This window comes from Stenotrophomonas sp. YJH_SMC_131 (assembly GCF_059367975.1).
In genome coordinates this window covers 170,164-285,506 of the sequence record NZ_JCAFRJ010000002.1, presented here as the reverse complement: position 1 = coordinate 285,506, position 115,343 = coordinate 170,164, and the positions used below count along the sequence as shown (strand labels likewise).

At 67.7% G+C, this 115,343-nt stretch carries 90 protein-coding genes, 2 pseudogenes and 1 riboswitch (1 of these 93 running past the window's edge); of the genes and pseudogenes, 39 read left to right on the top strand and 53 right to left on the bottom strand.

From position 1 onward, the window contains the following. Positions 1-79 precede the first annotated feature (79 nt). The 3 genes from AC5P56_RS05115 to AC5P56_RS05105 all read left to right on the top strand — a co-directional run bounded on the left by AC5P56_RS05115 (position 80) and on the right by AC5P56_RS05105 (position 3,898). Positions 80-2,083 carry a CARDB domain-containing protein gene (locus AC5P56_RS05115; protein WP_495231485.1) on the top strand — a complete coding sequence of 668 codons (2,004 nt, stop codon included), beginning with the start codon at positions 80-82 and terminating at the stop codon, positions 2,081-2,083. A 170-nt stretch (positions 2,084-2,253) separates the two neighbouring features. Next, positions 2,254-3,216 (top strand): L,D-transpeptidase family protein, encoded by a 963-nt coding sequence (locus tag AC5P56_RS05110; RefSeq protein WP_049441943.1) that lies wholly within the window; start codon positions 2,254-2,256, stop codon positions 3,214-3,216. 4 nt (positions 3,217-3,220) lie between these two features. Beyond that, complete coding sequence (locus AC5P56_RS05105; protein ID WP_111206450.1) at positions 3,221-3,898, top strand: M23 family metallopeptidase; 678 nt, start codon at positions 3,221-3,223, stop codon at positions 3,896-3,898. On the opposite strand, the gene AC5P56_RS05100 is transcribed toward AC5P56_RS05105, so the two are convergent. The 5 genes from AC5P56_RS05100 to hflK all read right to left on the bottom strand — a co-directional run bounded on the left by AC5P56_RS05100 (position 3,828) and on the right by hflK (position 8,751). Then, on the bottom strand, positions 3,828-4,490 hold the full coding sequence (locus tag AC5P56_RS05100; RefSeq protein ID WP_049407584.1) for a hypothetical protein: 663 nt from the start codon (positions 4,488-4,490) through the stop codon (positions 3,828-3,830). The genes AC5P56_RS05105 and AC5P56_RS05100 overlap by 71 nt on opposite strands. 116 nt (positions 4,491-4,606) lie before the next feature. Next, entirely contained in the window at positions 4,607-5,899 is a 1,293-nt protein-coding gene (locus tag AC5P56_RS05095) for an adenylosuccinate synthase (RefSeq protein ID WP_049441939.1), read from the bottom strand. Between the two features lie 606 nt (positions 5,900-6,505). Beyond that, positions 6,506-6,691 carry a DUF2065 domain-containing protein gene (locus AC5P56_RS05090; protein WP_005414170.1) on the bottom strand — a complete coding sequence of 62 codons (186 nt, stop codon included), beginning with the start codon at positions 6,689-6,691 and terminating at the stop codon, positions 6,506-6,508. 66 nt (positions 6,692-6,757) lie between these two features. Continuing rightward, on the bottom strand, positions 6,758-7,621 hold the full coding sequence (gene hflC, locus AC5P56_RS05085) for a protease modulator HflC (RefSeq protein ID WP_014648031.1): 864 nt from the start codon (positions 7,619-7,621) through the stop codon (positions 6,758-6,760). Beyond that, positions 7,618-8,751, bottom strand: a complete 1,134-nt coding sequence (gene hflK, locus AC5P56_RS05080) for an FtsH protease activity modulator HflK (RefSeq protein WP_005418335.1) — start codon at positions 8,749-8,751, stop codon at positions 7,618-7,620. The genes hflC and hflK overlap by 4 nt, the downstream gene beginning before the upstream one ends. Before the next feature lie 153 nt (positions 8,752-8,904). Between hflK and AC5P56_RS05075 the strand changes: the two genes are divergently transcribed. Both AC5P56_RS05075 and pilH read left to right on the top strand, forming a co-directional pair. Continuing rightward, on the top strand, positions 8,905-9,900 hold the full coding sequence (locus AC5P56_RS05075) for a YhdH/YhfP family quinone oxidoreductase (RefSeq protein WP_053495211.1): 996 nt from the start codon (positions 8,905-8,907) through the stop codon (positions 9,898-9,900). 88 nt (positions 9,901-9,988) lie between these two features. Further along, entirely contained in the window at positions 9,989-10,360 is a 372-nt protein-coding gene (gene pilH / locus AC5P56_RS05070) for a twitching motility response regulator PilH (protein WP_014648033.1), read from the top strand. Positions 10,361-10,458: 98 nt separating this feature from the next. On the opposite strand, the gene AC5P56_RS05065 is transcribed toward pilH, so the two are convergent. Further along, a complete protein-coding gene (locus AC5P56_RS05065; RefSeq protein WP_012511838.1) occupies positions 10,459-11,346 on the bottom strand; it encodes a DnaJ C-terminal domain-containing protein in 888 nt (295 codons plus the stop codon). A 261-nt stretch (positions 11,347-11,607) separates the two neighbouring features. On the opposite strand from AC5P56_RS05065, the gene AC5P56_RS05060 reads away from it, so the two are divergent. Both AC5P56_RS05060 and AC5P56_RS05055 read left to right on the top strand, forming a co-directional pair. Continuing rightward, positions 11,608-12,090, top strand: coding sequence for a peroxiredoxin (locus AC5P56_RS05060; protein WP_111206448.1), 483 nt, complete (start codon positions 11,608-11,610; stop codon positions 12,088-12,090). A 29-nt stretch (positions 12,091-12,119) separates the two neighbouring features. After that, complete coding sequence (locus tag AC5P56_RS05055; RefSeq protein WP_495231484.1) at positions 12,120-12,695, top strand: ferritin-like domain-containing protein; 576 nt, start codon at positions 12,120-12,122, stop codon at positions 12,693-12,695. A gap of 117 nt (positions 12,696-12,812) precedes the next feature. On the opposite strand, the gene pbpC is transcribed toward AC5P56_RS05055, so the two are convergent. The 9 genes from pbpC to prpB all read right to left on the bottom strand — a co-directional run bounded on the left by pbpC (position 12,813) and on the right by prpB (position 28,661). Next, positions 12,813-15,194, bottom strand: a complete 2,382-nt coding sequence (gene pbpC / locus AC5P56_RS05050) for a penicillin-binding protein 1C (RefSeq protein WP_495231483.1) — start codon at positions 15,192-15,194, stop codon at positions 12,813-12,815. A gap of 49 nt (positions 15,195-15,243) precedes the next feature. Further along, positions 15,244-20,151 (bottom strand): alpha-2-macroglobulin family protein, encoded by a 4,908-nt coding sequence (locus AC5P56_RS05045; RefSeq protein WP_126411259.1) that lies wholly within the window; start codon positions 20,149-20,151, stop codon positions 15,244-15,246. 227 nt (positions 20,152-20,378) lie between these two features. Further along, the gene (locus AC5P56_RS05040) at positions 20,379-21,839 is read right to left on the bottom strand and encodes a bifunctional 2-methylcitrate dehydratase/aconitate hydratase (protein ID WP_495231482.1); all 1,461 of its coding nucleotides are present in this window, start codon (positions 21,837-21,839) and stop codon (positions 20,379-20,381) included. A gap of 146 nt (positions 21,840-21,985) precedes the next feature. After that, on the bottom strand, positions 21,986-23,164 hold the full coding sequence (gene prpF, locus AC5P56_RS05035; protein ID WP_046431995.1) for a 2-methylaconitate cis-trans isomerase PrpF: 1,179 nt from the start codon (positions 23,162-23,164) through the stop codon (positions 21,986-21,988). A 23-nt stretch (positions 23,165-23,187) separates the two neighbouring features. Then, positions 23,188-23,514 carry a type II toxin-antitoxin system RelE/ParE family toxin gene (locus AC5P56_RS05030; RefSeq protein WP_134809175.1) on the bottom strand — a complete coding sequence of 109 codons (327 nt, stop codon included), beginning with the start codon at positions 23,512-23,514 and terminating at the stop codon, positions 23,188-23,190. Beyond that, positions 23,501-23,758: a type II toxin-antitoxin system ParD family antitoxin gene (locus AC5P56_RS05025; RefSeq protein WP_197606500.1), complete on the bottom strand. Its 258-nt coding sequence runs from the start codon at positions 23,756-23,758 to the stop codon at positions 23,501-23,503. Before AC5P56_RS05025 ends, AC5P56_RS05030 begins: the two co-directional genes overlap by 14 nt. 100 nt (positions 23,759-23,858) lie before the next feature. Then, a complete protein-coding gene (gene acnD / locus AC5P56_RS05020) occupies positions 23,859-26,477 on the bottom strand; it encodes a Fe/S-dependent 2-methylisocitrate dehydratase AcnD (protein ID WP_495231481.1) in 2,619 nt (872 codons plus the stop codon). A gap of 97 nt (positions 26,478-26,574) precedes the next feature. Then, a complete protein-coding gene (gene prpC / locus AC5P56_RS05015) occupies positions 26,575-27,732 on the bottom strand; it encodes a bifunctional 2-methylcitrate synthase/citrate synthase (protein ID WP_005418357.1) in 1,158 nt (385 codons plus the stop codon). Between the two features lie 35 nt (positions 27,733-27,767). Beyond that, a complete protein-coding gene (gene prpB, locus AC5P56_RS05010) occupies positions 27,768-28,661 on the bottom strand; it encodes a methylisocitrate lyase (RefSeq protein ID WP_005418360.1) in 894 nt (297 codons plus the stop codon). 153 nt (positions 28,662-28,814) lie between these two features. Here prpB and prpR point away from each other — a divergent pair, with 153 nt between their 5' ends. Further along, on the top strand, positions 28,815-30,398 hold the full coding sequence (gene prpR, locus AC5P56_RS05005) for a propionate catabolism operon regulatory protein PrpR (protein ID WP_049441273.1): 1,584 nt from the start codon (positions 28,815-28,817) through the stop codon (positions 30,396-30,398). A 74-nt stretch (positions 30,399-30,472) separates the two neighbouring features. On the opposite strand, the gene AC5P56_RS05000 is transcribed toward prpR, so the two are convergent. Both AC5P56_RS05000 and pdxH read right to left on the bottom strand, forming a co-directional pair. After that, positions 30,473-30,925, bottom strand: coding sequence for a DoxX family protein (locus AC5P56_RS05000; RefSeq protein ID WP_241887030.1), 453 nt, complete (start codon positions 30,923-30,925; stop codon positions 30,473-30,475). Positions 30,926-31,112: 187 nt separating this feature from the next. Then, entirely contained in the window at positions 31,113-31,712 is a 600-nt protein-coding gene (gene pdxH / locus AC5P56_RS04995; protein WP_241887031.1) for a pyridoxamine 5'-phosphate oxidase, read from the bottom strand. A 40-nt stretch (positions 31,713-31,752) separates the two neighbouring features. Here pdxH and AC5P56_RS04990 point away from each other — a divergent pair, with 40 nt between their 5' ends. After that, complete coding sequence (locus tag AC5P56_RS04990) at positions 31,753-32,580, top strand: kinase (RefSeq protein WP_241887032.1); 828 nt, start codon at positions 31,753-31,755, stop codon at positions 32,578-32,580. Positions 32,581-32,586: 6 nt separating this feature from the next. On the opposite strand, the gene AC5P56_RS04985 is transcribed toward AC5P56_RS04990, so the two are convergent. Continuing rightward, positions 32,587-32,790, bottom strand: coding sequence for a dodecin family protein (locus AC5P56_RS04985; RefSeq protein WP_005410663.1), 204 nt, complete (start codon positions 32,788-32,790; stop codon positions 32,587-32,589). A gap of 98 nt (positions 32,791-32,888) precedes the next feature. Between AC5P56_RS04985 and AC5P56_RS04980 the strand changes: the two genes are divergently transcribed. The 5 genes from AC5P56_RS04980 to mdtD all read left to right on the top strand — a co-directional run bounded on the left by AC5P56_RS04980 (position 32,889) and on the right by mdtD (position 37,478). After that, positions 32,889-33,431 (top strand): shikimate kinase, encoded by a 543-nt coding sequence (locus AC5P56_RS04980; protein ID WP_049468779.1) that lies wholly within the window; start codon positions 32,889-32,891, stop codon positions 33,429-33,431. Then, entirely contained in the window at positions 33,428-34,540 is a 1,113-nt protein-coding gene (gene aroB, locus AC5P56_RS04975; protein ID WP_053505467.1) for a 3-dehydroquinate synthase, read from the top strand. Before AC5P56_RS04980 ends, aroB begins: the two co-directional genes overlap by 4 nt. Before the next feature lie 87 nt (positions 34,541-34,627). Beyond that, positions 34,628-34,867: a WGR domain-containing protein gene (locus AC5P56_RS04970; protein WP_049468776.1), complete on the top strand. Its 240-nt coding sequence runs from the start codon at positions 34,628-34,630 to the stop codon at positions 34,865-34,867. A 26-nt stretch (positions 34,868-34,893) separates the two neighbouring features. Next, positions 34,894-35,976, top strand: coding sequence for a uroporphyrinogen decarboxylase (gene hemE, locus AC5P56_RS04965; protein WP_049468774.1), 1,083 nt, complete (start codon positions 34,894-34,896; stop codon positions 35,974-35,976). Positions 35,977-36,068: 92 nt separating this feature from the next. Next, positions 36,069-37,478: a multidrug transporter subunit MdtD gene (mdtD, locus tag AC5P56_RS04960; protein WP_103282599.1), complete on the top strand. Its 1,410-nt coding sequence runs from the start codon at positions 36,069-36,071 to the stop codon at positions 37,476-37,478. Positions 37,479-38,121: 643 nt separating this feature from the next. On the opposite strand, the gene AC5P56_RS04955 is transcribed toward mdtD, so the two are convergent. Together AC5P56_RS04955 and AC5P56_RS04950 are read right to left on the bottom strand one after the other, a co-directional pair. Beyond that, on the bottom strand, positions 38,122-41,649 hold the full coding sequence (locus tag AC5P56_RS04955; protein WP_495231480.1) for a hybrid sensor histidine kinase/response regulator: 3,528 nt from the start codon (positions 41,647-41,649) through the stop codon (positions 38,122-38,124). Between the two features lie 96 nt (positions 41,650-41,745). After that, positions 41,746-45,288 carry a sensor histidine kinase gene (locus tag AC5P56_RS04950; RefSeq protein WP_495231479.1) on the bottom strand — a complete coding sequence of 1,181 codons (3,543 nt, stop codon included), beginning with the start codon at positions 45,286-45,288 and terminating at the stop codon, positions 41,746-41,748. Between the two features lie 164 nt (positions 45,289-45,452). On the opposite strand from AC5P56_RS04950, the gene AC5P56_RS04945 reads away from it, so the two are divergent. Genes AC5P56_RS04945 through AC5P56_RS04935 form a run of 3 tightly spaced genes read left to right on the top strand, consistent with a single transcriptional unit; the run spans position 45,453 to position 47,242 of the window. After that, positions 45,453-46,097 (top strand): YceI family protein, encoded by a 645-nt coding sequence (locus tag AC5P56_RS04945; RefSeq protein WP_014648056.1) that lies wholly within the window; start codon positions 45,453-45,455, stop codon positions 46,095-46,097. Continuing rightward, positions 46,094-46,666 (top strand): cytochrome b/b6 domain-containing protein, encoded by a 573-nt coding sequence (locus tag AC5P56_RS04940; RefSeq protein ID WP_049441295.1) that lies wholly within the window; start codon positions 46,094-46,096, stop codon positions 46,664-46,666. Before AC5P56_RS04945 ends, AC5P56_RS04940 begins: the two co-directional genes overlap by 4 nt. Positions 46,667-46,669: 3 nt before the next feature. After that, positions 46,670-47,242: a YceI family protein gene (locus tag AC5P56_RS04935; protein WP_014648058.1), complete on the top strand. Its 573-nt coding sequence runs from the start codon at positions 46,670-46,672 to the stop codon at positions 47,240-47,242. Positions 47,243-47,360: 118 nt separating this feature from the next. Here AC5P56_RS04935 and AC5P56_RS04930 read toward each other — a convergent pair whose 3' ends face one another. Beyond that, the gene (locus AC5P56_RS04930; RefSeq protein ID WP_049441297.1) at positions 47,361-47,591 is read right to left on the bottom strand and encodes a glutaredoxin family protein; all 231 of its coding nucleotides are present in this window, start codon (positions 47,589-47,591) and stop codon (positions 47,361-47,363) included. A gap of 99 nt (positions 47,592-47,690) precedes the next feature. Here AC5P56_RS04930 and AC5P56_RS04925 point away from each other — a divergent pair, with 99 nt between their 5' ends. Then, positions 47,691-49,073: an L-serine ammonia-lyase gene (locus AC5P56_RS04925; protein ID WP_006464040.1), complete on the top strand. Its 1,383-nt coding sequence runs from the start codon at positions 47,691-47,693 to the stop codon at positions 49,071-49,073. A 203-nt stretch (positions 49,074-49,276) separates the two neighbouring features. Then, entirely contained in the window at positions 49,277-50,272 is a 996-nt protein-coding gene (locus AC5P56_RS04920) for an alpha/beta fold hydrolase (protein WP_014648060.1), read from the top strand. A gap of 110 nt (positions 50,273-50,382) precedes the next feature. On the opposite strand, the gene AC5P56_RS04915 is transcribed toward AC5P56_RS04920, so the two are convergent. From AC5P56_RS04915 to metX, 3 genes are read right to left on the bottom strand one after another with little or no spacing between them, the layout of a single operon-like run. Beyond that, positions 50,383-51,450 carry a homoserine dehydrogenase family protein gene (locus tag AC5P56_RS04915; protein WP_262088051.1) on the bottom strand — a complete coding sequence of 356 codons (1,068 nt, stop codon included), beginning with the start codon at positions 51,448-51,450 and terminating at the stop codon, positions 50,383-50,385. Beyond that, complete coding sequence (locus AC5P56_RS04910; protein ID WP_046432019.1) at positions 51,447-52,682, bottom strand: O-succinylhomoserine (thiol)-lyase; 1,236 nt, start codon at positions 52,680-52,682, stop codon at positions 51,447-51,449. Before AC5P56_RS04910 ends, AC5P56_RS04915 begins: the two co-directional genes overlap by 4 nt. After that, a complete protein-coding gene (gene metX / locus AC5P56_RS04905) occupies positions 52,679-53,710 on the bottom strand; it encodes a homoserine O-succinyltransferase MetX (RefSeq protein ID WP_014648063.1) in 1,032 nt (343 codons plus the stop codon). Before metX ends, AC5P56_RS04910 begins: the two co-directional genes overlap by 4 nt. Before the next feature lie 77 nt (positions 53,711-53,787). Next, positions 53,788-53,906: riboswitch (SAM riboswitch) on the bottom strand. A gap of 148 nt (positions 53,907-54,054) precedes the next feature. On the opposite strand from metX, the gene AC5P56_RS04900 reads away from it, so the two are divergent. The 4 genes from AC5P56_RS04900 to AC5P56_RS04885 all read left to right on the top strand — a co-directional run bounded on the left by AC5P56_RS04900 (position 54,055) and on the right by AC5P56_RS04885 (position 59,465). Continuing rightward, positions 54,055-54,939, top strand: a complete 885-nt coding sequence (locus tag AC5P56_RS04900; RefSeq protein ID WP_046432023.1) for a M23 family metallopeptidase — start codon at positions 54,055-54,057, stop codon at positions 54,937-54,939. Positions 54,940-55,005: 66 nt separating this feature from the next. Beyond that, on the top strand, positions 55,006-56,610 hold the full coding sequence (locus AC5P56_RS04895; RefSeq protein ID WP_014648065.1) for a peptide chain release factor 3: 1,605 nt from the start codon (positions 55,006-55,008) through the stop codon (positions 56,608-56,610). A 160-nt stretch (positions 56,611-56,770) separates the two neighbouring features. Further along, positions 56,771-57,409 (top strand): PAQR family membrane homeostasis protein TrhA, encoded by a 639-nt coding sequence (gene trhA, locus AC5P56_RS04890; RefSeq protein ID WP_005410682.1) that lies wholly within the window; start codon positions 56,771-56,773, stop codon positions 57,407-57,409. A gap of 82 nt (positions 57,410-57,491) precedes the next feature. Then, positions 57,492-59,465: an AsmA family protein gene (locus AC5P56_RS04885; RefSeq protein WP_075077174.1), complete on the top strand. Its 1,974-nt coding sequence runs from the start codon at positions 57,492-57,494 to the stop codon at positions 59,463-59,465. A 551-nt stretch (positions 59,466-60,016) separates the two neighbouring features. Here the strand turns inward: AC5P56_RS04885 and AC5P56_RS04880 are convergent. From AC5P56_RS04880 to mtgA, 3 genes are all read right to left on the bottom strand, one after another. Continuing rightward, complete coding sequence (locus AC5P56_RS04880) at positions 60,017-60,448, bottom strand: CBS domain-containing protein (protein ID WP_012511858.1); 432 nt, start codon at positions 60,446-60,448, stop codon at positions 60,017-60,019. Continuing rightward, the gene (locus tag AC5P56_RS04875) at positions 60,408-61,427 is read right to left on the bottom strand and encodes a glycosyltransferase family 2 protein (protein ID WP_142235283.1); all 1,020 of its coding nucleotides are present in this window, start codon (positions 61,425-61,427) and stop codon (positions 60,408-60,410) included. The genes AC5P56_RS04880 and AC5P56_RS04875 overlap by 41 nt, the downstream gene beginning before the upstream one ends. 64 nt (positions 61,428-61,491) lie before the next feature. Continuing rightward, positions 61,492-62,241, bottom strand: coding sequence for a monofunctional biosynthetic peptidoglycan transglycosylase (gene mtgA, locus AC5P56_RS04870; protein WP_049441304.1), 750 nt, complete (start codon positions 62,239-62,241; stop codon positions 61,492-61,494). 77 nt (positions 62,242-62,318) lie between these two features. Here mtgA and hslO point away from each other — a divergent pair, with 77 nt between their 5' ends. From hslO to AC5P56_RS04855, 3 genes are all read left to right on the top strand, one after another. Next, positions 62,319-63,212 (top strand): Hsp33 family molecular chaperone HslO, encoded by an 894-nt coding sequence (gene hslO, locus AC5P56_RS04865; protein ID WP_049441306.1) that lies wholly within the window; start codon positions 62,319-62,321, stop codon positions 63,210-63,212. A 116-nt stretch (positions 63,213-63,328) separates the two neighbouring features. Beyond that, positions 63,329-64,177: an XOO1806 family protein gene (locus AC5P56_RS04860; protein WP_014648071.1), complete on the top strand. Its 849-nt coding sequence runs from the start codon at positions 63,329-63,331 to the stop codon at positions 64,175-64,177. Positions 64,178-64,561: 384 nt separating this feature from the next. Then, positions 64,562-67,438, top strand: a complete 2,877-nt coding sequence (locus AC5P56_RS04855) for a TonB-dependent receptor plug domain-containing protein (RefSeq protein WP_014648072.1) — start codon at positions 64,562-64,564, stop codon at positions 67,436-67,438. A 141-nt stretch (positions 67,439-67,579) separates the two neighbouring features. Here AC5P56_RS04855 and AC5P56_RS04850 read toward each other — a convergent pair whose 3' ends face one another. Continuing rightward, positions 67,580-68,182 (bottom strand): TetR/AcrR family transcriptional regulator, encoded by a 603-nt coding sequence (locus AC5P56_RS04850; RefSeq protein ID WP_005418411.1) that lies wholly within the window; start codon positions 68,180-68,182, stop codon positions 67,580-67,582. Positions 68,183-68,335: 153 nt separating this feature from the next. On the opposite strand from AC5P56_RS04850, the gene AC5P56_RS04845 reads away from it, so the two are divergent. From AC5P56_RS04845 to AC5P56_RS04835, 3 genes are all read left to right on the top strand, one after another. After that, complete coding sequence (locus tag AC5P56_RS04845) at positions 68,336-69,253, top strand: alpha/beta fold hydrolase (protein WP_014648073.1); 918 nt, start codon at positions 68,336-68,338, stop codon at positions 69,251-69,253. Further along, on the top strand, positions 69,250-71,727 hold the full coding sequence (locus AC5P56_RS04840) for an acyl-CoA dehydrogenase (protein WP_049441309.1): 2,478 nt from the start codon (positions 69,250-69,252) through the stop codon (positions 71,725-71,727). Before AC5P56_RS04845 ends, AC5P56_RS04840 begins: the two co-directional genes overlap by 4 nt. 75 nt (positions 71,728-71,802) lie before the next feature. Next, on the top strand, positions 71,803-72,270 hold the full coding sequence (locus tag AC5P56_RS04835; RefSeq protein WP_014648075.1) for a hotdog fold domain-containing protein: 468 nt from the start codon (positions 71,803-71,805) through the stop codon (positions 72,268-72,270). 491 nt (positions 72,271-72,761) lie between these two features. Here AC5P56_RS04835 and AC5P56_RS04830 read toward each other — a convergent pair whose 3' ends face one another. Both AC5P56_RS04830 and AC5P56_RS04825 read right to left on the bottom strand, forming a co-directional pair. Beyond that, the gene (locus AC5P56_RS04830; protein ID WP_014648076.1) at positions 72,762-73,112 is read right to left on the bottom strand and encodes a DUF1304 domain-containing protein; all 351 of its coding nucleotides are present in this window, start codon (positions 73,110-73,112) and stop codon (positions 72,762-72,764) included. A 74-nt stretch (positions 73,113-73,186) separates the two neighbouring features. Beyond that, on the bottom strand, positions 73,187-74,515 hold the full coding sequence (locus AC5P56_RS04825) for an NTP/NDP exchange transporter (protein ID WP_014648077.1): 1,329 nt from the start codon (positions 74,513-74,515) through the stop codon (positions 73,187-73,189). 284 nt (positions 74,516-74,799) lie between these two features. Here AC5P56_RS04825 and AC5P56_RS04820 point away from each other — a divergent pair, with 284 nt between their 5' ends. Next, positions 74,800-76,200, top strand: coding sequence for a serine hydrolase domain-containing protein (locus AC5P56_RS04820; protein ID WP_032960851.1), 1,401 nt, complete (start codon positions 74,800-74,802; stop codon positions 76,198-76,200). A gap of 102 nt (positions 76,201-76,302) precedes the next feature. Here the strand turns inward: AC5P56_RS04820 and AC5P56_RS04815 are convergent, their stop codons facing one another. After that, the gene (locus AC5P56_RS04815) at positions 76,303-77,061 is read right to left on the bottom strand and encodes an SDR family oxidoreductase (protein WP_241887036.1); all 759 of its coding nucleotides are present in this window, start codon (positions 77,059-77,061) and stop codon (positions 76,303-76,305) included. A gap of 114 nt (positions 77,062-77,175) precedes the next feature. Between AC5P56_RS04815 and AC5P56_RS04810 the strand changes: the two genes are divergently transcribed. Continuing rightward, positions 77,176-78,069, top strand: coding sequence for a LysR family transcriptional regulator (locus AC5P56_RS04810; protein ID WP_014648080.1), 894 nt, complete (start codon positions 77,176-77,178; stop codon positions 78,067-78,069). Positions 78,070-78,193: 124 nt separating this feature from the next. Here AC5P56_RS04810 and AC5P56_RS04805 read toward each other — a convergent pair whose 3' ends face one another. The 8 genes from AC5P56_RS04805 to nudE all read right to left on the bottom strand — a co-directional run bounded on the left by AC5P56_RS04805 (position 78,194) and on the right by nudE (position 84,286). Further along, positions 78,194-78,688: a hypothetical protein gene (locus AC5P56_RS04805; RefSeq protein WP_014648081.1), complete on the bottom strand. Its 495-nt coding sequence runs from the start codon at positions 78,686-78,688 to the stop codon at positions 78,194-78,196. Positions 78,689-79,463: 775 nt separating this feature from the next. Continuing rightward, positions 79,464-79,859 carry a glycine cleavage system protein GcvH gene (gcvH, locus tag AC5P56_RS04800; RefSeq protein ID WP_014648082.1) on the bottom strand — a complete coding sequence of 132 codons (396 nt, stop codon included), beginning with the start codon at positions 79,857-79,859 and terminating at the stop codon, positions 79,464-79,466. Positions 79,860-79,952: 93 nt separating this feature from the next. Continuing rightward, positions 79,953-81,065: a glycine cleavage system aminomethyltransferase GcvT gene (gcvT, locus tag AC5P56_RS04795; protein ID WP_014648083.1), complete on the bottom strand. Its 1,113-nt coding sequence runs from the start codon at positions 81,063-81,065 to the stop codon at positions 79,953-79,955. 157 nt (positions 81,066-81,222) lie between these two features. Next, complete coding sequence (locus tag AC5P56_RS04790) at positions 81,223-81,525, bottom strand: Mpo1-like protein (protein ID WP_014648084.1); 303 nt, start codon at positions 81,523-81,525, stop codon at positions 81,223-81,225. A 218-nt stretch (positions 81,526-81,743) separates the two neighbouring features. Beyond that, positions 81,744-82,073: a YnfA family protein gene (locus tag AC5P56_RS04785; protein WP_014648085.1), complete on the bottom strand. Its 330-nt coding sequence runs from the start codon at positions 82,071-82,073 to the stop codon at positions 81,744-81,746. After that, on the bottom strand, positions 82,070-82,909 hold the full coding sequence (gene mazG / locus AC5P56_RS04780; RefSeq protein WP_014648086.1) for a nucleoside triphosphate pyrophosphohydrolase: 840 nt from the start codon (positions 82,907-82,909) through the stop codon (positions 82,070-82,072). Before mazG ends, AC5P56_RS04785 begins: the two co-directional genes overlap by 4 nt. Positions 82,910-82,922: 13 nt before the next feature. Then, positions 82,923-83,726 (bottom strand): 3'(2'),5'-bisphosphate nucleotidase CysQ, encoded by an 804-nt coding sequence (gene cysQ, locus AC5P56_RS04775; protein WP_014038179.1) that lies wholly within the window; start codon positions 83,724-83,726, stop codon positions 82,923-82,925. Then, a complete protein-coding gene (nudE, locus tag AC5P56_RS04770; protein WP_005418435.1) occupies positions 83,723-84,286 on the bottom strand; it encodes an ADP compounds hydrolase NudE in 564 nt (187 codons plus the stop codon). Before nudE ends, cysQ begins: the two co-directional genes overlap by 4 nt. A gap of 77 nt (positions 84,287-84,363) precedes the next feature. Between nudE and bioA the strand changes: the two genes are divergently transcribed. The 4 genes and pseudogenes from bioA to AC5P56_RS04750 form a co-directional block, all read left to right on the top strand. After that, a complete protein-coding gene (gene bioA / locus AC5P56_RS04765; protein WP_049441317.1) occupies positions 84,364-85,755 on the top strand; it encodes an adenosylmethionine--8-amino-7-oxononanoate transaminase in 1,392 nt (463 codons plus the stop codon). After that, on the top strand, positions 85,746-86,483 hold the full coding sequence (locus AC5P56_RS04760) for a 16S rRNA (uracil(1498)-N(3))-methyltransferase (RefSeq protein ID WP_401735498.1): 738 nt from the start codon (positions 85,746-85,748) through the stop codon (positions 86,481-86,483). The genes bioA and AC5P56_RS04760 overlap by 10 nt, the downstream gene beginning before the upstream one ends. A 157-nt stretch (positions 86,484-86,640) precedes the next feature. Beyond that, positions 86,641-86,754 (top strand): annotated as a pseudogene (locus tag AC5P56_RS04755) (16S rRNA (uracil(1498)-N(3))-methyltransferase); the annotation flags it as partial. A 157-nt stretch (positions 86,755-86,911) separates the two neighbouring features. After that, positions 86,912-87,025: pseudogene (locus AC5P56_RS04750) on the top strand (16S rRNA (uracil(1498)-N(3))-methyltransferase); the annotation flags it as partial. Between the two features lie 99 nt (positions 87,026-87,124). Here the strand turns inward: AC5P56_RS04750 and AC5P56_RS04745 are convergent. The 7 genes from AC5P56_RS04745 to pilG all read right to left on the bottom strand — a co-directional run bounded on the left by AC5P56_RS04745 (position 87,125) and on the right by pilG (position 99,132). Then, complete coding sequence (locus tag AC5P56_RS04745; RefSeq protein WP_014648089.1) at positions 87,125-87,589, bottom strand: chemotaxis protein CheW; 465 nt, start codon at positions 87,587-87,589, stop codon at positions 87,125-87,127. Next, positions 87,586-88,923 (bottom strand): chemotaxis protein CheB, encoded by a 1,338-nt coding sequence (locus AC5P56_RS04740; protein WP_075077245.1) that lies wholly within the window; start codon positions 88,921-88,923, stop codon positions 87,586-87,588. The genes AC5P56_RS04745 and AC5P56_RS04740 overlap by 4 nt, the downstream gene beginning before the upstream one ends. Further along, positions 88,910-95,641 (bottom strand): Hpt domain-containing protein, encoded by a 6,732-nt coding sequence (locus AC5P56_RS04735; protein WP_049441324.1) that lies wholly within the window; start codon positions 95,639-95,641, stop codon positions 88,910-88,912. Before AC5P56_RS04735 ends, AC5P56_RS04740 begins: the two co-directional genes overlap by 14 nt. A 100-nt stretch (positions 95,642-95,741) precedes the next feature. Then, a complete protein-coding gene (locus tag AC5P56_RS04730) occupies positions 95,742-97,778 on the bottom strand; it encodes a methyl-accepting chemotaxis protein (RefSeq protein ID WP_014038185.1) in 2,037 nt (678 codons plus the stop codon). A 41-nt stretch (positions 97,779-97,819) separates the two neighbouring features. After that, the gene (locus AC5P56_RS04725) at positions 97,820-98,350 is read right to left on the bottom strand and encodes a chemotaxis protein CheW (protein WP_014648092.1); all 531 of its coding nucleotides are present in this window, start codon (positions 98,348-98,350) and stop codon (positions 97,820-97,822) included. Beyond that, a complete protein-coding gene (locus AC5P56_RS04720; RefSeq protein WP_005410717.1) occupies positions 98,350-98,712 on the bottom strand; it encodes a response regulator in 363 nt (120 codons plus the stop codon). The genes AC5P56_RS04725 and AC5P56_RS04720 overlap by 1 nt, the downstream gene beginning before the upstream one ends. A gap of 18 nt (positions 98,713-98,730) precedes the next feature. Next, the gene (gene pilG / locus AC5P56_RS04715) at positions 98,731-99,132 is read right to left on the bottom strand and encodes a twitching motility response regulator PilG (protein ID WP_005418455.1); all 402 of its coding nucleotides are present in this window, start codon (positions 99,130-99,132) and stop codon (positions 98,731-98,733) included. A 240-nt stretch (positions 99,133-99,372) separates the two neighbouring features. On the opposite strand from pilG, the gene gshB reads away from it, so the two are divergent. After that, positions 99,373-100,320, top strand: a complete 948-nt coding sequence (gshB, locus tag AC5P56_RS04710) for a glutathione synthase (RefSeq protein ID WP_046432057.1) — start codon at positions 99,373-99,375, stop codon at positions 100,318-100,320. Further along, entirely contained in the window at positions 100,320-101,204 is an 885-nt protein-coding gene (locus AC5P56_RS04705) for an energy transducer TonB family protein (protein WP_014648095.1), read from the top strand. Before gshB ends, AC5P56_RS04705 begins: the two co-directional genes overlap by 1 nt. Positions 101,205-101,778: 574 nt before the next feature. On the opposite strand, the gene tsaB is transcribed toward AC5P56_RS04705, so the two are convergent. The 4 genes from tsaB to mrcB all read right to left on the bottom strand — a co-directional run bounded on the left by tsaB (position 101,779) and on the right by mrcB (position 108,115). Further along, positions 101,779-102,492 (bottom strand): tRNA (adenosine(37)-N6)-threonylcarbamoyltransferase complex dimerization subunit type 1 TsaB, encoded by a 714-nt coding sequence (gene tsaB / locus AC5P56_RS04700; RefSeq protein ID WP_495231478.1) that lies wholly within the window; start codon positions 102,490-102,492, stop codon positions 101,779-101,781. 9 nt (positions 102,493-102,501) lie between these two features. Beyond that, positions 102,502-104,550 carry a DNA repair helicase YoaA gene (yoaA, locus tag AC5P56_RS04695; protein WP_134809193.1) on the bottom strand — a complete coding sequence of 683 codons (2,049 nt, stop codon included), beginning with the start codon at positions 104,548-104,550 and terminating at the stop codon, positions 102,502-102,504. Between the two features lie 593 nt (positions 104,551-105,143). Next, positions 105,144-105,680 (bottom strand): hypothetical protein, encoded by a 537-nt coding sequence (locus AC5P56_RS04690; RefSeq protein ID WP_014648099.1) that lies wholly within the window; start codon positions 105,678-105,680, stop codon positions 105,144-105,146. Continuing rightward, a complete protein-coding gene (gene mrcB, locus AC5P56_RS04685; protein WP_014648100.1) occupies positions 105,677-108,115 on the bottom strand; it encodes a penicillin-binding protein 1B in 2,439 nt (812 codons plus the stop codon). The genes AC5P56_RS04690 and mrcB overlap by 4 nt, the downstream gene beginning before the upstream one ends. Before the next feature lie 96 nt (positions 108,116-108,211). Between mrcB and AC5P56_RS04680 the strand changes: the two genes are divergently transcribed. After that, complete coding sequence (locus AC5P56_RS04680; protein WP_014648101.1) at positions 108,212-110,311, top strand: glycosyltransferase; 2,100 nt, start codon at positions 108,212-108,214, stop codon at positions 110,309-110,311. Here the strand turns inward: AC5P56_RS04680 and AC5P56_RS04675 are convergent. After that, positions 110,308-111,873, bottom strand: coding sequence for a hypothetical protein (locus tag AC5P56_RS04675; protein WP_049440314.1), 1,566 nt, complete (start codon positions 111,871-111,873; stop codon positions 110,308-110,310). The two genes, AC5P56_RS04680 and AC5P56_RS04675, sit on opposite strands and share 4 nt — an antisense overlap. 30 nt (positions 111,874-111,903) lie before the next feature. Continuing rightward, entirely contained in the window at positions 111,904-114,060 is a 2,157-nt protein-coding gene (locus AC5P56_RS04670) for a RelA/SpoT family protein (RefSeq protein WP_053496019.1), read from the bottom strand. A 130-nt stretch (positions 114,061-114,190) separates the two neighbouring features. On the opposite strand from AC5P56_RS04670, the gene AC5P56_RS04665 reads away from it, so the two are divergent. After that, entirely contained in the window at positions 114,191-114,715 is a 525-nt protein-coding gene (locus tag AC5P56_RS04665) for a hypothetical protein (protein ID WP_014648104.1), read from the top strand. Positions 114,716-114,790: 75 nt separating this feature from the next. Here the strand turns inward: AC5P56_RS04665 and hrpA are convergent, their stop codons facing one another. Next, on the bottom strand, positions 114,791-115,343 hold the 3' portion of the coding sequence (gene hrpA, locus AC5P56_RS04660) for an ATP-dependent RNA helicase HrpA (protein WP_088475712.1). 3,530 nt of this gene lie beyond the right edge of the window; 553 of the gene's 4,083 nt are visible here — the last part of the coding sequence; the start codon falls outside the window, past its right edge; the stop codon is at positions 114,791-114,793.

The window sequence follows — 115,343 nt, the reverse complement described above, 5'->3', positions numbered from 1 at the left end:
TTGTTGCCGTTATGCTGGGCCACCGCTGATCTGCAAGATGCCAGACCTCGGCCACCCTCGCCATCGTACAAGGACGACCATGAGGCATTATCTCAGTGCACTTCCGCTCCTGCTTGCCTGCATGACAAGCCCACAGTCCGCGCACGCCCAGGACGCATACACCGGAAGCAACTTCAAGTTCCTCTACGCGTACAACATCATCGGCAATGCTGACCCCGCAGTCCGCTCCCAGCTGACCGAGCTGCACAATGCCGGCGCGAATGTGATTCCCGTGACAGGATGGAATACGGGTGAACTCAGCTCCCGTTTGCAGGCGCTGCGGCAGGACCCGCTGTTATCCAGATTCAAAGTGCTGCTCCAGTTCAACGGACCCGTTCACGACGCCTGGTACGCAGATCCCGGCAGTGCCTGCTCTCCTGGCAACGAGCGTCTACCAGACTGGCTTCAACAGGAGCTTGACGCTGTTGCTGCACTTGCCCTGCAGAACTCAGACATCGTAGTTGGTTACTACACTTTTGACGAACCAGCTCTGCCACAGACACCACAGAACCTTGGTATCTGCAAGCGCTTCCAGGAACTGGTCTACGAAAGGCTTCGGCAAGCGGATCCCGATGCATCCGCGCGCCCGGTGATCATCGCCAATCTGATGGGCACGTTGAGCGATGTCCAGATCCAGTACGCAATGAGCCCACACGCACAGGATGTCGTCTTCGTTGACCAGTATCAGAACACCGTCAACGAACAGGTCGCTCAGTACCAGAAATGGAAACGGCACGGATTGCTGGGAGGTGGAATGGTTCCGGTCCTTCCTGCTTTCAACTACACCAGCTGCAATGACCCCGGACTGCGCACCAGCTTCCGGGTGAAACTCGAAGCTTCATTGCAAGCCGTGTATGGAGCGGACCGCCCTCGCAACCTAGGCAGCGCCTACTTTGCGTTCTGGCCGGGTGCACGCCCTGATTTTCAGTTCGACGGGCAGAACTGCCCTGCCATCTTCAACTCAATGATCGATGACCTCACGCATCAACCGGACCTTCAGGTCACGCGGATCGACACGATTCCAAGCCAGTTCCGGGCAGGGGAGCCAGTCCGTTTCCGGGCAACCATCCGAAATGCCGGCAATGCTCCGTCTCCCATGAATCACCACAGTGTCCTCGTCCATGAGGAGGGACAGTGTTTCGAGGGAGGATGCCAATGGGGGATCTTGACCATCAGTCTGGCCCCTGGTCAACAGGCCACCATAGATCTGAACCAGGGACCCAGCTGGACACCTTCGGCAGGGCTGCATGCGATGACCGTGTTCGCTGATGACGCGGACCGCATCAAGGAACTCGACGAACACAACAACGAGTTGACCCGGGAAATCATGGTGGGGGATCTGCCCGATCTGCAGCCATACCTGATCGAAACGATTCCAGCCAGTTTCAAGCCAGGCGATGCAGTGACATTCCGCACGGCAGTAACCAACCGCGGATCAATGCCCGCACCTGCGGGTTGGCTCGGAGCGGTCTATCTGGTAAACGGCGCGTGCCCAGCCAGTGGCTGCCCCTGGAGTGGCCTGACAACGGCCTTGGCGCCGGGCGAATTCGTATGGTTGAGCCCCGCAGGCCCCGTTTGGCCAGCCGCGGGTGGCCAGCAACAGATCACCTCCATTGTTGACGACCAAGGGCTGATCCAGGAGTCGAATGAGGGCAACAACCAGCTGGCTCGAATCATCCAGGTCTCGGACAAGCCAGACCTTCGGATCACCAGCGCCCATTCACAGCCGCTGCGTCCGAAATCCGGCGATGCAACCTCGTTCACCGCAACCATCGAGAATGTCGGCTCGGTCGCCGCCAGCGCGCCTTGGATTGGGCTGATGGCCATGAAGAACGGGCAGTGTTTCATTGAAGGTTGCGTGTGGGGCGGCCTCCAGAACTACACCCTGGCACCCGGCGCCAGCGTCAATGTCAGGACTTACAACGACGTCTGGCGCCCGACCCCAGGGGTGCACTCCATCCAGCTGCTGGTTGACGATCAGAACACCGTGAGCGAGTCACGGGAGGACAACAACAGCATCGACATCATGGTTACTGTGGATTGAACATCAGGGCAGGCGGCGACGGATCCGTGGTCGCCTGCCCTCGTTGCTTTCCATGTGCAGACGCGGCCCCACAAGGGATGGTCACGTTGGCACCACTCATCCCGGCGTCAGATTCTTTTCACATCAGTCCTGCATTGCGCACAGGCATGGTAGTTCCGTGAATGCCGGAGATGCCCATGCGTGTACCCTATCCTGTACTGTTCGTCCTGTCGCTACTGATATCACCCGCCTTCGCGCAGTCCCCTGCGCCCAACCTGCCCGCCCCCATTGCCGAGAAGGCCGGCCCGGACGCCGCAGTGCGCTCCGCCCTGCACGCCCAGGTGCTGCTGGATCGCGCGAATTTCTCGCCTGGCCAGATCGATGGCGAAGTGGGCAGCAACCAGCGACGCGCGGTGGCGGGCTTCCAGGCCGCGCATGGGCTGACCGTGACGGGTGAGCTGGACGACGCCACCTGGAAGGCTCTGCAGGCTGATACGGTGGGGCCGCTGGCCAGCTACACGCTGACTGCCGAGGATGTCGCCGGCCCGTTCCAGCCCATACCGAAAGGACCTGCCGCACAGGCCAAACTGAAATCGCTGGGTTTCAGCAGTGTGGAAGAAGCCCTGGGCGAGCGCTTCCACGCCTCGCCGGAGTTGCTGAAGGTGCTCAATCCCGGCGTGGATCTGACCAAGGCTGGCAGCCGCATCCAAGTGCCCAACATCGCACCAGCGGCATTGCCGAAGGCGGCGAAGATCGTGGTCGACAAATCCGACTCCACCCTGCAGTTGCTGGATGCGCAGGGCAAGCTGATCGCGCAGGTGCCGGTGTCGTCGGGCAGCCAGCACGACCCGTTGCCGATCGGCGAATGGAAGATCCTGGGCGTGTATCGCGACCCGCCGTTCCACTACAACCCGAAGTTGTTCTGGGATGCGCGCAAGGGCGAAAAGAAGGCGACGCTGCCGCCGGGCCCGAACAATCCGGTCGGCCGGGTCTGGATCGACCTGTCCAAGCCGCACTACGGCCTGCATGGCACGCCCGAACCCAGCCACGTGGGCAAGACCGAATCGCATGGCTGCGTACGCATGACCAACTGGGATGCGGTGCGTGTGGCCGACGCAGTGGATACTTCGGTGCCCGTGGTGATGCAGGAGTAAGCCCATGCGTCTTTCGCAGCTGATCGTATTGGGCGTACTGCTGGGACTGGGGGCAGGTTGGTGGCTGCGTCGCGATGGGAGTGAGCCGGTAGCCGCCTCGCTGCCGGCAGCGCCATCGGCGGTGTCCGCCGCGCCGGTGGTCGAACCAGCGCCACGCGCAACGGCCCCACCCGCCACCACCGCGCCGCCGGCCGCGCAGGCTGCGGATGCACCGTCCGGCCTGCTGCTGCCGGTGCAGGGCATCCTGGCCTCGCAGCTGCGCGATACCTTCACCGATGCACGCAGCGAAGGCCGCGTACACGATGCCATCGACATCATGGCCGATGCAGGTACTCCCGTACTCGCGGTGGCTGATGGCACAGTGGAAAAACTGTTCGACAGCGAACGCGGCGGACTGACGATCTACCAGTTCGAGCCCAGCGGACGCTGGTGCTACTACTACGCGCACCTGCAGCGCTATGCCGATGGCCTGGCCGAGAAACAGGCGATCAAGCGCGGGGATGTGATCGGCTACGTCGGCAGCACCGGCAATGCCAGCGCCGAGGCCCCGCACCTGCACTTCGAAGTGCATGTCTTGGGGCCGGAGAAGCAGTGGTGGAAGGGAGAGTCGATCAATCCCTATCCCTTGCTGAAGTCGGCGGCACCGATGCCCGGCGCTGCTGGCGCCGCAACGCCACAGTGAAGACAGTCAACGCAGCCCCCGGAATCAGCAGGAACAGCGCCGCCATCTTCCAGAAAAAGAACGGCCACAGCCAGAGGTAGTCCAGGTCGGTCAGCTTCAGCAGACCCAGCGGCGGCTGCAGCTCGATGTCTGCAGTGCGTCCCGCCAGCGCCGGATCCACCTCCAGCACGGTTACCCGCAGCCATGAGCGGCCGCGTGGCAATGCGTCGCCGCGACCGTAACCAAAGTAGGAGGCCATGAGGCCGCTGGACTCAACCGATACCAGCGCGCGGTCGATGCCCTGCCCGGCCACTCCCCAACGCTCCCCTGCGCGGAAGTCTCCATGTTCGGTGGGAGTCTCGATGCGCAGCAGCACTTCAGGGTCAGCCTCTGTACCGTCCGCGGCATAGCGCAGGCGCAGCCGAAGCTGGTCATCGATGAGGCGGTAGACGGTGATCTGGGCGGTTGCGCCAGGGCGCAGCACCAGCGGCACCGTCTGCGTGCGCGAAGCCAGGGCATTGGCGGCTGCACCCAACACAAGTACCAGGCCGGCCATGCACCACAGGCTCCACGACACCCACAGGGTGACCCGCACTACCGTCCCGCCTTTCACGCTGACATCCTGGTCATCGCGTCGCTTCCCCGCTGGCCTGGCCACACAGTAACGAAAAAGCCCCGCGTGCGCGGGGCTTTTCCTGTCACCAACGCCGGGCATGGCCCGGCGCCACCTCAGGCGAACGGATCCTGCAGGACCATGGTGTGGTCGCGGTCCGGGCCGGTGGAGACGATGCTGATCGGGCAGCCGGCCAGCTCTTCCAGCGAACGCAGGTAGGCGCGTGCGGCCGGCGGCAGATCGTCCCACTGGGTGATGCCGTGGGTGTTCTCGCTCCAGCCCGGGAACTCCAGGTACACCGGGGTGCATTCTTCCCAGCCCTGCGCGTCCAGCGGCGCGTACTCGGTGCGCTTGCCGTTGTATTCGTAGGCGATGCAGACCTTCAGCTTTTCCATGCCGTCCAGCACGTCCAGCTTGGTGATGCACAGGCCGCTGATGCCGTTGATGGCCACGGCGCGCTTCAGCGCGACGATGTCCATCCAGCCACAACGACGCGGACGGCCGGTCGACGCACCGTACTCGGCGCCGCGGTCACGAATGCCCTGGCCGACTTCGTCGTCCAGCTCGGTCGGGAACGGGCCACCGCCGACGCGGGTGGCGTAGGCCTTGGCGATGCCCAGCACGTAGTCGATCGAATCAGCGCCGACGCCGGAACCGGCCAGCGCACCACCGACGGTGGTGTTGGAGCTGGTGACGTACGGGTAGGTGCCGTGGTCGATGTCCAGCAGCGCGCCCTGCGCACCTTCGAACAGCACGCGCTTACCCTGCTTGCGCAGGTCGTGCAGGATGCCGGCCACGTCGGACTTCATCGGCTGCACGTATTCGCCGAAGGCCAGCGCTTCGTCGAAGGTCTTCTGGAAGTCGACCGCATCGGTGTTCAGATACTTGGACAGCACGAAGTTGTGGTAATCCAGCGCGGTGCGCAGCAGTTCTTCCAGCTGCTTCGGGTAATGCAGGTCGGCGATGCGGATGCCGCGACGCGCCACCTTGTCTTCGTAGGCCGGGCCGATGCCGCGGCCGGTGGTGCCGATCGCCTTGCCACCGGCTGCGCGCTCGCGCGCCTGGTCCAGGGCGATGTGGTACGGCATGATCAGCGGCGCGGCCGGGGAGATCTTCAGGCGCGAACGCACTTCCACGCCGGAGGCTTCCAGCTCGGCGATTTCCTTCTGCAGCGCGGCCGGCGAGATCACCACGCCGTTGCCGATCAGGCACAGCGCATCGTCACGCAGGATGCCCGACGGGATCAGGTGCAGGACGGTCTTCTTACCGTTGATGACCAGGGTGTGGCCGGCATTGTGGCCGCCCTGGAAGCGCACGACGGCGCCGATTTCCTCAGTGAGCAGATCGACGATCTTGCCCTTGCCTTCATCGCCCCACTGGGCACCCAACACTACGACAGACTGACCCATGACGGGCTCCTCGGTTTGTTGCGGCCATCGGGGCCGCGGACGGGTAAACCGTGGCGGGGCTGGCCAGCACCTGGAGGGCGGCTCCAAACGGGGAGCGGCCGGCGATGGAGGGCCCAGACACGGAAAAAGCCGAACGGGGAGGCCCGTCCGGCTTTTGTGCATTATCCGGGTTTCCGGGGTCCGCTGCCACCTTTCCGACGGACGGCTTCACCGGCCGGTCAGCCGCCCCGCCCGGTCGTGCCGGCCGCTGGCCGGCAATGCCAACCAAGGTTGGCATCTACCAGAGCCTCGCCACGCTGGTGCAGGCCGGTCAGCCGCCCCGCCCGGTCGTGCCGGCCGCTGGCCGGCAATGCCAACCAAGGTTGGCATCTACCAGGGCCTGGCCACGCCGCAGGTGCAGGGCGGTCAGCTGCCCCGCCCGGTCGTGCCGGCCGCTGGCCGGCAATGCCAACCAAGGTTGGCATCTACCAGAGCCTGGCCACGCAGGTGCAGGTCGGTCAGCCGCCCCACCCGGTCGTGCCGGCCGCTGGCCGGCAATGCCAACCAAGGTTGGCAGCTACCAAGGCCAGGCCACGCACGTAGACGCAGGCGGCCGCGCCGGGGCTTCTAGTGCCGCACCCACCACAGCAGGCTCAGGCCGGCCAGCAGCACCAGTCCGCCGAAGCTGCGCAGGGCCGGGCTGGGCAGGTCCAGCAGGCGTTCGGCCATGCGCTTCCAGGCGAACGGCGCGACGAACAGGAACAGGCCTTCCAGCACCGCGACCAGGCAGACGGCGGCGAACAGATCTTTCATCGGAACTCCGGAAAAAGCACGGGGCCCGGCAGTTGGCCGGGCCCCGTGGGGTAATGCCCTGCGACCTCAGCGGTCGTTCTTCAGGTACTGCAGGAACGGGTCGTTCTTGTCGAGCACGATCACGCCGTTGCCGTCGGTCATGGAGCCGCGGTACGCCTCCAGGCTACGGTAGAACGCGTAGAACGATGGGTCAGCCGAACCGGCCTTGCCGTAGATGCGGGTGGCTTCCGCATCACCTTCACCGCGCAGGCGCTGTGCATCGCGCTCGGCCTCGGCGATCAGCACGGTGCTGTCACGGTCGGCCTGGGCGCGGATGGTCAGCGACTGTTCCTCGCCTTCCGCGCGCAGCTTGGCCGCTTCCTGCTTGCGCTGGGCGCGCATGCGCTCGTACACGTCGTTGATCACCTGGCTGTCGGTGGGCAGGTCCACCTGCTTGATGCGCAGGTCGATCATCTGCATGCCAAGGCCGGCCACGGCCTCGTTGATTCCCTTCAACTGCTCGGCGATCAGCTCACTGCGGTCGCCGGACACCAGCTGCTGCAGGGTGCGCGAGTTGATCTGGTTGCGCAGCGAATCGGTGATGATCGGCGCCAGGCGGGCGTTGGCCACGCGCGGGTCGCCGCCGGTGGCACGGAAGTAGTCACCCACGTTGGAGATGTAGCCGATGGCGAAGAAGTCGACGCTGACGTCCTTCTGCTCGGCGGTGAAGTAGCGCGCCGGCGCGGTGTCGAGCACCTGGAAGCGGCGGTCGAAGACCTTCACCGTTTCCACCACCGGCACCTTGAAGTGCAGGCCTGGCTTGATGTCCGAACGCACCACCTTGCCCAGGTTCAGCACCATGGCGGTCTGGTCCTCACGGACCACATACACCGAGCCGAGCAGGCCCAGCACCACCGCCACGATCACGGCGATCCAGATAGGACTCTTCATCGGCTGCCCTCCTCACGGCCGCTCGGTCGCCCGGTCGGGCGGCCCACCGGCCGGCCCGGATCACGGGAAGCTTCCACCGCTGCGCCCGGCAGCGACGGCATGACCACGTCCGGGTTTGCCACTGCGGCCGGGGCCGACGTGGTGGGACGGGTGTCGCCGGTCATCGGCACGTAGATCAGCTGGCGGCCATCGCCGCCGATCACCTTGCGGTTCTCGCTCAGCACCTGCTGCACGGTCTCCAGCCACAGGCGCTTGCGGGTCACTTCCGGCGCGTCCTTGTACTGGGCCTGCAACAGGCTGAAGCGCTGCGCGTCACCCTCGGCCTTGGACACCACCGCCTGCTTGTAGCCTTCGGCGGTGGTACGGGCGCGCGAGGCCTGGCCTCGGGCTTCCGGCACGACCTTGGCGGCGTAGGCCTGGGCTTCGTTGATCAGGCGTTCCTTGACCTGCTGGGCACCATTGACCTCGTCGAAGGCCGGCTTCACTTCCTCCGGCGGACGGGCGTCCTGCAGGGTCAGGCCGGTCACGGTCAGGCCGGTCTTGAACGCCTTCAGCAGCGCCTGCAGGCGCTCCTCGGCGGCCACGGCCAGCGGGCCACGGTTGTTCAGCACGGCATTGAGGTCGGCGCGGCCGACTTCCTCGCGCACCGCGCTCTGCGCCGACTGCTCCAGCACCTGGTTGGCATCGACCGTGCCGAACAGGTACTGCTGCGGATCGTCGATGCGGTACTGGACGTTCAGCGAGACGTTGACGATGTTCTCGTCACGGGTCAGGACCGGCACCTGGATCGAGAAAGTCTTGATCTCGGTGGCGTTGACCTTGGTGACCGACTCGATCGGCCACGGCAGCTTGAAGTTCGGGCCGGGCTGCAGGATGCGCGAGAACTGACCGAAGCGCAGGACCACGCCACGCTGCTGTTCACCGATCAGCTGGAAGCTGGAGAACAGCACCAGCAGCACCACGGCCGCCACCACCCAACGCACGATGCCGCCGTCGAACAGGTCCTTCAGCGGCCCGGGCAGTCCGCCCCAGCCACCACCATTGCCACCGCCGCGCGACCCGAACGGCCCGCGTCGATTGTCCTCGGGGCCTTGTCCGCCCTTGTTGCCGCCGGGTGTATTCCAGGCCATGCACGCTCCATCAAGATGTGGGCTGCGGCGCGGGCCCTTCCCGCGGCGCCAGCCGTGAAACCATTACCGATCATACAAGATGGGGCGGATCGGCAGGATCGAAAGGGCGACGACGGGGTAAGGTGGCGTTTTCCTCGAAGTCAGGCAACGCCGATGGCCCCCACCACCCCGTTCACCGCCTTCCGCATCGAAAACGACGACGCCGGCTATCGCAGCGGCCTGACCCGGCTCGGTGTCGACGACCTCAACCCCGGGCAGGTACTGATCCGCGCCCACTGGTCCTCGGTCAACTACAAGGATGCCCTGGCCGGCACCGGCAAGGGGAAGATCCTGCGCCGCTTCCCGCTGGTCGGCGGCATCGACGTGGCCGGCACCGTGGTCGCCAGCACCGACCCGGCCTGGCGTGAAGGCGACGCGGTGCTGGCCACCGGCTGCGGCCTCAGCGAGACCCGTGACGGCGGCTACAGCCAGTATGTGCGGCTGGAGTCGCGTGCGGTGATTGCACAGCCGGCCGGGCTGAGCCCGCGCGAGGCGATGGTGCTGGGCACCGCCGGCTTCACGGCGGCGCTGGCGCTGCTGCGCATGCAGGACAACCGCCAGACCCCGGAGCTCGGCCCGCTGGCGGTCACCGGCGCCAGCGGCGGCGTCGGTGCGCTGGCGCTGTCGATCTTCAGCCGTGCCGGCTACACCGTGCACGCGGTCAGTGGCAAGCCGGACCAGACCGACTTCCTGCGCGACATCGGTGCCAGCGAGGTGCTGCCGCGCGAGGCGCTGGCCGACACCGGCCCGCTGCAGTCGGCGCGCTTCGGCGGGGGCCTGGACAATGCCGGCGGCGCCATGCTCGCCAGCCTGCTGGCGCAGACCGTGCCCTACGGCAGCGTGGTCAGCGCCGGCCTGGCGGCCAGCCCGACGCTGGACATGACGGTGATGCCCTTCATCCTGCGCGGTGTGTCGCTGCTCGGCGTGTCTTCGGCCAATGCGCCGCGCCGGCTGCGCGAAGAGGTGTGGTCGCGCCTGGGCGGTGAGTGGAAGCCGCAGCACCTGGACCGCATCTGCACCGCCGAGGTCGGCCTTGATGGCCTCCGGGCAGTGTTCGAGCGGATGCTGGCGGGTGGATCGCTGGGCCGCACGGTGGTGCGGATCGACTGAACGTCGCAGGCAGGCGACGGACGGCAGGTGCCCCCCTCCCGCCGGTAATGAGCCCGCACTACACTGCGGGCATTACATGGGGAACAACATGGCACGCATTCTGATCGTCGACGACTCACCGTCGCAGCTGTTGGGGATACAGCGCATCGTCGAGAAGCTCGGGCACCAGATCCTGACCGCCACCGATGGCGCCGCCGGGGTCGAAACCGCCAGGGCCGAGCTGCCCGACCTGGTTTTGATGGACGTGGTGATGCCCAATCTCAACGGCTTCCAGGCCACCCGTACCCTCGCCCGCGACGAGGCGACCCGGCATATCCCGGTGATCCTGGTGACCACCAAGGACCAGGACACCGATCGCATGTGGGGCATGCGCCAGGGCGCCAAGGCCTACATCACCAAGCCGTTCTCGGAAGACGAGCTGTCCGAGGTGCTGGAGCGGGTGTTCGCCGGCCAGGGCTGAGACGCGCGTGGTCGTGCCGGCCGCTGGCCGGCAACCACGCGTCACCGTCCCAGGTCATGAAATTGCCGGCCAGCGGCCGGCACGACCGCAAGGCGTGCTCAGATCGACTCGCCGAAGGCCTTGGCCAGATTGCGGTAGGCCTTCTTCTGCGCCTCGTCGGTCGCGGCCGGGGCCACGATCTCGATTTCAACGATCTGGTCGCCGTCCGGGCTGCCCGGCAGGCCGCGGCCACGCAGGCGCAGTTTGCGGCCGGCATCGGAGTCGGCGGGGATCTTCAGCTCCACCGCACCGCCCAGGGTCGGCACGCTGATGCTGGTGCCCAACGCGGCCTGCCAGGGCGTGACCGGCAACGTATAGAGGATGTTGCGGCCGTCGACCTCGAACTGCGGATGCGCGGCGTACTCCACTTCCAGCAGCAGGTTGCCGCCATGGTTGCCCTGCCCTGCCAGGCGGATCACCTGGCCCGGACGGATGCCCTTGGGCACGCGCACGTCCAGCTGCTTGCCGTTGACGGTGATGCGCAGGCTGTCGCCGCTGTAGGCCGCTTCCAGCGGGACCGACAGCTTGGCGCGGGTGTCGCGGTTGGGTGCGTGGCCCTGGCTGCTGAAGCCCGGGCCCGGACCGGCACCGCCACGCTGGCGCGCGAACAGGCTTTCGAAGAAGTCGCTGAAGCCGCCGTTGGGGCCACCACCGCCGAATACTTCCTCGAAATTGAAACCGCCGGCGCCGCCGTAGTTCGGCGGCACGTTGAACTCCTCGCCCGGGCGATAGCCCTGCGCGCGCAGCTGGTCGTAGGCTGCGCGCTTTTCCGGATCGCGCAGCGCCTCGTAGGCCTCGTTGACCGCCTTGAACTTGTCTTCGGCCCCGGCCTCCTTGCTGACGTCCGGGTGGTACTTGCGTGCCAACCGGCGGTAGGCGGTCTTGATCTCCGCCTCGCCCGCGCTCGGTTCCACCCCCAGGGTGGCGTAGTAATCCTTGAATTCCATCCAGCTACCTCGATCTGCTTCGGCCGCGCCGGTGGCGCCGCCCCGGGTTCATTCTACGCGCCGGCGATGCTACGCCGCCCCTCGTGCGGCCCCGGTGAGGCCGACTGATCCTGCGCAATGCCGCTGCCATCCCGATGCCCCAGGCTGTGGCTGGAAGCCCCCGCCGCAACGCCTGAAGATGGGGCCTGCACACGGGTTTTCCAATGTCTTGACGCCCCTGTCCCATCCGGCCCACTAGCCTGCCCCAGCAAGGAGTTCCCCATGACCATCCATGTCGGCGACCGCATTCCGGAAGTGACCCTCAAGCGCATCCGCGAGGGCATCGAAACGCTTGATACGCATTCGCTGTTCGACGCCCGCAAGGTCGTCCTGTTTGCGGTGCCCGGCGCGTTCACCCCCACCTGCTCGGCCCGCCACCTGCCCGGCTACGTCGAGAAATTCGAGGCCTTCCGCCAGCGCGGCATCGATGTCTACTGCATGGCGGTCAACGACCCGTTCGTGATGAAAGCCTGGGCCGCCGACCAGAAGGTGCCCGACGGCCTGCTGATGCTGTCCGACGGCAATGCCGAGCTGACCCGCGCGCTCGGCCTGGAGCTGGATGCCAGCGCCTCGGGCATGGGCATGCGCTCGCGCCGCTTCGCGCTGTACGTGGTCGATGGCGTGGTGCGCGCGGCCTGGATCGAGCAGCCGGGCCAGTTCGAGGTGTCTTCCGCCGAGTACGTGCTGGAGCACCTGCCTACCTGATTCCCCACCGCAGAAGGAAACGGCCAGCAATGTCCAGCAAGCCAGCCAAAGCCAGCAAGCCCGCCGCCGGGATTCCCGGCATCAGTGACCGTCAGACCCTGCGCGAGCGTGCCCGGCACAACATCGAAGACGGCGCGATCACCGACAGCTACACCGCCGACCGCAAGGTGGTGATCAAGCTGCTCAACGATGCCCTCGCCACCGAGTACGTGTGCGTGCTGCGCTACTACCGGCACTATTTCATGGCCAAGGGCATGCTGGCCGACGCGGTCAAGGCCGAGTTCCTCGAGCATGCACAGCAGGAACAGGCGCACGCCGGCAAGCTGGCCGAGCGCATCGTCCAGCTTGGCGGCGAGCCGGACCTGAACCCGGATACGCTGACCACGCGCTCGCATGCCGAATACAAGGAAGGCAGCGACCTGCGCGACATGGTGCGCGAGAACCTGGTGGCTGAACGGATCGCCATCGACAGCTACCGCGAGATGATCAACTTCATCGGCGACCGCGATACCACCACCAAGCGCATCCTTGAAGAGATCCTGGCGCAGGAGGAAGAACACGCCGACGAGTTCGCCGACCTGCTGGACGGGTGGATCGGGGAATAGCGGCCCCGCAAACGCCTTGGTAGATGCCCACCTTGGTGGGCGCATTTATCGCGTGCCAACCAAGGTTGGCACCTACCAGAGCATGGATGCGTCGGGTCGACGGGCCATTCCCAGCACCTATCGCAGGACGTTGAACCGCACCTGCGTCCACGCGCCGTCTGCTGCCAGCGCGGTCAGGGTGTGTGCGCCCGGATCGGCGAACTCGCGCTGCATCAGCTGCGCGCCGTGGGTCTGTGCAATCCAGCGTCCATCCAGCAACCAGTCCACCGCCTGCTCGCTGCCCAGCGCGCGCAGCTGCAGGCGCACGCCGTGCTCGGAATTCGGCGCGCGCGCCAGCGTGGCGCCGTCATTGAGCCCGTCCACGTGCAGCGCGACGCTGGCCTCACGCCCGTCGTCGCGGCAGTCCGGCGACAGCGCCGGCAGCTGCGAAGCCTCGCGCGTGGCCTTCGGCAGCCACGGCGACAACAACGCCGGCCAACGCGCGATCTCCCGCGCGACTTCCTGATGCGGCAAACGGCAATCAGCGGATACACGCAGACCGGTCCGCGCGTCGGCCAGGTAACGCTGCCGCCCCGGCTGCCAGCGCCGCGCCTCGCGCTCGGGGAAGGTCGGCGGTGCCGCACCGTCCAGCAGATAGGCCGACATCCGCCGCTGGCACAGCGCCGCTGGCAGGCCCTCGGCACGTTCGCCGGTGGGCCAGCAGACGTCCTCCTGGCTGACACTGGCCGGCATCGGTGCAGCAGCTGAATCACCGCGCTGGCGCGGCAGGCTGTCCACCACCTCGAACATCAGCGGCAGCGCGGTCACCGCGCCGTACTGGCCCGGCAACGGGGTACCGTCCGGCCGCCCCACCCACACGCCCACGGTGTAGTGGCGGGTGCTGCCGATCGCCCACGCATCGCGGTACCCGTAACTGGTGCCGGTCTTCCACGCCACGCGCGGGCGGCCACCGACATCGAACGTCCCGACGCTATACCCCGGCCGCGGATTCGATTCCAGCATCTCGCGCACGATCCAGCTGGCGCCCGGCGAGGCCAGGCGACGCTCGATCATCGGTTCGTCATCGGTGTAGCGCACGCGCCCGGCGATGCCGTTGCGGTTGAGCGCTGCGAACGCACCGACCAGATCTTCCAGCCGCGCACCGGTGCCGCCCAGGATCAGCGACAGATTGGGTGTACTGCCCGGCGGGAAGCGCAGCTGGATGCCGGAGTGCGACAGGCGTGCGGCGAAGCGCGCCGGACCGACCCGCTGCAGCAGGTCCACCGAGGGCACGTTGAGTGACAGCCGCAGCGCGCTGGAGGCACCAATCGGCCCATTGAAAGCCATGTCGAAGTTGCCGGGGCGGTAGCTGCCGAAACTCTGCGGCGCATCGACCAGCAGGCTTTCCGAATGGATCAGGCCATCGTCCAGCGCCATGGCATACAGGAACGGTTTGAGCGTGGAGCCCGGCGACCGCCAGGCCTGCACCATGTCCACGTGGCCCAGCCGCTGCCGGTCACCGAACGCCAGCGTGCCGACATAGGCACGCGCCTGCAGGGTCTGGTTGTCGACTACCAGCAGGGCGGCCGAGGTGCGTTCCGGCAGCGTCGAGAAATAGCTGGCCACGCGTTCTTCCAGCGTGCGCTGCAGGCCGATGTCGATGCTGCTCTGGATGCGTGCCTGGCCCGGATGCGCCGAGTGCAGGCGCTGCGCCAGCAGCGCGGCGTGCAGCGGCGGGCGCAGCGAGCGCGCCACCACGTTCTCGATGCGCGCGTCTTCCACTTCGTCCGCCGTCCACACGCCCAGCTCGTTCATGCGGGACAGCACCTTGTCGCGCGCCTTCTGCGCCGCTTCCGGATGACGGTCCGGGCGCAGCCGGCTCGGCGCCTGCGGCAGCACCGCCAGCAACGCGGCCTCGGCATGCGACAGCTGCGCCGCCGGCTTGCCCAGGTAGGCCCAGCTGGCCGCTTCCACCCCCTCGATGGTGCCGCCGTAGGGCGCGCGCTCCAGATACAGGGCCAGGATCTGCTGCTTGCTCAGGTGCACTTCCAGCTGCACCGCGCGCAGCATCTGCTTGAGCTTGCCCCACGGCGTGCGCGTATGCGGATCGAGGATGCGGGCGACCTGCATGGTCAGGGTCGAGCCACCGGAAACGATGCGGCCGCCACGCAGCAGCTGGCCGCAGGCACGCAGGATCGCCAGCGGGTTGATGCCCGGATGCCGCCAGAACCAGCGGTCTTCGTAGGTCAGCAACGCCTGCAGGTACAGCGGCGAGACGCTGTTGATCGAAGCCGGGTAGCGCCACACACCCTCGGCGTCGGCGAATGCACGCAGCGGCGTGCCGTCGGCAGCCACCACCAGGGTGCTGGTATCACGCTGCTTCGGCAGCGGTGGCGGGAAGGCGAAATCCAGCACCAGCAGCAGCGCCAGCGTGGCGGCCGTACCCCAGCGCAGCCAGGGCCACAGCGGCTGCAGCCGGCGGCGCAGGGCCGCCAGCCGGATCGACATCGTGTTGTTCATTGCAGGTTGCCGGCAGGACGGGCCGCGCCGTCGCGGCCCGTCCGCGCGGTCACGGCTGTACCACCGTGATCGTGGTCGGGTTGCTGCGGCCCACCCCACGCAGCTGCGGCCGGTACATGTCCTCCACCAGCGGCGGCGGCACCGAGTAGGTTCCCGGCGTCACCGCGCGTACCAGGTAGAACACGTTGGCCTTGCTGCCACGCGAGAGCTTCAGCGCGGCCACATAGCGGTCATCGCGGAACTCCTCGTGCTTGGTGTCGGCGGCCTCACCACGGTCGCTGATGGTGATGCCATCGACCACCACGTCGGCCCACTGCTTGGCGTCGCCCAGGTTGAAGTTCTCGATTTCCAGGCCCGCCGGCAGCAGGTCGGTCAGCAGCGCATCGGGCATCGTGGTGTCGGCAGTCACCGTGACGCGCACGATCAGCGCTTCGCCTTCCTTCAGCGGGCGCGGCGACCACGGCTTGCCATCGGTGCCGTAGTAACTGCGCTCGACGCCCAGCACACTGTTGTCCGGTGCCGGTGCGCTGCGCGGGATGCCGGCCACATCAATGCTGGCGAACATCGGCGGCTGCCCCTGCGGGGTGAAGCGCACGCCGCTGGCCAGCTCACTGGCGCTGAAGTTGCGGCCGAACAGCTTGCGCTCGCCGATGGCTTCGGTGTTGCCACCGATCACCAGCTCACCGGCCACCAGCGCCTTCTGGTTGGCGGCCAGGGCCTTGCCGAGGCGGGCAATCGCCACCTGTTCCTGCGTGCTCAGCCACATCCAGCCGGCATTGCGGCGCGCATCCAGGCCACGGCCAAGATCCACCGCACGCGCATCCCAGGCGGGCTTGGCCAGCTTGTTCTCGTGGGTCAGCGCGATCATCAGCGCGTCATCACGGATCGCACTGCCGTAGTCGCCGAAGTACGACGGACGTTCACTGCTGGACTTGGCGAAGGCCGCCGCCAGCGCGGCCTGGCCACGCTTGGCATCACCCTGCAGCGACAGCGCCACGCCCAGGTGGACCAGCGACAGGCCACCGACCGCCTTGCTGCGCTCGTTGTCGTACAGCGTGCGCAGGGTACCCAGCGGTGCACGGTTGACCCGGGCCAGCACGTAACCCGAATACGCCTGGTTGGCGAACTTCAGCTTCTCGCGATCCTCCTGGCCATAGAACTGATTGCCGCCGGACAGCAGATCCTCGCTGAGCCGGTTGAGCGCCTTCTGCAGCACGTTGTCGGGCACGGCGAAGCCGGCGTCCTTGGCATCAAGCAGGAACTCGGTGATGTACGGGGTCAGCCACGGATTGACGTAGCCGTCGTCACCCCACATCGAGAAGTTGCCATTGGCCACCTGCATCGACGCCAGGCGACCGAACGCACCTTCCATGCGCTCTCTACGGGTCTTGGCATCCAGGCCGTCGGCACCGAGCATCGACGACGTCGCCTGGTCCAGGATCAGCGCGGCGTAACCCTTGCTGGTGGTCTGCTCGGCACAGCCATACGGGTAGTTCAGCGCGCCCTGCAGTGCACTGGCGAACGGGATCGGCGGCAGCGGGCTGACCAGCAGGCGGGCATTCACCGACTCTGCCATCAGGCCATCGGTCAGGCTGTTGTCGAGGCTGACCGCGGCCAGCGGATCGAGTGTGCGCACCTGCGAACGCAGCACCTGCGGCCACGCCGCACGCACCGGCAGGTCGTAGCGGCGATCAGCCTTGAAGCCGTTGCCGTCCACCCGCACCCGCACCTTGGCCACGCTGTGGCCCTCGCGAGCCGACAACGGGAAGCTCAGCGTGGTCTTGGCATCGGCATTCAACTGCACGCTGCGGCTGCCCTCACCCAGGTTCAGCGGCCCCTCGCTTTCCACCTTGACGTTGAACTGCCCCGGCTTGCCGGTGAAGTTCTGCACGTCCAGGGTCACGGTGCTGCGGTCGCCCGGGGCCAGCACGCGCGGCATGCTGGCTTCGGCCAGGATCGGGGCGCGCACGATGGTTTCCACGTCACGCTTGCCGTACTGGTCATCGCTGTAGACCAGCGCCGACACGCGCAGAGTGCCGTTGAAGTCCGGCACCTTCAGGCGGATGCGGGCATTGCCCTTGGCATCGAGCTGCACCGGGCCGGAGAACAGGTCCACGGTCTGCACGCGCGCGGTCGGGCGCTTGGCCTGCGGCAGTGCCTGCAGCGCCATGTCGCCGCCGAACTTCAGCTTGCCGCTGCCACCATCGAAGCTCTCGATCACCCGGCTGTAGATGTCATAGGCATCGATACCGAGGCGACGCTGGGCGAAGAAGTGCGCGCCGGCGTCGGGTACCGGGAAACGGGTGATGTTGAGGATGCCCACGTCCACCGCCGAGACGGTCACGTGCGCGGCCCTGCCGGCCAGCTGCGGTGCGCTGACCGTTACCGGCAGGTCCTGTTCCGGCCGCATCTGCTTGGGCGCGACCAGGCCGACGGCCACGGTTCGGCCCTTGCGGTCCATCGGCACATGCACCACGCCCACGGCGCGGGCCGGGGTGATCTTGCTCGGCGCACTGCCCCCGCGGAACACCAGCGCGGTGATGTAGACGTCGTGGCGTTCCCAGTCGGCGGTGACCGGGATCTTGAAGGTCGAGCCCGGCTTGGCCTCGATGTCCTGCACATACAGCATGCGGTCGGTCTCGACCATCAGGATGCCCTTGCCGGCGTGCGGCGGGGTCACCGTCACTTCCAGGGTGTCACCGGCCTTGTAGCCGGTCTTGTCCAGGCCCAGCTTGACCTTGTCCGGGCGTGCATCCAGGCCACGGTTGTCATCGCCCCAGCTCCAGCCCGCACGGAACGGGTAGCGGCTGGTCAGTCCGGTGGACGGATCGAACACGTCCACCCGGTACTCGCCCCACTCCACCGGGAAATCGAAGGCAACCGCACTGCTGCCGGCATCGACGGTGCGGGTTTCCTTGTTCTCGAAACGGCGGGTGAAATCGTAATCCCAGCGGTTGTCGTTGAAGGTCCAGTGGTAGTCGCGCAGTTCCCGTACCAGGGTGATCTTCAGGCCCTTGGCTGGCTGCGGTGTGCCGGCGGCATCCACGCGCATCAGTTCGAAGCGTGCGTTGCCGTTGGAATCAGCACCATCGTCGGGATTGAACAGCGGCCGCACGCCGACCAGCGCGTTGGCCGGCCACATCACCCGCTTCAGGGTACGGGTGACCGTGCGGCCACCGGTTTCATACAGGCTGCCGGACAACACCACGGCGATCGGTGCCTTGGCCTTGGCCGCCTCTTCCGGCAACGCCACATCCTCACGCAGCTGGCCATTGGCCGGCAGCGTGGTATCGATCACGTCCTTGGCCTCGCGCGGCAGCTGCAGGGTCGGGTCACCGAAGAAATAGCCCGGCAGGCCCTCCACCGGCTTCTGCTCGGCAGCCACCGCCATGCGCGCAGTGAAGCGGTTGCCATCGGCCGGCGCGCCGTACAGATAGGCGCCGTTGGCCTGCAGGCGCAGGTCCTCGCCCGGCTTCAGCGTCTTCTGCGCGCTGTCCAGGTCCAGCTTCATGCGCTCGGGCAGGAACTCCTCGATGCGCAGGGTCATGCCCTGGATCGCTTCCTTGCTGGCCGGGTCGGTGCGGAACTCGACCTGCCAGCGCCCGGTCGGCGCCTCGGCGGGGATCACCTGCTCGAAGTTGATGTAGCCCTGGTCGCCCGGCTGCAGGCGGGTCTCGCGGAAGGTCTTGCCGTCGGGCTGCTTCAGGCGCAGGAACACCGGTTGTGCCTTGACCGGCTTGCCGTCGTTGTCGCGCAGCAGCGCGGACAGGCGCACGGTCTCGCCCGGGCGGTACAGGTCGCGGCCGGACCAGGCGTAGACGTCGAACCAGGCGTTGTCACGACCGGCCACGGCGAACTCACTCAGGTCCAGCGCCGGCTGGTTGAACGGCAGGAAGCTGGTGTCCTTGCCACTGCTGGCGACCAGCACGTGGGTGGCATCCAGGGTGTAGTTCAGCAGCGCATTGCCGTTGCCGTCGGTGCTGCCCTTCAGCACCACCTCACCCTTGGCGTCGAGCACGCGCAGGTCGATGCCCTTCAGCGGCGCACCGTCCTTGAGGCCGGCGGTGTGCACGAACAGCTTGTCCTTGTAGGCACGGGTATGCAGGCCGATGTCGCTGACCGAGAAGAACGCGGTATCGAACTCGCCCTCGTAGTCACCGGTGCGCTTGAGCAGGGCGAAGTACAGGCCCGGCTCCTGCAGTTCCTTGATGTCCTGGGTCGGCAGGTAGGTCAGCACCCGCTCGTTCTGTTTGCCACCCAGGATGAAGCGGTTGACGTAGACCGGCTCGGCCAGCTTGTTGATCGGGCTGCGCTCGTAGTCGCTGCTGAGCTCCCAGCTGCCACGGCGGCCGCCGCGCTGGTACTGGCTGAAGAAGGTCGGCAGGTCCTTCTCGCGCACGCGCAGGAACTCGACGTCGACCTCCGGCACGTTCACCGAGACCACCGGCAAGCCGCGGCTGTCCTTGGCCGGCAGCACGCTGCCCTGCGAGGCGAAACCGACCACCGGCTTCAGCTCGCCGCTGAACACCTTCTGCTTCAGTTCCTTGCCCAGCCGGCTGCCGTCGGCGGCCAGCAGGTCCGGCGAGACCACCAGGCTGAACTCCTTGCCGGCCTCGACGAACGGGTAACGCAGGGTCAGGCCGTCATCGGACAGCGTCCAGCTGCTGTCCTCGGTGCCGACCTTCTCTTCGAAGCGAACCAGTTTGTCGAAATCCTGGGTGCCGACCAGCGGGCGCGAGAACTCCAGCGCCAGCGACAGGCCGTCATTCTTCTGGTCCGGGTAGGCACGCAGCAGGGTGAATTCCTTCACCTGCTCGGCCTTGGTGGTGATGGCTTCACCACTGGCCTTGGGCAGCTGCCCGCTGTCATTGCGGCAGCCGGCCAGCCCCAGCAACAGGCCTCCTGCCAGTACGGCCGCCGCCCACCCCCACCGCTTCCGCCGTGCCGGACCGCTCATGTCGTCACTCCTTGATCGAGGCGGCCATTATAGGCAGGCCACGTCAAGGTGTTGACGCAAATCCGGCAATTGCCGCGGTGCGGGTAGTGCCGGCCGCTGGCCGGCAGTCTCGGTAGCCGCCAACCTTGGTTGGCGTCGGCCGTGCCAACCAAGGTTGGCACCTACCCAAGCGGGTCGAGCCACGTGCCCGGCAAGCAGGCGTGGTGTCAGATCCGGTGAAGCGTCCCCTACCCCGGCAGGTACAGGTCCACGTAGTCGGTCACCGGCATCGCCGCCAGCGCCACCGGATCCAGCGATGCGGCCAGGATGCGCTGCTGCTGGGTGGTCGGGAAGCGATGGGCCAGGTGCCGGCGGAACTTGTCCATCAGCAACGGGATGCCCTCCTCGCGTCGGCGCGCGTGGCCCAGCGGGTATTCCACCAGTACCTCGGGCAGCTCAGTGCCGTCGCTGAAGCGCACGCTCAGGCCGTTGGCGATGCTGCGCTTGTCCGGGTCCAGGTAGTCGGCGCTGAGCTGCGGATCCTCATGACAGGCCATCTTCGCGCGCAGTGCGTCGATGCGCGGGTCGGCGGCAACGTCGTCCTCGTAGTCCTGGGCCACCAGCCGCCCATGCAGCAGCGCGATGGCGACCATGTACTGCACGCAGTGGTCGCGGTCGGCTGGGTTGTGCAGTGGGCCCTGCTTGTCGATGATGCGGATGCAGGCTTCCTGGGTGCGGATGGCGATGTGCGCGATGTCCTCGACCCGCCGCCCCACCGCACGCAGCTGCTGATGCAGCGTGATCGCCGCCTCCACCGCGGTCTGGCCATGGAACTCGGCCGGGTAGCTGATCTTGAACAGCACGTTTTCCATCACGTAGCTGCCCAGCGGTCGCTCCAGCGTCAGCGCCTTGCCCTGCATCGATACCGCTTCAAAACCCCAGGTCGGCGCGCTCAACACACTGGGATAGCCCATCTCGCCACTGGCCGCCATCAGCGCCAGGCGCACGCCACGGCTGGTCGCATCGCCGGCCGCCCAGCTCTTGCGCGAGCCGGTGTTGGGCGCGTGCCGGTAGGTGCGCAGCGCCTGGCCATCGACCCAGGCCAGCGACAGTGCATTGAGCATGCGTTCGCGATCCAGGCCGAGCAACTGCGCGACCACCGCGGTGGTGGCCACCTTGACCAGCACCACGTGGTCCAGCCCGACCCGGTTGAAGGAATTCTGCAGGGCCAGCACGCCCTGGATCTCGTGTGCCTTGATCATCGCCAGCAGCACGTCATGCAGGGTCGGCGCTGGGCGATGCAGGGCCTGCGCGTTGCGCCCCAGCCAATCGCAGACAGACAGGATGCCGCCCAGATTGTCCGACGGGTGGCCCCATTCGGCGGCCAGCCAGGTGTCGTTGAAATCCAGCCAGCGCACCATCGCGCCCAGGTTGAAGGCGGCCTGCACCGGGTCCAGCACGTAGTGCGTACCCGGCACGCGCGCCCCGTTGACCACGCTGATACCCGGCACCAGCGGACCGAGCAGCTTGCTGCAGGCCGGGAAGGACAGCGCTTCCAGCCCGCAGCCCAGCGTGTCGAGCAGGCAGTGGTGCGCGGTCTGGAACGCCAGCGGCGAGTCGATGCGCGCGTCGCGTACGTAATCGACGATGTCGACCAGCAGCGCATCCCACGCTGCACGCTCGTTGGATGGGGTGTGGCTGTCAGACATCGTCGATCTCCTCTTCAGAGCTCAGGCCGCGCCTCCCGGTAGTCACCAACCTTGGTTGGCGCTGGACGTTGCCCGGGCGGTGCCAATGCCATGCCAACCAAGGTTGGCATCTACCGAAGCATGTGATGCCAGCGCCGACCGGCTGGTTATTCGGCCGGCACCCGCACCTTGCCTTCCATCAATACGCGGGCGCTGCGGCTCATGATGGCCTTGGTCACTGTCCACTGGCCGTCAACGAGGCCGGCCTGCGCGCCCACGCGCAGAGTGCCGGAAGGGTGGCCGAAGGTCACCGCTTCGCGTTCACCACCACCGGCCGCGCGATTGACCAGCGTGCCCGGAATCGCCGCCGCAGTGCCGATCGCCACGGCGGCGGTGCCCATCATCGCGTGGTGCAGCTTGCCCATCGACAACGCCCGCGCGTGCAGGTCGATGGCCGAGGCCGGAATGGCCTTGCCGCTGGAGGACACGTAGTCCCGTGCCGGCGCCACGAAGGCCACCTTCGGCGTGTGCTGGCGGGTGGCCGCATCTTCCAGGTTCCTGATCAGACCCATGCGCAAGGCGCCGTAGGCGCGGATCTTCTCGAAGCGCTCCAGCGCCCCCTTGTCCTCGTTGATCGCAGGCTGCAGTTCGGTGCCGGTGTAGCCCAGGTCGGCCGCATTGAGGAAGATGGTCGGAATGCCGGCGGTGATCATGGTCACCTCAAAACTGCCGACGCCCGGCACGTCCAAGGTGTCGACCAGGTTGCCGGTCGGGAACATCGCGCCCGCATCGCCGTCATCGGACGGATCGATGAACTCCAGCTGGATCTCGGCGGCCGGGAAGGTCACGCCATCCAGCTCGAAATCGCCGATCTCCTGCACTTCGCCATCGCGCATCGGCACGTGGGCGATGATGGTCTTGCCGATGTTGGCCTGCCAGATGCGCACGGTGCACAGGCCATCGCGCGGCACCCGGGCCGGATCGATCAGCCCATTGGCGATCGCGAACGGACCCACTGCCGTACTGAGGTTGCCGCAGTTGCCGCTCCAATCGACGAAGGCGGTGTCGATCGAGACCTGGCCGTACAGGTAGTCCACATCGTGGTCCGGCACCGAGGCGGTGGAGATGATCACGCACTTGCTGGTGCTGGAGGTGGCACCGCCCATGCCGTCGGTCTGCTTGCCATATGGATCGGGCGAGCCGATCACGCGCATCAGCAGCGCATCGCGCGCGGCGCCCGGCACCTGAGCGGCTTCGGGCAGGTCCTGCAGGCGGAAGAACACGCCCTTGCTGGTGCCGCCGCGCATGTAGGTGGCGGGAATACGGAGTTGCGGGAGGAAGGTCATCGTCGAATCCACGCGTTTGAATTTCAGGAAATGTCTTGCATCAGTGCGTCAAGACCACGATCAACGCACCACACACGCATGATGTCCACGCGGTCCGGTAGATCGAGGTAATAGACGAGGTAGCGTTCGAAGCCCGGAACCAGCATGAACCGCAACGGCACCGGCAGCTGTGCTGCGAGGTCGGCGTGCCGGGTGGAATCCGAGCCTGGAAACACCGCGATGCGTTGAAGCGTGGCCTCCAACTCGGCGAGAAAGCGCCGACCCAGTACCAGCCCACCTTGCCGTGCAAACCACAGCGCGGCATCGGCTGCGTCGGCTTCGGCCCTTGGCCGCCATTCAATCGCCTTCACGCTCCATCCTTTCGGTCAGTTCGCAACGCATGCGCTCGAATGTGTCGGCCGTCACCGCGACGCCTGGACCAGAAGCCAGCCCCTCGGCTATCAACTGCTTGAGCAGCTCTTCGGCCTTGCTGCGCTGGCGCTGGCGGATCAGGTCACGCACGTAGTCCGACGTACTGGAGTAGCCGCCTTCACGCACTTCCTCGTCCACGAACTGCTTGAGCGGGTCGGTCAGCGAAATGTTCATGGTGGCCATGAAACTCTCCTTTGGCAGTTTTTGCCAAGTCAGTGTGCGCCCTGCCCGGGTGTCGGACAAGCCCGCCCCCGGCCTCCGGAGGCAGGCATTCAGGCCGGTATCACGCCACCTTGGCCCCTTCCAGGAAATCCTGGGCGAAGCGCTGCAGCACGCCACCGGCTTCGTAGATCGCCACTTCCTCGTCGCTGTCCAGGCGGCAGGTCACTGGCACGATCACATCCTGGCCGTCGCGGCGGTGGATGACCAGGGTCAGGTCGGCGCGCGGGGTGCGCTCGCCGATCACGTCGAAGGTCTCGGTACCGTCGATGCCCAGGGTCAGGCGGGTGGTGCCCGGCTTGAACTCCAGCGGCAGCACGCCCATGCCGATCAGGTTGGTGCGGTGGATGCGTTCGAAGCCTTCGGCCACGATCGCTTCCACACCGGCCAGGCGCACGCCCTTGGCGGCCCAGTCACGCGAGCTGCCCTGGCCATAGTCGGCACCGGCGATGATGATCAGCGGCTGCTTGCGGTCCATGTAGGTCTCGATCGCTTCCCACATGCGCATCACCTCGCCTTCCGGCTCCACGCGCGCCAGCGAACCCTGCTTCACGCTGCCATCGTCGTTGCGCACCATTTCATTGAACAGCTTCGGGTTGGCGAAGGTGGCGCGCTGTGCGGTCAGGTGGTCACCGCGGTGGGTGGCGTAGGAATTGAAGTCCTCTTCCGGCAGGCCCATCTTCGCCAGGTATTCGCCGGCGGCACTGGACGCCAGGATCGCGTTGGACGGCGACAGGTGGTCGGTGGTGATGTTGTCCGGCAGCACCGCCAGCGCACGCATGCCCGACAGTGTGCGCTCACCGGCCAGTGCGCCCTCCCAGTACGGCGGACGGCGGATGTAGGTGCTCTGCGGGCGCCAGTCGTACAGCGGGCTGACCGCCGCGCCATGCTCCACGCGCACGTTGAACATCGGGTTGTAGACGCGGCGGAACTGCTCGGGCTTCACCGAGGCCTTCACCACCGCGTCGATCTCGGCATCGCTCGGCCAGATGTCCTTCAGGCGCACCTCGTTGCCATCGGCATCCACGCCCAGCACGTCCTTCTCGATGTCGAAGCGCACGGTGCCGGCGATGGCATAGGCGATCACCAGCGGCGGCGACGCCAGGAAGGCCTGCTTCGCATACGGGTGGATGCGGCCATCGAAGTTGCGGTTGCCCGACAGCACGGCCGTGGCGTACAGGTCGCGATCGATGATTTCCTGCTGGATGGCCGGATCCAGCGCGCCGCTCATGCCGTTGCAGGTGGTGCAGGCGAAGGCGACGATGCCGAAGCCGAGCTTTTCCAGGTCCGGCAGCAGGCCGGATTCTTCCAGGTAAAGCTGCACCGCCTTCGAGCCCGGCGCCAGCGACGACTTTACCCACGGCTTGCGCAGCAGGCCACGTTCGTTGGCCTTGCGCGCCAGCAGTGCGGCAGCGATCACGTTGCGCGGGTTGGAGGTGTTGGTGCAGCTGGTGATGGCGGCGATGATCACCGCGCCGTCGGGCATCAGGCCCTGCGCCTGCTCGGCCCTGCCCGCTGCCAGCTTGGCTTCGTCGGCGATGCCGCGCTCGGCCAGCTCGGCGGTGGCCACGCGCTTGTGCGGGTTGGACGGGCCAGCCATGTTGCGCACCACGCTGGACAAGTCGAAGCGCAGCACGCGCTCGTACTGCGCGGTGGCCAGGTCATCGGCCCACAGGCCGGTGGTGCGCGCATAGTTCTCCACCAGCGCCACCTGCGATTCCTCGCGGCCGGTCAGGCGCAGGTAATCGATGGTCTGCCCGTCGATATAGAACATCGCAGCGGTGGCGCCGTATTCGGGGCACATGTTGGAGATGGTGGCGCGGTCACCGATGGTCAGTGCCGACGCCCCCTCGCCGAAGAATTCAAGATACGCACCCACCACGCGTTCCTTGCGCAGGAACTCGGTCAGTGCCAGCACCACGTCGGTGGCGGTGATGCCCGGCTGCGGCCTGCCGGTCAGCTCGACGCCGATGATATCCGGCAGGCGCATCCACGACGCGCGGCCCAGCATCACGTTCTCCGCTTCCAGGCCGCCAACACCAATCGCGATCACGCCCAGCGCGTCCACGTGCGGGGTGTGGCTGTCGGTGCCCACGCAGGTATCCGGGAAGGCTACGCCGTCCTGCACGTAGATCACCGGCGACATCTTCTCCAGGTTGATCTGGTGCATGATGCCGTTGCCCGGCGGAATCACGTCCACGTTCTGGAACGCCTGCTTGGTCCAGTCGATGAAGTGGAAACGGTCTTCGTTGCGGCGATCCTCGATGGCGCGGTTCTTCTCGAACGCCTGCGGATCGTAGCCACCGCATTCCACCGCCAGCGAGTGATCGACGATCAACTGCACCGGCACCACCGGATTGACCTTGGCCGGGTCGCCGCCCTTGTCGGCGATCGCATCACGCAGGCCGGCCAGGTCCACCAGCGCGGTCTGGCCGAGGATGTCGTGGCACACCACGCGTGCCGGGAACCACGGGAAGTCGAGGTCGCGACGGCGCTCGATCAGCTGCTTCAGCGAATCGCCGAGCGTGGCCGGATCGCAGCGGCGCACCAGGTTCTCGGCCAGCACGCGCGAGGTGTACGGCAGGGTGGCATAGGCGCCGGGCTGGATCGCATCGACAGCGGCGCGCGCGTCGAAATAGTCCAGCGCGCTGCCGGGGAGGTTCTTGCGGTAATCGGTATTCATGGGCTGGCGGAGTGCTTGGGGCGGGCCGGGTGCCGGCGGTGCGGCGGCGAAAGCACCCGGCCGGCATGCGGCCGGCCGGATGGGTACAGCAGGGGGATCAGACGCGCTTGTCGATGGCGACGAAGTCGCGGTCTTCCGGACCGATGTAATTGGCGCTCGGGCGGATGATCTTGCCGTCGATGCGCTGCTCGATGATGTGCGCGCTCCAGCCGGCGGTGCGCGCGATCACGAACAGCGGGGTGAACATCGCGGTCGGCACGCCCATCATGTGGTAGCTGACCGCACTGAACCAGTCCAGGTTCGGGAACATCTTCTTGATGTCCCACATCACCGACTCCAGGCGCTCGGCGATGTCGTACATCTTCATGCTCGACTGTTCCTCGGACAGCTCGCGGGCCACGTCCTTGATCACCTTGTTGCGCGGATCGGAGACGGTATAGACCGGGTGGCCGAAACCGATCACCACTTCCTTGCGCTCGACGCGCGCCTTGATGTCCTCCTCGGCCTCATCCGGGTTGTCGTAGCGCTTCTGCACTTCGAACGCCACTTCGTTGGCGCCGCCATGCTTCGGGCCACGCAGCGCACCGATGCCACCGCAGATCGCGCTGTACATGTCGCTGCCGGTACCGGCGATGACACGGCAGGTGAAGGTCGAGGCGTTGAACTCGTGCTCGGCGTACAGGATCAGCGAGGTGTGCATCGCCTTCACCCACGAATCCTGCGGCTTTTCGCCATGCAGCAGGTGCAGGAAGTGGCCGCCGATCGAATCATCGTCGGTTTCCACATCGATGGCGCGGCCGTTGTGGCTCCAGTGGTACCAGTACAGCAGCATCGAACCGAGGCAGGCCATCAGCTTGTCGGCGATGTCGCGCGCGCCCGGGTGGTTGTGGTCGTCCTTCTCCGGTGCCACGCAGCCGAGCACGGACACGCCGGTGCGCATCACGTCCATCGGGTGCGCCGACGGCGGCAGCTCTTCCAGCGCGGCCTTCACCGCGGCGGGGATCCCACGCAGCGACTTCAGCTTGGCCTTGTACGAAACCAGCTCGGCGCGGGTCGGCAGCTTGCCGTGCACCAGCAGGTAGGCGATTTCCTCGAACTCGCTGGTGTTGGCCAGGTCCAGGATGTCATAGCCGCGGTAGTGCAGGTCGTTGCCGCTGCGGCCCACGCTGCACAGCGCGGTGTTGCCGGCCGCGGTGCCGGACAAGGCGACGGACTTCTTCGGCTTGAAGGTCGGGGTTGCGGTCGTATCGTTCATGTTTCCCTCCGAAACTTGATGGTGCAGGGTACTGCTTATTTCTTGGCAGCGAACAGCGCATCGAGCTGCTGCTCGAAGGCGTGATAGCCGATGCGGTCGTAGAGTTCCTCGCGGGTCTGCATGGTTTCCACCACGTTGCGCTGGTGGCCATCGCGGCGCACCGCCTGGTAGACGTTCTCGGCGGCCTTGTTGGCGGCACGGAACGCCGACAGCGGGAACAGCTGGATGGCGACGCCGGCCGAGGCCAGTTCATCGCGGCTGAACAGCGGGGTGGCGCCGAATTCGGTGATGTTGGCCAGCACCGGCACCTTCACCGCGTCGACGAAGCGGCGGTAGGTATCCAGATCGTAGGCGGCCTCGGCGAAGATGCCGTCGGCACCGGCCTCGACACAGGCGATGGCGCGCTCGATCGCCTTGTCCACGCCGTCCACCTGGATGGCGTCGGTGCGCGCGATCAGGAAGAAGTCCGGATCGGTCTTGGCATCGGCAGCGGCCTTCACACGGTCGACCATTTCACCCTGCGAGACGATCTCCTTGCCCGGACGATGGCCGCAGCGCTTGGCGCCGACCTGGTCTTCGATGTGGCAGGCGGCCGCGCCGGCCTTGATCAGCGACTTCACGGTGCGCGCGATGTTGAACGCGCTCGGGCCGAAGCCGGTGTCGATGTCGACCATCAAGGGCAGGTCGCAGACATCGGTGATGCGGCGCACGTCCACCAGCACGTCTTCCAGGGTGTTGATGCCCAGGTCCGGCAGGCCCAGCGAGCCTGCGGCAACGCCGCCGCCGGACAGGTAAATGGCACGGAAGCCGGCGCGCTTGGCCAGCAGGGCGTGGTTGGCGTTGATCGCACCGATCACCTGCAGCGGCGATTCGGCAGCCAGCGCCTCACGGAAGCGGGCACCGGCGGAGAAAGGGGCAGAAGCGGTCATGCGGCAATCCAGGTTGAAGTACGGGAAAGGAAGCGCAAGCACCATGCCAAGCTGCAAGCGGTTGATTTCACGGGAATGACCGGCATGCAACAGTGGAACATATGAAACATTGAAACGGATGTATCATGAAACATCCTCCCCGAAACGGCTGCCATGTATCTGCCCCGCTCCCCCCTGCGCCATGCCGATGCCGACCCGGGCCGTCCGGTGATCTGGACGGTCAGCGTCTCGCGGCTGACCGGCCTGCTCGGCGACGTGATCCCCGAGTTCGACCGCCGCGCGCGTATCGAACAGATCAACCTCGGCTTCGAGGAAGCGGTGGAGGTGATCGGCCAACGCCTGCGTCGCGAGCACTGCGACGTGGTCATCGCCGGCGGCTCCAACGCGGCCTGGCTGCGCGGCCGGCTGGAGCTGCCGCTGGTGCCGATCCAGGCCAACGGCTTCGACCTGATGGAAGCGCTGGCCCGGGCACGGCGTATCGCCAGCCGCATCGGCCTGGTCACCCACGCCAGCGACGTACCGGTGTTCAGCAACTTCCAGCAGAGCTTCGGCCTGGATATCGAGCATCGCCGCTTCGTCACCCGCGAGGACGCCCGCGACTGCATCGCCGACCTGCGCGCCAACGGCATCGAGGTGATCGTCGGCACCGGCATGGCCATCGACCATGCCGAGCAGGCCGGCCTGCCCGGGGTGCTGCTGTATTCGGCCGACTCGGTGCGGCAGGCGTTCGAACATGCGCTGGAACTGACCCAGACCCTGGCACGTTCCGGCAGCAACCGCGCTGCACCGCGCCGGCGCCCGGCAGCGCGTGCCGATGCGCATGAACTGCTCGGCGACAGCGACGCGATGGCGCAGGTGCGCGCGCAGATCGCGCTGTATGCCCCACATGACAGCACCGTGCTGGTCAGCGGCGAAACCGGCACCGGCAAGGAACTGGTGGCGCGCCAGCTGCACGCCGCAAGCGGGCGCCGTGGCCGCTTCGTCGCGCTGAACTGCGGCGCGATCAGCGAATCGCTGCTGGAAGCGGAGCTGTTCGGCTACAGCGATGGCGCCTTCACCGGCGCACGGCGTGGCGGCCGCGTTGGCCTGGTGGAAGCTGCAGATGGCGGCACCCTGTTCCTGGACGAAATCGGCGAACTGCCGCTGCCGCTGCAGACCCGCCTGCTGCGGGTGCTGGAGGAACGTGAAGTGCTGCGCGTGGGTGCCACCGAACCGACGCCGGTGGACCTGCGCGTGGTCGCCGCCACCCTGCAGTCGCTGGAGCAGCGCGCGGCGACCGGCAGCTTCCGCCGCGACCTGTATTACCGCCTGGCCGCGCTGCGGATTGCCCTGCCCTCGCTGCGCGCCCGACGCGGTGACATCCCGTTGCTGGCGCAGCATTTCTTCCGCCAGCTGCGTGGCATCGACGCGCCATTGGATGAGGCGGCGCTGGCGGTGCTGTGCGCGGCCGAGTGGCCGGGAAACGTGCGCGAGCTGCGCAATCTGGTCGATCGCCTGCGCATCCACTGGCAGCCCGGTGAAGGGCTGATCGATACGGCGCGGCTGCTGCAGCTGGCACCCGAGCTGGTGCATGAAGGTGTCGCGGCGTTGCCGCTGGAAAGCAACGGCAGGCGCCCACCGCGGGCCAAGCTGGAAGCACTGTTGCGGGAACACCGGCATGATCGCGAGGGCATGGCGCAGGCGCTGGGCGTGTCACGCACCACGCTGTGGCGCTGGCTGCGCGCGGAGGACCTGTAAAGCCGAGCCCATGCCCGGCTGATGTTCCCGCGTAAGCAGCCGAGCATGGGCTCGGCTCTACAGGGTGCCTGTCGTCAGCGCGCTTCGATGGCGAACCGTCCACTACCCACTGCGGCAATCCACAGCAGCAGTACGCCCAGCGGCACTTCGCTCAGGTAGAAGAACCAGCTCAGCCAATCCAGCACGCCAAGCCCTGCAGGAATGCGCGCGATGCCATCGGTCAGCGCAGCCACTACGCAGATCGCCGCCAGCAGCAGGGCTGAGGGGCGGCTCAAAAGGCCCAGCACCAGCAGACCACCCGCAATCCACTCGATCGCACCGAGTACCGGCGCACTGAACACCGGGAATGGGATACCGGCATCGACCAGCGTATGCACCATGCGCTCGCGCCCGGCATCGGTGAACACCTTGTTCCAGCCGGAAACACAGAACATCACACCGGCGACGATGCGGGCGAGCAGCAACAACAACGCTTCCACGCCGCGGCGTGGTGGCGGCACGGCAAACAGGTAACGCCAGGAGGGCATGGCAACTCCGCAGATCGAGGGCATCGCAGCGAGTGTGCCCGTCGCCGACCTGCTCGTGCATGAAGCGGACCAGTCCGTTCGCGACAAACGCAGGTTTCTGTAGAGCCGAGCCCATGCTCGGCTGCTCCTGCGAGAACATCAGCCGAGCATGGGCTCGGCTCTACAGCAGCCCCGGCCCCCCCCCGCCTTACGGGTACAGCAGGCGCTTGCTCCAGCGCCCTTCGGCGCCGGCTTCATAGCACCAGCGCTCGTGCAGGCGGAACTGCGCGCCAAACCAGAACTCGATGCGGTCAGGCACCACGCGCAGGCCGCTCCAGCCTTCCGGGCGCGGCACGTCCTTGCCTTCGAAGCGCGCTTCGACCTCGGCCACGCGCGCGTCGAACTCCTCGCGGGTTGCCAGCGTCTTCGACTGCTGCGAGGCCCAGGCGCCGATCTGGCTCATGCGCGGGCGGCTGGCGAAATAGGCGTCGGCCTCGGCGTCGGCGACCTGCTCGACACGACCCTCGATGCGCACCTGGATGCCGGCCTCGCGCAGGCTGCGCCACAGGAACAGCAGCGCGGCCTGCGGATTGGACCGCAGCTCACGGCCCTTGTGGCTGTCCAGGTGCGTGTAGAAGACGAAGCCGCGCTCGTCGAAGGCCTTCAGCAGCACGGTGCGCGCCGACGGGCGTCCCTGCGCATCTGCAGTCGCCACGGTCATCGCGTTGGGCTCGACCTCGCGGCTCTGTTTGGCCTCCTCGAACAGGCGGGCAAACGTGGACAGGGCTTCGGCGTACAGGTCGCTCATGATGGCGTTGTTCTCACACGGTTTGGGCTATTGTGGCTGCATGGCCGCTGCTGCGTATATGCCCCAGGTGAAAGGATTCCCCGAAACATTGGCCGAACAGGCGCTGGACGATGCACTGTCCAGCGGTGCAGCGGTTCCAGTATTGGCGATCAGCGGCCTGCAGGGGAGCGGCAAATCGACGCTGGCCGCACAGGTGGTCGCACGCGCCCGGGCTCGCGGCCTGTGCGCGGCCAGCCTGTCGATCGACGATGTCTACCTGACCCGTGCGCAGCGCCAGCGCCTGGCGCGCCAGGTGCATCCGCTGCTGATGACCCGCGGCCCACCCGGTACCCATGACCTGACGCTGGCGCACAGCGTGCTGGACGCCGTAGCAGCGCGCCGCCCCCTGGCGATGCCGCGCTTTGACAAGCTGGCCGATGAACGCTTGGCCGAGGTGCAATGGCCGCACTTGGACACGCCACTGGACCTGCTGGTGTTCGAGGGATGGTTCCTCGGTACGCCCGCGCAGGATGACGCAGCGCTGGATGCCCCGTTGAACGCGCTGGAACGCGAAGCCGACAGCGACGGCCGCTGGCGCCGCTGGTGCAACCAGGCGCTGGCCCGCGACTACCCCGCGCTGTGGCAGCGTTGCGACCGCCTGTGGTTCCTGCAACCGCCGGATTTCGCGGTGGTACCGCGCTGGCGCTGGCAGCAGGAGCAGAACCTGCAGGCCGCGCAGCCGGGCCGGCACGGCATGAGCCGGCCGCAGCTGGAGCGTTTCGTGCAGTACTACGAGCGGGTCAGCCGGCAGGCACTGCGCACGCTTCCCACGCTCGCCGACCACGTCGTGGTCCTGGACGGCCAGCGGCAGGTGCAGGCCGTGCGCTGAGCGCGGCTATTCCACCAGGAAGGTCACCCGCAGGTTGACCCGCCATTCGGTGATCTCGCCGCTGCCGTTGGTGACCACCTTGGTCTCGTTCACCCAGGCGCCCTGGATGCCCTTGACCGTCTCGGAAACCTTCTTCAGTCCGCTGCGCACCGCATCCTCCACGCTCTTCGGCGAGGAGGCGGTGATCTCGATGACCTTGGCGACCGTCATGACCTGTGCTCCGGTTGGCGCGGGAACCCCCGCAGGAATGCCCACCCTGACGTGAAGAACGTAAAGGCCAGGGCACGGAGGTGTTAGCATCAGAGGGCATGAATCCTGCTCCGAACCTGATCCTGATCGGCCCGATGGGCGCCGGCAAAACCTGCATCGGCCGCCGCCTGGCCGAGCGCTTCACGCTGGACTTCGTCGATGTCGACCAGGCCATCGTCGAGGCTGCCGGCGCCGGCATCCCGACCATTTTCGAGCATGCCGGCGAAGCCGGTTTCCGCCACCATGAACGCCAGGCCCTGGCCCGCGTGCTGGAAGGCCGCGGCCAGCTGGTCTCCACCGGCGGTGGCGCGGTGCTGGATCCGGACAACCGTGCACTGATCGCCCAGCGTGGCTTCGTGGTCTACCTGCGGGTCAGCGTGGCCGCGCAGCTGGAACGCCTGGCCCGCGACAAGGGCCGGCCGCTGCTGCAGCGCCCGGACCGCGAGCAGGTGCTGCACGATCTGGCCGCGCACCGCGACCCGCTGTACCGCGAACTGGCCGACCTCACCCTCGATACCGACCCGTACACCGCTGCCGACGCGACCGCCCAGCTGGTGGTCAAGCTGGCCACGCAATGGCAGCGCCAGGACCTGAACGCATGACTTCTCCCGCCCTGCTGCAGGTCGCCGTTGGCGGCGACCGGCCCTACTCCATCACCATCGGCGCAGGCGCGCTGGCCGACGGCGCCGCGCTGGCCGCGCATGTGCGCGGCCGCCATGTGCTGCTGCTCAGCGACAGCGAAGTGGCCCCGCGTTATCTGGCGCCGGTGAAGCAGGCGCTGCTGGCCGCGCGCCCCGACCTGATCGTCGGCGAGCATGTCCTCGCTGCGGGCGAAGCGTCCAAGACGCTGGCCGAATTCGGCCGCGCGATCGAAGCGCTGGCTGCGCTCGGCGCCACCCGCGATGCCTGCGTGTTCGCGCTCGGCGGCGGCGTGGTCGGTGATCTCGCCGGGTTTGCCGCGGCCTGCTGGATGCGCGGCGTCGACTGCGTGCAGCTGCCCACCACCCTGCTGGCGATGGTCGATTCGTCAGTCGGTGGCAAGACTGCGGTCGACATTCCGGCCGGCAAGAACCTGGTCGGTGCGTTCCATCCGCCGCGCGCGGTCATCGCCGATACCCGCGTGCTGGCCACCCTGCCGCCGCGCGAGCTGCGTGCGGGCCTGGCCGAAGTGGTCAAGTACGGCGCGCTGGGTGATGCCGTGTTCTTCGAATGGCTGCAGCAGCATGCCGATGCGCTGCTGGCCGGCGAGGATGCCACGCTGGCCGAAGCCATCGCGCGCAGCTGCCGGCACAAGGCCGCCATCGTCGAGCGCGATCCGTTCGAGAAAGGCGAACGTGCCCTGCTCAACCTCGGCCACACCTTCGGCCATGCCATCGAAACCGAGCAGGGCTATTCCGCGCCCGGCCGCGATGCGCTGAACCATGGCGAGGCGGTGGCGGTGGGCATGGTGCTGGCGGCGAAGCTGTCCACCGAGCTGGGGCTGGCCGACGATGCCGACCGCGTGCGCCTGCAGGCGTTGCTGGAACGCCTGGGCCTGCCCGTGGCGATCCCGGCCGGGCTCGACCCGCAGGCCCTGCTCGGCCGCATGCGCCTGGACAAGAAGAACGTGGCCGGCCGCCTGCGCCTGGTGCTGTGGCGCGGCATGGGGCGTGCCGAAGTGGTGCCGGACGTGGATGAGGCGGCGGTGCTGAAGGTGCTGTCGGCCCGGTAGAGCCGCGATGCGCGGGGGGATTGCCGGCCAGCGGCCGGCACAACCGCGTTGCGGCCGGGGTCACCCTGGCCCCGCTACAATCGGCCCATGCACGTCTACCTGCAACATCCCGACGCCGGTGCGCAGGCACCGCGCTTCCTGCGCCTGAGCCTGCAGCCGGACCTGTTCGGCGGCTGGGAGCTGCTGCGCGAGAGCGGCCGCGTCGGCAGCCGCTCGCAGTTGCGGCGCGAGCTGTTCCTCCACGCTGACGAAGCCCGCCACGCCTTCGAGAAGGCCCGCGATGCCGAACTGCATCGCGGTTTCCAGATTCTCTCGCACGGCGACTGACGCCGCTGCCAACTTTCGCCCAAGGAATGCCCATCGTGACCAGCCCTCTCCGCAACGATCGCCTGCTGCGCGCCCTGCGCCGCGAACCGGTGGACTGCACCCCTGTCTGGCTGATGCGCCAGGCTGGCCGCTACCTGCCGGAGTACCGCGCGACCCGGGCCAAGGCCGGCAGCTTCCTGGCCATGGCCAAGACTCCGGAGATTGCCTGCGAAGTCACCCTGCAGCCGCTGCGCCGCTTCCCGCTGGATGCGGCCATCCTGTTCTCGGACATCCTCACCATTCCCGATGCGATGGGCCTGGAGCTGTACTTCGTCGAAGGCGAAGGCCCGAAGTTCCGGCACCCGGTGCGTGACGAAGCCGCCATCGCCCGGCTGGCGGTGCCGGACATGGAACAGGACCTGGGCTACGTGATGGATGCGGTGCGCCTGATCCGCCGCGAACTGGACGGCCAGGTGCCGCTGATCGGCTTCTCCGGCAGCCCGTGGACACTGGCCTGCTACATGGTGGAAGGCGGTGGCAGCAAGGACTTTGCGCGCATCAAGGCCATGGCACTGAACCACCCGCAGGCCCTGCACCGCCTGCTGGAGGTCACCACCGACGCCGTGATCGCCTATCTCGGCGCGCAGCGCGCGGCCGGTGCACAGGCGCTGCAGGTGTTCGACACCTGGGGTGGCGTACTGTCGCCGTCGATGTACCGCGAGTTCTCGCTGCGCTACCTGCAGCGCATCGCCGAGGAGCTGGAGCGCGGCGAAGGCAGCGAGCGCACGCCGCTGATCCTGTTCGGCAAAGGCACCGGCCTGCACCTGGAAGCGCTGTCGCACACCGGTGCCGATGCGCTGGGCCTGGACTGGACGCTGGACCTGGACGAGGCACTGCGCCGCACTGGTGGCCGCGTCGCCCTGCAGGGCAACCTCGACCCGACCACGCTGTACGCCTCGCCGGATGCGATCGCCGCGGCCGCCGCACGCGTGCTCGACACCTATGCCGCCGGCAACGGCGGCTCGCGCGAGGGCCATGTGTTCAACCTTGGCCACGGCATGTCGCCGGACATGGACCCGGCACACGTACAGGTGCTGGTCGACGCGGTGCACGCGCACAGCCAGCGCTGAGCATTCCGCAGGCCATCACGGCGCGACTTTGATCGCGCCGTGACCCGCGTTGCGCGATCATGGCGGCCCCCACGCTGCACCGGCCGCACGCCATGCCCACATCGTCATCGACCTACAACCGCCACCGCCCCCTGCTGTGGCTGGTGTCCCTGGCGATCTTCATGCAGATGCTGGACTCGACCATCGTCAACACGGCGCTGCCGGCGATGGCGGCCAGCCTGGGCGAGAGCCCGCTGCAGATGCAGTCGGTGGTGTTCAGCTACGCGCTGGCGGTGGCCACCTTCATTCCCGCCTCCGGCTGGATCGCCGACCGCTACGGCACCCGCCGCACGTTTCTGGTGGCGATCATCCTGTTCACCCTCGGCTCGCTTGCGTGCGCGCTGGCCCAGCACCTGCACCAGCTGGTCGGGGCGCGCGTGCTGCAGGGCATCGGCGGCGCGATGCTGCTTCCCGTGGGCCGCCTGGCAGTGATGCGTTCGGTGCCACGCGAGGATTTCCTGCGCGCGATGAGCTTCATCGCCATCCCCGCGCTGGTTGGCCCGCTGATCGGCCCCACGCTGGGCGGCTGGCTGGTCGAGATCGCCTCATGGCACTGGGTGTTCCTGATCAACCTGCCGATCGGCGTGATCGGTTTCATCGCCGCGATGAAGATCATGCCCGACCACTACGCCAGCCATCGCACCCGTTTCGACCTGCGTGGCTACATCATGCTGGCCTTCGCGATGGTGGTGCTGTCGCTGGCGTTGGACGGCATCTCCGGCCTGGGCACGCCACATGCGCTGGTGATGCTGATGACCGTGGCCGGCCTGGCTGCGCTGGTGGGTTACTGGCTGCACGCCGCCAACTCCACCGCGCCGCTGTTTTCGCTGGCCCTGTTCCGTGTGCCCAGCTACCGCATCGGCATCCTGGGCAACCTGTTCTCGCGCATCGGCAGCAGTGCCATGCCGATGCTGATCCCGTTGCTGCTGCAGGTCGGCCTCGGCCTGGGCCCGATGAACGCCGGCCTGATGATGGTGCCGGTGGCGGCGGCCGGCATGGTGTCGAAGAAGCTGGCGGTGAAGCTGGTCGAGCGCTATGGCTACCGCCGCGTGCTGATGGTCAACACCGTGCTGGTGGGCCTGGCGATGGCCAGCTTCATCCTGATGACACCGGGCCAGCACCTGGCCTGGCGCCTGCTGCAACTGGCCTTCTTCGGTGCGGTCAATTCGCTGCAGTTCACCGTGATGAACACCGTGACCCTGCGCGATCTGGACCGCGAATTCGCCAGCTCCGGCAACAGCCTGCTGTCGATGGTGATGATGCTGGCCGCCGGTTTCGGTGCCGCAGCCGCCGGCAGCCTGCTGGCCGCGTTCGGCAATCACCTGGACAGCAACAGCGCCACCGCAGCACTGCACGCGACATTCCTGTGCGTCGGCGCGATCACCCTGACCTCGACGATGATCTTCTGGCAGCTGCCCGACACCAAGCCCGAACCGCGGCAGGTCGAGCACGTCGCGGAGTGAAGGGGTTCGGCAGGGCCTGCGGCCCTGCACCCGCGGTAGTGCCGGCCGCTGGCCGGCAACAACAACAACGAGCATTCCGTGGGTTGGCGGGGCGGTGTGGGCTTGCAGCACACGCCGTAAACCCCGCTCCGCGGTCCGGCCCAGCCGCTGGCGGCTGGGCGTTCGGGTGCTCGCGAAGCAGTGCTTCGCAAGCAAAGCGCCCTCCCTCCCTGGGGGCTCGATTGCGCCATCCATCGCGCCAACGGTCCTGCAAGCCCACACCGCCCCACCTCTGACAGGTTCACGCGGCTGTGGGTAACAGCGACTGTTGGAACGCGCGGTTGTTGGTAGGTGTCGACCTTGGTCGACACATCTGTCAGATCTCGAATTCCAGATTGGGGTCAGAGCCCGTTGCGCAGCAACGGGATCCGACCCCGTGCTCCGACAGATCGCGGAAAACTGTCGAAGACGGGGTGGGTCCGGTTGCGGGAGTGTCCGCGGTATGGATGCCGCGGCCAAGCCCCCATGGATGGGTTTACGGCGTCTCCCGCAACCGGATCCACCCCGCCATCCCACAGGAAGCCAGCTTTTGCTTCTGCTGTTGCTGTTGCTGTTGCTGTTCCTCCGGCTTGCAGCAGGTGCAGGGCCGCAGGCCCTGCAGAACTTACCTGCCCATCACCTTGGCAATCGCTTCCACCAGCAGCTCGCCGGTCACCGGCTTGCGCAGGAAGCCACCTATGCCGACCGCTTCCACCTGCTGCTGCAGGTCCGGGTCGGTCCGTGCGGTCACCGCCAGCAACGGCAGCATGTAGCCCTGGTTGCGCAGGTGCTGGGCCAGCTCGAAACCGCTCAGGCCCGGCAGGTCCAGGTCCAGCAGGCCGACGTCGAAATCGCCCGCACTGATCTCGCGCAGCGCCGCCAGCGCATGGCCGGCGTGCACCACCTCGTGGCCACGCGCACTCAGCAGTCCGCGCACCACATCGGCCACGGTGGCATCGTCTTCGACCAGCAGCACCCGCAGTGGCGGCACGTTGGCCGCCTCGTCGCGATGCCCGTCGGCAGCGCCCTCGGCATCACTGTCCACCACCAGCGGCAATGGCAGGGTCACACCGAAACAGGTGCCCCGGCCCAGCTGGCTCTCCACCTGGATGCGCCCCTGCATCGCGTGCGCCAGCTCGCGGCAGATGGCCAGGCCGAGGCCGCTGCCGCCGTACTGCGCGGCAGTACGTGCACCGTCGGCCTGCTCGAAGCGGCGGAAGAGGCGCTGCTGCTGTTCCTGGCTGATGCCGGGGCCGGTGTCACGCACTTCGAAGTGCAGTGCGCGCAGTTCGCCATCGCAGCGCGCGTGCAGGGTGATGGTGCCACGGCTGGTGAACTTCACCGCGTTCGACAGCAGGTTGAGCAGGATCTGCCGCACGCGCATGGCATCGCCGGTGGCCTGCAGCCCCGGCGGCAGCTGGTTGTCGAGGGTGAAGCGCAGGCCCTTCTGCGCGGCCAGCGGGCCCATCAGGGCCGCCAGGTCGTGCAGCAGGCCGTTCAACGCAAAGGTCTTCGACTGCAGCTCCAGGCGACCGGACTCGATCCGCGCCAGGTCCAGCGCATCGTTGACCAGGTGCAGCAGGTGCTCGCCGGCATGCCGGATCGACTGTGTGTAGCCGCGCTGCTGCGGGTCCAGGGGCGACGCCAGCAACAGCTCGCTCATGCCCAGCACACCGGTCATCGGCGTACGGATCTCATGGCCCAGATTGGCCAGGAAACGGGTCTTGGCCGCTGAAGCCTGCTCGGCGAGTTCCTGCTTGTGCAGCGCCAGCTGGTAGGCGTGGCGCCGCTGCAGGCGGCGCCGGTACAACCAGGCGAACCAGCTGGTCAGCAGCAGCCCGACCGACGCCAGCACCAGCAGGCCGGACAGGCTGCGCCACCATGGCGGCTGTACGCGGAATTCCAGGCTCTGCACCCGCGACCACACGTGGTCGGCCGACCGGGCCTGCACTTCCAGCCGGTAGCTGCCCGGCGCCAGGCGCGAGAACAGGCGCTCGCCGGCCGGGCCGACTTCGACCCAATCGGGATCGTAGCCGGCCAGGCGGTAGCGGTACGTATTTGACGCCGAGTCGGCGAAGGACAGCAGTCGCGCGACGATGCGCAGGTCGCGGTCGCCGTCGGCGATCTGCAACGGCGCATCGTGGGTCATGTCCAGCACCTGCTCGTTGCGGCGCACCTCCACCCGCTCGATCACCAGCGGGGCCCGACGCACCGAGGGCCGCACCTGCTCCGGGTCGAACACCACCGCACCTGCCGCCGTTCCGGCCACCAGATGGCCGTCGCCCGCCGCGATCAAGGTGTGGTCGCGGAATTCCTGGCTCGGCAGGCCGTCGTGCACGCCATACAGGCGCACGCTCTGCCCATCCGCACTGACACGCACCAGGCCCCGTGCGCTGGTCGCCCACGCCACGCCCTGTGCATCCACCACCAGGCCAGAGGCGGAGATCGCCGGATAGCCCTGTTCGGCACCGACCACCGCCTGCCGTTCCAGCCGCCCCTGGCTCCAGCGGTATCGCGACAGGCGCCCGTCCTCGGACAACCAGACCTGGCCGTCACGGCCCACATGCAACGCATGGATGGCCGTTGCCGGCGCACCCGGCACCGGCTGGAAGCGTTCGCTTTCCGGCAGCCACTGCAGCAGGCCACGGCTGCTGGCCAGCCAGATATGGTCCTGCGGACCGCATTCCACATCGAGGTTGAGCTGGCCCTGCTGCAGGCCGCGCTGGCCATTGTCCAGCTGGCGCCGCAGGCGTCCGTCGAGATCACGTTGCTGCAGGCCCGCGGGAAGCATCAACCAGAGGCTGTCGCCGTCGCAGGTCATCATCGCTTCGATGACCCCTTCCATCGCCGCATCGGTACCGGCATCACGGCCCCAACGACGCAGTTCGCGCCGTTGCGGGTCGTAGCGCACCAGTGCATCGGTCGATCCGATCCAGACCTGGCCACGCCGGTCCTCGCGCACCGAGGTCAGCCAGTGCATGCCGTTGACCCAGGTGCGGTGCTGCTCGATCCTGCCGGTCTTCGGATCGAAGCGGTCCAGCGCGCCATGGCTGCCCACGGTCCAGACACCGCCATTGCTGGACGGGCTGGTGCCCAGCACGAGCGCATTGCGCAGCGAGCTGGGGTCGTCCTCCAGCCGCGACAGCACCGAGAACTGCCACCAGCGTGGCAGCAGGTGCCACAACCCGGCATTGGTGCTGGCCAGCCAGATGCCACCTTCGCGGTCCTCATAGGCACCGGTCCAGTTCGGCCGCACCGGACCGCGTGCGATCGCGCTGTACAGCGGCACGGTCTGGTACTGGCCGTCGACCGCACGTCCCAGCCCGGTGCGCGTATCCAGCCAATGTCCGCCCTGCTCGTCGCGCAGCATCATGCCCAGCACCTGCTCGCCTGGCGGCAGCTTCCACGGTGGTGCCTCGAAGCGGCCATCCGGGCGGCGCACGGTGGCCCCGGCCATCGTGCTGATCCACAGGCTGCCATCGGGCTCGGCGGTCAACCCGTTGATCAGCAGGCTGGGAATGATGTCCGTACCGACACGCTCGAAGTCGGTCCCGGTCCAGCGTGCCACGCCATGCTTGGTGCCGATCCACAGGCTGCCATCGGCCAGCGTGGCCAGGTAGGGCACCGACGACGAAGGCAGGCTGCGCGGATTGTTCGGCTCGGGCAGGAAGCGCTGCAGGCGGTCCTGGCTGTCCAGGCGGTACAGGCCGCCTTCGTGGGTACCGAACCAGATCGAGCCATCAGGCGTGCTGGCCAGGCTCCAGACCGTGTTGGTGCCCATCAACGGCTGGCTGCTGCGGTCGTAGAAGTGCAGCTGCCGGCGGTCGGCCGACATGCGCACCAGGCCAGCGTTCTCGGTGCCTATCCACAACTGGTTGCGGGCATCGACCAGCACCGTCCAGATGCGGTTGTCACGCAGTCCATCCTCGGAACGCCACACGCGGTAAGTGCGGCCGTCATAGCGGGCCAGGCCATCGTTGGTCGCGATCCACAGGTAGCCGTACCGGTCCTCGGCCATGCGGTTGACGGTATTGGACGGCAGGCCATCGAACACCGTCACCTGCCGCGGGCTCGGAGGCACCGGCTGTGCCGCAGCGGGCAACGCGCCGCACAGGAGGACCAGCAGCAGCATCGCCGCCCGCAGATACACCACCGATTGCCTCCTCACGCTGGTCCTGATGATTCCCGCGCTGCGGGCGTCGGCATGGTAAACCGAAAGTCGCGCCGTTCACGCCCGGCGCCGGCACAGTCACGCAGTTGCCTGCCGTTTCGCACGCGCCTGGGCGATGGCCGCCACCAGCAGGTCGCCGGTCACCGGCTTGCGCAGGAAGCCATCGAAGCCGGCGGCCAGCACCTGGGTTTCGGCGTAGGCATCGGAACGGGCGGTCACTGCCACCAGCGGCAGTTCATAGCCCATGGTGCGCAGCTGGCGGGCGATGGCCGTACCGTCCAGCGCGGGCAGATCGAGATCGAGCAGGCCGACGTCGAAACCATCGGTGGCGATCTCCGACAGCGCGCCCAGGCCATGCAGCACGTGGACCACCTCATGCCCGCGCACCCGCAGCAGGCCGGCGATGACCTCGGCCACCGTGGCGTCGTCCTCGACCAGCAGGATGCGCAGCGGCGGCAGTTCCGGCAGGGCCGCCACCTCGCCCGCGGTGCCGGCGGCCTGGCGCGTCCAGGGCAGGGGCAGGCGCACGCGGAACCGCGCACCCTTGCCAGGCTGGCTGTCCACTTCGATACGCCCCCCCATCGCCACCGCCAGTTCCTGGCAGATCGCCAGTCCCAGGCCACTGCCGCCGTAGCGCGACGCGGTGCGCGGACCGTCGGCCTGTTCAAAACGATGGAACAGGCGCTGCTGCTGCTCGGCATTGATGCCCGGGCCACTGTCATGCACTTCGAAACACAGGCCGCCCTTCTCTTCCAGGCGCACGGCCAGGCCGACGTGGCCGCGCTCGGTGAACTTGATGGCGTTGCCGAGCAGGTTCAGCAGGATCTGGCGCACGCGCATCTCGTCTCCACTGACACTGACCGGCCCTGCCGGGTTTTCACCGCGCCGGAATTCCAGCTGGCGCTGCTGCGCCATCGGCTGCATCAGGCCCTGCACCTGGTCAAGCAGTTCCTCCAGGTCGAACGGACGCAGATCCAGCTCAAGCCGCCCGGCTTCGATGCGGGCCAGGTCCAGCGCATCGTTGACCAGCCGCAGCAGATGGCTGCCGGCCTGCTGGATCGACCCCGCGTAGCCACGCTGCACCGGATCCAGCGGAGTCGCGAGCAGCAGTTCGCTCATGCCCAGCACGCCGGTCATCGGCGTGCGTACTTCGTGGCCCAGCGTGGCCAGGAAACGGCTCTTGGCCTGCGAGGCCTGCTCGGCCAGCTGCTGCTTGTGCACCGTCAGCTGCCATTGCTGGCGACGGCGCAGCCGCGCGCGGACCGACCAGACCAGGACCACCAGCAGCAGCGACCCCAGCAGGATGTAGCCGAAGATCGCCATGCCGCTGCGCCACCACGGCGGCAGCACCTTCACTTGCAACTGCTGCGAAGGCGTCCACGCGCCCCGGGCGGTCGCTGCCTGCACCTCGATGATGTAGCTGCCGGTCGGCAGCCGCGACAGGGTGCGCTGGCCATCGCCCCCCTGCTCCACCCAGTCCTGGTCATAGCCCTGCACGCGGAAGCGGTAACGGTTGCCCTGCGGGCTGGCATAGGACAGCAGCCGCGCATCGATCTGCAGATCGCGGTCATCCGGTCCCAGCAACAGGGTGCCGGTGAGCGGCAACGGTTGCCAGCCGCGCGCGTCGTCGCGGCGTACGCGCACTTCGGCGATCACCAGCGATGAAGAAGGCAGCACCGTGTCGTCGGCATTCACATCGAAGGCAACCAACCCGGTCTGGGTGACGGCCAGCACGCGACCATCTGCATTCACTGCCGGTGGCCGGCCGGTGAACTCCGCATCGGACAGTCCATCGCGCTCGTTGAACTGCTGCAGGCGCCGCGTTTTCGGGTCCCAACGCAGCAGGCCGCGCGGCGTCGTCGCCCACAGCTGGCCGTTGCCGGCCAGCGCCAGCCCGCCCATGGTGACCGGCGGCACGCCTGCACTGCCGTCGATGCGCTGGATCAGGCGCAGGCTCAGGCCATCCCACTGGTAGCGCTCGAACGCGCCTTGGCGCGCCAGCCACAACTGTTGCGGATCGATCCACACCAGGTCGTAGATGGGCCCGCGCGAAACGCCCGGTACTGCCTCGAAGCGTCCAGCCTGCTCGCGCCAGATGCCCATGTCACCCATCACCCAGGGCCGGCCATGGGCGTCGAAGCGGATCTGCTCGATCGGCGCATCGGCGGTCCCGCGGAAATGCTCCAGCGGATAGCGGTGCAGCAGCCGGCCCTCTGCATCGCGCTGCTGCAGGTCCAGGCCCATCACCGACACCCACACCGTGCCATCAGGCGCCTGCCGCATCAGGTCGATGCGCTGGCGCAGGTCGGCACTGCCATCGATCCGCAGATCGCGCAGCGCGCCGGTAGCCGGATCGTAGACGGTGATGCGGCCGCCGCGTCCCAGCCACAGGCGCCCATCCGGGCGCGGCAGCACCGACCACACCACGCCGCTGCCGAGCTGCCGGTCGCTGGCCAGCAGGCGCAGGGTGCCCTGCGCATCGAGCTGGTACACCCCTCGCGCCGAGCCGACGTAGTAGTTCTTCCCATCGCTGGCCGCGCTCAACAGGTACTGGCTGTCCAGCGGCTTGCCGTCGAGCTGGTTCCAGATCGAGAAGCGCCGCCAGTCCGGTGGCAGATAGGCCAGGCCCTGGGTCAGCAGCGCCACCCACAATCCGCCCTCGTGGTCCTGCAGCAGATCGAGCACACCGCTGTGCGCGGTCAGGAAGCCGCTGCCGCGGTCGCCCTCCAGCCGGCGCAGCGCCGCCGCATCCCCCCGCAACAGGCCATCGGAGGTGCCAGCCCAGTAGCCCCCCTGGCGATCGGCCAGGACCAGGGCCGAGCGCAGCTGGGCGCTGTCGGCCCATCGCGGACGACTGACCCGGTCCTGCCCATCGATGCGGTACAGGCCATCGTTCTGGCTGCCGACCCAGATCGAACCCTCCGCATCCCGGCTCAACCGGAGCACGCTCAGCGTGCCCAGTTCCCGCGCGGCCACCGGCTCGAATCCGCTGCCGTTCCAACGCGCCACGCCCGCTTCGGTGCCCAGCCACAGGCGGCCCTGCGCGTCGACCAGGCTGGTGAAGATGCTGTTGCTGGGCAGGCCCCCCGGCTGCGCCGGGTCATGGGTGTAGAGGCGCACGCTGCCGTCCTCGCCAAGCCGGCAGACGCCATGGTTGTTGGTCCCGATCCACAAGGCGTCGTCGACATAGGCCAGCGCCCAGAACTGCCCCTGGCAGGTGGAATTGACCGTGTCGAAGGTCCGGAAGCGCTCGCGGTCGGCATCCAGGCGGGCCACGCCCTTGCCGTTGATGCCCACCCAGACCCGGTCCAGCGGATCGATCAGCAGGGTCTCGATCTCGTTGCCGGGCAGCGAGCCCGGCTGTTCCGGATCGTGCTCCCAGACCCGCAGGCTGTTGCCGTCATAACGGGCGAGTCCACCATCGGTGGCGGCCCAGATGTGGCCCTGGCGATCCTCGGCCAGCGCCACCACCATGCGTGACGGCAAGCCTTCGGCGGCACCGAAGCGGCGCAGGCGCGGTGTTTCTGCCATGTCCAGGGTCGCAGCCGCCGTGGCCATCGCCATCAGCAGCAGTCCCATACCTGCGATGCCACGGCACCACCGGCGCCAGCCGCTCGTCATCCTGAACCCCCTGTCCTGGGCCGATTGTCACACAGGGCCGGGTTCATGGCTGCAACAGGCTGTTTCCAGCGGCGGCCCCACCACGAACTGTTGCAGCCATGCACGCAACGTTGGCAGGGGGCTGTGCGTATGATCACAGCGTCACCTTCCGGAGCCCGCCATCGATGCGTCCCTGCCTGGCCCTGCTGCCGATGCTGCTCGCCACCGCCCCTGCCTGGGCGGCCGCCGACACCTATCGCCTCGATCCGGTGCACACGCGGGTGCTGTTCTCCATCGATCACGCGGGCTACTCGCAGGCCATGGGCACCGTGTCCGGCAGCGAGGGCCGCGTGCTGTTCGATCCCGACAACTGGCGCGACGCCACCCTGGAAGTGGACATTCCGGTGTCGCGTCTGGACCTTGGCGACGCCAAGTGGAACCAGGCCACGCTGGCCCGCAGCCTGCTCGATGGCGAGCGATTCCCCAGCGCACGCTTCGTCTCCAGCCGGGTCGAACCGATCGACGCCAAGCGTGCGCATGTGATCGGCACGCTGACCCTGCGCGGGGTCAGCCAGGAAGTCACCCTGGACGTGACCCTCAACGCGCTCAAGCGCTACCCGCTCCCTCCATTCCGACGCACCGCCGGGTTTTCCGCCAGCACGACGCTGAGCCGGCGCGCGTTCGGCATCACCGCCTGGCCGGGGGTCATCGGTGATGCGGTACAGGTGCGGATCGAGGCCGAAGCCACCCTCGACCGCAGCGACGCCCCGGGAACTCCCGCTCCCGTTCCACACTCCGACCACACGACGGCCCCCAAGGACCCTTCATGACCGCCAAGAACACCCCCGCCGCGTGGGGAAGTGTCAGCCAGCTCCTGCACTGGTTGATCGCACTGCTGATCCTCGCCCTGGGCGTGGTCGGCCTGACCATGGGCGAACTGCCCAAGACGCCCAAGTACTTCTGGGTCTACACCGCGCACAAGTCGATCGGCATCACCGTGCTGGCGCTGGTGCTGTTCCGTCTCGGCTGGCGCCTGTATGCCGGTGCGCCGAAGCAGGTGCCGGGCGTGCCCAGCTGGCAGGAACGCATCGCCAGTGCCACCCACGTGCTGCTGTACGTGCTGATGTTTGCCATTCCGCTGTCGGGCTGGCTGTACGATTCGGCCAGTGGCCTGCGCCCGTTCCGTTGGTTCGGCCTGGTCGACGTGCCCAAGCTGAGCGGCCCCGACCCGCAGGTCGTCGCGGTGTCCCATGCCCTCCACGAATACGGCTTCTGGCTGTTGATCGCGGTAGTGCTGGCCCATGCCGGCGCTGCCTTCTACCACCACCTGTTCCAGCGCGATGCAACGCTGTCCCGCATGTTGCCGCGCGGCTGGCTCGCCTCCCCTCAGAAGGACTGACCGATGAACCTGAAACTGACCACTCCGGCCGCCGTGGCTGCCGCCCTGGCCGGCATGCTGGCCACCGCCCCGGCGCTCGCTGCGGAGTATGCGCAGGCCCCCGGTGCCGGCTCGATCCTGGTGTTCGCCAGCAAGTACGACGGCGAAGTGTTCACCGGCAGCTTCCCGGGCTTCGCCACCAAGCTCAGCTTCGACCCGGCCAACCCGGCCGCCGGTTCGCTGGATGTGGTGATTCCGCTGGCAGGCGCCAGGAGCGGCAACAGCGACCGTGACTCGACCCTGCAGGGCGCCGACTTCTTCAATGTCGGCAAGTTCGCCACCGCGCGTTACACCGCCAAGGGCTTCCGCGCCGTGGGCAACGACCAGTTCGCCGCCGATGGCACCCTGGAACTGCGCGGCGTCAGCAAGCCGGTCACCCTGACCTTCACCTGGAAGCCGGGCACCCAGCCGGTGCTGACCGGCAAGGCCACGGTCAAGCGCCTGGACTTCGGCGTCGGCGGCGGTGACTGGGCCGATACCAAGACCATTCCGGACGACACCGCGATCAGCACGATCGTGAAGTTCGACGCGAAATAAGACCATCCGGTGATGCCGTGCCCGCGGCCGGCATCACCGGGCATCGCAACGCATCCGGTAGTGCCGGCCGCTGGCCGGCATCACCGGGAACAGAGGGGTTACCGGCCAGCGGCCGGCACTACCGATCGACGGCCAACCAGGCCTGCACCGTGGCCGCATCGAACGGCCAGTCCAGCTCGCGCTCGCCGCGCTCGTCGCGCAGCACCGGCACGCGCGTGCCATAGCGCGCTTCCAGCGCCGGCTGGTCATCCAGGAACACCGATTCGAACTCCGGCGCCCGCGCCTTGGCCAGCTCGGCCAGGGCCAGGTCGCACAGGTGGCAATCGTCACGCTGGATCAGGGTCAGCACCAGTCAGGCTCCCGTGGCGGAAATGCTGCGCCGCAGCCATCGGATGGCCCGGCAAGCCGCTAGAATAGCCGCTTGTCCGGTACCCGCAGTTTGGCATCCATGGCTGTCAGCACGTTCGACGTTTTCAAGATCGGCATTGGCCCGAGCTCCTCGCACACCGTCGGACCGATGAAGGCCGCCGAGCGATTCATCCATCGCTGGCTGCTCGACCCGGGTCGCCTGCACGAGGTCGCGCGCATCCGCGCCGATGTCTACGGCTCGCTGGCCTTGACCGGCCGCGGCCATGGCACCGACAAGGCGATCCTGCTGGGCCTGGAAGGCCAACGGCCTAACCTGATCGACCCGGACATCATTCCGGCCACCCTGGAGCGCATCCGCAGCAGCAAGCGCATCCAGCTGATGGGCCAGCACGAGATCGCCTTCGACGAGAAGCGCGATCTCGGCATGAACAAGCGCCAGAAGCTGCCCTACCACACCAACGGCATGCGCTTCACCGCGTACAACGCCGACGACGAAGTGATCGCCACCCGCGATTACTACTCGGTCGGTGGTGGCTTCGTGGTCAACCAGGACGACGCAGCCGATGACCGCATCGTGCCCGATGAAACCCCGCTGCCCTACCCGTTCAAGAGCGGCGACGAGCTGCTGGCACAGACCGCACGCAGCGGCCTGAGCATCGCCCAGCTGATGTTCGAGAACGAAAAGTGCTGGCGCAGCGAAGACGAGATCCGCGCCCAGCTGCGCGAGATCTGGAGCGCGATGCAGTCGTGCGTCACCCGCGGCATTCGCGAGGAGGGCGTGCTGCCGGGTGGCCTGAAGGTCGGCCGTCGTGCACCGGCGCTGTACCGCGAGCTGTCGTCGAAGCCGGAAGCGGCGATGCGCGATCCGCTGACGACGCTGGACTGGGTCAACCTGTACGCACTGGCAGTGAACGAAGAGAACGCTGCCGGTGGCCGCGTGGTGACCGCACCGACCAACGGTGCGGCCGGCGTACTGCCGGCGGTGCTGCATTACTTCGACCGCTTCTGCCCCGGCGCCAACGAACAGCGCGTGTTCGATTTCCTGCTGACCTCGGCGGCGATCGGCATCCTGTACAAGGAAAATGCTTCGATTTCCGGTGCCGAAGTGGGCTGCCAGGGCGAAGTGGGCGTGGCCTGCTCGATGGCGGCCGGTGGCCTGGTCGCGGCGCTGGGGGGCAACCCGAGCCAGATCGAGAACGCCGCGGAAATCGGCATGGAACACAACCTGGGCCTGACCTGCGACCCGATCGGCGGCCTGGTGCAGATTCCCTGCATCGAGCGCAATGCAATGGGCGCGGTGAAGGCGATCAATGCCTCGCGCATGGCGATGCGTGGCGACGGCAAGCACAAGGTGTCGCTGGACAAGGTCATCAAGACCATGCGCGATACCGGCCGCGACATGCAGGACAAGTACAAGGAAACCAGCCGCGGTGGCTTGGCGGTGAACGTCATCGAGTGCTGAGGGCGACCGGCTCCGGCGCGATGGCGACGGGCCACAGGTAGAGTCGACTGTCAGTCGACCATCGCGCGCAGCGCGGGATTTCCGCGGCCTGAGGGAAGAGCAGTCGACCAACAGTCGACTCTACCCGGTCACCCTTGCCCGAACGGGCGACACCGTCACCGCGTTCCGGTTAGGCTCGGGGCTTCCCCACCCCGGATTGCCCCATGCGCGTGATCGCTGCCGCCCTGCTTGCCTGCCTTCCGCTGGCCGCCCTGGCCGCCCCCACCTACGGGCCTCGGCTGGAGGGTTTCGACTACGGCTATCCGGTGAAGACCTTCGCGCTGGAATCGCAGCGGCAGCCGCTGGAGATGGCCTACCTGGACATCGCGCCGAAGAAGGCACCCATCGGCGTGGTGGTGCTGCTGCACGGCAAGAACTTCTGTGCCGCCACCTGGAAGGAATCGATCAAGCCACTGGTCGCCGCCGGCTATCGGGTGATCGCCCCGGACCAGGTGGGCTTCTGCAAATCCAGCAAGCCCGAGCGTTACCAGTATTCGTTCGCGCAGCTGGCCGCCAACACCCATGCCCTGCTGCAACAGCTGCAACTGGGTGACGTCCCGGTGCACCTGGTCGGTCATTCGATGGGCGGCATGCTGGCGGTGCGCTACGCGCTGATGTTCCCGCAGGACCTGCGCAGCCTGTCGCTGGTCAATCCGATCGGGCTGGAGGACTGGAAGGCGCTGGGCGTCCCCTGGCGCAGCGTCGACGCGTGGTACGCCGGCGAAATGAACATCAGCTATGACAGCATCCGCCGCTACCAGCTGGAGGTGTACTACGACGGCAAATGGAAACCGGCCTACGAACCGTGGGCGCGGATGCAGTCGGGCATGTACGAAGGCCCGGGCAAGCAGGCCGTTGCATGGAGCCAGGCGCTGGCCTCGGACATGGTGTTCAACCAGCCGGTGGTCTACGAACTGAAGCACGTGCAGGTGCCGACCACGCTGTTCATCGGCCAGAAGGACCGCACCGCGATCGGGCGCGACCTGGCGCCGCCTGCGGTGAAGGCGACGCTGGGCAATTATCCGGTGCTGGGCAAAGCAGCGGCCGCAGCGATTCCCGGCGCGACGCTGGTCGAGTTCGCCGAACTGGGCCATTCGCCGCAGGTGCAGGACCCCAAGCAGTTCAACAGCGCGTTGTTGAAGGCCCTGAAGTCCCGCTGACCGGCAGGCGTGCCCTCTGTAGAGCCGAGCCCACGCTCGGCTCATGCGGCAGGACCGGGGTTCTGTCAGGAGCAGCCGAGCGTGGGCTCGGCGCTACAGGAACAATGCGATCAACCCACGATCCGCAGCACGTCATCCAGCAACGCAGCCGCAGTGACTTCCGCGCCGGCACCCGGCCCCTGGATCAACAAGGGTTGGTGGCGGTAGCGATCGCTGTGGATGGCCACGCGGTTGTCGGTGCCGGCACCCTGCGCCAGCGGATGATCGGCCGGCAGTTCGCGCAGGCCCACCTGCGCACCTTCGCTGTCAACACGGCCAACGAAACGCAGCACGCGGCCGTTGTCACGTGCCTGCTGCCAACGCGCCTGCAGCGGCGCATCCAGCTGCTCCAAGGCAGCCACGGCATCCTCCAGCGGCAACGCTGCCAGCGCTTCAGGCACCAGTGAATCCACCTGTACCTGCGACGCATCCAGCGCCAGCCCGCTGCTGCGCGCCAGGATCAGCAGCTTGCGGCGCACGTCCTCGCCGGACAGGTCCAGGCGCGGGTCTGGCTCGGTATAACCGGCCGCCAGCGCCTCGCGCACCGCCGCCGAGAACGGCGACTGGCCGTCATAGCGATGGAACAGCCACGCCAGCGAGCCGGACAGCACGCCCTCGATGGCATGGATGTGATCGCCACCGGCCACCAGCGCGCGCAGGCTGCTCAACAGCGGCAGCCCGGCACCAACGGTGGCACTGTCGCCATAACGCGCGCCACTGTCGGCACAGCTTTCGGCAATGGCCCGCGCGCGGGCGAGCTGCGCGCCCCGGCCCAGCTTGTTGGCGGTCACCACATGCACGCCGCGCGCCAGCCATTGCACGTGACGGGCGGCCACGTCTTCACTGGCCGTGGCATCGACCACCACGTCGCCACGCTCCAGCCCTTCGGCGCTCGCCCATGGTGGCGAACTGTGGCCATCGCGGGGGGCTCGACGTGCCAGTTCCAAGGGCAGCGCCAGGTCGCGATCGATCTCCAGCGCGGTGCGCGAGTTGGCCAGCCATTGCACGCTGGGCAGCTCCAACCCGCGTGCCTGCAGCGCCTGGTAGCGCTGTACGAAGGCCGAACCGACCGTGCCCGTACCGAGCAGCGCCAGGCGTCCCGCCCCCAGCGCAGGAATGTCAGCGGCGAGTGCGCTCATGCGTCCACCACCTGTTTGCGGCGGGCGGCCGCATCGATCACCGCTTCGGCGCGCTGCAGCGCGGCGCCGAGATCGGCCAGCAGGTCACGCTCGGCCTCGATGCCGACCGACAGGCGCAGCAGCCCTTCGCTGATGCCGGCGGCTGCACGCGCTTCGGCGGTCATCGCCGCATGAGTCATCGTGGCCGGATGTGCGATCAGGCTTTCGACGCCGCCCAGCGATTCGGCCAGGGTGAAACAGCGTAGCCCGTCCACAAATGCACGCACCGCCGCATGCGGATCATCACCGGCGCAGTGCGCCAGTTCGAATGACAGCATCGCGCCGAAGCCATTCTGCTGGCGCGCGGCGATGGCGTGGCCCGGGTGATCGGCCAGGCCCGGGTAGTACACCGCGCCGACCGCCGGATGCTGGTCCAGCAGGGCAACGATCGACGCCGTGTTTTCCTGGTGCACGCGCAGGCGCGCATCCAGCGTGCGCAGGCCGCGCAGGGTCAGGAAGGCATCGAACGGCGAACCGGTCAGGCCCAGCGCGTTGCCCCACCACACCAGCTGCTCGTGCAGCGCCGGATCGCGCGCGACCACCGCCCCACCCACCACATCGCTGTGGCCATTGATGTACTTGGTGGTGGAATGCAGCACCAGGTCCGCACCAAACGACAGCGGCTGCTGCAGCGCCGGTGACAGGAAGGTGTTGTCGACCACCACGAGGGCACCGGCCTTGTGCGCGGCATCGATGACGAAGCGCAGGTCGGTGATGCGCAGCAGCGGGTTGGACGGGGTTTCCACCAGCACCAGCTTTGGCTGCGTGGCCAGCGCCTGCGCCAGCGCTCGCGGATCGGTCAGGTCGGCGGTGACCAGTTCGAAGTGCCCCTTCTTTGCCAACGCGTTGAACAGCCGCCAGCTGCCGCCGTAGGCATCGTGCGGCACCACCAGGGTGTCGCCCGGCTGCAGCAGCGCGTTCAGCACCAGGTTGATCGCGCCCATGCCGGTCGCGGTGATGACGCCGCCGGCGCCGCCTTCCAGTTCGGCCAGCGCTTCACCCAGCAGGTCGCGGGTCGGGTTGCCACTGCGCGTGTAATCGTACTGGCGCTTGTTGCCGAAGCCTTCAAAACTGAAGTTCGACGACAGCACGATCGGCGGCGTGACCGCGCCATGCGCGGTATCCCGATCGATGCCGGCACGGACGGCGGCAGTGGTACGACTACAGGACGGCTCGTTGGCGTGCAGGCTCATGCGGACTCTCCAGAAGTGCGGAAGGCGGTGGCGAGGATCGCATCGATGCGATCGGTTTCTTTGAGGAAGGCATCGTGGCCATAGGGCGAGCGCAGCACGCGCAGGCTGCCGCGCGGGCCCAGCCCTTCGACCAGGCCGACCAGGTCGGCCAGCGGCACCAGGCGGTCGCCCTCCACGGCCACCACCACGGTCGGCGGCAGGATCGCGGTGGGATCGACGCGGTGCAGGTCGATTGATTCGGACAGGCGCAGGTAAGCGGTCACCGGCGTGCGCGCGACATACTGCGCACCGGCCGCGTCGAGATAGTCTTCGGCAGCCACGCGCACGCGGCCATTGATGACCTCCGGCGCAGCATCAAAGCGCTCGCCGAACTCTTCCGGGGTGCGGTAGCTGAGCATGGCGAACTGCCGGGCCAGGGCCAGGCCGTGGTCTTCGCCGCACTGCAGCTGGCCCAGCGCGACCGCGCGGCGCTGCAATGCGCGCCAGGCGGCGGCATACGGATGCGGTCGGTGCGCACCGCTGGCCAGCACCAGCTGGCGCACGCGGGCACGATGACGGATCGCGAACTGCTGGCCGACCAGCGCGCCATACGAATAGCCAACGAAGGCCTTCAGCGTGCGGATGCCGAGATGGTCCAGCAGCAGCGCCAAGGCATCGGCCTGGTCGGCGGTATCGATCGGCACATCCAGTGCACCGTCGGCGCCGATGAAGTCGAAGGCCAGCACGCGCAGCTGCTGCGGATCCAGCGCGCGGCCGCTGCCCACCAGGTCTTCGGCCCAGCCCTTCTCGCGGAACTGCGTGTTGGACGCCACGTGGCGATGGGCGGAAATGCCGCCGGCCAGCACCACCACCGGTGCATTGGCCGGACCGACCCACTCATAGCGCAGGCGCACCGGGCTGGGGCCGGCGTGGCGCATCGACAGCACCGCGGCGAACTCACCGCGCTCGGCATGCACGCGGTCTTCGACCGGCACGCTGACGGGGACAAAGGGTTCGGGGCGAATGGCGGTACTGGCGGCGAAGCTCATGGCGGGATCCGGTTGGGGAATCGGCCATCGAGCCTTCGCGGGGCCCGCGTTCGAGATGCACGTGTGGTGCATGGTTCGAACCATCTTTCGGTGGACGCCACGGTCCCCGCAGGATTTGGCACCTACGCAGACGCTTGCGCGCCTGCGGGCTGCCCCGGCTTCAAAGGGCCTGTCCCTCTGCCGGTCTCGATGGTGGGGCCACGATGCCAGCCCTTTCCGGCACTGTCAATCCCTTCATGCGGATAAAGCGATGAATATTCTTGGGACAGCTATGCGAAGGCCGTCCCGGTCGCCCTGTTCAGGATCGGGTACAGTCCGGGCGGTCCATTCCGCTGGAAACGCCGATGTCGCGCCTGCCCCTGTCCTGCCTGCTGCTGCCTCTGCTGGCGAGCGCGACCGCACACGCCGGCGACTGGCGCCAGGGCTGGGGACTGGCTCCCCCTTCCGCCCCGGCCACCCGCGCAGGCAGTGCCGAGGGCGCCGCCCCCATGGCCCAATTGCGCCTGCAGCCGGTCGGTACGCAATGGCAGGCCCGGATCGACAACGGGCTGGCAGGGCCGCTGCAGATCCAGCTGCGCGCCGCCCCCGGGCACCCGGTCGAAGGCCTCCCGGTCGAGTCGCTGATCCAGGGCGACAGCAGCCTGGTAGTCGGCCACCTGCCCGCCCCGATCGATGGCCGCATGCTGGATCTGCGCCTGCAGTCGGTGCCGGGCAACCCGGCCGCACAGGCCGAAGATGTCGCCTACCGCCTGCCATTCGATGCGGCGCGCCTGCGCGTGGACCAGGCGCCGCAGGGACGATTCAGCCATGACGACGAGGAGAACCGCGACGCGGTCGACTTCGCACTGCCGGAGGGCACCCTGGTGCTGGCCGCGCGCGAGGGTACGGTGATGCAGATCCAGGATGGCTTCCGTGGCAACGGCCAGGACCGCGAACGCGATGGTGCCCGCGCCAACTTCATCCGCGTGCTGCACAGCGACGGCAGCATGGCGCTGTACGGCCACCTGCAGGCCGGCGGCATGCGCGTGCGTCGTGGCCAGGCGATAGGGGCCGGACAGCCGATCGGCCTGTCTGGCAACAGCGGCTACAGCAGTGCCCCGCACCTGCACTTCGTGGTGCAGGTCAATCGCGGCATGGGCCTGCGCTCGGTGCCGGTGCGCATCTTCGCCGAGCAGGGCCAGCTGCAGTTCGCCCGCCAGGGCGAGGCCGAAGGCGGTACCGGGCGCTGACCGCCCCCGGCCGGTATAATCGGGCGCTTATCTCTTTGAAAAGCGCCCCGGGCGGGCGCCACTGCCATGTCCGAAGTCGCCAACGAAGCGTCGCGTCGCCGCACCTTCGCCATCATTTCCCACCCTGACGCCGGCAAGACCACGCTGACCGAAAAGCTGCTGCTGTTCGGGGGCGCGATCCAGATGGCCGGTTCGGTCAAGGGCCGCAAGGCTGCCCGCCACGCCACCTCCGACTGGATGGCGCTGGAAAAGGAGCGCGGCATCTCCGTCACCTCCTCGGTGATGCAGTTCCCGTATGAAGGCAAGATCGTCAACCTGCTCGACACCCCCGGCCACGCCGACTTCGGCGAAGACACCTACCGCGTGCTGACCGCGGTGGACTCGGCGCTGATGGTGATCGACGTGGCCAAGGGCGTGGAAGAGCGCACCATCAAGCTGATGGAAGTGTGCCGCCTGCGCGACACCCCGATCATGACCTTCATCAACAAGCTCGACCGCGAGGGCAAGGACCCGATCGAGCTGCTGGATGAAGTGGAAACCGTGCTCGGCATCCAGTGCGCGCCGGTCACCTGGCCGATCGGCATGGGCCAGCGCCTGAAGGGCGTGGTCCACCTGCTGACCGGCGAAGTGCACCTGTACGAACCGGGCCGCAACTTCACCCGCCAGGACTCGACCATTTTCCCGTCCATCGATGCTCCCGGCCTGGCCGAGAAGATCGGTGCACAGATGCTGGCCGACCTGCGCGACGAGCTGGAACTGGTGCAGGGCGCCAGCCACCCGTTCGACCTGCAGGCCTACCGCGAGGGCAAGCAGACGCCGGTGTTCTTCGGCTCGGGCGTCAACAACTTCGGCGTGCAGCCGCTGCTGGACTTCTTCGTCGAACACGCACCCGCACCGCAGGCGCGCTCCACCACCGGCCGCGAGATCGCCCCGGAAGAAAACAAGCTGACCGGCTTCGTGTTCAAGATCCAGGCCAACATGGACCCGCAGCACCGCGACCGCGTGGCCTTCATGCGGGTCTGCTCGGGCCGCTTCAGCGCCGGCATGAAGACCTTCCACGTGCGTACCGGCAAGGAAATGAAGCTGGCCAACGCGCTGACCTTCATGGCCAGCGACCGTGAGATCGCCGCCGAGGCGTGGCCGGGCGATGTGATCGGCATCCACAACCACGGCACCATCTCCATTGGCGATACCTTCACCGAAGGCGAAGCGGTCACCTTCACCGGGATCCCCAACTTCGCCCCGGAACTGTTCCGCCGCGCCCGCCTGCGCGATCCGCTCAAGCTCAAGCAGCTGCAGAAGGGCCTGGCCCAGCTGTCCGAGGAAGGCGCGACCCAGTTCTTCCGCCCGCTCACCAGCAACGACCTGATCCTGGGTGCCGTCGGCGTGCTGCAGTTCGACGTGGCCGCCTACCGCCTGAAGGACGAGTACGGCGTGGAAGCCACCTTCGAGCCGGTGAGCGTGACCACTGCGCGCTGGGTCCACTGCAGCAACGAGAAGAAGCTGGAAGAGTTCCGCGAGAAGAACGCGCTGAACCTGGCGCTGGATGCCGCCGGGCACCTGGTCTACCTGGCGCCGACCCGGGTCAACCTGCAGCTGGCCCAGGAACGCTCGCCGGACGTGCGCTTCTCGGCCACCCGCGAAGCGGCGCATACCGTTTCGGCAGGCTGATGCCACGGGGTCGGATCCCTTTCCGGCAGGAAAGGGCTCTGACCCCAGCCAACGCAAGGCAGGCATTCACCCACCATACGGTGACAGGCGTGCACGCATCGCCCATCGCGGCGATGATAAGGGGGTGCGGGTCCCCCTCCCCGCGAACAATGCCTACGCCATGTCCACGACGTCCATTGCTTCGATCCGTGAAGAAATCGCCAGCGCCCTGACCCATGGCCTGGGCGCGGTATTCGCCCTGGCCGCCAGCGCGGTGTTGATCACCCTGGCGGCGATCTACGGCGACGGCTGGCAGCTGGCCAGCGCGATCGTATTCGGTATCGCGCTGTTGCTGCTGTACACCGCTTCCACGCTGTACCACGCCATCCAGCATCCGGTCGCCAAGGGCCGGTTGAAGGTGTTCGACCATTGCGCGATCTATGTGCTGATCGCGGGCACCTATACCCCGTTCACCCTGATCGGCCTGCGCGGTCCGTGGGGCTGGGGCCTGTTCACCGCGATCTGGGCGCTGGCGCTGGGCGGCGTGGTGTTCAAGCTGTTCTACACCGGCCGCTTCAAGGTGCTCTCAACGGTGATCTACATCGCCATGGGCTGGCTGGTGGTCGTGGCGATCAAGCCGATGTGGGCCTCGATCGATGGCGGCACCCTCACCTGGCTGTTCGCCGGCGGCCTGTCGTACACGCTGGGGACCTATTTCTACCACCGTGAATCGATCCCGTACTCGCATGCCATCTGGCACCTGTTCGTGATCGGCGGCAGCGTCTGCCACTTCGTCGCGGTCACCATGCAGGTGCTGTAACGGCCGCTCGACGGCAGCGCGTGCACACCATGCACATGGTCGCTTCGCGCCCTGTCCACGAAGAGGGGGCAACCATGGCAGCGTGAATGCTGCCGCCTCCCCTGCCGCAAAGCGCACGCCCCGCTGGCGCCTCCGCCGCCCCGGCCCACGAGGCCGGCGCTGGCTCACGATCCTGATCTTCCTGCTGGCGGCGATCCTGGTACTGATCGCGTTGTGGGACTGGAACTGGTTCAAGGGGCCGGTGGAGCGCGCGGTGCAGGCACGCACCGGCCGCGTGCTGCACATCGGGAACCTTGATGTCGACCTCGGCCGCACCAGCACGATCCGCGCCGATGCGGTCACCTTCGCCAATGCCAGCTGGGCGAAACAACCCGATATGGCCAGCGCCGACCGCGTCGAGATCGACGTGCGGGTCTGGCCCCTGCTGCGCGGCAGCGTGCAGCTGCCCGAAGTGCGCCTGACCCGGCCGGACGTGCTGCTGGAAACCGCCCCGCGCAAAGGCGAACCGGGCAACTGGGATTTCCTCGGTGACAGCGCCGGCGGGACCAGCCCCCAGCTCAAACGGCTGCGCGTCGATGACGGTCGCCTGCAGTTCCTCGATGCGCTCGGCCGCACCGATATCCGCGTGGACGTGCGCAGCGGCCAGCCGAAACAGGCCGACGCGGCGCCACCGCTGCTGGTGCAGGGCAAGGGACGCTGGCAGGGCAATCCGTTCACCCTGCGCGGTGGTACTGAATCACCGCTGGAGCTGACCGACAGCGGCCACCCGTTCCGCATCCACCTCGACGGTCGCGCTGGCGCCACCCACGCCGTCGCCAGCGGCACATTGACCAATCCCTTCCAGCTGCGCGTGTTCGACCTGCAGTTCGCGCTCAGCGGCCAGGACCTGGCCGACCTCTACCCCTTGCTCGGCATCGCCATTCCGCCGTCCCCGCCCTACGCGTTGAATGGTCGGCTCAAGCGTGACCACGACCTCTGGCGTTACGAGCAGTTCACCGGCAAGGTCGGCGACAGCGACCTCGGTGGCAACCTGCAGTTCGAAGTGGGAGGCGCGCGCCCGCGACTGACCGCCACGCTGGAATCCAGACGCTTGGACTTCGATGACCTGGCCGGCTTCGTCGGTGCGCCACCGAAGACCGGCGGCGGCGAAACCGCCAATGCAGAGCAGAAGGCCGAGGCCGCACGGGTCGCCGCGCGTGCGCGTGTGTTGCCGGACACGCCCTACAACCTCGGCAAGCTGCGTGCGATGGATGCCGACGTGCGTTGGAAAGCCCACCGCATCAACGCGCCGTCATTGCCATTGGACGACATGGATGCACACCTGTTGCTGGATGACGGTGTGCTGCGGCTGGACCCACTGAACTTCGGCGTCGCCGGCGGCGACATCCGCAGCACGATCCGCATGGACGCGCGCCAGCCGCAGATCAGTACCGCGCTGAAGGCCAGTGTGCGCGGCGTGCAGCTTGGCCAGTTGTTCCCCGACGCCAAGCTGGCCGAACAGGCCAAGGGCGGCATCGGCGGCGAGGTGGACCTGAGTGGCCGCGGCAATTCGATCGCCGCGATGCTCGGCAGCAGCAGCGGCAAGGTCGGCCTGGCAATGGGCCGTGGCCATGTCGGCAACCTGGTGATGGAACTGGCCGGCCTGGACATCACCGAGTCGCTGAAATTCCTGGTGACCGGCGACAAGCAGATCCCCCTGCGTTGCGCCTTCGCCGACTTCGGCGTGCGCGACGGCCTGATGACCAGCCAGGCGTTGGCGGTGGATACCACCGACACGATCCTCATCGGCGAAGGCACGGTCAGCCTGCGCGACGAGAGCCTGGACCTGCTGTTGAAGCCACGCCCGAAGGACAAGAGCATCCTGGTGCTGCGCTCGCCACTGCACATCGCCGGCACTTTCAAGGACCCGTCGTTCCGCCCGGACTTCAAGGCGCTGGGCATCCGCGGCGCGGTGGCCCTGGCACTGGGCAGCATCGCCCCGCCGGCGGCATTGCTGGCAACCATCGAACTGGGGCCGGGCAAGGATGCCGACTGCGGGGGGCAGTATGCGAAGTAGGAGCGTTCGTTCGTGGCGCCTGGATTGGTCGTGGTTTGAGGGGGACGAGTGACAGTTTCCTGCGCGCGCGGAACGAGAGCGGAAATTCAAAGTCAAAAGAAAAAAGCAAAGTCAAAAGCTGTTGCCAACCAAGGTTGGCAGCTACCAAAGGCAGTCAACCGACGGGCAACCCACCGCACTCGCGGGACGAGTCCTGAGGCGGAGTGCATGGCCGTGCAGGACCGTTGGCGCCATGGGCCCGAGGCATGCCTCGGGCAGGTTGGGCAAGACGCCCAACCCCGGTCTTGCCGTGTGCGCAGGACAGCGCACACGAGCAAGGCGCCATCGAGCCCCCATGGGTGAGGGCGCTTTGCTTGCGAAGCACTGCTTCGCAAGCGCCCGAACGCACAGCCGCCAGCGGCTGGGCCGGACCGCGGAGCGGGGTTTACGGCGTGTCCTGCATGGCCATGCCCTCCGCCTCCCCCGCATCAGGAAGGCGCTGCTTTGGCTTTGGCTTTGGCTTTGAGCTTCGAAAAGCGGGCCGGCGGGCCGCAGGCCCGCCGGTGAACACCTCACCCCGCCACGATGTACTGCTGCAGCTGGTCCAGCTCGCGCCGCTGCGCATCAATCACCGACTTCACCAAGTCACCGATGGAGATCACCCCCAGCACCTGCGCGCCCTCCACCACCGGCAGATGGCGGATGCGGTAGTCGGTCACCAGTTGCAGGCAATGCTCCACCTGCTCACCGGGCGACACCGTCACCACCTGCGCCGTCATGATCTCCGCCACCGCGGTATCGCGCGATGAACGATCACGCAGCACGATCTTGCGCGCGTAGTCACGCTCGGACAGGATCCCGACCAGCCGCGGCCCGTCCATCACCAGTACCGCACCGATGCCCTTTTCCGCCATCAACCGGATCGCATCGATCACCGCCGCGTCCGGCGCGACCGCATGTACTTCAGGAGACTTGCCATCCAACAGCTGCCGTACCGTCGTCATCTGCCTGCCCTCCGAGGGTGGGTTGCAGGGCCGAGTCTGCCACGGCGGATGCTAGCCACGCGTCAACCAGGTACAACGGCCGCTGCTTGGACTCTTCGTACAGCCGCCCCAGGTACTCTCCCACCAGCCCCAGCGCGATCAACTGCACTCCCCCCAGGAACAGGATCACCGCCATCATCGTCGGCCAACCCGCCACCCGGTCGCCATACAGCGCCGCCTTCACGATCACCCACAGGCCGAACACGAACGCGACTGCGGCGGTTGCCAGTCCCAGGTAGGTGGCCGCCCGCAGCGGCACAGTCGAGAAGCCGGTGATGCCTTCGAGGGCGAAATTCCACAGCCGCCACAGGCTGAATTTGCTGGTGCCGGCCACGCGCGCGTGGCGGTGATAGGGCACGGCAATCCGCTTGAAGCCTACCCAGCTGAAAAGCCCCTTCATGAAACGGTGGCGCTCACGCATCCCGCGCAGGGCGTTCAGCGCGCGCGGGGACAGCAGGCGGAAATCTCCGGTATCGGCCGGGATCGGCGTACGCGACAGGCGACCCATCACCCGGTAGAACATCGCTGCCGTGGCGCGCTTGATCCAGGACTCGCCATCGCGGGCCATGCGCGTGCCGTAGACGTTGTCATGGCCCTCGCGCCAGCGCGCGACGAATTGCGGCACCAGCTCCGGCGGGTCCTGGCCGTCGGCATCGAGGATCATCGCTGCCCCCTCGTGCACCAGATCCAGGCCCGCGGTCAGCGCCGCCTCCTTGCCGAAGTTGCGCGACAGCTTCAGCGCCGAGACGCGCGCATCAGCCTTGGCCAACTCCGCGATCACCTCCCATGTGCGGTCATGACTGCCGTCATCCACATAGAGGATGTGGCCGTCGATGTCGGGCATGCCGTCCAGCACTGCGCACAGCCGTGGATGCAGCAGCGGTAATGCCAGGGCCTCGTTGTAGGCGGCGATGACAAAAGTGAGCCGTTCGCGGGTCATGCCCGGATTGTACATTGCCGGCCAGGCGCACGACCCGTCGCCCGCCGCTCACGCCACGCCTGCCTCAGTCCTCCGACAAGTATGACGCGCCTCCCAGCTGGCGCGCCTGGCGCTGGATCCATGCGGCGCGCCGCTGCACATACGGCCCCGGTGCGGCCGCGTTGTAGCGTCGCGGTGCCGGCAGTACCGCCGCCAGTCGCGCACTCTCGGCCGGGCTCAACCGGGCCGCGTCCTTACCCCAGTATTTCTGGGCTGCCGCCTGCGCACCGTACACACCATCACCGAACTCGGCGATGTTGGCGTACATCTCCAGGATGCGCTCCTTCGGCCACAGCGCCTCGATCAGCACCGTGTACCAGACTTCCAGGCCCTTGCGGATCCAGCTGCGGCCCTGCCACAGGAACAGGTTCTTGGCCACCTGCTGGCTGATCGTGCTGGCGCCACGCAGGCGCCCTCCCCTGGCGTTATGGTCGCGGGCCTTTTCGATGGCCTGCAGATCGAAGCCATTGTGGTCGGGGAAGCGCTGGTCCTCGGCCGCCACCAGCGAGATCGGCAGGCTCGGCGCCATCTGGTCGAGGTCGCGCCACTGGTAATGCAGCCGATAGGACCAGTCCGCCTCGCCCAGCGCCTCGCCGTAGCGCCACAGCATCACCGTGGACACCGGCGGGTCGATGAACCGCAGCACCAGCACCTGCAGGCAGCTGAAAGCAGCCAGCAGCACCGGCAGCCACAGCAGCCGCCTCCAGCGCCAGCGCCGCCGGCGCGGCGCGGCCACCTCCGCCACTACCTTGTGCTGCTCTCCCGCTGCCCCCATTACTGGTGCATCCTTCTTCTGTCTGGTTGTCGGCGCATTATCCGGCAACCGCCCCCGTTTACGCGCGATGTGAGCCGATGACCGCCAACTCCGATTCCCTGATCCGTTTCCTGCTCCCCGACGCCGGCGTCCGCGGCGTGCATGTGCACCTGCAGGCCACCTGGCAGGAAATCCTGTCCCACGCCGTGTACCCGGACGCCGCTGCCGAGCTGCTCGGCGAGGCCTGTGTCGCCTCGGCCCTGTTCACCGGCCACACCAAGATCGACGGCCGCCTGTCAGTGCAGCTGCGCAGCAGCACTTCCCTGCGCACCCTGTTCGCCGAATGCACCGCGGGCGGCACCCTGCGTGGCATCGCCCAGCTCAGCGAAGGCGCCGACGCGCCGCGTGATCTGTCCAGCCTCGGCGATGACGCCATCCTCGCCATCACCATCGAGAACCCCGGCCTGGACCCGCGCGAGCCGCAGCGCTACCAGAGCCTGGTCGCGCTGACCGCGCCGGAACTGGACGAGGCCTTCGAGGACTACTTCCGCCAGTCGGAGCAGCTGCCCACCCGCCTGCTGCTGGCGGCCGACCGCAACGGTGCCGCCGGCCTGCTGCTGCAGAAACTGCCGGGCGACGAAGGCGACGAAGATGGCTGGGCGCGCGCCAGCGCCCTGTTCGAGACCCTGGGCAAGGCCGAACTGCTGGCGACCCCGGCCGAGCAGCTGCTGCACCGCCTGTTCCACGAGGAGCGGCCGGAGCTGCTGGGTGAAAAGCCGCTCTCCTTCGCCTGCTCCTGCTCGCGCGAGCGGGTGGCCGGCATGCTGCAGTCGCTGGGGGAAGAGGAGGCCCGAGCGGCCGCCGAGGACACTGGCGCCGTCGAGGTGCGTTGCGAATTCTGCGGACGCGAGTATCACTTTCCATTGACGGAGTTCGGCATACTGTTCCACGGCGCCCAGGGGGCTGTACCGGCGCCTGAACGACTTCAGTGAACGGCAGTCTTGTACCTGGGGAGGATCAAGGCTTGTTAAGAATTCATAAACACCCTAGGATCGAGTTCCCGTCCCCACGGGAACTTCCGTTGTCTGTCCCTGTCTGAACTGGTCCGATGCGTACCTTCCTGCGTCTACCGCTGGCCCTGCTGATCGCCCTTGGCGCGATCACGGGCGTGCATGCGCAGAGCAAGGACACCCGCACCGTGCTGCCGGTCTGGAACAAGGGCAGCGGCAAGGTCGAGGCGCTGCTGTACCTTGAGCCGACCGGCGAACAGGCGGCCGGCGCCCGCTGGCATTTCGGCCGCAACTCGCTGGACGCGGCCTTTGGCCTGTCCTCCGGCGATTCGCTGGGCCTGCTCTGCAACAGCAGCAGCGGCACCAGCATCAGCGGTCTGGCCAGCCATTGCATGCTGGCCAGCCTGGGCGACGAGGATGATCTGAACAGCCGTCGTTTCAGCGGTACCGCCGCGCTGAACCGCGGCAACAGCCGCCTGGGCATCACCGCCGGCACTGGCCGTGAAACCCTGCCCGCCTGGTTGTCGGGCCCGAACAAGACGCCCTCGCTGCGTGCCGAGCAGAACGATCTGACCGTGTTCGCGCAGAAGAACATCGGTCGCGAAGGCTTCGTCTCCATTGCCGGTACCTACGCCAAGGCGCGCCTGGTTCCGCTGGCCGACGCCTCGCCGGCCATCGTCGATCGCTGGGACAGCAAGAGCCTGAGCATCGGCGCCGGTTACGGCAACTTCACCGGCAGCATCATCGGCCGCGTGGTCGACGTCCCGGGCAAGCCCGGCAAGTGGGAAGGCCTGGGCATCGGCCTGACCTGGCGTACCCCGTGGTCCGGCCAGCTCACCGTCGGCGCCGAGAATGTGATCAGCCGCGGCAAGAATCCGTTCTCCCCGCGCAACGAAAGCAACGACGACGGCACCGTGCCGTATGTGCGTTACGAACAGGATCTCTGATCCCGGTAAACAGGCTCAGCAACGATATTCCCAAAGGCGCCGAAAGGCGCCTTTTGCATGTGCAAGCCTGCCGCGCACTTGCGTAACCGGTAATCGCCGCTGGGCGATGAAACGCTGCGCACCGACATAGTGAGATACATTTCAATCGAAACTTTTTTCATCATTCTGCGTTAACAAACGAGGCAGAGCGCCCTGACCATGCCGGTAAACTATTGATTGGCATGGAAAAAGCGCATCTTTATCAAAATCACAGGCTTGATTAACACAGCTTTAATTCTTGGCGAACGCCCGTTACTATCGGGTCAGCCTCGCGATTTGGGAGCGCTTTTTCGCTCCCCCGCCGGGCATTAACCCCAGCCAAGATTTCTTGGAGAGAGAGAGCCAATGAAACTCAAGTCCAGCCAGCTGCGTGACGCAGTTGTGATCGCGCTTGTCGCCGGTGCCACCACCGCGACGGCGCACGCCCAGGAAGCCACCAACCTCGACCGCATCGAGGTCACCGGTTCGCGCATCCGTCAGGTCGATACCGAAACCGCCCAGCCCGTTCTGAGCATCAGCCGCGCTTCGATCGAGAAGAGCGGTTTCAAGACGGTCGCCGACGTCCTGCAGAACATCGCCGCAGCCGGCAGCCCGGCCATCAGCCGTTCCGAGCCGCTGTCCTCCGGTGAAGCCGTCGGTGGCTTCTACATCGACCTGCGCAACCTCGGCGCCGAACGCACCCTGGTGCTGGTCGACGGCAAGCGCCTCGGCGCCAGCGTCAGCGGCCTGCAGGACGTGTCGCAGATTCCGTCGGCCATCGTCGAGCGCATCGACGTGTTGAAGGACGGCGCGTCGTCGATCTACGGCTCCGACGCGATCGCCGGTGTGATCAACATCATCACCCGCAAGAACTTCCAGGGCCTGGAAGCCAACGCCTACGTCGGCCAGTACGGCGAAGGCGACGGCCAGAAGACCAGCTACGACTTCGTGGCCGGCTTCACCGGTGACCGCGGTTCGATCACCATCGGCGCCGAGTACGCCGAAGAAAAGGAAGTGTGGGCCAAGGATCGCTGGTTCAGCCGTTATCCGCGCACCACCTTCCACCCGGCCCAGAACTGGAGCCCGGTCAGCCAGTGGGGCACCATCATCGATCCGGATACCGATGACTGGCTGGTGCTGAACCGCGGTGGCGACTACCGCGACGTCAACCAGTACCACGACCAGGACTTCGCCGGCATCACCGGTGACACCAGCAACTCCAATACGCAGATGCACCTGCTGACGCCGACCAAGCGTCGCTCGGTGTTCGCCAACGTCCAGTACGACCTGACCGACAACATCCGCTTCGTCTCCGACCTGCTGTACACCCGTCGTGAGTCGCAGGCCCAGGTCGCAGGCTATCCGTTGCAGTCTGCGTCGTATGAGCGCCTGGGTGCCAAGTGGGATGCCGACAGCTACTACAACCCCTTCGGCAAGGACATGGGCTTCATGCGCCGTGGCTGGGAAGTGCCGCGCCTGTCGACCAACAAGCTGACCACCTTCCGCTTCACCGGCGCCCTGCAGGGCAGCTTCCAGTTCAATGACAAGTACTTCGACTGGGAAGCCGGCTACATCTACCAGAACTCGGAGAACCAGCAGAGCCAGACCGGCAACTACAACGTGCTGGCGGTCAATGCCGCCACCGGCCCGTCGTTCTACAACCCGGCCACCGGCCGCGTCGAGTGCGGCACGGCAGCAGGCCTGGTCGATGGCTCCAACCCGATCTATGGCCCGGGCGCCGGCGGCTGCCTGCCGTGGAACCCGGCCATTCCGTACGGCCGTACCGGTGACGGTGGCCTGACCGGCAACCCGGATCTGCAGCAGTTCCTGTTCCCGACCACCAAGAACACCGGTGAAGTCACCACCAAGACCTACTACGCGAACATCGCCGGCAGCCTGTTCACCCTGCCCGCCGGCGACCTGGGCTTCGCGCTGGGTTACGAGTACCGCGAGGACAAGGGTTCGTACAATCCGGACGCCCTGTCGCAGACCGGCTACTCGACCGACCTGGCCGCCGGCCCGACCGGTGGTGGTTACGACGTCAACGAAGTCTATCTGGAGCTGAATGTTCCGATCCTGGCCGACCTGCCGGGTGCCAAGGAACTGAGCTTCAACGCCGCGACGCGCTACTCGAAGTACAGCACCTTCGGCAACACCACCAACAACAAGTTCGGCCTGAAGTGGAAGCCGATCGACCAGCTGCTGGTGCGTGCGACCTACGCCGAAGGCTTCCGTGCGCCGACCATCGACAATCTGTACGGTGGCAGCTCGCAGACCTTCGCGTACTTCACCGATCCGTGCGATACCGACTTCGGTTCGACCGGCCAGCCGGGCGTCGCTGCCCGTTGCGCCGCGGCCATCGGCCCGACCGCCAGCACCTTCCGCCAGCTGCGCCAGGGCTACGTGCCGGCCAGCGGTCCGGATGAGCAGACGCCGGACCCGTTCAACGCCGTCTCCAACCCGAACCTGACTCCGGAAAAGTCCAAGTCCAAGACCGTTGGCCTGGTGTGGAGCCCGACCTTCGCCCAGGGCCTGAACATGAGCCTGGACTGGTGGAACATCAAGATCACCAACACGATCGTCACCGACAGCCCGGATGACCAGCTGAACGACTGCTACGTGCTTGGCATCGCCGAGCGCTGCAACTCGTTCACCCGTGATCCTAACCGTCACAACGTGATCAACCTGACCTACGCACCGCGTAACGCCGGTTACCAGGAAACCGAAGGCTTCGACTTCGACGTGGCGTACCGCTTCGAGACCGACAGCTGGGGTACCTTCAACGCCAACCTGCAGAACAGCTACGTCACCAAGAACGTGCTGAAGACCACCAATGCGCAGCAGGTGCCGGTGTCGATCCTCAACGGCTTCGGCAGCAACTTCCGCCTGCGTTCGAACCTGGTGCTGGGCTGGGAGCGTGGCGACTGGGGCGTGACCTGGGGCACCCGTTACTTCTCCAGCGTCAAGGAGCGTTGCTACTACAGCGACGAGTGCAGCCTGCCGGACTTCGGTTCGCCGGATCCGGTGCGCGACCAGCCGATGAACAAGCGTGGTTCGACCATGTTCCACGACGTCCAGGTTTCCTGGAACGCACCGTGGAATGCGACCATCGCCGTCGGCGCACGTAACGTGTTCGACCACTACGGCCCGCAGATGTACTCGGCACCGAACTCGCAGTTCTCCTATTACGGCGGCTACGACATCGGTCGCTTCATGTACATGCAGTACAAGCAGAAGTTCTGATCGCCAGTCTGATCAGCTGATGCAACAACGGCCCCGCAAGGGGCCGTTGTTCTTTGTGCGCCATGGACGGAGGCTGGCCGGCGCGCAACAAAAAAGGCCGCGGTGTCGCCGCGGCCTTCCTTCGACATCATTCCCGGGCGCTCATCCGTTCGGAATCAGCGTCTCGATCAGATGCTCGACGTACGCTTCGAAATCCTCGCGTGCCTGCTTGGGCTGCTGCAGCTGCAGCGACAACTGCAGGAAGCCGACATAGGCGGCATAGGCCAGGCGCGCGCGATGGCGTGCATCGGTCGAGCTGAGGCCGGCCTGGCGGAACGACGCGACCAGATAATCGAGGCGGCGCTGCGAGACGCGGTCGATCACCGGCCGCACCATCGGATGATCCAGTGCCTTCAGCAGCTCGCTGTAGATGATGTGCGGCTGCACTTCATGCGCCACCATCTGGAACAGCTGGCGCAGGCGCACGCGCGGATCCGGCACGTCTTCCAGGCTGCCGAACACCTGTTCCTGTTCGAACAGTTCCCAGCGCTCCAGCGCCGCCTGCAGCAATGCATCGCGCGAAGGGAAATGCCAGTAGAAACTGCCCTTGGTGACGCCGAGCCGCCGTGCCAGCGGCTCCACCGCGACGGCGCCGACACCTTGTTCAGCAATCAGATCGAGGGCCGCCTGGGCCCAGTCTTCGGCACTCAGGCGGCTGTTGCGGCCGGCGCGCGGTTCGCCGGCGGAAGCGTCAGGTTGATTCATGGGCTGATTTAACCATACGCCGGGGTTCGTTGCAGTACGCGGTTGCGGTCGAAACCGTCGCAGCCTCCCAGGCGAGGTCCATTCAGGGGACTTCCGCAGCGCACCATACCGTGCAGTATTGACTTCCCCCCGAACCGATCCATACTAGCAAGTATGGTTACGTCCCCACCTCCCGCTGCGTTCCATGACCTGCGCCTGGACGCCGCCCATGGCGCCCGCCTGGCCGCCACCGCCAGCGACCATGGCCGGCGCGGCCGGGTGCTGTTCGCGCATGGCTTCGGCCAGACCCGCCACGCCTGGAATGCCACTGCCCGCGCACTGAATGCCGCCGGCCTGCAGACGCTGGCCTACGACGCCCGCGGCCACGGCGATTCGGACTGGAATGCCGCCAACCTGCCCTATCACGGCGAACAGTTCGCCGATGACCTGATCGTGCTGGCCGGCGAGCAGCCGCGCCCGCCGGTACTGGTTGCCGCATCGATGGGCGGGCTGTTCGGCCTGCTGGCCGAGTCGCGCTGGCCCGGCCTGTTCTCGGCGATGGTGCTGGTGGACATCACCCCGCGCTGGGATACCGCCGGCGTCGAGCGCATCCTCGCCTTCATGACCGCCCATCCCGACGGCTTCGCTTCGCTGGCCCAGGCCGCCGACGTGATCTCGGCGTACATGCCGCACCGTCCGCGCAAATCCGAGCAGTCGCTGCGTGCGCTGCTGCGCGAGGACGGCCGCGGCCGCTGGCGCTGGCACTGGGATCCGCGCCTGGTGGCCGAACTGGCCCGCGACAGCGAACAGCACCAGGACGCACTGGCCGAGGCCGCGCGCCAGGTGAAGTGCCCGCTGCTGCTGGTCAGCGGCGGACGCAGCGACCTGGTCACGCCGCAGACCGTGGCCGAGTTCCTGGCGTTGGCGCCGCATGCGCGCCATGTGCAGCTGCCGCAGGCCACCCATATGGTCGCCGGCGATGACAACGACGCCTTTACCGCTACTGTGTTGGACTATCTGGACGTGTTGCCCGCAGCGGACGCTGCGGCTTCGTCCGCCACAAACGAGCACGTCACCGGAGCACGCTCATGAGCATCGTTCTTCCCTTCCTCGCCCTGCTGCTGGCAGGCGCGTTCGTCGCCTACCACCGCATGCGGCTGGTTACCTGGACGCTGATCAGCGTGGCCCTGCTGGCCGCCTGCTGGTTCATTCCCTACGTCAACCAGACCGCCACGATCGTCGCGGCCGCCGTGTTGGCCGTCATCGCCGTGCCGCTGCTGCTGCCGTTCATCCGCAAGCCGCTGCTGACCGGCCCGATGATGAAGGTGTTCCGCAAGGTGCTGCCGCCGCTGTCGCAGACCGAGCGCATCGCACTGGAAACCGGTTCGGTCGGTTTCGAGGGCGAACTGTTCACCGGTGATCCGGACTGGAACATCCTGCTCAACTATCCCAAGCCGCAGCTGACCGCCGAGGAACAGGCCTTCCTCGATGGCCCGGTGGAAGAGCTGTGCGCGATGGTCAACGACTGGGAAATCACCCATGTCCATGCGGACCTGCCGCCGGAACTGTGGGCCTTCATCAAGAAGAACAAGTTCTTCGGCATGATCATCCCGAAGGAATATGGCGGGCTGGGCTTCTCCGCACTGGCCCACCACAAGGTGATCCAGAAGCTGGCGTCGGTGTCTTCGGTGGTCAGCTCCACCGTCGGCGTGCCCAACTCGCTGGGCCCGGGTGAACTGCTGGTGCATTACGGCACCCAGGAACAGAAGGACCAGTACCTGCCGCGCCTGGCCGATGGCCGCGAAGTGCCCTGCTTCGGCCTGACCGGTCCGTTCGCCGGCTCCGACGCCACCTCGATCCCGGACTACGGCATCGTCTGCAGGGGCGAGTGGAACGGCGAGCAGGTGCTCGGCGTCAAGCTCACCTTCGACAAGCGCTACATCACCCTTGCCCCGGTCGCTTCGCTGATCGGCCTGGCGTTCCGCATGTACGACCCGGATGGCCTGATCGGCGATACCCGCGACATCGGCATCACCCTGGGCCTGCTGCCGCGCGACACCGCCGGCGTTGAAATCGGCCGTCGCCACTTCCCGCTGAACTCGACGTTCCAGAACGGCCCCATCCGCGGCAAGGACGTGTTCATTCCGCTGACCCAGCTGATCGGTGGCGCGGCCATGGCCGGCAAGGGCTGGAACATGCTCAACGAGTGCCTGGCCGTGGGCCGCTCGATCACCCTGCCGTCCACCGCCAGTGGTGGTGCCAAGGCCGGTGCCGCGGTGACCGGCGCCTATGCGCGCATCCGCAAGCAGTTCGGCCTGTCGGTCGGCCGCTTCGAGGGCGTGGAAGAAGCGCTGGCCCGCATTGGCGGCAAGGCGTACAAGATCAGTGCGCTGTCGCAGGCCACCGCCGCCGCGGTTGACCGTGGCGACGTGCCGTCGGTGCCGTCGGCGATCGCCAAGTACCACTGCACCACCATGAGTCGCGAAGTGATCTCGGACATGATGGACGTGATCGGCGGCAAGGGCATCATCCTGGGGCCGCGCAACTTCGCTGGCCGCAGCTGGCAGGCCGCGCCGATCGCGATCACCGTGGAGGGCGCCAACATCATGACCCGCAGCCTGCTGATCTTCGGCCAGGGTGCGATCCTGTGCCACCCGTGGGTGCTGAAGGAAATGAAGGCCGCGCAGGATCCGGATACCCGCGCCGGCCTGCAGGACTTCGACCGCAGCCTGTTCGGCCACATCCGCTTCGGCATCTCCAATGCCGTGCGTTCGTTCTGGTTCGGCCTGACCGGCGCGCGCTTCGGTGCCGCCCCGGGCGACGCCTATACCCGCCGCTACTTCCGCAAGCTGGACCGCTACTCGGCCAACCTGGCGCTGATGGCCGACATCTCGATGATGACCCTCGGCGGCAAGCTGAAGTTCAAGGAATCGCTGTCCGGCCGCCTGGGCGATGTGCTGAGCCACGTCTACATGACCAGCGCCATGCTCAAGCGCTACCACGACGAAGGCGCACCGCAGGCCGACCAGCCGCTGCTGGCCTGGGCCTTCCATGACAGCGTGCACAAGATCGAAGAGTCGCTGTCGGCCGCACTGCGCAACTTCCCGATCCGTCCGATCGGCTGGCTGATGTGGGCACTGATCTTCCCGCTGGGCCGTCGTGCCGAGGCTCCGGGCGATCGCCTGAGCCGTCGTGTCGCCGCCCTGCTGATGGCGCCGAATGAAGCCCGCGACCGTCTGGCCAGTGGCGTGTTCCTGACCCCGTGCGAGAACAACCCGGGCGGCCGTATCAACAGCTACCTGAGCAAGGCGATCATGGCCGAGCCGGTGGAGCGCAAGTTCCTGAAGGCGCTGAAGAGCAAGGGCATCGAGGCGCTGGACTTCAAGGCGCAGCTGGACGAAGCCGTGGCCGAGGGCGTGATCACCCAGGATGAGCGCAGCCTGCTGGAAGAGCTGCGCACGCTGACCCTGGACACCATCAGCGTGGACGACTTCGACACCCACGAACTGCGCGCGGCCAGCTACTACGACCGCCAGCACAAGGACCCGCATTCGCAGGCAGCCTGATCGCCCGCGACACGCGTTGCTTCGACGGCGGGCCTCGGCCCGCCGTCGCTTTATCCGCCGACCGGAATACCCACCATGTCCACGCCCCTGCTCTCGCTTTACCACCGGCTGCAGCGCTGGCCCGCCGGCACCTGGCTGTTCTCGCGCGCGGTGTGCTTCAAGGCGCCCTACTTCGCCAGCATCGCGCCACGCATCACCCGCCTGGAACACGGCCGCTGCGAAGGCACGCTGGCCGACCGCCGCAGGGTGCGCAACCACATCGGCACGGTGCACGCGATCGCGATGTGCAACCTGGCCGAACTGACCGCCGGGTTGATGGTCGATGCATCGCTGCCGAAGGGCATGCGCTGGATCCCGAAGGGGATGCAGGTGCAGTACCTGGCCAAGGCACGTGGCACGCTGCAGGCGGTGGCGTTGCCGGCACAGCCGATTGTCGTCGCGGCCGAGGGCTATGCCCTGCCGGTGACGGTGAGCGTGCGCGACCGTGCGGGCACGGAGGTGTTCAGCGCGGTGATCGACATGTGGTTGTCGCCGGCGAAGTAGGTTCCCGCGAACGGCGCAGCCCCTCGTGGGTGGACGGTTGATCGCGGAAAGCCCTGGTTAGGCTGGGGACGGTGGGTTCGCGGGGGACGCCGTGAACCCATCCCTGGGGACTTGGCCGCGGCATCCATGCCGCGGACATCCCCGCGACCCCACCGCCCCCAGCCTCGGACGCATCTCTGCGGCGTCCACCCACGCAAGAGAAAAAAGAAGGGCAGAAGCAAAAGCAAAAGCGGCCCACCGGCCGCTTTTTGCTGTTGCTGTTGCTGTTGCTGTTGCTCTTGAACTTCTTTTTCTTCTCCGTGGGCTGGCCGCGCCCTGAAACTGTCAGGGGTGTGGCGGGTGGGCCGTTCAGGGGCGTTGGCGCCATGGATGGCGCCATCGAGCTTACATGGACGTACTTGCAGCGTCCCCTGCACGGCCCACCCGCCACCCCCAACACATGACCCGCTCCACGCGACCGACCCACGAGGGGCTGCGCCGTTGGCTGGAAACTACGCCAGCGCGCGAAACACCAACGCCAGGATCGCCGGCACCGCCTGGATCATGAAAATACGGCGGCTCACGCTGTACGCGCCGTAGCACCCCGCCACCACCACGCAGGCCAGCGAGAACGTCACCAGCACCGGCTGATCGATCACCAGCCCCACCACGATGCCTGCCGCCAGGAAGCCGTTGTACAAGCCCTGGTTGGCCGCCAGCACGCGCGTGGCCCCGGCCTTCTCCGGCGTATTGCGGAAGGTCTTCAGGCCCAGCGGGCGGGTCCACAGGAACATCTCCAGGACCAGGAAATAGACGTGCAGCAGTGCGACCAGCAAGGTCAGGGCGAGTGCGATCCAGTACATGTGCGGTTCCTTGGACAGGGAAGGAGAATGGGGTCAGCGCCCTATCCGCGGGAAAAGGCTCTGACCCCGGCAAATCAACGGTCGCGCGGCAGCTTCTTTTCTTCGCGCAGCACGCCGAACGCAGCCAGGGTCATGAAGCCGGCCACCAGCACGCCGCCGATGAACACCACGTGCGAACCGAACAGGGTCAGTGCCTTGTGGATCCAGGTGAACCCCAGGTCCGCGCCGCGGTACACCACGGTGTCGATCGCCGCGCCGGCCTTGTAGCGCCACTGCCGGTCCACGCGCGTGTAGATGGTCTCGCGCGCCGGCTTGGCCAGTGCGAATTCGCTGGCGCGGGTCATCACCTGCACCACCGCGACCATCAACGGCATCGGCGAGGCTGCCAGCACCGAGAAGCCGATCAGGATCGCGAAACCGGGAATCAGCAGCGCCGGCGCGATGCCGTGGCGCGACAGCAGCCAGCGGGTCAGGCCCACCTGCATCAGCAGCGCCAGCGCGTTCACCGCCAGGTCGATGCGCGAGAAGAACGCGGTACTGGCCGCCGGGTCGGTAAACGCCGCGCGCACGATGCTGGCCTGCTGGTTGTACAGCAGCGTGCCGACGCCCACGCCGAACACCACCATCACCGCCAACCAGCGCAGCAGCGGCTCGCGCACGATCAGTTTCAGGCCGTCCAGCACGCTGCCGCCCATCGGTTGCTCGCCGGACACCAGTTGCTGCTCGCGTTCGCGCAGCACCGCCCAATGCCGCAGCCGCCAGATGCACAACAGGCACACGACCAGGAATGCTGCCGAGACCAGCATCAGGTTGGCGATGCCCACGCGCTGGGCCAGCGCGCTGGTGATCAACGGGCCGAGGAACGCGCCAACGGTGCCGGCCGCACCGATGTAGCCGTAGTAGGCACGCGCCTGTGCGTTGGAGAACACGTCGGCCATGAAGCTCCAGAACACCGCCACCGCGAACAGGTTGAAGACCATCACCCAGAGGAAGAAGGCCATGCCCCGCCCTGGCACGTGACTGTCGAACAGTGCGTAGAACCCCAGCAGGGTGACGATGAAGAAGCCGTACACCACGGGAAGGAACACACGGCGCGGGAAGCGGCTGACCAGCCAGCCGTACACCGGCTGCAGCACCAGCATGATCACGAACACGCAGGAGAACAGGAACTGCAGGACGAAGTCCTTCAACGCGATGCCATGGCTGGCGAACCAGGTGATCAGCACGGGCGGGAACACCGTTTCCAGGTCCGCCGAGGCGGCCATGGCCTCACGCACCGGGCGCAGCACGTAGTAGCCGCTGAGCAGGCAGAAGAAGTACAGGAACGACCACCACAGCGCCGGCGACTCGCGCAGCGCCGCCGCCAGGCCCTGCAGCGGCCCCTTGCCCGATGCAGCGCTCATGCAGCGCCCCTCGCCCACAGACGGCGGTTGGACAGCAGCATGGCAGGCTCCGGGGCGGTGAAGCGCGTACGTTAGCCAATGCACTGCAACATCGCCAGCGCGACGCGCCCTCGCGCCTGCGGACGGACGCGACGACCGGCCTGGACGACACGTTCCGATACACACTTTCGGGGCGTCAAAATTCCAACTTTTTCAACAAGATGCGCATTCATCTTCGCTTTGTTTGTGCACAGGGGAAAAGCGGCGCTAGAATCGCCATCAGCAGTCGCGCACGGGTCCAACCGATGAAAAAGAACAGCCTGCGTCGTCCGATCCGTTCGGCGGCCACCGGTTTGCTGGGCATGTTGATGCCCGTTGCCTTGTCCACCACCGCGCAGACACCGCCGGCGTTGCCGCCGATGCCGACCAACATCGAATCCGCGACGGCTGCCACCGTCGCCCACACCCAGCCTGCGGCCTACCGCACCGGTCTGGTGCCGCGCGTCCAGGCGCCGGCGGCTGGCTTCAACGTCGCCAACATCGAATCGATGGCGCAGCAGCTGACCTATGGCGAGCGCGTGCCAGGCATGGCGGTGGCGATCGTGCAGGGCGGCCGCATTCTCAGCGCGCGTGGCTATGGCGTCACCGACGTCAACAACCCGCTGCCGGTCGATGCGCACACCGTGTTTCGTCTGGCCTCGCTGTCCAAGGCCTTCGCCGGCACCATGGCCGGCCTGCTGGTCAACGACGGCACGCTGCGCTGGGACAGCAAGGTCACCGACTACGTGCCGGGCTTCCGCCTCAATTCGCCCGAAGCCACCGACCGCCTGACCGTGGCCGACGTGCTCAGCCATCGCGTCGGCCTGCCGTACAACGCCTACGACCGCGACATCGAAGGCAACGCCGAGTACTACGCGCTGACCCAGAAGCTGGCCAACACCAGCCTGAAATGCCTGCCGGGCGACTGCTACGCCTACCAGAACGTGGCCTTCAGCCTGATCGGCGACGTGGTCTATGCGGCCTCGGGCAGCTTCTACGAGCAGTCGGTCGAGCGCCGCATCTTCAAGCCGCTGGGCATGAATGATGCCAGCCTCGGTCTGGCCGGCATCCAGGCCAGCTCGCGCTGGGCGCGTCCGCACGTGCGCAGCCGCAACGGCTGGGTCTCGCTGACGCCCAAGCCCACCTATTACCGCGTCGCTCCGGCGGCTGGCGTCAACGCCAGCGCCAGCGACATGGCGCAGTGGCTGCTGGCCCACACCGGCCATCGCCCCGACGTGCTGCCGGCACCGCTGCTGGCCACCCTGCATTCAAGCCTGATCAACACGCCGGGCGAGATGCGTTCGGGCTGGCGCCGTGAGCGCCTGCACTCGGCGGGCTACGCATTGGGTTGGCGTACCTTCGACTACGCCGGCCACGACGTGGTGTTCCATGCAGGTGCCGTGCAGGGCTATCGCGGCCTGGTCGCGCTGGTGCCGGAACGTGACCTCGGCATCGCCATCCTCTGGAATGGCGAAAGCGGCCTGCCCAGCGGCCTGCTGCCGACCGTGCTCGACTCGGCGCTCGGCCTGCCGGCGCAGCGCTGGCTGGACGTGGACACCGACTTCGGCAGCGACAACCTGATGGCCGAGGGCGCAAGCCCGGCGCAGCAGGACAAGCGCAAGGGCAAGGGCGCCTCGGGCAACCGCGCGGTGGCTTCGCCGCGCTGACCAGGCGGGCTCGACCGTGTGTGCGAAGGGCGGCCCATCGGTCGCCCTTTTTGTTGGCCGTTGCAGCGTCGAGCCCATGCTCGGCTCTGCAGTTCCGCAGCGCTAGTGCGCGAAGTAGTGCATGCCGCCGTCCACTGGAATCACCGCACCGGTGATGTAACCCGCCAGCGGCGAGGCCAGGAACGCCACCAGCGGCGCCACTTCCTCCGGTTCACCAAAGCGTCCGATCGGGATGTTGCGGGCAATGAACGCGCGTCTGCTTTCCTCGGTGGGGTGCAGGCGGTCCAGGATCTGCGCGCTGTTGATGCGCCCCGGTGCAATCGCGTTCACCGTGATGCCCTGCCCCGCCACCTCCGACGAAAGGCCCTTGCTCCACAGGTGCAATGCCGCCTTCGCCGCGGTGGTCGCGTTCACCGCGCGCGGTTCCATCGAACCGCTGAAGTTGATCACCCGTCCCCATGCCTGCGCCTGCATGCCGGGCAACAGCGCCTGGGTCAGCCGTCGTGCGGCGGAGAAGTTCAGGGCGATCGCTTCCTCCCAGATATCGTCATCGGCATCGACCGTGGTCGGCCGGGAACCGCCTGCGGCATTGACCAGGATGTCGACACGCTGCAATGCCTCACGGGATGCGTCCGCGATGTACCGGAGGTCGCCGGCAACCGTGACATCGCCGGCCACGATGACCGGTGCAGCGCCGCCTTCGGCTTCGATCCGCGCCGCCAGCGCCTGCAGCGGTGCCCGCTGCCGCGACGTGATGGCAATGCGCACGCCCTGGGCCGCCAGCTGCCTGGCGACGGCGGCACCGATGCCGCTGGCCGCGCCCGTCACCAACGCGGTACGGCCAGCAAGATTCAAGTCCATGGTGTTCTCCTGTCAGCGTGGCCGGCGAATCCGGTCCGTGCACGACATGCTGTTTGATCACCCCTGATTGATAAACTCCACGCAGGTTTCAGCATTCAACACCCGGGGTGTCAGATGAACCTGCTGGAGAGCATGCAGGTCTACGTGCTGATCGTGGACAAGGGCAGCCTCAGTGCGGCAGCCGCGGCGATGGATATCTCGGCAACGATGGCCGGCAAGCACCTGCGCGCATTGGAAGCCCGGCTGGGCATGCAGCTGTTGAGCCGTACCACCCGGCGCCAGCACATGACACCGTTCGGCGAGGACTACTACGCGCGCTGCAAGGAGATCCTGCGCCTGGTGGAGGAAACCGACGCGCAGGCGCAGCACCAGCAGCTCTCACCGGCGGGCACGCTGCGCATCAGCGCACCGGTGATCTTCGGTACACACGCGCTGGTACCGGCGCTGGCCGAGTACATGGCCCGTCATCCGGATGTCCGGGTCGAAGCCACGCTGACCGATCGTGTGGTCGACCTGGCCGAAGAGGGCTTCGAGGCGGCACTGCGCATCGGCACGCTGGCCGACAGCAGCGTGCTGGTGGCCCGAGCACTGGCCCCCTATCGCTTGATGATGTGCGCATCGCCGGCGTATCTGGCCAGGCACGGCACGCCACGCAGCGTGCACGCACTTGCCGGCCATCAATGCCTGTCGTTCGAACCGAGTGCGCTTGCCCAGTGGCTGCAGCACGACGCTGGCGAGCTCGACCACGTGCCCGACGGCCGACTGCAGATCAACAATGGCGAAGCGCTGCGTTCGGCGGCGCTGCACGGCCTTGGCATCGTCCTGCAATCGACGCTGCTGCTGGCCGCCGATGTCGAGGCGGGGCGTCTGGTGCAGCTGTTCCCGGAATACGGTCAGGCCGGTCGGCCGATGCACGTGGTCTATGCGCACGACCGTTACCACTCCACCCGCCTGCGCAGCTTCCTCGACTTCCTGATGGAGCGCTTTCCAGCGGCGCCGCACGGCTAGCGCCGACCGTCAGCAAAGCGGTCGAGCCTGGCTCGACTCGACGCTACAAGTGGCCCATAAAAAAACCCCCTCCCCGCTGGGCAGCCAGGGAAGGGGGTTTCAGGATGCGGCTATCGGGAAGTACTTAGATCAGCGGCGCCGGGGTTGCCGGCAGAGCGACCGGAGCGGCCTTCTTCTTGCGGGCGGCCGGCTTGCGCTTGGCAACCTTCTTCGCTGCCTTCTTCGGGGCAGCCTTCTTGGTGGCCTTCTTCGCGGTCTTCTTCACTGCCTTCTTGGCGGTCTTCTTGACGGCCTTCTTGGCAGTGGCCTTCTTCGCGACCTTCTTGGCCGGCTTGCGCGCCGCGGCCTTCTTGGCAGTCTTCTTGGTGGCCTTCTTGGCAACCTTCTTGGTGGCCTTCTTGGCAGCGGACTTCTTGGCTACCTTCTTCGCCGCCTTCTTCACTGCCTTCTTCGCAGTGGTCTTCTTGGCGACCTTCTTCGCAGCCTTCTTCACTGCCTTCTTGGCGGTTGCCTTCTTCGCGACCTTCTTCACTGCCTTCTTGGCAGCGGCCTTCTTCGCGACCTTCTTCACCGCTTTCTTGGCGGCGGGCTTCTTCTTCGCAGCTTTCTTGGTTGCCATGGGATGGCTCCTCGTCAGTGATAGGGAGTTGAAACGCCCAGTTGGATCAAACCCGCGGATGCTGCGTGCGGGGACCGCCGGCGCGTCAGGCGCGCCGTTACGGATGCGGCAATGCCCGCCTCGATCGGCGGAGCGGGCATCGGAACGGGAGTTGCCTTGCATTTCTCCGGGGGAAGCGGGGCCATGTCCACCGTCATCAGGGTCGCGGTGGTCTTGAAGGGGCTGCTTCGCATCGGACGATTGATTCTGCGCACTCGGTTGGGCAGGCAAGGTCTGCTGAGGCGAAACCTAATCACGGTTTTTTTTACTGTCAACAACCCCCGCGAAAAATTTTCACATCCGCGCCTTCCCGGGCGCCGCCAGCGCCACCACTCTGCACGGCCTGCAACGACGGTGGAAGCGGCGCGCACGCACGTTGCCTGCATCGATGCCAATGCAGGCGTTGATCAAAAAACACTTGAAATAAGCACTCCGCGTAGACAGGCGCAGGCAAGGCACAACGGCGTACGCGCATCGTCGGTGGTCACCGGCACCGCCGCCAACGCCAGCACAACGGCGCCGCAACGGGGGGCGAAAAGTTTTCACATTCGAACGCTTCGGCGCGGGGCTGAAACGCGGATTTGCGCAAAACTGCGCACGCCCATCGGCACCGTTCGCCTGTCGGCTGATGCCACGCCGAGGGTGCACAGCGAACCCCGCGTCATGAGTCCGACGCGGTCGCCAAAACAAAAACGGCCACCCGAAGGTGGCCGTTCCAGAATCCGGAAACGACGACTCAGTGGTCGTCGTTCTCCAGGGCTTCGGCGTACGCGTCCGGGTCCAGCAGCTCGTTGACCTCTTCGGCGTTGGTCAGTTCGATCACGAACATCCAGCCTTCGCCGTAGGCATCTTCGTTGATGGTTTCCGGCTTGTCGGACAGGGCCGAGTTGACCTCGACGACCTTGCCGCTGATCGGGCTGTAGACGTCCGAGGCGGCCTTCACCGACTCGACGACGGCGATCTGTTCGCCGGCCTTGGCGTCGGCGCCGACTTCCGGCAGTTCGACGTAGACCAGGTCACCCAGCAGGCCCTGGGCGTGGTCGGAAATACCGACGGTGACGCGGCCATTGCCTTCGACACGGGCCCACTCATGGGACTTGAGGAACTTGAGGTCGCCGGGGATCTCGCTCATGGGACTGCTCCAGAGATATGCAGGGGTGGAAAAAACGGGGCTAGTGTAACCAACCGGCCGCCACTGCTGTCAGTGACGACCGGCACGTTCGGATCAGGCGTCGGCGAGCACGCCGGGCTGGGCCTGGCCTTCGCGCACGAACGGGAACTTGACCACGCGCACCGGCACCTGCCGGCCGCGGATGTCGACGGTGACCTCGCCGAGTTCACCGGCCGGCACGCGGGCGAAGGCGATGCCCTTGGCCAGGGTCGGCGAGAAGGTGCCGGACAGGATCTCGCCCTGGCCGCCAGCGGTGGTCACCGCCTGGCCGTGGCGCAGCACGCCCTTCTCGTCCATCACCAGGCCGATCATCTGGCGCGCGGTGCCGGCGGCCTTCTGCGCCTCCAGCACGTCGCGGCCGATGAAGTCGCGGCCTTCGTCCAGCGACACGGTCCAGGCCAGTGCCGCTTCATACGGGCTGATCTCTTCGTCCATGTCCTGACCGTACAGGTTCATGCCGGCCTCCAGGCGCAGGGTGTCGCGCGCACCGAGGCCGGCCGGCTTCACGCCTGCCGCCAGCAGGCGGTTCCAGAAGGCGACCACGGCATCCTGCGGCAGCAGGATCTCGAAACCGTCTTCACCGGTGTAGCCGGTGCGGGCGACAAACAACTCGACGCCGTCGTCGGACTGCGCCTGCAGGGCGGCGAAGCGGCCCAGCTTGGTCAGTGCTGCACGGTCGGCTTCGCGGGCCAGGCCGATCACGATGTCGCGCGCCTGCGGGCCCTGCACGGCGAGGATGGCCAGGTCCGGGCGCTGCTCGACGGAAACACCGAACGGTGCCGCCTGCTCACGCAGCCAGGCCAGGTCCTTTTCGCGGGTGGAGGCATTGACCACCATGCGGAAGAAATCGTCGCCCAGGTAGTAGACGATCAGGTCGTCGATGACGCCGCCGCGCGGATTCAGCATGCACGAGTACAGGGCCTTGCCGGTCACCTTCAGTTTGTCGATCGAATTGGCCAGCAGGCGGCGCAGGAACGGCTTGACCTGGTCACCGCGCAGGTCGACCACGGTCATGTGACTGACGTCGAACACGCCGGCTTCGCGACGCACCAGGTGGTGTTCGTCCAGCTGCGAGCCGTAGTGGATGGGCATGTCCCAACCCCCGAAATCGACCATCTTGGCGCCAAGGGCGCGGTGGGTATCGTTGAGCAGCGTCTTCTGGGTCATGACCGGTCCGGCAGCAGAGGAAACAGGAATTCCCATTATCCCAGATCGGTCGCCCGCAGGCGTGCCGCAGCGCAGCGGTTCGTGGAAGCGGAAGCGCGGCCCGCCTTGCCCTTTCCCTTTCGGGCGAGGCAATGGCTGCGCTCCCCGCAACCGCCTGTTACAGGCGCACCCGCCCACGCAGGATGTCGACGAACATCACCCAGTCACCCATGAATGAATACAGCGGATGCCGGAAGGTGGCCGGGCGATTCTTCTCGAAGAAGAAGTGGCCGACCCAGGCGAATCCATAACCGCAGAACAACGCGGCCAGCAGGAGCGTCGGCTGGCCGCGCAACACGGCAGCCGCAGCCAGCAGCAGCACTCCGCAGCTGCCGATGAAATGCAGGCGCCGCGAGACCGGGTGGCGGTGCTCGCTGAGATAGAACGGATAGAACTCGCGGAAGCTGGCGAAGCGGGACATGCGCGTGCTCCGGGGGCCGTGGTCACTGCCATCATGCGCCTTACCGGGATGCAGCGCTGCGCGCTTGCGGGGCATGGCCCGGCGGCCGTTGCAGAGCCGAGCCATGCTCGGCTGCCTTGGCCCTTGTAGCGCCAAGCTTGCTCGACTGCTCCCCGGAGAAGCAGCCGAGCATGGCTCGGCTCTACAAAAGGGTGGGCGCGGTCGAGCCTGGCTCGACGCTACACGGGGGGCGTGCGCGGACCGAACATGATCACCGCCATGCCGGCCAGGCACAGGGCTGCACCGAACAGGTCCCAGCGGCTGGGGCGGATGCCGTCGACCAGCCACAACCAGAACAGCGCGGTGCCGATGTACACGCCACCGTAGGCGGCATAGACCCGTCCACTGGCAGTCGGGTGCAGAGTCAGCAGCCAGGCGAACAGGGCCAGGCTGGCCGCGGCTGGCAGCAGCAACCAGACGCTGCCTCCCTTGCGCAGCCACAACCATGGCAGGTAACAGCCGACGATCTCGGCCAGCGCGGTCAGCAGGAACAGGCCAAGCGTCTTCACGCTTTTTCTGCTGCCTTGGCGTGCTGCCACAGCGCTTCCTGCGCATCCAGGTCCAGTGCCGCCAACGCCTCCCCCTGCGCCTCGGCCTGCGCTTCCATCGCGCGGAAGCGCCGCTCGAACTTGTGGTTGGCCCCGCGCAGTGCGGCGCCCAGATCGATATCGGCGTGCCGGGCCAGGTTGGCGCAGACGAACAGCAGGTCGCCCAGTTCTTCCTGCAAGCGCGCCTTGTTGCCCGCGATATCGCCGCGCTCGAATTCCTCTCGCAGCTCCTGCAGCTCCTCGGCCGCCTTGTCCAGCACAGGCAGCGGGCCCGGCCAGTCGAAACCGACCCTGGCCGCGCGCGACTGGAGCTTCACGGCGCGCTGCCATTCCGGCAAGCCACGCGAGATACCGGCCAGTGCGGAGGTGTCCTGCTCGCCCTTGGCGGCACGCTCGGCGCGCTTGATCGCGTCCCAGTTGCGCATCACCCCGTCGGCATCGTCGACGCTGACATCGGCAAACACATGCGGGTGACGGCGCTGCATCTTGTCGCTGATCGCACGTGCGACATCGGCGAAGGCAAATGCCCCCTGCTCCTCGGCCATGCGTGCGTGGAACACCACCTGCAGCAGCAGGTCGCCGAGCTCGTCGCAGAGATCGTCGAGGTCGCCGCGGTCGATCGCATCGGCCACCTCGTAGGCTTCCTCGATGGTGTACGGGGCAATGGTCGAGAAGTCCTGCTCCAGGTCCCATGGGCAACCTCCCTGCGGGTCGCGCAGGCGCGCCATGATGACCAGCAGGCGTTCCAGTTGATGGCTTGCCTCGCTGCCGGTGGCAGGGGTGTCGTGCGCGCTCATGCGGCCTCCAGGTTCAGTCGGACAACCAGTCGCGCCACGGCAGGCTGGTATCACCAAGGGCAATGAAATCGCCGTTCAACAGCGTTTCGCGGCGGTTGTAACGGAACGGCTTGCCGGTCGCGGCCGACAGCACCGCGCCACCCGCCGCATGCAGCACGCACTGGCCGGCGGCGGTATCCCATTCAGAGGTCGGGCCGAGCCGCGGATAGACATCCAGGCCGCCTTCGGCGATCCGGCAGAATTTCAGCGACGATCCCTGCGCGATGGTCTCGATGCGGCCCATGCGCGCCAGCAGCGCCTCGGTTTCCGGCGAACGGTGCGATCGGCTGGCGGCGACGCGCAGCGGAGCAGTGGCCGGCGTGCGGGTGCGCAGCACGGTGTCGTGCAGACCCTGCCGCCGATAGGCCAGTTCCCCGCGCATGGCATGCCAGACAATGCCGGTGACCGGCGCCAGCACCACGCCGAATGCCGGTGCGCCCTGGTAGATCAAGGCAATGTTGACGCTGAACTCACCGTTGCGCTTGACGAACTCGCGGGTGCCGTCGAGCGGGTCCACCAGCCAGTAGGCGCCCCAGTGGCGGCGCTGCTCCCAGCCCACCTGCGCCGATTCCTCGGACAGGATCGGCAGGTCCGGGGTCAGCTGGCGCAGGCCCAGTTCAATGACCTGGTTGGCGGCCAGGTCAGCTGCGGTGACCGGGCTGTTGTCGTCCTTGATCTGCACGTCGAAGCCATCGGCATACACCTGCATGATGGCCTGTCCGGCTTCCTGGGCGATGGCGATGGCGGTCTCGCGCAGGTCCGTCGTCAGCTTGATCATCGCGTTCCCTGCAGCCACTGGCGGGCAATGAACAGCGCCGCCAGCGAGCGTCCCTCTGAGAAGTCCTCGCGCAGCATCAGCTGGTCCAGTTCGGCCAGCTTCCACGGCACCACTTCCAGCTCCTCCGGCTCGTCGCCGGCCAGTTTTTCCGGGTACAGGTCGCGCGCCACCACCAGCCACGACTGGTGGCTCATGTAGGTCGGGGCCAGGGTCATCGCGCGCAGCACGTCGACCCGGCGCGCACCATAACCGGCCTCTTCCTTCAGTTCGCGGTCGGCCGCCTGCTCGGGCGTCTCGCCGGCATCGATCCGGCCCTTCACCAGCCCGAGTTCGTAACGGTGCATGCCAGCGGCGTATTCACGTACCAGCAGCACGGTTTCGTCGTCGAGCATCGGCACCACCACCACCGCACCGTGCCCACGGCTGACCAGGCGCTCGAAGCGGCGGCGTTCGCCGTTGGAGAACTCCAGGTCCAGGTGCTGGCGCTGGAAGGGGCCGTTCTCCTCATCGGTGATCCGATGGATGATCGGCAAGCGACGGCCGGCACGGTCATCGTTCATGCGGAATCTCCGCGGCGACCGGCGGCTGCGCCGGGGCCGATAGAATGTGCAGGCAGCAACATGTTCATGAGCCCGAAATGCTAGCAGACCCAACCCCCTCCCCGCTGGCCCGCCACTGGCGGCAGCGCGACCTGCAGGTGCTGTGGCACCCGTGCACGCAGATGCGTGAGCATCCGGACACCCTGCCGCTGGTACCGATTTCCCGTGGCGAAGGCGCATGGCTGATCGACCACGACGGCAACCGCTATCTGGACGCGGTCAGCAGCTGGTGGACCAATCTGTTCGGTCATGCCGAACCGCGCATCGGGGGCGCCATCGCTGCCCAGGCCGGGCAGCTGGAACAGGTGATGCTCGCCGGTTTCGGCCACGAGCCGGCGATCACCCTGGCCGAACGCCTGCTGGCACTGGCGCCACGCCAGGCCGGCCGCGAACCGCTGGCCAAGGTGTTCTACGCCGACAACGGGTCCGCCGGCGTGGAAGTGGCGCTGAAGATGGCCTTCCAGTACTTCCAGAACCGCGGAGAGCCCCGGCGCACGCGCTTCATCGCGCTCGAGAACGGCTACCACGGCGAAACCCTGGGCGCGCTGGCGCTGGGTGACATTCCGCTGTACCGCCGCGTCTATGCGCCGCTGCTGGCCGAGGGCCTGTTCGCGCCGTCGCCCGATGCCTACCTGGCCGAACCGGGCCAGAGCGCGGCCGATCGCGCACGGCAGGCGGCCGATGGCCTGGCCACGCTGTTCGACCAGCACCCGGGCGAGGTCTGCGCGGTGATCCTGGAACCGCGCCTGCAGTGTGCCGGCGGCATGCGCATGCATGACCCGGTCTACCTGCAGCGCGTGCGCGAACTGTGCGATGCCCATGGCGCGTTCATGATCGCCGACGAGATCGCCACCGGCTTCGGCCGCACCGGCACCCTGTTCGCCTGCGAGCAGGCCGGGGTGATGCCGGACCTGATGTGCCTGTCCAAGGGCCTGACCGGCGGCTTCCTGCCACTGGCCGCCGTACTGGCGACGCAGGCGCTGTATGACGCCTTCCTCGACGACTCGCGCGAGCGCGCCTTCCTGCATTCGCACAGTTACACCGGCAACCCGCTGGCCTGCGCCGCGGCGCTGGCGACGCTGGACATCTTCCGCGACGACGATGTGATCGCGCGCAACCGGGGCATCGCCTCGGTGATGGGCACGCTGGCGGCACCGTTTGCCGACCACCCGCACGTGGCCGACGTGCGCCAGGCCGGCATGGTGGTGGCGTTCGAGCTGTCGCGCGACGGCAACAAGCGCACGCCGTTCGATCCGGGCCTGCGGCTGGGCCTGCAGGCCTACAAGGCCGCCCTCAAGCGCGGCGTGGTGCTGCGCCCGCTGGGCGACGTGCTGTACTGGATGCCACCCTACTGCGTGGACGACGAACAACTGGAGCTGCTGGCGCACACCACGCTGGCGGCCATCGACGAGGCGATTGCATGCGCGTGACCCGCTGCCCCATCGACCTGGCGCTGCACAGCGGCCAGACCGTGACCCTGCCGGAAGAGACCGCCAACCACCTGGTGCGGGTGATGCGCCTGCGCGAAGGCGATACCTGCGTGCTGTTCAACGGCGATGGCCACGACTACAGCGCGACGCTGACCGTGGCCGGCAAGCGCGAGGTGCAGGTCCGCATCGACGCCGTGCAGGCCATCGACAACGAATCCCCGCTGGCGATCACCCTGCTGCAGGGCATCGCCCGTGGCGAGAAGATGGACCTGATCCTGCAGAAGGCCACCGAGCTGGGTGTGGTCGCGATCATTCCGGTCAACGCCGAGCGCACCGAGGTGAAGCTGGACGCGGCACGGGCGGAAAAGCGCGTGGCGCACTGGAACAACGTGGTGACCTCGGCCTGCGGCCAGTCCGGGCGCGCGCGCATTCCGCCGGTAGGATCGCCGCTGTCGCTGGCGCAGGCTGCGGCGGCGCTGCCAGCCGATTCGCTGCGGCTGACCCTGGATCCGCAGGGAGCACATCGCCTGTCGACGCTGGAAGCCGCTCCCGCTGGCGGCATCGTGATTGCAATCGGCCCGGAAGGCGGCTGGTCGCCACGCGACCGCGATCAACTGGCCGCAGCAGGGTTCCAGGGGCTGCAACTGGGGCCGCGGATCCTGCGCACGGAAACGGCCGGACTGGCCGCGATCGCGGCGTTGCAGGCGCGCTTGGGCGATCTGGGGTAAGGCTGATTCGTGGTAGTGCCGGCCGCTGGCCGGCATCCACGGGATCATGAGGTTGCCGGCCAGCGGCCGGCACTACCAGCTACCCGACCGGCGGATTGCCGATCAGGCCGCCAGCGGATGTCGACGCAGGAAGCCGCTCCCGCTGTCGGCATCGTGATTGCAAGCGGCAGGATTCCAGGGGCTTCAACTGGGGCCGCGGATCCTGCGCACGGAAACGGCCGGACTGGCCGCGATCGCGGCGTTGCAGGCGCGGTTGGGCGATCTGGGGTAAGGCTGATTCGTGGTAGTGCCGGCCGCTGGCCGGCATCCACGGGATCATGAGGTTGCCGGCCAGCGGCCGGCACTACCGGGAACCCGACCGGCGGATTGCCGATCAGGCCGCCAGCGAATGTCGACGCAGGAAGCCGCTCCCGCTGGCGGCATCGTGATTGCGATCGGCGGGATTCCAAGGGCTGCAACTGGGGCCGCGGATCCTGCGCACGGAAACGGTCGGGCTGGCCGCGATCGCGGCGTTGCAGGCGCGGTTGGGCGATCTGGGGTAAGGCTTCGTGGTAGTGCCGGCCGCTGGCCGGCATCCACGGGATCATGGGGTTGCCGGCCAGCGGCCGGCACTACCGGCGACCCGACCGGCGGATTGCCGATCAGGCCGCCAGCGAATCCAGCGCCGCTTCCAGTGCATCCAGGTTCGGCAGCAGCGCGCTCTGCTCACCCAGCAGCACGCGCATGTGCACGATCTGCGGCAGGGTTTCTTCGGAGGCGTCGGCCAGCAGGCCGTCGCGCGGCACCGAGATCAGCTGCGGGAAGTTCTGCGTCAGCAGCGCGTAGTACGGGCGCTGCGCGTTGCCGCTGAGGGACTTCAGTACTACCACCTTGTTGTGGCCGGCCACCGTCTCTTCGCCCAGCCCGGAAAGGCGTGCGAACGACACCAGCGGCACCTGCCAGCCGTGCCAGCCGATCTCGCCAACCAGCCAGCGCGGCGCATCGGAGACCGGCTGCACCGGTACGCGCGACATCATTTCGGCCACGGTGGCATTGGGCAGCAGTACGCGCTCGTTGCCGGCCTGGATCAGGACGCCGCGGATTTCGTCGTTGCTGGCGTAGCTCATGGTGCCTCTCCGTTGTCGTCCTGCTCACCCCAGCGCGCGGCAATTGCCTGCGCCAGCTCCTGCGGTTCACCGGCCACCATGCCGGCAGCAACCACGGCGGTGGCCGCAGCCGGGTCGTAGCAGCCCTCGCCTACCTGCCCGGCCACCCACGCACCGGCGGCCGCCAGGTCCAGCGCCGGGCCGACATGGGCCAGGTCGGCACCGCTGAGCAGCACCAGCGCAGTGTGTGCGGCCGGCAATGCAGCGAGCGAAATACCGGTGGCATCGCTCTGGAAATGCAGGCCATCGCTGGCCGCGCGCACGCCGATATCATCAGCCAGCACGTGGACCTCGCCCGGCGCGGCGCGCTGGCCGGCCTCGGCCAGCTGCACCGGCAACGGCGAAACACGCGACATCTGCTTGACCAGGTTGCCGTAGCGGCCACCGTCCAGGCGCATGTGCACCAGGACCGGCACGCTCAACGACGCGGGCAGTGCGCCGAGCAGGCGACGCAACGCATCCGGGCCACCGATGCCGGCCAGCACCAGCAGTGATGCGGCGCGCGCACCGGCCGGGGCGGCGGCATCCAGATCGACCAGGGTCAAATGATCGGTATCGAAGGAGGGCTGCGGCGCGGCAGCCGGCGCCGCCACTTCTGCCGGTGCCGGCGCTTCGATCGATTCCTCGACCAGCGACCAGGCGGTGTGATCGAAGGAGATCGGCGGTGCCGCAGGCGCCGCCGGTTCGGCCGGCGCTTGCGGCGGCGAAGGCGGATCCCGTGGTTCGGGCACGTCCGGCTGCAGTGCCGCCAGGGCCTGCTCCAGCGCGATCGGTTCGTGCAGGTGTGCCGGCGGCGAGTACAGACCGTCGGCCGGAACGTCATCGGCCCAGCTCAGCGCCTGCGCCAGATGCGGCTGCAGGGCTTCTTCCTGCGGCGCCGGCGCGGGCGCCGGATGGCCGGGCTCCAGCTGCAGGCTGGGCTCTTCCTCGGCACCCGGCGGCAACACCTGCTGGTGGCCGTGCAGCTTGGCGGCCAGATGGCGCCCCCAACGCTGCGCCTCCCAGCCGTCGCGGCGCGCGGCCAGCTCGGCCTCATCGAACACCAGGGTCAGCCCCGGTGCCGAGAGCACGGCGTCCAGCCGTTCCAGTGCGTCCTCGATGGCCGCTTCCAGCGCGATCACCACGAACTGCGGATCCGCAGCCTGCAGGACCTGTGGCTCCAGGCCGTTCGGGTCATCTTCCAGGACCAGCTGCACATCTGCATGCGACAGCGCCTCGCGCAGGCGTTCGCGCGCCGCACCGGGGCGGGCCAGCAGGGCGACGGCCGGGGCCGGATGGGTTTCACTCACGGACACGGGCGATCCCCAGCAGGTCATACACGTTACGCATCAGGTCCAGTTCCTGGTACGGCTTGCCCAGATACCGCTGGACACCGATCTCGAAGGCGCGCTGGCGGTGCTTGTCGCCGCTGCGCGAGGTGATCATCACGATCGGCACATCCTTGTAGCGCGGGTCGGCGCGCATCGCCGTGGCCAGCTCGTAGCCGTCCATGCGCGGCATCTCGATATCCAGCAGCATCAGGTCCGGCACGCGCTCTTCCAGCCGCTCCAGTGCTTCCACGCCGTCACGGGCAACACTGACTTCGAAGTTGTGGCGTTCGAGGATGCGTCCGGTCACTTTGCGCATGGTCAGCGAGTCATCGACCACCATCACCAGCGGCACCTGGCGTTCGTCGCGCGGTGCATTGGCCAGCACCGGTGCGGTCGGATTGGCGAGGAAACGGCGCACCAGCGGCGCGACGTCCAGGATCACCACCACGCGGCCATCGCCGGTGATGGTGGCACCGTAGATGCCCGGTACCGAGGCGATCTGCAGGCCGACCGGCTTGACCACGATTTCGCGGTTGCCCAGCACCTGGTCGATCGCCACGGCAGCGCGCAGGTCACCGGCACGCACCAGCAGCAGCGGCACCTGGTCCTGGCCATCGGCGCGTGCCGGGGCCTGCCCGACCAGGCTGCCGAGGTCATACAGCGGATAGTCTTCGCCGCTGTAGCGGTAGCTGCTGTCGGCGGCCTCGAAGCGTTCGCGTGACAGGCGGCCGATACCACTGACCGAGGCCACCGGCACGGCGAAGGTGGTTTCACCGATCTGCACGAACACCGCCTGGGTGACGGCCAGCGTCTGCGGCAGGCGCAAGGTGAAGCGCACGCCCTGGCCACGCACCGACTGGATGTCGACCGAGCCGCCGAGCTGGCGCACTTCGTTGCGCACCACGTCCATGCCCACGCCACGACCCGCCAGCTGGCTGACCTGGTCGGCGGTGGAGAAACCGGAGGCGAAGATCAGGTTGTCCAGTTCCTGCTCGCTGGGCTGCGCGTCGGCGGCCAACAGGCCACGATCGATGGCGCGGCGTCGGATCGCTTCGCGGTCCAGGCCAGCACCGTCATCGGCCACTTCCAGCACGATTTCCGAGCCTTCACGGTGCAGGCGGATGGCGACTTCGCCCTCTTCCGGCTTGCCGGCGGCGCGACGCTGTTCCGGCGCTTCCAGGCCGTGGGCCACGGAGTTGCGCAGCATGTGTTCGAGCGGCGCGACCATGCGGTCGAGGACATTGCGGTCCAGTTCGCCGTGGGTGCCCTCCAGGGTCAGGTGCACCTGCTTGCCGGTATCCATTCCGGACTGGCGGACCACGCGGCGCAGGCGCGGCACCAGGCCATCGAACGGCACCATGCGCGCGCGCATCAGGCCATCCTGCAGCTCGGAGCTGACGCGCGACTGCTGTTGCAGCAACGAATCGTACTGGCGTGACAGATCGTCGAGCACGCCCTGCAGGCCCCCGAGATCGGCCGCCGACTCGTTCAGTGCACGGCTGAGCTGCTGCAGCGTGGAGAAGCGGTCCAGTTCCAGCGGATCGAACTTCTGATCGGCCTGGTCCTGCTCACGCTGGTAGCGGGCGACGATCTGCGCCTCGGTTTCCAGGTCGAGTCGGCGCAGCTGGTCGCGCAGTCGCGCATTGGTGCGCTCCAGCTCGCCCATCGCGCCGCGGAAGGCACCAAGCTGCTGTTCCAGGCGCGAGCGGTAGATCGCCACTTCACCGGCATGGTTGACCAGGCGGTCGAGCAGATCCGCGCGCACGCGCACCTGTTCCTGCTGCGGGCGCGCCAGCGGATCTTCATCGATCACGCCTTCGGCCGGCAGCGGTGCCGACAACGGCGCATCGAGCAGTGCCGGCGCAGGGCCGGCGACCGCTGCCGACGCGGTTTCTGCAACGCTCGCCACGTCCGCTGCGCCTGCGGCAGCCGCTGCTGCTGCGGCAATATCGGTGGTGGTACGCACTTCGAACGCATCGACCAGATCCTGCGCCGGTTCCACCACGCGGTGGTTACCGGTGCGGGTCAGCAGCTGGTGCAGGCGATCGAATCCGCGCTCCAGCAACTGCACATCGCGGCGTTCGATCTCGGTGCGACCGGCGGCGACCGCCTCCAGCAACGATTCGATGCTGTGGCCGAGATCACCGATGGCGTTGATGCCGGCCATGCGTGCGCCACCCTTCAGGGTGTGCAGGTCACGCTGCAGGCCGGCCAGCACCTCGCGGTCCTGCGGTGCATCACGCAGCTCGCTGATCAGGCCATCGCAGTGGTCGAGCAGGTCCTTGCCTTCCTCGACGAAGATGTCGACCAGCTCGCGATCGTAGACGCTGAAGTCGAGCGTATCGGTGCTGTCTTCCGGCACCGGCATGGCAAGGATGTCAGGTGTCACGGTTTCAGGCACGTCGGCTTCGGGCGCGCTGGCTGCCACGGCATCCGACACCGCAACCGCGTCGACGCCGGCAGCTTCGGCGTGGACCTCCGCCTGGCCCGGCGCGTCTTCCAGTTCGAAGAAGCGTACCGGTTCGGCGGTGGCCTGCGCTGCGGCCTCCGCGATCTCCTCATTCACCGTCGCCGGGGACGGCTGATCGGCGCTCTCTCCTTCACCGATCGCCGCCTCCCCGCCGACGTCCGCATCCTCGGCAAAGGCTTCCGCCTCGCCCGGCGCGAGTTCGCTGGCCTGCAGGCCGAGCACGGGCCATTGCCCGTCGTCGGCCAGGGGCTGCTCTTCGTCGATCACGTGCAGGCCGGCCTCGAGCGCGGCTTCCAGCGAGACCGGTTCTGCAAACCCCGGCGCAGCCATTTCATCCTGCAGGCTCGACAGCTCGCTGTCGAGTGGCAGTGCAGCAGGCATTTCGAACGCCGTGGCATCAGCCACGTGCGCGCGATCGGCCGAGGGCGCATTCAGGTCAGATGCGACGGCTTCGACAGCGGCCGGAGTCTCTTCGGCGTCGCGGTCGTCAACCGGCAGCGCACTGGCATCCAGGTACGGCGACAGATCATCCACGACGGTCAAACCGGCATCGTCGGACAACCGCAGCACACCTTCGGCCTCCGCCTCGACACCGGCTACGGCAACGGCTGGAACGTCGTCGGCCACCTGGATCGATTCGACCACCGGCAGCGACGCATCCTCCTCACCCGGTACGGACGGCCATCCGGCATCGAAGTAGCGCGAAAGATCATCGCTGGCCGTCAGCTCACCGACCTCCAGCCCGGCCTCGATCGCCACGTCGGCGACCGGGGCTTCGACAGTATCGGCACGTGCTTCCGCGTCCTGCTCCGGTGCGGCAAACGAATGCGGCACCGCATCGGATTCAGGCGCGACGGCTGTCGATGCATCCGCGTCCAGTTCCACCGGCGGTTCGTCATCCAGCGCCAGATCGTCTTCTTCGTCTTCCAGGCCCACCATCGGCCAGCGCGCTTCCGGCAACGCGCCAGCCAGCGCCTGCAGGCGCTGCGCGAGTACCTGTTGCGGCGCGATGCGCGGCTGTTCGGCCTGCAACGCTTCCATGGTGGCGGTGATCGCCTGCGCAGTCGCATCCAGGGCGGCTACGCCTTCATCACCCGGGACCACCTCGGCGGCCAGTGCCCGCTTGATGTAGGACTCCGCGCCGCCGGTCACCGCCGTGATCTCGGGCACTTCGGTCATCGCGAAGGCGCCGTTCATGGTGTGCACCGCGCGCAGCAGTGCATCGCTGACCGGTTGCGGCGCCTGCTGCGCCGAACGCAGCCAGTCCTGCAGGGTGGCCTGGTGGACTTCCACCTCGGCCTCGAGAATCTCGCGCAGCACGCTGTCGATGTTGGCCGGCGTACCGGCCACTTCGGCCTCCACGTCGGTATCGGCCGGCGCCGAGGCGGCAGCCTCCACATCGAGAATGCGGCTGATCTCGTCTTCGCCGTCAGCTTCAGCAACCGGTACAACCGGCGCAGCCGCACCCGGCAGCGGTACGTAGTAGGTTTCCTCGCCTGCGCCGACACGATCGGCAATGGCCTGCATGGCCTGCAGGTCGACGCTGATGCGCTGGCCGTGGCGCAGCGCTGCGTTCAGTTGTGGCAGCGCCGCATGTGCGTTGTCGACCATCGCCAGCACCGCCGGCGAGGCGGCGCGGCTGCCATCCAGCACGCGGTTGAGCATGCCTTCGATCTTCCACGCGAACTCGCCCAGCGTACGTGCGCCAACCAGGCGGCCACTGCCCTTGAGGGTATGGAAGATGCGGCGGATCGGGCGCAGCCGGTCCATGTTGTCCGGCTGCATGCGCCACGCCGGCAGCAGCGTGCCCAGATTGGCGAGCTCGTCGTCGAACTCTTCCAGGAACACCTCGCGGATGTCCTCGTCGATGTTCTCGGCGTCGTCGTCGAAGCCGGCGTCGAAGCCCGTAGTCGCGTCGGCATTGGCGTCGGCGCCGGTCGCAACGACCGCCTCCGGTGCCGTCGCGGTGGGCATCGCCTGCGGATTGAAGCCGGCAGCAGCTGCACTCAGCTCGGCGAAGAACTGGGCATCGGCTTCGCTGAAATCGATCGGCGCGATGGTGTCGATATCGATCACCGACACGGCCGGCGCCGACGTTTCCGCTGCCGGGGCGGGCGCTTCGATCGACGGCGGCGTGATCGACGATGCCGGCAGGTCATCCGGAGCCTCGTCCACCCTGACCTCCGCCGCAGGCGATGCATCGGCCAGCGGCGGCGCCACGGCATCGACGATCTCCAGCGACGGATGCAACCCGGCGTCATCGTCCAGCGACAACGTTTCCATCGCGTGCAGCGACAGCACATCGTCAGCGTTGTCCAGTGCATCGGCGTCGAAGCGGAACACCACGTCGTCGGCCTCGGCAACCGCGCCCCGTTCGGCCGCTACCGGATCGAACACCGGCGCAGCATCGAATCCGGTCACGGGCGAAACCACGCTGTCCGTCGTCTCGTCGATCGCAGGCGCTGCGCTTTCCTCGAGCACCTGCGGCGCCTCGGACAGCGACCACTGCGGTGCATCGGCGTGATCGCTGTCGGCCAGTTCGAAGCTGACGGGATCGAAACTGGCGAACGTCGGCGCGCGTTCGTCGCCGGCGGGCGCGGCCGCCTCGGCTTCGGGGTAGAACGGCGCCAGCTCCCACTGCGGGACATCAGGCGCAGGTGCGCTGGACGCGGCGAAGACCAGCGATGCCTCGGCATCATCCTGTGTTGGCAGCGGCGAGGCGCCAGCATCCAACGGGCTGGCGGCCACGACGCCCGCGGTGCCCAGCGCGCCGAACATCAGGCTGTTGTCGGGCACCCTCGGTGCCGGTGTGGCCGGCGGCGGATCGAAGGTGAAGTCCGGCAGCGATACCGGCACGTCGCCGGCCGCGGGCGCAGCAGGCTGCACCGGTACCTCGATGCGCTCGGGCTGCAGCGGCTCGACCTGCACCGGCAGCGGCTCACGTTCGATCGCAAGCGCTGCCGGCGCTTCCGGTGCGGCGGCGTTGCGTTCGGGCAGCGGCCAGTAGCGCAGTGCCTCGAGGCTGCTGCGGGTGATTTCGAGGATGTCTTCGCGGCCCGGGCGACGATCGCGCAGGGCTTCCAGGTAGTACTCCAGGCTGGCCATGGCATCGGCCAGGGTGTCCAGCTGGCGGCCGCTGGGCACGCGCTGGCGGCCGATCAGCTCGGCCTCGATGTACTGCTGCACGCCACGCAGGTAATCGGCGGCGGTACCCAGGTCGAGCATGCGCAGCGCGCCGGACACATCGCCCAGCAGGCGCGGTACATCCTGCAGCTCGGCATGGTTCCAGCTGGTTTCGATGAAGGCGACGAAATGCTCGCGGGCGGCAGCGAAGTTGGCGATGGCTTCATGGGCCAGCACTTCCACCGTGCGCCGGTTCTCCACCGCGCTCGGATCGTCCTCGCCACTGCCGCCGGCGCCCAGATGGGCAACCTGGTCGTCCAGCGAGGCATCGACGTACAGCAGCGCACCGGCGATATCCAGCAGCAGGTTCTCGTCGATCTGCTGGCGCCCCTCGACCACGCCACGCAGCGCGTCGCGCTGCTGCACGACCACGCCACGGGCCACGCCCAGGCCCATCATGCCCAGCGTGTCGGCCACGGCGCCCAGTTCGTTGGCCTGGGTCTGCAGCTGTTCCGGTGCACCGCCGGTGCGCAGGTGCAGGTCAAGCGCATCCTTGATGCGCAGCAGTTCTTCCTTCACTGCGCTGCCGACGGTATCGAGCAGCTCGCGGTTGCGCCCGCTCAGGCTGCCCCGGGCATGGTCCAGTTCGGCCTCGGTGGCGGTGATGCTGTCCGGCGCAAAGGCCAGCAGCACGCTGTCGTTGACGCCTTCTTCGCCACGCGACGCGCGGATCTCGTTGAGCAGCGGCATCAGCACGATCGGAATGTCGCGATGGCCGTTCTGCAGGCGCTCCAGATAGTCCGGCAGCAGCACGCTGCCACGCATCAGGGTCGCACAGGCTTCATCCCGGTCGGCCACCTGGCCGGCGCCGATGGCATTGGCCAGCTGCTCCAGCTCTTCGGCCACCATCGCCGGGGCATACAGTTCAACCATGCGCAGGGTGCCCTGCACCTGGTGCAGGTAGCCGGCGCAGATGCGCATGCGGCTGGCATCGCTCGGGTCTTCCGCGTAGTACTCGACCTCGTTGCGCACCTGGCGCAGGGTCTCGTCCAGCTCGGGCTTGACCCAGCCCAGCGCTGCGTGGCTCATCGCATCGCGCAGACTGCTCATGGACGCGCTCCGTTCGCCGCCGCGCGGTGGCCGCGCGGATTCTGGCGTGGGGAATGGAAATGCTTCATCGACTGGTTCCTTGCTCGCCGCCCTGCCCGCGTCACGCCGGCAGCTTGAAGTCGGCGACCGAACGGCGCAGGTCCGCCGCCAGCTGCGCGAGGTGGCCGATCGACTCTGCGGTCTGCCCGGCACCCTGCGAGGTCTGGCCGGTGATCTGCCGGATCACGCCCATGGTGCGGGTGATGTCCGAGGCCGCGGCCGACTGCTGCTGGGCGGCGATGGAGATGTTCTTGATGAGGGTATTGAGGGCGTTGGACACGCGCTCGATCTCGGTCAGCGCGGTACCGGCGTCCTCGGCCAGGCGCGCACCGGACACCACTTCGGCCGTGGTCTGCTCCATCGAGGTGACCGCTTCGTTGGTATCGGCCTGAATGGCCTGGACCAGGTTTTCGATGCGTCGGGTCGCACCCGAGGTACGTTCTGCCAGGCGCTGCACTTCGTCGGCCACGACCGCGAAACCGCGGCCCGCTTCACCCGCCGACGCCGCCTGCACCGCCGCGTTCAGCGCCAGGATGTTGGTCTGCTCGGAAATGTCATTGATCAGTTCCACGATCGAGCCGATTTCCTGCGACGACTCGCCCAGGCGCTTGATGCGCTTGGAGGTTTCCTGGATCTGGTCGCGGATCTGGTCCATGCCCTGGATGGTCTCGCGCACCACGCCGGCGCCTTCGGCGGCGATCACCACCGAGCGCTGTGCCACGTCGGCCGACTCGGCCGAGTTGCGCGACACCTGCTCGATGCTCGCTGCGATTTCACCGATGCGGTCCGAGGCGGAGGTGATCTGGTTGGCCTGGTGGCCCGCCGCCTCTGCCAGCTGCATCGCGGTGGCCTGGGTTTCCTGGGTGGACATCGCGACCTTGGCCGAGGTGTCGTTGATGGTGGTCACCAGGTGGCGCAGCTCGTCCACCGCATAGTTGATCGCGTCGGCGATCGCGCCGGTCATGTCCTCGGTCACCGAGGCCTTCACCGTCAGGTCACCCTCACCGAGCGAGGAGATTTCGTCCAGCAGCCGCATGATCGCCTGCTGGTTGCGGCTGTTGAATTCCACCTGGGTCTGGTAACGCAGTTCCTGCTCGCGCGAGCGGCTGCGCACGTTGGTGGAGACGAAGCCGATGATCGCGATCAGCGACAGCGCGCCGGACACCACGCCGATCCAGAAGTTGGGGAACAGGCGGGTGTCGGACACCGAGCCGAACGAGGAGAACGCATCGAACAGCTTGCGGCTGTCGTCCAGCATGTGGGCCGAGCCCTGGCCCAGCGCGGTCGCCGCCGACTGCGCCGCGAACAGCTGGCGCGAGCTGGCCAGGATCGCGTCGGCGTCCTGCTTCATCGCTTCCCACTTCTGCTGCGACTGCTCCAGTGCGGCCACGGCGGCAGCACCGCGCACGGCGGTGATGCCCAGTTCCTCGTTGCCGTTGCGCAGGCCGTCGAGCACCTGCGAGAACACGGTGATGTCACGCGCCAGCGCATCCCCGGAGGTCGCCGCGGCGCTGCCACCGGCACGCATTTCGGTCACACGACGGGCCATCGAACCGGCCACCACGACCTGCTGCAGTGCGCTGTACACCTGCGACGAGGGGGCGCCGGAGGCGGACATCGCGCGCACCAGCTCGTTCAGCTGGGCCTGCAGGCCCGGTACCGCGCCGGTGAAGTTGTTGGCATTGCCGGCCAGCGCCAGCACCGCCGGCTCGCTGGCCACCAGCTGCCCGGCCTGCTTGCCCAGCGGCGCCCAGGTTTCGCCCAGGGTGGCGATGGCGCCGGACACGCCCGGCTCCTTGCCATAGCGGCCCTGCAGCGTCGACACGTTCTGTTCGATCGCGTTGCGGGTGGCCTTGAAGGCGGTGAAGGCCTGGGCGTTGCCGCCGACCGCGTCACGTCCCTGGTTGGCCAGCTGCTGCGACAGCACCTGCAGGTCGGCGGCCTTGGAGCCGGCGTCGGCAAGGCGGCTGCCCTGCCAGGTGGCGACGCCGGTGTTGACGCCGAACAGGATCATCGATGCCAGCAGCAGGAACAGCCAGAGGTTGCTGCCGCCCAGCCGCAGCTTGCCGGTCTTGGTGGCGTCCGAAGCAGTACTCATCGTTCAACCTCGATCTTCAATGCAGGGGGCGATGCCCGGCCTCAGGCCGCGGCTTGCCGGAATTCAGGGGTGCGCGACAGCAGCGAGAGCGAGAACACGCCCCAGTCATGGCCGTCGGCATGGAAGGCACGGTCAACGAAATGGCCGTAGCGGCCTTCGGCCAACGTGCCCGCGTCGATCTGCTGGTCCAGCTCGAAGCTGCGCTGGCCGAACAGTTCATCGATGGTCAGTGCGACGTCGCCGCCAGCCTGGCGCATGATCAGCACGCGCTGGCCTTCCTGCTGCACGGTGCGCGTGCCTTCCAGGAAGTACTTCAGGTCGACCACCGGAAACAGGTTGCCACGCAGGTTGCCCACGCCCAGCAGCCAGGGCTGCGCGCAGGGCACCGGGGTCACCGGCGGCATCGGCACGATTTCCACCACTTCGCGGAAATCGGACACCAGCCGGCGCTGGCCGACGCGGTAACCGACGCCACGCCACAGGTCCTGGGCGAACTGCCGCCCGGGCAGCTGCACTGCATGGGCCAGGCTGCGTCGTTCGTAGGCTTCAAGGATGTCGAAGGGCGAGCGCATCAGGCCACCAGTTCGTTGATCCGCGCGATCAGTTCATCCTCGCGCGGCGGCTTGACGATGTAATCGGCTGCGCCCTGGCGCAGGCCCCAGGCCTTGTCGGTTTCCATCGCCTTGGTGCTGACGATGATCACCGGGATGTGCTTGATCGCCGCATCGCGGGCCATCGCCCGGGTGGCCTGGAACCCGCTCATGCCGGGCAGGACCACGTCCATCAGCACCAGCTGCGGCACCTGGTCGCGGACCAGCTGCAGGCCATCCTCGGCGTTGTCCGCTTCCAGCACCTCGTGGCCGGCACGGCGCAGCCACTGGGTGAACACCGCGCGGTCGGTCGGTGAATCCTCGATCAGGACGATACGAGCCATTGTGCCTTTCCCCCCTGGTCAGGCGTTGACGTATGTGCGGATGGCACCCAGCAGTTCTTCGCGCGTGAAAGGCTTGGTCAGGTATTGCTCCGAGCCGACGATGCGCCCCCGCGCCTTGTCGAACAGACCATCCTTGGACGACAGCATGATCACCGGGGTCGCCTTGAACAGCTGGTTGCCCTTGATCAGCGCACAGGTCTGGTAGCCATCCAGGCGCGGCATCATGATGTCGACGAAGATGATCTGCGGCTGCTGGTCTGCGATCTTGGCAAGCGCTTCGAAGCCGTCGGTGGCGGTGACCACCTCGCAGCCTTCGCGCTTGAGCAGCGTTTCCGCAGTCCTGCGGATGGTCTTCGAATCATCGATGACCATCACCCGGAGTCCTGCGAGTTCCCCGCCCGCAGTCGTGTTTTCAGTCATTGCCTATCCCCAAGCGCACGGCCCAATCTCTGGCGGGAGCCGCTGCGAAAGCGTATCTATATCGCACTTCCCGCGCCCGCTTCAAGGCCGGCCTGCCGCGCAGGGGGTAGCACCGGGCTGAACGTGACCGGGTTCGCAATGACTGCGCTGCCGGCAGGCGGACGCTGCGTTGCACTACGGCGGGGAGGCACACGGCCGGCGTTGCCGCTACCATCAACGCCTTGCCTGACAGGTGCGCCCATGCCGTTGAACGTCATCGTGGTGATGGACCCCATCGCCCACATCAAGATCGCCAAGGACACCACCTTCGCCATGTTGCTGGAAGCCCAGCGCCGTGGCCATGCCCTGCACTACGTGCGGCCCGGCGGGCTGGCCCTGGAAGGTGGCGTGGCGGTGGCCCAGACCGCACCGCTGCAGGTGCGCGACGACCCGGCCGGCTGGTATGAGCTGGGCGCGTTCAGCCGTACCGCGTTCGGTCGCGGCCAGATCGTGCTGATGCGCAAGGACCCGCCCGTCGACGCCGAGTACATCTACGACACGCAGGTGCTGGACGTGGCTGCCGCTGCCGGCGCCTGCGTGGTCAACAACCCGCAGGGCCTGCGCGACTACAACGAGAAGCTGGCCGCCCTGCTGTTCCCGCAGTGCTGCCCGCCGACCCTGGTCAGCCGCGATGCCAAGGCATTGAAGGCCTTCGCGCTGGAGCACGGCCAGGCCGTGCTGAAGCCGCTGGATGGGATGGGCGGCCGCTCGATCTTCCGCAGCGGCCAGGGCGATCCGAACCTGAACGTGATCCTGGAAACCCTGACCGACGGCGGCCGCAAGCTGGCGCTGGCCCAGAAGTTCATTCCCGACATCACGGCCGGCGACAAGCGCATCCTGCTGGTCGACGGCGAACCGGTCGACTACTGCCTGGCGCGCATTCCCCAGGGTGACGAGTTCCGCGGCAACCTGGCGGCTGGCGGCCGTGGCGAAGGGCGCCCGCTGAGCGAGCGTGACCGCTGGATCGCCGGCCAGGTTGGCCCGGAGATGAAGCGCCGTGGCATGCGCTTCGTCGGCCTGGACGTGATCGGCGATTACCTGACCGAGGTCAACGTGACCAGCCCGACCTGCGTGCGCGAGCTCGACGCGCAGTACGGCCTGAACATCGCCGGCACCCTGTTCGACGCGCTCGAGGCCGGCCTGCGCTGATGGCGGCCGCACCTGCCGTCCTGCCCCCGCCGGCGCGCGAAGCGCAACGGCTGGGCGCGACCATCGCGCTGTCGATCGTGGTCCACGCCCTGCTGATCCTGGGCGTGGGTTTTGCGGTGAAAGGCGACGCACCACTGGTGCCGACGCTGGAGGTGATCTTCAGCCAGACCCGCACCGCACTGACCCCGAAGCAGGCCGATTTCCTTGCCGCCGCCAGCCAGGAAGGTGGCGGCGAGCACGACCGTGCGCAGCGCCCGCGCGACAACCAGGCCGGCATCGTTCCGCAGGCCCAGGCGGGGCTGAGCCCGGTGCCGCAACAGCAGCAGTCGGCCGCGCCGGCGCCCCCGCCGCAGGCGCGGGTGGTCAGCAGCCGCAACGGCGAAGAGGCAGTGGCCCAGGCGCAGGCACGCCCGACACCGGAGCAGCCCGAACCGGATGCACCGCTGACCGCGCGCGAACAGCGCGACGCCGAGATGGCACGGCTGGCGGCCGAGGTGCATCTGCGCTCGGCGCAGTACGCCAAGCGCCCGAACCGCAAGTTCGTGTCGGCCAGCACGCGCGAATATGCCTATGCCAATTACCTGCGCGCCTGGGTCGACCGCGCCGAGCGCGTCGGCAACCTGAATTACCCGGACGAGGCCCGGCAGCGCCGGCTCGGCGGCCAGGTGGTGATCAGCGTGGGCGTGCGCCGCGATGGCAGCGTGGAAAGCAGCCGGATCCTGCGTTCAAGCGGGACGCCGTTGCTGGATGAGGCGGCGCTGCGGGTGGTGCAGCTTGCGCAGCCATTCCCGCCGCTGCCGAAGACCGAGGACGAGATCGACATCCTGCAGGTCACCCGCACCTGGGTGTTCCTGCCGGGTGGCACCCTGCACGACGACCGGTAGGGGTTTGTTGCCCGGGCCTGCGGCCCGGGACCCGCTGGAAGCAAAGTCAAAGTCAACATCAACAGCAGCGGTCGGGATATTGGGTTTGGCGGGGCGGTATGGGCTTGCAGGACACGCCGTAAACCCGTCCCTGGGGGCTCGATGGCGCCATCCATGGCGCCAACGGTCCTGCAAGCCCATACCGCCCCGCCTCTGACAGATCCCGACGCATCATTGCTGTTGGTAGGTGTCGACCTTGGTCGACACACATCCACGCCATGCGTGGATGCGAGCGAAGCGATCCGCTGTTGACTTTGATTTTCTTTTGATTTTCCGTGGCGGACGCACACGGAAACTGTCAGAGGCCGGGCGGGGTCGGTTCGCGGGGGTGTCCGCGGCATGGATGCCGCGGCCAAGCCCCCATGGGTGAGGGCGCTTTGCTTGCGAAGCACTGCTTCGCAAGCGCCCGAACGCACAGCCGCCAGCGGCTGGGCCGGACCGCGGAGCGGGGTTTACGGCGTCCCCCGCGAACCCACCCCGCCCGGCCAAGCGCGGCTTTGGGTTTATGCGATCAACCAACCCCGCCACGAGGGGCTCAGCCGTTGGCCTTCGCCTTCGCCTCGCGCGCGGCCTGCTGCTCGACCAGGGTCAGTGCCACGTTGTCGCGCAGGTAGGCCGGCTCGACCTTCTCCGGTGCAATGGCTTCGCCGCGCGCGAACGCCAGCACCGCCAGTGCGAGCACGTCCGACGCACGCGGCAATGCCGTGGCGTCGAATCCGCGCAGGCCAGTACCGAGCTGCGCGACCAGCGCACCCTCGGCTGCGGCGAACCCGGTACCGACACCGTAGGCCGACAGCCCTTCCGGCAGCGCCACCGCTGCCGGCGCGCAGACGCGCTCGGCATCGCGCGCGACCGGCAGGCCGTCCACGCGCTCGAAGCGGGCGACGTAGAGTTCGCCCATCCGCGCATCGATCGCCGACAGGATCTGCGTTTCTTCCGCCGGTGCGCGCAGCGCCAACACCTGCAGCGTCGAGACCGGCAGCAGCGGGCGGTCCAGTGCCAGTGCGATGCCCTGGGCAATGGCAATCGCCAGGCGCACGCCCGTGAACGCACCCGGACCGCGACTGAGGGCGATGCCATCAAGCTGGCGACGGCTGATGCCGGCGTCGGCCAGCAGCGCCTCGGCCCACGGCAGGCTCAACTCGGCGTGCCGGCGCGGGGCGATCTCGAAGCGTTCCAGCACCTGCCCATCGACATGCAGGGCAACGGAACAGGCTTCGGTGGCGGTTTCAAAGGCAAGCAGTTTCATTGGATCAGGTCAGAACAAGGGGAACGTGGCACCGGGAGCAGGCTCCGGGCCCGCCGCAACGGCGGCCGGGGCACCCGCATCATCGGCCACGGGCAGCCATTGTGGCCTAAAGAAGGCCTGCACATCGGCCAGGCTGCGGGTGCGCCGGAACGGCGGCAGCGACTCAAGAAAGACCCGGCCATAGCCACGGTTGAGCAGGCGCGGATCGCACAGGACCAGCACGCCCCGGTCGCTTTCGCTGCGGATCAGGCGGCCAACGCCCTGCTTCAGGGCGATCACCGCCTGCGGCAGCTGCTCGTCGCGGAACGGGTTGCCCCCCTGGCTGCGGATCGCCTCCAGCCGCGCCTCGTATACCGGGTCATCCGGTGCCGCGAACGGCAGCTTGTCGATCATCACCACGCTCAGCGCTTCGCCGACCACGTCCACGCCCTCGCGGAAACTGGCCGAGCCCAGCAGCACGCCATTGCCCGATTCGCGGAAACGCTGCAGCAGCGCCGCGCGTGGCGCCTCGCCCTGCACGAACAACGGCCACGGCCCGTCGCGCAGTGCCTCGGCGGCCTCGCGCAATGCACGGTGCGAGGCGAACAACAGGAACGCCCTGCCCTGCGAGGCCTGCAACACCGGCCGCAAGGTCTGGATCAGCGCGGTGCCAAACCCGCGCGCCGCCGGATCGGGCAGGCCTTCGGGCAGGTAGCACAACGCCTGCTCGGGCCAGTTGAACGGGCTCGGCTGGACCAGCGTGTGCGGATCGTCCAGGCCCAGGCGCGTGGCGATGTGGTCGAAGCCACCGCCCACGGTCAGCGTGGCCGAGGTGAAGATCCATGCCGCGCGGCTGCGCTCGCGATGCTCGCGCAGCGGGCCGGACACATCCATCGGCGTGCGCTGGCAGCGGAAACCACGCGGGGTGAGCTCATACCAGAGCACATCGGCGGCACGGGGGGTCTCCGCCGGATCGGTATCGAAATCGAGGGTGGGCTCATCATCGCCCAGCCAGCGCTGCAGCCGCGACACCGCCTCGCGTGCCCGCGCATGACAGGCATCCAGACCCGCCGCCGCCTCGCGCAGCGGTTGCAGTGCCTGCTCCAGCGTCACCAGGCCGGCCATCACCGTATCGAATCCATCGCGCACCTGTGGCATCGCCAGCGCACGCCACTGCGTACCCCGTGGCGGCAGCCCCTCCATCGCCGAGCGCAGCGCCAGCAACGCCTGCTGCAACTGGTCGACCGGTTCCTGCAGGGCCGACTGCGCGCCGCCTACGCCGCGCGCCTCGGCCAGGCAGTCGCGGCCGAGTTCCTGCCACGGGCGCATGCCGAAGCCTTCGCCGAAAAACTGCGCGGCCAACTCGGGCAGCTGATGCGCCTCGTCGATGACAAAGGCCTGCGCCCCCGGCAGCAACTCACCGAAGCCGTCCTGTTTCAGTGCCAGGTCGGCCAGCAGCAGGTGGTGGTTGACCACCACCACGTCGGCAGCCTGCGCACGTTGGCGCGCGCGCACCACGAAGCAGTCGTCCCAGAACGGGCAATCGGTACCCAGGCAGTTGTCGACCGTGGAAGTGACCATCGGCAGAAGCGGCGAGTCATCGGCCAGGCCTTCCAGTTCGGCGATGTCACCGAACTCCGAACGGCCGGACCAGGCCAGGATGCGCTGGAACTGCGCAGCCTGCTCCGGGCTGGAAAAACGCGGTTCGCCCCGCGCCTGCTGCAGGCGGTAGCGGCACAGGTAATTCGCGCGCCCCTTCAGCAGCGCGCTGCGCAGGCCAACGCCCAGTGCCTGGCGCACGCGCGGCAGATCGCGGTGGTAGAGCTGGTCCTGCAACGCGCGGGTACCGGTGGAGATGATGGTGCGCAGCCCGGACAGCAGCACCGGCACCAGATAGGCGAAGGTCTTGCCGGTGCCTGTACCGGCCTCGGCCAGCAGCAGGTCGCGCTGCTGCAGCGCTTCGGCGATGGCGTCGGTCAGGTGCAGCTGTGCCGGACGCGGGACAAAGGCATCCAGATGCGAGGCGAGCGCGCCGCCTTCGCTGAGGGCTTCGCGGCTGGCATGGACAAGGTCGGACATCAGAGGGAGAGGATACCCGGCCGGGCGCTGCACGGCACCCGTTTCAAGCCAGGGCAACAGCAACAGCGGTGTCCATGGCTCTGGGTTTTTACGTGCTGGGCAGGCCGGGAGGGGCAGGCAGGACACGCCGTAAACCCATCCATGGGGGCTCGATGGCGCCATCCATGGCGCCAACGGTCCTGCCTGCCCCTCCCGACCCACCCTCGACAGTTTCCCAGTGACGGATGCACGCGCGGCGTCGCGTCGAGCTTGCTCGACTGCCCTTTCAGAAGCGGTGGGTGGAACGGAAACAAGAAGGGGTCGGATCCGTTTTCCTGCGGAAAACGGATCCGACCCCACAACGAGTGCGCGCAGCGCGCGACCCGCTTTTGATTTTCTTTTTCTTTTCCGTGGCTGGACGCACACGGAAACTGTCAGAGGTTGGGCGGGGTGGGTTCGCGGGGGTGTCCGCGGCATGGATGCCGCGGCCAAGCCCCCAGGGACGGGTTCACGGCGTCCCCCGCGAACCCACCCCGCCCGGCCAAGCGCGGCTTTTGCTTCTGGCTTCAGCGACCAACCCACAGCCACGAGGGGCTGTGCCGTTGGCTGGAAACTCAGTACCGCTTGATCCCCGGCACCGTGCAGCCCTCAATCTGCGCATGCGCCGACACCGCATTCTCCTTCTCGCCCCGCGCCAGGCGCGACTGCTCGATCGTCGCCCAATGCCGGCGGCACAGCGGCCCGGTCTTCGAGCCCAGATCCACCGCCTTGCGCGCGAACGTCTCCGCCTGCGCCCACTGGCCCTGCAGCAGCGCCAGTTCGGCACGTTCCTGCAGCACTGCCGGGTCACCCGCCACGATCTCCAGCGCGTGGTCCAGGCTGCTGGCCGCGCCGGCCAGGTCGTTCGCCTGGCGTTGTGCCAGTGCAGTCACCCGCAGATCTTCCACCTGCGAATCACGCAGCGGCTGTACCGACAATTCCTTGTCGTCCGGACCCGCTGCAGCATCCACCGCAGCCAGGCGCTGCGCCGGCGTGGTGGTATCGACCGGCTTGACCACCGGTGGTGCGCTGCTCACGCAGGCGGCCAGGGCCAGGCTGAGGCCGGTCAGGGCCAGGGGCTGCAGCAGGGATCGCATGTTCATCGGCATCATCGGCTCGGGGGAGGAGTGGCGGCGGCAGGTGCCGCGGCAGGTTCGGCAGGCGCTTCCGGCTTGCGGTCCAGGCCGAACCAGCTGCGCCAGCCACCGCCCTCGCCTTCGGCCTCGCCCTGCCCCTCCGGCGACGCGGCCGGCGCGCACGGCGCATAGGCAGGCGCATAGCCCACCACGAACGGGAAACGACGCGCGCCGGGGCAGCCTTCATCGGTGCTGTTGAGGCCGGTGGGAGCCACCGACTGCCAGTCCAGGCCCTTGTTGCTGACCCGCAGCGGCGCGCTCGGCAGGCGCTGGAAGATGCCCGACCAGACCCGCATCGCGCCGGTGGCGCCATACAGGCCGGCTTGCGCGTTCTGGTCGTTGCCGATCCAGATCACTGCCAGGTGATCACCGGTGTAGCCGGCATACCAGCTGTCACGGCCATCGTTGGTGGTGCCGGTCTTGCCGGCGGGCTGCAGGCGGCCGAGGCCATCGGCATTGAGCCGCTGCGCGGTACCGCTGGCGACCACCTGCTGCAGGCCGACACTGATCAGGTTGGCGGCAATCGAGTCGCCTTCCTGCGCCGGTGCCGGGGTCTTGTCGTACCGCTTGAGCAGCTTGCCCTGCGGATCGAGCACGCCACGCACCGCGTGCAGCGGCTGGATCTCGCCGCCGGACGCCAGGAACTGGTACAGCTGCGCCATCGCGTACGGGCTCTGGTCGGTCGAGCCGAGGATCACCGCCGGGTTGGCGTCAGCCTTGATGCCGGCCAGGACATGGATCAGCTGGGTCACGCGCTCCGGGCCGACCTGCATGCCCACGCGCACCGTGGCCTGGTTGTAGGAATGCGCCAGTGCGTCGATCAGGCGCACCGTGCCGTGGCTGCGGTTGTCCGCGTTGCCGGGACTCCAGTTGCGGCCGCGGCCGAGCTGCACCGTCACCGGCGAATCATCCACCCAGCTGGCCAGCGAGTAACGGTCCGGCTGCGCCAGGGCCAGCAGGTAGACGAACGGCTTGAGCAGCGAACCGACCGGACGCTGCGCCTCGATCGCGCGGTTGAAGCCGACCTCGGACACCTCGCGGCTGCCGATCACCGCCAGCACGTCGCCGTTGTGCACGTCGGTCAGCACCATGCCGGCCTGCAGCTCGGGGCGGCGCTTGCTTTCCAGCGACTTGATGGTGCGGGTCACCGCGCCTTCGGCATAGGCCTGCGCGGACGGCGACATGCCGGTCATCACGCTCAGGCCCGCGCCCTGCAGCGCCGATTCCGGATAGTCATGGCCGAGCTGGCGGCGGACCAGGTCAACGTAGGCCGGGAAGCGGTTGGCTGCCACCAGGCCGGGCGTCTTGGGCACGCCCAGCGGTGCCTTCAGCGCGCGCTGGTACTCGGCATCGTCGATCAGCGTGGCCTCGTGCAGCTTGCCCAGCACGAAGTTGCGGCGATCCAGCGCGCGCTCCGGGTTGCGCCGCGGGTCGTAGAAGGACGGCCCCTTGACCAGGCCGATCAGCAGTGCGATCTGCTCGGTCTCCAGCGACTGCAGGTCACGGCCGAACCAGAACTCGGCGCCGGAGGACATGCCATGGATCGCCTGGCTGCCGCGCTGGCCCAGGTACACCTGGTTGAGATAGGCCTCGAAGATGGTGCGCTTGTCATAACGCGCTTCCATGATCAGTGCGTACAGCACCTCATTGAACTTGCGGGTGACCGTCTGCTCCTTGCCGATGCCGAGCAGGCCGCTGCGGGCCAGCTGCTGGGTCAGCGTCGAAGCGCCCTGGCGGCTCTGGCCACCGGAACGGATCGTCACCCACACCGCGCGCGCGATGCCGGACAGGTCGATGCCGTGGTGGCGGTTGAAGTCCTTGTCCTCCACCGCCTGCAGGCCAGTCACCAGCAGGTCCGGCGCCTCGTCCATGCGGATCAGGCGGCGCTCTTCCTGCTTCTGGCCGTACAGGGTGGCGATGCGCGCCGGATCCAGCCGCGCGGCCTTCAGCGCCTTGCGGTTGTCGGCGTCGCGCAGCGAGGCCACGCCGCCATCGGCCAGCGACAGCTCCACCCGGCGCGGGGCCACCCGGCCGTCAACGTCGTTGAAGCCGCGGCTGGAGATGACGAAGCGCCCGCCGTTCACCGCATAGGTGGCCGGCTCCTTGCCCTGCCCGTCATCGCGGTAGGCAGAGGCGGCCAGCTCGGTCTTCAGCGTAGACGCATCCATCGCCTTGCCGGGGGTGAGCACCAGCGGGCGCGCGTACACGCGCGTCGGGATCTGCCAGCGCAGTTCACCGAAACGCTGGGTCACCTGTTGGTTCAGGTACAGCGTATAGGGAATGAGGAAACCCAATCCCAACGCGACCGCAGCCATGCTCCAGGTGATCAGCCGGCGCCGCCACAGCGGACCGTTGTCCTGCTGGTCGTCGTCGGAATCGTCGATGTCGTCGGAATCGTAGCGTCGGGGCACGGGAATGCGAGAATGTAGGGTCTGGCGAGTCTACCCCAGCCGCTGCGGCTGGCGAATTCTCCCGGGTTCCCCTGCTTAAGCTGGAGTTGCAACCGGATGGCGATGTCCCTGGCCGAGATCCGATACCTGATCAACCGCCTGTCGGGCCTGGCCCGCCGGAGCCTGGCAAGCCTGCGCACCCGTGGCTGGCGTGCCACCTGGCAACGCATCCGCGTGCATGCCCAGCGCGCCGTCCCCGCCCCGCGCACGCCACTGTTCCTGCCGCCAGCGCAGGATTTCGCCCCCTTCACGGTGCCGTTCAGCGAGTCGCCGGAGGTGAGCATCGTCATCCCGGTCTACAACCACGTCGCCCACACCGTGGCCTGCCTGCGCGCCCTGGCGGCGCACCCGCCGGCCGCCGCGTGCGAGATCCTGGTAGTGGATGACGGCAGCAGCGATGCCACCGTGCAGTGGATGCCGCAGGTGGCCGGGCTGCGCTATGAAGTGCGCGCGCACAACGGCGGCTTCATTGAAGCCTGCAATGACGGTGTATCGCGCGCACGCGGCCGCTACGTGGTACTGCTGAACAACGATACGGTGCCGCAGCCGGGCTGGCTCGACGCCCTGCTGGACACCTTCGGCAGCGTGCCCGACGCCGGCCTGGTCGGCAGCCAGCTGCTGTACCCGGATGGCCGCCTGCAGGAGTCGGGCGGGGTGATCTTCGCCGATGGCAGTGGCTGGAGCTACGGCCGCTTCGAGGCCGCCGATGATCCGCGCTTTGCCAGCCTGCGCGACGTCGACTACTGCTCGGGCGCGGCGCTGATGCTGCCACGCGCCCTCTGGCAGCAGCTGGACGGCTTCGACACCCGCTACAAGCCGGCCTACTACGAGGACACCGACCTGGCCTTCCGCGTGCGTGCACACGGCCTGCGCGTGCTGGTGCAGCCGGCCAGCCGGGTGATCCACGACGAAGGCACCAGCAACGGTACCGACACCGGCAGCGGGGTGAAGGCCTACCAGGTACGCAACCAGGCCATCTTCGCCGCCCGCTGGGCCACCGAACTGGGCCGTCATCCGGCGGTCGGCGAAGTGCCGTCTCCGGCGCTGCTGCTGCGCGGCCGGCGCCAGGTGCTGATCCTGGACGAGGAAGTACCGCAGCCGGATCGCGATTCCGGGTCACTGCGCCAGGTCAATCTGATCCGCCTGCTGCTGCAGGGCGGCGCCCACGTTGTGTTCGTACCGACCCGGCGCGAGCACGCCGGTGCGGCCACCGAAGCGCTGCAACGGATGGGCGTGGAAGTCTGGTACGCGCCCTTCCTGGACGGCGTAGCCGGCTGGCTGCGCAGCCACGGATCGCGTTTCGACGTGGCAATGCTGGTGCGTCACCACGTCGCCCACGAATGCCTGCCGCTGCTCAAGCGCTATGCACCGCAGGCACGGACCGTGTTCGACACCGTTGACCTGCACTACCTGCGCGAACGCCGCGGTGCCGAAGTCGCCGGCGACGCAACCCTGCTGCGTGCAGCGGAACGTACCCGCAGCAGCGAACTGGCCGTGATGGAGCAGTGCGACATCACCGTGCTGGTCAGTGCGGCCGAACGGGAGCAGCTGCAGTCCGATGCGCCGCAGGTGCGGGTGGAGCTGATCTCCAACCTGCATGAGGTCGCCGGTGCCGGCGCCGTATTCGAGCAGCGGCGCGACCTGGTGTTTGTCGGTGGCTTCCGTCATCCGCCGAACCTTGACGGCATGGAATGGTTCATCGGCGAGGTCTTTGCCCGCATCCGCGCCCGGTTGCCGGAAGTGCGCCTGCACTGCATCGGCGCCGCGGCGCCGGAGTCGCTGCTGGCACTGGCCGCACGCCAGCCCGGTGTGCAGATGCACGGGTTCGTCGAAGACATCACGCCCTACATGGACGGCGCGCGCATCGCCATTGCGCCGCTGCGGTTCGGCGCCGGCGTGAAGGGCAAGATCAACCTGAGCATGGCCCACGGCCAGCCGGTGGTCGGTACCACCTGCGCCGTGGAAGGCATGCACCTGCATCCCGGCCAGGACGTGCTGGTGGCCGATGACGCTGTCGGTTTCGCCGATGCGGTGATCCGCCTGTACCAGGATCCACAGCTGTGGCAGCAGTTGTCCGATGCCGGCCTGGCCAACGTCGCCCAGCATTTCTCACTTGATGCCGCCCGCGCGACCGTGCAGCGGGTGTTCTTCGCCTAGTCCGCCCGTCCACCGGCGCGACGCAGGCGGTCTTCGAACGCCGGCAGTTCGGCCAGGTCCGGTTGCAGCAACCGCGCCTGTTCGGCAGCGTGCGCGGCAAAGGCCAGGTCGCCATTGCCGAGCCGTTCGCTGCCGATCGCCAGCCAGCGCTGGGCCAACCGCAGCCGCGCCGAGGGCAGGCCCGCTGCGGTCGGTGACAGCGTCTGCCAGGCCTGCAGGCAGGCACCCGCCGCCTGTACCCGGTTCTGCCGCAGATTGTCGTCGAAGCAGCGGCGACTGGCGGGCAGCAGGCGTGCTGCGGCAGCCTTGACCCGCGTGTCGCGGGGGGCCAGTGACTGGGCTTCGCGCAGTGCGTCGAACGCGCTGTGCCCCGGTGGGCTGATCCACTGCCCTGCACGTTCGGCACGCTCGATCTTGCGCAGGTGGTCGCGCAGCTGGCGTTCGCGCTGCGCCGTACTGATCGCGGGCTGCTGCAGGGCCTGTTGCGCCTGGCGCGCACGCTGCAGGCGCTGTGCCAGTTGCTGCCGGATTGCCTGCGAAGCGCCCAGCTCCGCCGCCAGAGCTGCATCGCGTTGCGCCGCATCGAACTGGAAGTCGTCGGCGGATGTCTGGCTGCGCGCCACCACCGCCTGCAGCGCCTGCTCACGCCCCCGCTGGGCATTGGGATCATCGGCCGCCACCGCAAGCACTGCCAGGAAACCCTGGGCCGCGGCGTCCAGCTGCTGTCGTTGCAGTGCCCGCTGCGCCTGCTGCAGGCGCTGGTCCACCGCGCGCGCCAGGGCTTCCTCGCTGGCCGGCAGATCGGCATGACCGGCATCGAACTGGCGGGCACGACGCAGGATCGCGGCCGCCTCGGCCAGCTCTCCGCGCCCTGCCAGCGTGCGCGCCTGCAGCAGCAGGTCGCTCAGCGCATCTTCGCGCCCTTCCAGCGCCGGCAGGTTGTCCGGCTGCAGGGCAAGGATGCGCTGGAACAAGGGCAACGCACTGCTGTCGCCATCATCCAGGCGTCCGGCCGCGAACGCGTTGCGCGCCTGGGCCAACAACGCACCAATACCGGCTCCGGCACTGCGTCGCGCCTGCAGCTGGCGGGCGACCGCATCGGCTTCGCCCTGCGGCACCTGCAGCTCACGGGCCAGTGCCAGTGCCTGCGCGCTGCCGTCCAGGTCACCGGCGTGCAGGCGATCGCGCGCCTGTTGCAGCGCTGCCGCGCCGGTATTGGCCAGGCCCTGGCGCGCCTGCGGGCGATCACCGTCCAGCGCCAGCACCGCCTGGTAGCGCTCGCGCGCACCACTGCCATCGGCATCGCTCAAACGACCGGCGGCCAGCGCACGATCCCCCTCGGCCAGCAGCTGTTCGATCTGCGGCTCATCCCAGAACCAGTCGGCCAGCGGCTTGCGCAGCAGGACCAGCAGCACGAACACGGCCAGCGCCGCAAGCAGCGCCCAGCGCCAGACCCGGCGCGCATGGCGTGCCTGCAGCCACCACCAGCGACCCTCGCGACGGACGCGGTCCAGCGCAGGATGTTCAGCGCCATGCGGGCGATGCGGGGGCTCGCGTTCCATGCGTGCAGGGTAGCCGGGGCAGCGTGAAGCTCAGCCGAGGCGACGTGCCTCGCTCACGCCCGGCAGCGCATCAAGCTTGCCCAGCAGCGTCGACAACTGCCCGTAGTCGCTGACCTTCAGCCGCAGCCGCAGATGGGCACGGCCACTGTTGCGCACGTTGTCACTGTGGATGTCGAGCACGTAAGCGTCTTCCTGGGCGATCAGGTTGGTGATGTCCTTCAGCAGCCAGCGGCGGTCGACCGCGTCGACCACCACGTCCACTTCGTAGCCGCCACCGGCCTGGCCCCACTCCACCGGCAGGATGCGCTGCGGGCTGGCGGCGGCCAGCCGGGCCAGCGCGGCGCAGTCTGCACGATGCACAGTGACACCACGGCTACGGGTCAGGTAGCCGACGATCGGCTCGCCGGCCACCGGCTGGCAGCAGCGTGCCAGCTGCACCAGCAGGTTGCCCACGCCCTGCACGGTGAACTTGGACTTGCCCAGGTTCTCGCGGCGCGCGGTCGGCCGCGGCAGGGGCGGCGCGGGCGCGGGCTGGCTGGCGGCACGTTCCGCCTCCAGCAACGTCCGGCTGACCTGGTTCGGGCCGGTATCGCCCAGCGCCACCTGGATGTACAGGTCATCGACGCTGTCGGCATGGAACTTCTTGGCCGCGACGGCCAGGTCCGAGTGCTGCAGGCCCAGCCGCTTCAGCTCGCGCTCGAGCAGCTCGCGACCGGCCTGCACGTTGCGCGCGCGGTCCAGCTTGTGGAACCAGCTGCGCACCTTCTCGCGCGAGCGGTTGCTGGCCAGGAAGCCATTGGCCGGCATCAGCCAGTCGCGGCGCGGGTCGGCCTCCTTGCCGGTCAGGATCTCGACGCGGTCGCCACTGCGCAGGCGATAGGTCAGCGGCACGATACGGCCGTTGACCTTGGCGCCGCGGCAGCGGTGCCCGACCATGGTGTGCACCTGGTAGGCGAAATCGAGCGGCGTAGCGCCCTGCGGCAGGTCCAGCACCTCGTCCTTCGGGCTCAGCGCATAGACCCGGTCCTCGGTCAGCTCGGCATCGAGCGCCCCGGCCAGTTCATTGCCCTGCCCGTCCTGCGCCTGCTCCAGCAGCTGGCGCATCCAGGTGATCTTGCGATCGAAGGACTTCTCCGCGCCCTTGCCGCCTTCCTTGTACTTCCAGTGCGCGGCCACGCCCAGCTCGGCCTGCGAGTGCATTTCATGGGTACGGATCTGCACTTCGATGGTGCGCCCTTCCGGGCCGACCACGGCGGTATGCAGCGAGCGATAGTCGTTGGCCTTCGGGCGTGCGATGTAATCATCGAACTCGCTTGGTACCGGCGCCCACAGCGCGTGCACCACGCCCAGCGCGGCGTAGCAGGCGGCGACGTCGTCGACCATCACGCGCACCGCACGGATGTCATACAGCTGGTCGAAGGCCAGCCGCTTCTTCTGCATCTTCCGCCAGATGCTGTAAATGTGCTTCGGGCGGCCGCTGACTTCGGCCTTGATGCCCTGGGCGACCAGCTCGCGCGACAGCACCTTCTTGACGTTCTCGACGTAACGCTCGCGGGCGATGCGGGTTTCGTCCACCTCGCGGGCGATGCGGCGGTAGGTTTCCGGTTCCAGGTGGCGGAACGCCAGGTCCTCCAGCTCCCACTTCAGCTGCCAGATGCCCAGGCGGTTGGCCAGGGGCGCGTGGATGTCGCGGGTCAGCTGGGCCAGCGCGCGGCGTTGCTCGTCGTCCAGCTTGTCGGCCGCGCGCATCCTCGCGAGCTGGCGCGCCAGCAGGATCGGCACCACGCGCAGGTCGCGGATGATCGCCAGCAGCAGCCGGCGCAGGCCCTCGCTGTTGCGTCCGGCCTCACGGCCGGCGTGCAGCGCCCACACCGGGTCGGCCGCATCCTGGCCATCGAGCAGGCCGATCACCGCCGCCTGGTGGCTGCCCAGCGGCAGCTGGTCCAGGCTGGCGCGCAGGCCCGGCAGGTCGAACAGCAATGCTGCCACCACCGCGCCTTCGTCGGCCGAGAGCATCGCCAGCGCATCAAGGGTATCGCCCAGCACCGACCAGGTGGCACGCATCTGGTGGTCGCAATCCGGCGCTTCCCAATGCTCGCGCAGGGCCTGGCGCAGCGGAGCAGGCAGCACCGCTGCCGAGGGACGGTTCAACAAGGCATCCAGGCCAGGGACGGAAGCGCGGTTCACAGCATCGAGCAGGCAAGACAGAGGCCCCTACACTAGCGCCGGCGTCGTTCAGGGACAATCACTGCGGCCACCATCACCCGGCATGAAGACATGCCGCTACACTCGCCAACACATCCAGGAGAGACCCGCCATGCCTTCGATTGCCCTGCGCGTCCGTCCACGGCTGCTGGCCTGTGCCGCCGTGTTGCTGTCCCTGTCCGCGCCTGCGCTGGCCCAGCGCGTGGTGGAGGGCGACCTGCAGCAGCAGATGTCGCCCACCGAGTTCAAGGCCGCCGGCCTGGACAAGCTCAGCGCCGCTGAACTGGCCACGCTCAACCGCTGGCTGCAGGGCAAGGTCGAGGCGGCCACCACCCAGGCCGTCGCCGCAGCGCGCGAAGAAGGCCGCCAGGAAGTGATCAAGAAGAACCGCGGCTTCCTGGACTTCGGCAGCAGCGAACCGATCGAAAGCACCCTGCAGGGCGAATTCCGTGGCTTCGGCCAGGGCCGCCGCTACGTGCTGCAGAACGGCCAGGAGTGGGAGCAGATAGACGCCACGCACTATTCCGGTGGCCGCAAGGAAGCGCCGAACGTCAGCATGCGCCCGGGCGTGATGGGCGCCTGGTACATGAAGGTGGACGGGGTGAACGTGCAACCGAAGGTTCGTCGCACCAAGTAACGCCCGGGCATTCCGGCCGTGCCGGATCCATGCCCGGCGGCCATGGTCGCCCGATGGGGCGACCATGGCGCGCGTTCACGCCTGGCGAAGTGCAGCCACCCGCTGCGCCAGCTTCTTCGCCGAAATGCCGGTGCGTGCCCCCAGCTCCTGCGCGAACAACGACACCCGCAGCTCTTCCAGATCCCAACGCAGCGCCTGCCATTGCGGGCGATCACGCAGGCCCTGCTGCTCGCCCGCTTCCAGCGCCTCCAGGAACGGGTGCAATTCCAGCATGCGCGCCTGGTCACGCGGCGGATCACGCTTGGCACGCTCGGTGCGCAGGATCATCGCCTTCAGGTAGCGCGGGTACTGCGCCAGCGCGTCGGCCGGCGTGTCGCGCAGGAAGCCGGGGTGGATCAGCCCGGCCAGCTGCGCTTCCATGTCGTCCAGGTTGCCACGCGCCCAGCCCATCAACGGCGCCTCCAGCAACGGCTTCAGTTCCGCCACCAGCGCCAGGATGGACTCGGCCAGTTTCAGCCGCGACATCGCCTCGCCGAACAGGGCCTTGGCCGCATGCTCGCGGCGTTGCTCGAAGGCTGCCGCATCGCGGATGTCTTCCAGGCCTTCGGCCAGCACCGCGTTCATCGCC

What these genes read in the sequence shown, in the direction of transcription:
- AC5P56_RS05115 (WP_495231485.1), top strand. Translation starts at nt 80, where the DNA reads ATGAGGCATTATCTCAGTGCACTTCCGCTCCTGCTTGCCTGCATGACA.
- AC5P56_RS05110 (WP_049441943.1), top strand. Translation starts at nt 2,254, where the DNA reads ATGCCCATGCGTGTACCCTATCCTGTACTGTTCGTCCTGTCGCTACTG.
- AC5P56_RS05105 (WP_111206450.1), top strand. Translation starts at nt 3,221, where the DNA reads ATGCGTCTTTCGCAGCTGATCGTATTGGGCGTACTGCTGGGACTGGGG.
- AC5P56_RS05095 (WP_049441939.1), bottom strand. Translation starts at nt 5,899, where the DNA reads ATGGGTCAGTCTGTCGTAGTGTTGGGTGCCCAGTGGGGCGATGAAGGC.
- AC5P56_RS05090 (WP_005414170.1), bottom strand. Translation starts at nt 6,691, where the DNA reads ATGAAAGATCTGTTCGCCGCCGTCTGCCTGGTCGCGGTGCTGGAAGGC.
- hflC (WP_014648031.1), bottom strand. Translation starts at nt 7,621, where the DNA reads ATGAAGAGTCCTATCTGGATCGCCGTGATCGTGGCGGTGGTGCTGGGC.
- hflK (WP_005418335.1), bottom strand. Translation starts at nt 8,751, where the DNA reads ATGGCCTGGAATACACCCGGCGGCAACAAGGGCGGACAAGGCCCCGAG.
- AC5P56_RS05075 (WP_053495211.1), top strand. Translation starts at nt 8,905, where the DNA reads ATGGCCCCCACCACCCCGTTCACCGCCTTCCGCATCGAAAACGACGAC.
- pilH (WP_014648033.1), top strand. Translation starts at nt 9,989, where the DNA reads ATGGCACGCATTCTGATCGTCGACGACTCACCGTCGCAGCTGTTGGGG.
- AC5P56_RS05065 (WP_012511838.1), bottom strand. Translation starts at nt 11,346, where the DNA reads ATGGAATTCAAGGATTACTACGCCACCCTGGGGGTGGAACCGAGCGCG.
- AC5P56_RS05060 (WP_111206448.1), top strand. Translation starts at nt 11,608, where the DNA reads ATGACCATCCATGTCGGCGACCGCATTCCGGAAGTGACCCTCAAGCGC.
- AC5P56_RS05055 (WP_495231484.1), top strand. Translation starts at nt 12,120, where the DNA reads ATGTCCAGCAAGCCAGCCAAAGCCAGCAAGCCCGCCGCCGGGATTCCC.
- pbpC (WP_495231483.1), bottom strand. Translation starts at nt 15,194, where the DNA reads ATGAACAACACGATGTCGATCCGGCTGGCGGCCCTGCGCCGCCGGCTG.
- AC5P56_RS05045 (WP_126411259.1), bottom strand. Translation starts at nt 20,151, where the DNA reads ATGAGCGGTCCGGCACGGCGGAAGCGGTGGGGGTGGGCGGCGGCCGTA.
- AC5P56_RS05040 (WP_495231482.1), bottom strand. Translation starts at nt 21,839, where the DNA reads ATGTCTGACAGCCACACCCCATCCAACGAGCGTGCAGCGTGGGATGCG.
- prpF (WP_046431995.1), bottom strand. Translation starts at nt 23,164, where the DNA reads ATGACCTTCCTCCCGCAACTCCGTATTCCCGCCACCTACATGCGCGGC.
- AC5P56_RS05025 (WP_197606500.1), bottom strand. Translation starts at nt 23,758, where the DNA reads ATGGCCACCATGAACATTTCGCTGACCGACCCGCTCAAGCAGTTCGTG.
- acnD (WP_495231481.1), bottom strand. Translation starts at nt 26,477, where the DNA reads ATGAATACCGATTACCGCAAGAACCTCCCCGGCAGCGCGCTGGACTAT.
- prpC (WP_005418357.1), bottom strand. Translation starts at nt 27,732, where the DNA reads ATGAACGATACGACCGCAACCCCGACCTTCAAGCCGAAGAAGTCCGTC.
- prpB (WP_005418360.1), bottom strand. Translation starts at nt 28,661, where the DNA reads ATGACCGCTTCTGCCCCTTTCTCCGCCGGTGCCCGCTTCCGTGAGGCG.
- prpR (WP_049441273.1), top strand. Translation starts at nt 28,815, where the DNA reads ATGTATCTGCCCCGCTCCCCCCTGCGCCATGCCGATGCCGACCCGGGC.
- AC5P56_RS05000 (WP_241887030.1), bottom strand. Translation starts at nt 30,925, where the DNA reads ATGCCCTCCTGGCGTTACCTGTTTGCCGTGCCGCCACCACGCCGCGGC.
- pdxH (WP_241887031.1), bottom strand. Translation starts at nt 31,712, where the DNA reads ATGAGCGACCTGTACGCCGAAGCCCTGTCCACGTTTGCCCGCCTGTTC.
- AC5P56_RS04990 (WP_241887032.1), top strand. Translation starts at nt 31,753, where the DNA reads ATGGCCGCTGCTGCGTATATGCCCCAGGTGAAAGGATTCCCCGAAACA.
- AC5P56_RS04985 (WP_005410663.1), bottom strand. Translation starts at nt 32,790, where the DNA reads ATGACGGTCGCCAAGGTCATCGAGATCACCGCCTCCTCGCCGAAGAGC.
- AC5P56_RS04980 (WP_049468779.1), top strand. Translation starts at nt 32,889, where the DNA reads ATGAATCCTGCTCCGAACCTGATCCTGATCGGCCCGATGGGCGCCGGC.
- aroB (WP_053505467.1), top strand. Translation starts at nt 33,428, where the DNA reads ATGACTTCTCCCGCCCTGCTGCAGGTCGCCGTTGGCGGCGACCGGCCC.
- AC5P56_RS04970 (WP_049468776.1), top strand. Translation starts at nt 34,628, where the DNA reads ATGCACGTCTACCTGCAACATCCCGACGCCGGTGCGCAGGCACCGCGC.
- hemE (WP_049468774.1), top strand. Translation starts at nt 34,894, where the DNA reads ATGCCCATCGTGACCAGCCCTCTCCGCAACGATCGCCTGCTGCGCGCC.
- mdtD (WP_103282599.1), top strand. Translation starts at nt 36,069, where the DNA reads ATGCCCACATCGTCATCGACCTACAACCGCCACCGCCCCCTGCTGTGG.
- AC5P56_RS04950 (WP_495231479.1), bottom strand. Translation starts at nt 45,288, where the DNA reads ATGACGAGCGGCTGGCGCCGGTGGTGCCGTGGCATCGCAGGTATGGGA.
- AC5P56_RS04945 (WP_014648056.1), top strand. Translation starts at nt 45,453, where the DNA reads ATGCGTCCCTGCCTGGCCCTGCTGCCGATGCTGCTCGCCACCGCCCCT.
- AC5P56_RS04940 (WP_049441295.1), top strand. Translation starts at nt 46,094, where the DNA reads ATGACCGCCAAGAACACCCCCGCCGCGTGGGGAAGTGTCAGCCAGCTC.
- AC5P56_RS04935 (WP_014648058.1), top strand. Translation starts at nt 46,670, where the DNA reads ATGAACCTGAAACTGACCACTCCGGCCGCCGTGGCTGCCGCCCTGGCC.
- AC5P56_RS04925 (WP_006464040.1), top strand. Translation starts at nt 47,691, where the DNA reads ATGGCTGTCAGCACGTTCGACGTTTTCAAGATCGGCATTGGCCCGAGC.
- AC5P56_RS04920 (WP_014648060.1), top strand. Translation starts at nt 49,277, where the DNA reads ATGCGCGTGATCGCTGCCGCCCTGCTTGCCTGCCTTCCGCTGGCCGCC.
- AC5P56_RS04915 (WP_262088051.1), bottom strand. Translation starts at nt 51,450, where the DNA reads ATGAGCGCACTCGCCGCTGACATTCCTGCGCTGGGGGCGGGACGCCTG.
- AC5P56_RS04910 (WP_046432019.1), bottom strand. Translation starts at nt 52,682, where the DNA reads ATGAGCCTGCACGCCAACGAGCCGTCCTGTAGTCGTACCACTGCCGCC.
- metX (WP_014648063.1), bottom strand. Translation starts at nt 53,710, where the DNA reads ATGAGCTTCGCCGCCAGTACCGCCATTCGCCCCGAACCCTTTGTCCCC.
- AC5P56_RS04900 (WP_046432023.1), top strand. Translation starts at nt 54,055, where the DNA reads ATGTCGCGCCTGCCCCTGTCCTGCCTGCTGCTGCCTCTGCTGGCGAGC.
- AC5P56_RS04895 (WP_014648065.1), top strand. Translation starts at nt 55,006, where the DNA reads ATGTCCGAAGTCGCCAACGAAGCGTCGCGTCGCCGCACCTTCGCCATC.
- trhA (WP_005410682.1), top strand. Translation starts at nt 56,771, where the DNA reads ATGTCCACGACGTCCATTGCTTCGATCCGTGAAGAAATCGCCAGCGCC.
- AC5P56_RS04880 (WP_012511858.1), bottom strand. Translation starts at nt 60,448, where the DNA reads ATGACGACGGTACGGCAGCTGTTGGATGGCAAGTCTCCTGAAGTACAT.
- AC5P56_RS04875 (WP_142235283.1), bottom strand. Translation starts at nt 61,427, where the DNA reads ATGACCCGCGAACGGCTCACTTTTGTCATCGCCGCCTACAACGAGGCC.
- mtgA (WP_049441304.1), bottom strand. Translation starts at nt 62,241, where the DNA reads ATGGGGGCAGCGGGAGAGCAGCACAAGGTAGTGGCGGAGGTGGCCGCG.
- hslO (WP_049441306.1), top strand. Translation starts at nt 62,319, where the DNA reads ATGACCGCCAACTCCGATTCCCTGATCCGTTTCCTGCTCCCCGACGCC.
- AC5P56_RS04860 (WP_014648071.1), top strand. Translation starts at nt 63,329, where the DNA reads ATGCGTACCTTCCTGCGTCTACCGCTGGCCCTGCTGATCGCCCTTGGC.
- AC5P56_RS04855 (WP_014648072.1), top strand. Translation starts at nt 64,562, where the DNA reads ATGAAACTCAAGTCCAGCCAGCTGCGTGACGCAGTTGTGATCGCGCTT.
- AC5P56_RS04850 (WP_005418411.1), bottom strand. Translation starts at nt 68,182, where the DNA reads ATGAATCAACCTGACGCTTCCGCCGGCGAACCGCGCGCCGGCCGCAAC.
- AC5P56_RS04845 (WP_014648073.1), top strand. Translation starts at nt 68,336, where the DNA reads ATGGTTACGTCCCCACCTCCCGCTGCGTTCCATGACCTGCGCCTGGAC.
- AC5P56_RS04840 (WP_049441309.1), top strand. Translation starts at nt 69,250, where the DNA reads ATGAGCATCGTTCTTCCCTTCCTCGCCCTGCTGCTGGCAGGCGCGTTC.
- AC5P56_RS04835 (WP_014648075.1), top strand. Translation starts at nt 71,803, where the DNA reads ATGTCCACGCCCCTGCTCTCGCTTTACCACCGGCTGCAGCGCTGGCCC.
- AC5P56_RS04830 (WP_014648076.1), bottom strand. Translation starts at nt 73,112, where the DNA reads ATGTACTGGATCGCACTCGCCCTGACCTTGCTGGTCGCACTGCTGCAC.
- AC5P56_RS04825 (WP_014648077.1), bottom strand. Translation starts at nt 74,515, where the DNA reads ATGAGCGCTGCATCGGGCAAGGGGCCGCTGCAGGGCCTGGCGGCGGCG.
- AC5P56_RS04820 (WP_032960851.1), top strand. Translation starts at nt 74,800, where the DNA reads ATGAAAAAGAACAGCCTGCGTCGTCCGATCCGTTCGGCGGCCACCGGT.
- AC5P56_RS04815 (WP_241887036.1), bottom strand. Translation starts at nt 77,061, where the DNA reads ATGGACTTGAATCTTGCTGGCCGTACCGCGTTGGTGACGGGCGCGGCC.
- AC5P56_RS04810 (WP_014648080.1), top strand. Translation starts at nt 77,176, where the DNA reads ATGAACCTGCTGGAGAGCATGCAGGTCTACGTGCTGATCGTGGACAAG.
- AC5P56_RS04805 (WP_014648081.1), bottom strand. Translation starts at nt 78,688, where the DNA reads ATGGCAACCAAGAAAGCTGCGAAGAAGAAGCCCGCCGCCAAGAAAGCG.
- gcvH (WP_014648082.1), bottom strand. Translation starts at nt 79,859, where the DNA reads ATGAGCGAGATCCCCGGCGACCTCAAGTTCCTCAAGTCCCATGAGTGG.
- gcvT (WP_014648083.1), bottom strand. Translation starts at nt 81,065, where the DNA reads ATGACCCAGAAGACGCTGCTCAACGATACCCACCGCGCCCTTGGCGCC.
- AC5P56_RS04790 (WP_014648084.1), bottom strand. Translation starts at nt 81,525, where the DNA reads ATGTCCCGCTTCGCCAGCTTCCGCGAGTTCTATCCGTTCTATCTCAGC.
- mazG (WP_014648086.1), bottom strand. Translation starts at nt 82,909, where the DNA reads ATGAGCGCGCACGACACCCCTGCCACCGGCAGCGAGGCAAGCCATCAA.
- cysQ (WP_014038179.1), bottom strand. Translation starts at nt 83,726, where the DNA reads ATGATCAAGCTGACGACGGACCTGCGCGAGACCGCCATCGCCATCGCC.
- nudE (WP_005418435.1), bottom strand. Translation starts at nt 84,286, where the DNA reads ATGAACGATGACCGTGCCGGCCGTCGCTTGCCGATCATCCATCGGATC.
- bioA (WP_049441317.1), top strand. Translation starts at nt 84,364, where the DNA reads ATGCTAGCAGACCCAACCCCCTCCCCGCTGGCCCGCCACTGGCGGCAG.
- AC5P56_RS04760 (WP_401735498.1), top strand. Translation starts at nt 85,746, where the DNA reads ATGCGCGTGACCCGCTGCCCCATCGACCTGGCGCTGCACAGCGGCCAG.
- AC5P56_RS04745 (WP_014648089.1), bottom strand. Translation starts at nt 87,589, where the DNA reads ATGAGCTACGCCAGCAACGACGAAATCCGCGGCGTCCTGATCCAGGCC.
- AC5P56_RS04735 (WP_049441324.1), bottom strand. Translation starts at nt 95,641, where the DNA reads ATGAGCAGTCTGCGCGATGCGATGAGCCACGCAGCGCTGGGCTGGGTC.
- AC5P56_RS04730 (WP_014038185.1), bottom strand. Translation starts at nt 97,778, where the DNA reads ATGAGTACTGCTTCGGACGCCACCAAGACCGGCAAGCTGCGGCTGGGC.
- AC5P56_RS04725 (WP_014648092.1), bottom strand. Translation starts at nt 98,350, where the DNA reads ATGCGCTCGCCCTTCGACATCCTTGAAGCCTACGAACGACGCAGCCTG.
- AC5P56_RS04720 (WP_005410717.1), bottom strand. Translation starts at nt 98,712, where the DNA reads ATGGCTCGTATCGTCCTGATCGAGGATTCACCGACCGACCGCGCGGTG.
- pilG (WP_005418455.1), bottom strand. Translation starts at nt 99,132, where the DNA reads ATGACTGAAAACACGACTGCGGGCGGGGAACTCGCAGGACTCCGGGTG.
- gshB (WP_046432057.1), top strand. Translation starts at nt 99,373, where the DNA reads ATGCCGTTGAACGTCATCGTGGTGATGGACCCCATCGCCCACATCAAG.
- AC5P56_RS04705 (WP_014648095.1), top strand. Translation starts at nt 100,320, where the DNA reads ATGGCGGCCGCACCTGCCGTCCTGCCCCCGCCGGCGCGCGAAGCGCAA.
- tsaB (WP_495231478.1), bottom strand. Translation starts at nt 102,492, where the DNA reads ATGAAACTGCTTGCCTTTGAAACCGCCACCGAAGCCTGTTCCGTTGCC.
- yoaA (WP_134809193.1), bottom strand. Translation starts at nt 104,550, where the DNA reads ATGTCCGACCTTGTCCATGCCAGCCGCGAAGCCCTCAGCGAAGGCGGC.
- AC5P56_RS04690 (WP_014648099.1), bottom strand. Translation starts at nt 105,680, where the DNA reads ATGATGCCGATGAACATGCGATCCCTGCTGCAGCCCCTGGCCCTGACC.
- AC5P56_RS04680 (WP_014648101.1), top strand. Translation starts at nt 108,212, where the DNA reads ATGGCGATGTCCCTGGCCGAGATCCGATACCTGATCAACCGCCTGTCG.
- AC5P56_RS04675 (WP_049440314.1), bottom strand. Translation starts at nt 111,873, where the DNA reads ATGGAACGCGAGCCCCCGCATCGCCCGCATGGCGCTGAACATCCTGCG.
- AC5P56_RS04665 (WP_014648104.1), top strand. Translation starts at nt 114,191, where the DNA reads ATGCCTTCGATTGCCCTGCGCGTCCGTCCACGGCTGCTGGCCTGTGCC.